The sequence below is a fragment of the Clostridium budayi genome (genome assembly GCF_055396605.1).
Genome location: NZ_AP042456.1, coordinates 643,357 through 758,699 on the forward strand (window position 1 = coordinate 643,357; position 115,343 = coordinate 758,699).

At 27.4% G+C, this 115,343-nt stretch carries 98 protein-coding genes and 1 riboswitch (2 of these 99 only partly in view); of the genes, 85 read left to right on the forward strand and 13 right to left on the reverse strand.

What is annotated here, in order from left to right; translation table 11 throughout:
* Window positions 1–934 carry the 5' portion of a cation diffusion facilitator family transporter gene (locus ACZ5TJ_RS02980; RefSeq protein WP_054199062.1) on the reverse strand. 248 nt of this gene lie to the left of the window's left edge, so the window shows 934 of its 1,182 coding nt (coding positions 1–934); it begins with the start codon at window positions 932–934; its stop codon lies off the left edge, out of view.
* 245 nt (window positions 935–1,179) lie between these two features.
* On the opposite strand from ACZ5TJ_RS02980, the gene tnpA reads away from it, so the two are divergent.
* From tnpA to ACZ5TJ_RS03050, 14 genes are all read left to right on the forward strand, one after another.
* Complete coding sequence (gene tnpA / locus ACZ5TJ_RS02985; protein WP_464200147.1) at window positions 1,180–1,635, forward strand: IS200/IS605 family transposase; 456 nt, start codon at window positions 1,180–1,182, stop codon at window positions 1,633–1,635.
* Window positions 1,636–1,872: 237 nt separating this feature from the next.
* On the forward strand, window positions 1,873–3,171 hold the full coding sequence (locus tag ACZ5TJ_RS02990; protein ID WP_464201179.1) for a M18 family aminopeptidase: 1,299 nt from the start codon (window positions 1,873–1,875) through the stop codon (window positions 3,169–3,171).
* 104 nt (window positions 3,172–3,275) lie between these two features.
* A complete protein-coding gene (locus ACZ5TJ_RS02995) occupies window positions 3,276–3,854 on the forward strand; it encodes a PepSY domain-containing protein (protein ID WP_464201180.1) in 579 nt (192 codons plus the stop codon).
* Window positions 3,855–3,929: 75 nt separating this feature from the next.
* Window positions 3,930–4,601 carry a response regulator transcription factor gene (locus tag ACZ5TJ_RS03000; protein WP_054199065.1) on the forward strand — a complete coding sequence of 224 codons (672 nt, stop codon included), beginning with the start codon at window positions 3,930–3,932 and terminating at the stop codon, window positions 4,599–4,601.
* Entirely contained in the window at window positions 4,601–5,683 is a 1,083-nt protein-coding gene (locus tag ACZ5TJ_RS03005; protein WP_464201182.1) for a sensor histidine kinase, read from the forward strand. Before ACZ5TJ_RS03000 ends, ACZ5TJ_RS03005 begins: the two co-directional genes overlap by 1 nt.
* A 102-nt stretch (window positions 5,684–5,785) precedes the next feature.
* Window positions 5,786–6,715 (forward strand): DMT family transporter, encoded by a 930-nt coding sequence (locus ACZ5TJ_RS03010; protein WP_464201183.1) that lies wholly within the window; start codon window positions 5,786–5,788, stop codon window positions 6,713–6,715.
* A gap of 113 nt (window positions 6,716–6,828) precedes the next feature.
* Window positions 6,829–8,100: an L-cysteine desulfidase family protein gene (locus tag ACZ5TJ_RS03015; protein WP_464201185.1), complete on the forward strand. Its 1,272-nt coding sequence runs from the start codon at window positions 6,829–6,831 to the stop codon at window positions 8,098–8,100.
* Window positions 8,101–8,312: 212 nt separating this feature from the next.
* Entirely contained in the window at window positions 8,313–10,115 is a 1,803-nt protein-coding gene (locus tag ACZ5TJ_RS03020) for an FUSC family protein (RefSeq protein WP_464201186.1), read from the forward strand.
* A 170-nt stretch (window positions 10,116–10,285) separates the two neighbouring features.
* On the forward strand, window positions 10,286–18,457 hold the full coding sequence (locus ACZ5TJ_RS03025; RefSeq protein WP_464201188.1) for a glycoside hydrolase family 94 protein: 8,172 nt from the start codon (window positions 10,286–10,288) through the stop codon (window positions 18,455–18,457).
* A 475-nt stretch (window positions 18,458–18,932) separates the two neighbouring features.
* Complete coding sequence (locus ACZ5TJ_RS03030) at window positions 18,933–19,490, forward strand: glycerol-3-phosphate responsive antiterminator (protein ID WP_464201189.1); 558 nt, start codon at window positions 18,933–18,935, stop codon at window positions 19,488–19,490.
* Between the two features lie 60 nt (window positions 19,491–19,550).
* Window positions 19,551–21,047, forward strand: coding sequence for a glycerol kinase GlpK (gene glpK, locus ACZ5TJ_RS03035; protein ID WP_464201191.1), 1,497 nt, complete (start codon window positions 19,551–19,553; stop codon window positions 21,045–21,047).
* 223 nt (window positions 21,048–21,270) lie between these two features.
* Window positions 21,271–22,701: an FAD-dependent oxidoreductase gene (locus ACZ5TJ_RS03040; protein ID WP_464201192.1), complete on the forward strand. Its 1,431-nt coding sequence runs from the start codon at window positions 21,271–21,273 to the stop codon at window positions 22,699–22,701.
* A gap of 11 nt (window positions 22,702–22,712) precedes the next feature.
* Window positions 22,713–23,954, forward strand: coding sequence for an NAD(P)/FAD-dependent oxidoreductase (locus ACZ5TJ_RS03045; protein ID WP_464201194.1), 1,242 nt, complete (start codon window positions 22,713–22,715; stop codon window positions 23,952–23,954).
* Between the two features lie 24 nt (window positions 23,955–23,978).
* Window positions 23,979–24,332 (forward strand): DUF1667 domain-containing protein, encoded by a 354-nt coding sequence (locus ACZ5TJ_RS03050; protein ID WP_215634922.1) that lies wholly within the window; start codon window positions 23,979–23,981, stop codon window positions 24,330–24,332.
* 110 nt (window positions 24,333–24,442) lie between these two features.
* Here ACZ5TJ_RS03050 and ACZ5TJ_RS03055 read toward each other — a convergent pair whose 3' ends face one another.
* Window positions 24,443–25,246 (reverse strand): Cof-type HAD-IIB family hydrolase, encoded by an 804-nt coding sequence (locus ACZ5TJ_RS03055; RefSeq protein WP_464201197.1) that lies wholly within the window; start codon window positions 25,244–25,246, stop codon window positions 24,443–24,445.
* A gap of 315 nt (window positions 25,247–25,561) precedes the next feature.
* Here ACZ5TJ_RS03055 and dltD point away from each other — a divergent pair, with 315 nt between their 5' ends.
* The 5 genes from dltD to dltC all read left to right on the forward strand — a co-directional run bounded on the left by dltD (window position 25,562) and on the right by dltC (window position 30,011).
* Entirely contained in the window at window positions 25,562–26,788 is a 1,227-nt protein-coding gene (gene dltD, locus ACZ5TJ_RS03060; RefSeq protein ID WP_464201198.1) for a D-alanyl-lipoteichoic acid biosynthesis protein DltD, read from the forward strand.
* The gene (locus tag ACZ5TJ_RS03065) at window positions 26,789–26,935 is read left to right on the forward strand and encodes a hypothetical protein (protein WP_215634919.1); all 147 of its coding nucleotides are present in this window, start codon (window positions 26,789–26,791) and stop codon (window positions 26,933–26,935) included.
* Window positions 26,936–26,953: 18 nt separating this feature from the next.
* A complete protein-coding gene (gene dltA / locus ACZ5TJ_RS03070) occupies window positions 26,954–28,480 on the forward strand; it encodes a D-alanine--poly(phosphoribitol) ligase subunit DltA (RefSeq protein ID WP_464201200.1) in 1,527 nt (508 codons plus the stop codon).
* Window positions 28,480–29,646: a D-alanyl-lipoteichoic acid biosynthesis protein DltB gene (gene dltB / locus ACZ5TJ_RS03075; RefSeq protein WP_464201201.1), complete on the forward strand. Its 1,167-nt coding sequence runs from the start codon at window positions 28,480–28,482 to the stop codon at window positions 29,644–29,646. The genes dltA and dltB overlap by 1 nt, the downstream gene beginning before the upstream one ends.
* Window positions 29,647–29,783: 137 nt before the next feature.
* Window positions 29,784–30,011 carry a D-alanine--poly(phosphoribitol) ligase subunit DltC gene (gene dltC, locus ACZ5TJ_RS03080; protein ID WP_077230220.1) on the forward strand — a complete coding sequence of 76 codons (228 nt, stop codon included), beginning with the start codon at window positions 29,784–29,786 and terminating at the stop codon, window positions 30,009–30,011.
* A 172-nt stretch (window positions 30,012–30,183) separates the two neighbouring features.
* On the opposite strand, the gene ACZ5TJ_RS03085 is transcribed toward dltC, so the two are convergent.
* The gene (locus ACZ5TJ_RS03085) at window positions 30,184–30,447 is read right to left on the reverse strand and encodes a hypothetical protein (protein WP_464201203.1); all 264 of its coding nucleotides are present in this window, start codon (window positions 30,445–30,447) and stop codon (window positions 30,184–30,186) included.
* A 230-nt stretch (window positions 30,448–30,677) separates the two neighbouring features.
* Here ACZ5TJ_RS03085 and ACZ5TJ_RS03090 point away from each other — a divergent pair, with 230 nt between their 5' ends.
* The 10 genes from ACZ5TJ_RS03090 to ACZ5TJ_RS03135 all read left to right on the forward strand — a co-directional run bounded on the left by ACZ5TJ_RS03090 (window position 30,678) and on the right by ACZ5TJ_RS03135 (window position 41,045).
* A complete protein-coding gene (locus ACZ5TJ_RS03090; protein WP_464201204.1) occupies window positions 30,678–31,583 on the forward strand; it encodes a TetR/AcrR family transcriptional regulator in 906 nt (301 codons plus the stop codon).
* 6 nt (window positions 31,584–31,589) lie between these two features.
* On the forward strand, window positions 31,590–33,002 hold the full coding sequence (locus ACZ5TJ_RS03095) for an MDR family MFS transporter (RefSeq protein WP_464201206.1): 1,413 nt from the start codon (window positions 31,590–31,592) through the stop codon (window positions 33,000–33,002).
* A gap of 248 nt (window positions 33,003–33,250) precedes the next feature.
* Window positions 33,251–33,838, forward strand: a complete 588-nt coding sequence (locus ACZ5TJ_RS03100; RefSeq protein WP_045724800.1) for an AAA family ATPase — start codon at window positions 33,251–33,253, stop codon at window positions 33,836–33,838.
* Window positions 33,839–34,157: 319 nt separating this feature from the next.
* Window positions 34,158–35,546, forward strand: a complete 1,389-nt coding sequence (locus ACZ5TJ_RS03105) for an aspartate ammonia-lyase (protein WP_464201208.1) — start codon at window positions 34,158–34,160, stop codon at window positions 35,544–35,546.
* 383 nt (window positions 35,547–35,929) lie between these two features.
* Window positions 35,930–36,496 (forward strand): RDD family protein, encoded by a 567-nt coding sequence (locus ACZ5TJ_RS03110; RefSeq protein WP_464201209.1) that lies wholly within the window; start codon window positions 35,930–35,932, stop codon window positions 36,494–36,496.
* 68 nt (window positions 36,497–36,564) lie between these two features.
* Window positions 36,565–36,888, forward strand: coding sequence for a PTS sugar transporter subunit IIB (locus ACZ5TJ_RS03115; protein ID WP_039311443.1), 324 nt, complete (start codon window positions 36,565–36,567; stop codon window positions 36,886–36,888).
* 15 nt (window positions 36,889–36,903) lie between these two features.
* Entirely contained in the window at window positions 36,904–38,250 is a 1,347-nt protein-coding gene (locus ACZ5TJ_RS03120) for a PTS sugar transporter subunit IIC (RefSeq protein ID WP_464201212.1), read from the forward strand.
* A gap of 11 nt (window positions 38,251–38,261) precedes the next feature.
* A complete protein-coding gene (locus tag ACZ5TJ_RS03125; RefSeq protein ID WP_055207387.1) occupies window positions 38,262–38,783 on the forward strand; it encodes a GrdB-related putative oxidoreductase in 522 nt (173 codons plus the stop codon).
* Between the two features lie 85 nt (window positions 38,784–38,868).
* Window positions 38,869–39,921, forward strand: a complete 1,053-nt coding sequence (locus ACZ5TJ_RS03130; protein WP_464201213.1) for a M42 family metallopeptidase — start codon at window positions 38,869–38,871, stop codon at window positions 39,919–39,921.
* Window positions 39,922–39,941: 20 nt separating this feature from the next.
* Entirely contained in the window at window positions 39,942–41,045 is a 1,104-nt protein-coding gene (locus ACZ5TJ_RS03135) for a M42 family metallopeptidase (protein ID WP_464201214.1), read from the forward strand.
* A gap of 48 nt (window positions 41,046–41,093) precedes the next feature.
* On the opposite strand, the gene ACZ5TJ_RS03140 is transcribed toward ACZ5TJ_RS03135, so the two are convergent.
* Window positions 41,094–42,692, reverse strand: a complete 1,599-nt coding sequence (locus ACZ5TJ_RS03140; protein ID WP_464201216.1) for a sigma 54-interacting transcriptional regulator — start codon at window positions 42,690–42,692, stop codon at window positions 41,094–41,096.
* 256 nt (window positions 42,693–42,948) lie between these two features.
* Here ACZ5TJ_RS03140 and ACZ5TJ_RS03145 point away from each other — a divergent pair, with 256 nt between their 5' ends.
* From ACZ5TJ_RS03145 to ACZ5TJ_RS03325, 37 genes are all read left to right on the forward strand, one after another.
* A complete protein-coding gene (locus ACZ5TJ_RS03145) occupies window positions 42,949–43,467 on the forward strand; it encodes a GrdB-related putative oxidoreductase (RefSeq protein WP_464201217.1) in 519 nt (172 codons plus the stop codon).
* Window positions 43,468–43,487: 20 nt separating this feature from the next.
* The gene (locus ACZ5TJ_RS03150; protein WP_464201218.1) at window positions 43,488–44,450 is read left to right on the forward strand and encodes a N(4)-(beta-N-acetylglucosaminyl)-L-asparaginase; all 963 of its coding nucleotides are present in this window, start codon (window positions 43,488–43,490) and stop codon (window positions 44,448–44,450) included.
* Window positions 44,451–44,488: 38 nt separating this feature from the next.
* Window positions 44,489–45,832 carry a Sapep family Mn(2+)-dependent dipeptidase gene (locus ACZ5TJ_RS03155; protein WP_464201220.1) on the forward strand — a complete coding sequence of 448 codons (1,344 nt, stop codon included), beginning with the start codon at window positions 44,489–44,491 and terminating at the stop codon, window positions 45,830–45,832.
* 161 nt (window positions 45,833–45,993) lie between these two features.
* Window positions 45,994–47,592: a peptide chain release factor 3 gene (locus tag ACZ5TJ_RS03160; protein ID WP_464201221.1), complete on the forward strand. Its 1,599-nt coding sequence runs from the start codon at window positions 45,994–45,996 to the stop codon at window positions 47,590–47,592.
* Between the two features lie 56 nt (window positions 47,593–47,648).
* Window positions 47,649–49,463 carry an EAL domain-containing protein gene (locus tag ACZ5TJ_RS03165; protein ID WP_464201222.1) on the forward strand — a complete coding sequence of 605 codons (1,815 nt, stop codon included), beginning with the start codon at window positions 47,649–47,651 and terminating at the stop codon, window positions 49,461–49,463.
* 40 nt (window positions 49,464–49,503) lie between these two features.
* On the forward strand, window positions 49,504–50,625 hold the full coding sequence (wecB, locus tag ACZ5TJ_RS03170) for a non-hydrolyzing UDP-N-acetylglucosamine 2-epimerase (RefSeq protein ID WP_464201224.1): 1,122 nt from the start codon (window positions 49,504–49,506) through the stop codon (window positions 50,623–50,625).
* 196 nt (window positions 50,626–50,821) lie between these two features.
* The gene (locus ACZ5TJ_RS03175; RefSeq protein ID WP_464201225.1) at window positions 50,822–51,202 is read left to right on the forward strand and encodes a hypothetical protein; all 381 of its coding nucleotides are present in this window, start codon (window positions 50,822–50,824) and stop codon (window positions 51,200–51,202) included.
* Window positions 51,203–51,483: 281 nt separating this feature from the next.
* Window positions 51,484–53,445: an MSCRAMM family protein gene (locus ACZ5TJ_RS03180; protein ID WP_464201227.1), complete on the forward strand. Its 1,962-nt coding sequence runs from the start codon at window positions 51,484–51,486 to the stop codon at window positions 53,443–53,445.
* Window positions 53,446–53,842: 397 nt separating this feature from the next.
* Window positions 53,843–54,556 (forward strand): LytR/AlgR family response regulator transcription factor, encoded by a 714-nt coding sequence (locus ACZ5TJ_RS03185; protein WP_464201229.1) that lies wholly within the window; start codon window positions 53,843–53,845, stop codon window positions 54,554–54,556.
* Between the two features lie 17 nt (window positions 54,557–54,573).
* Complete coding sequence (locus ACZ5TJ_RS03190; protein WP_464201231.1) at window positions 54,574–55,911, forward strand: sensor histidine kinase; 1,338 nt, start codon at window positions 54,574–54,576, stop codon at window positions 55,909–55,911.
* A gap of 217 nt (window positions 55,912–56,128) precedes the next feature.
* Window positions 56,129–56,644: a signal peptidase I gene (locus ACZ5TJ_RS03195; protein ID WP_464201234.1), complete on the forward strand. Its 516-nt coding sequence runs from the start codon at window positions 56,129–56,131 to the stop codon at window positions 56,642–56,644.
* Between the two features lie 21 nt (window positions 56,645–56,665).
* Window positions 56,666–57,274 carry a BsaA family SipW-dependent biofilm matrix protein gene (locus tag ACZ5TJ_RS03200; RefSeq protein WP_464201236.1) on the forward strand — a complete coding sequence of 203 codons (609 nt, stop codon included), beginning with the start codon at window positions 56,666–56,668 and terminating at the stop codon, window positions 57,272–57,274.
* A 28-nt stretch (window positions 57,275–57,302) separates the two neighbouring features.
* On the forward strand, window positions 57,303–57,977 hold the full coding sequence (locus ACZ5TJ_RS03205) for an LPXTG cell wall anchor domain-containing protein (protein ID WP_464201238.1): 675 nt from the start codon (window positions 57,303–57,305) through the stop codon (window positions 57,975–57,977).
* On the forward strand, window positions 57,977–58,591 hold the full coding sequence (locus tag ACZ5TJ_RS03210) for a hypothetical protein (protein WP_464201239.1): 615 nt from the start codon (window positions 57,977–57,979) through the stop codon (window positions 58,589–58,591). The genes ACZ5TJ_RS03205 and ACZ5TJ_RS03210 overlap by 1 nt, the downstream gene beginning before the upstream one ends.
* Before the next feature lie 12 nt (window positions 58,592–58,603).
* A complete protein-coding gene (locus ACZ5TJ_RS03215; RefSeq protein WP_464201241.1) occupies window positions 58,604–60,214 on the forward strand; it encodes a vWA domain-containing protein in 1,611 nt (536 codons plus the stop codon).
* Window positions 60,215–60,311: 97 nt separating this feature from the next.
* Window positions 60,312–60,992, forward strand: coding sequence for a class B sortase (srtB, locus tag ACZ5TJ_RS03220; protein WP_464201243.1), 681 nt, complete (start codon window positions 60,312–60,314; stop codon window positions 60,990–60,992).
* A 570-nt stretch (window positions 60,993–61,562) separates the two neighbouring features.
* Entirely contained in the window at window positions 61,563–62,273 is a 711-nt protein-coding gene (locus ACZ5TJ_RS03225) for a YveK family protein (RefSeq protein WP_464201245.1), read from the forward strand.
* A gap of 8 nt (window positions 62,274–62,281) precedes the next feature.
* Complete coding sequence (locus ACZ5TJ_RS03230; protein ID WP_464201247.1) at window positions 62,282–62,932, forward strand: CpsD/CapB family tyrosine-protein kinase; 651 nt, start codon at window positions 62,282–62,284, stop codon at window positions 62,930–62,932.
* 296 nt (window positions 62,933–63,228) lie between these two features.
* Window positions 63,229–63,933, forward strand: a complete 705-nt coding sequence (locus tag ACZ5TJ_RS03235; RefSeq protein WP_464201249.1) for a YveK family protein — start codon at window positions 63,229–63,231, stop codon at window positions 63,931–63,933.
* Window positions 63,934–63,938: 5 nt separating this feature from the next.
* Entirely contained in the window at window positions 63,939–64,589 is a 651-nt protein-coding gene (locus ACZ5TJ_RS03240) for a CpsD/CapB family tyrosine-protein kinase (protein ID WP_464201251.1), read from the forward strand.
* Window positions 64,590–64,606: 17 nt separating this feature from the next.
* Window positions 64,607–65,368 (forward strand): tyrosine-protein phosphatase, encoded by a 762-nt coding sequence (locus tag ACZ5TJ_RS03245; RefSeq protein ID WP_464201253.1) that lies wholly within the window; start codon window positions 64,607–64,609, stop codon window positions 65,366–65,368.
* A gap of 36 nt (window positions 65,369–65,404) precedes the next feature.
* A complete protein-coding gene (locus ACZ5TJ_RS03250) occupies window positions 65,405–66,055 on the forward strand; it encodes a sugar transferase (RefSeq protein WP_464202265.1) in 651 nt (216 codons plus the stop codon).
* Window positions 66,056–66,070: 15 nt separating this feature from the next.
* Window positions 66,071–67,237, forward strand: coding sequence for a nucleotide sugar dehydrogenase (locus tag ACZ5TJ_RS03255; RefSeq protein ID WP_464201255.1), 1,167 nt, complete (start codon window positions 66,071–66,073; stop codon window positions 67,235–67,237).
* Between the two features lie 38 nt (window positions 67,238–67,275).
* Entirely contained in the window at window positions 67,276–67,734 is a 459-nt protein-coding gene (gene pssD, locus ACZ5TJ_RS03260; RefSeq protein WP_464201256.1) for a PssD/Cps14F family polysaccharide biosynthesis glycosyltransferase, read from the forward strand.
* On the forward strand, window positions 67,731–68,210 hold the full coding sequence (gene pssE / locus ACZ5TJ_RS03265; protein WP_464201257.1) for a PssE/Cps14G family polysaccharide biosynthesis glycosyltransferase: 480 nt from the start codon (window positions 67,731–67,733) through the stop codon (window positions 68,208–68,210). Before pssD ends, pssE begins: the two co-directional genes overlap by 4 nt.
* An 18-nt stretch (window positions 68,211–68,228) precedes the next feature.
* Entirely contained in the window at window positions 68,229–69,128 is a 900-nt protein-coding gene (locus ACZ5TJ_RS03270; protein ID WP_464201259.1) for an ATP-grasp fold amidoligase family protein, read from the forward strand.
* A 36-nt stretch (window positions 69,129–69,164) separates the two neighbouring features.
* On the forward strand, window positions 69,165–70,226 hold the full coding sequence (locus ACZ5TJ_RS03275; RefSeq protein WP_464201260.1) for a glycosyltransferase family 4 protein: 1,062 nt from the start codon (window positions 69,165–69,167) through the stop codon (window positions 70,224–70,226).
* 34 nt (window positions 70,227–70,260) lie between these two features.
* Complete coding sequence (locus tag ACZ5TJ_RS03280; protein ID WP_464201261.1) at window positions 70,261–70,680, forward strand: LbetaH domain-containing protein; 420 nt, start codon at window positions 70,261–70,263, stop codon at window positions 70,678–70,680.
* A gap of 33 nt (window positions 70,681–70,713) precedes the next feature.
* Window positions 70,714–71,721 carry a glycosyltransferase family 2 protein gene (locus ACZ5TJ_RS03285; protein ID WP_464201262.1) on the forward strand — a complete coding sequence of 336 codons (1,008 nt, stop codon included), beginning with the start codon at window positions 70,714–70,716 and terminating at the stop codon, window positions 71,719–71,721.
* Window positions 71,722–71,749: 28 nt separating this feature from the next.
* Complete coding sequence (locus ACZ5TJ_RS03290; protein WP_464201264.1) at window positions 71,750–72,907, forward strand: EpsG family protein; 1,158 nt, start codon at window positions 71,750–71,752, stop codon at window positions 72,905–72,907.
* 56 nt (window positions 72,908–72,963) lie between these two features.
* Window positions 72,964–74,043, forward strand: a complete 1,080-nt coding sequence (locus tag ACZ5TJ_RS03295) for a polysaccharide pyruvyl transferase family protein (protein WP_464201266.1) — start codon at window positions 72,964–72,966, stop codon at window positions 74,041–74,043.
* 125 nt (window positions 74,044–74,168) lie between these two features.
* Window positions 74,169–75,578, forward strand: a complete 1,410-nt coding sequence (locus tag ACZ5TJ_RS03300) for a lipopolysaccharide biosynthesis protein (RefSeq protein WP_464201268.1) — start codon at window positions 74,169–74,171, stop codon at window positions 75,576–75,578.
* Between the two features lie 514 nt (window positions 75,579–76,092).
* Window positions 76,093–76,710, forward strand: a complete 618-nt coding sequence (locus ACZ5TJ_RS03305) for an arginase family protein (RefSeq protein WP_464201270.1) — start codon at window positions 76,093–76,095, stop codon at window positions 76,708–76,710.
* 24 nt (window positions 76,711–76,734) lie between these two features.
* Window positions 76,735–77,604: a UTP--glucose-1-phosphate uridylyltransferase GalU gene (gene galU, locus ACZ5TJ_RS03310; RefSeq protein WP_464201272.1), complete on the forward strand. Its 870-nt coding sequence runs from the start codon at window positions 76,735–76,737 to the stop codon at window positions 77,602–77,604.
* Window positions 77,605–77,872: 268 nt separating this feature from the next.
* Window positions 77,873–78,484, forward strand: a complete 612-nt coding sequence (locus ACZ5TJ_RS03315) for a VanZ family protein (protein ID WP_464201274.1) — start codon at window positions 77,873–77,875, stop codon at window positions 78,482–78,484.
* Window positions 78,485–78,641: 157 nt separating this feature from the next.
* The gene (locus tag ACZ5TJ_RS03320; RefSeq protein ID WP_464201276.1) at window positions 78,642–79,406 is read left to right on the forward strand and encodes an NADase-type glycan-binding domain-containing protein; all 765 of its coding nucleotides are present in this window, start codon (window positions 78,642–78,644) and stop codon (window positions 79,404–79,406) included.
* Between the two features lie 95 nt (window positions 79,407–79,501).
* Window positions 79,502–80,539, forward strand: a complete 1,038-nt coding sequence (locus ACZ5TJ_RS03325) for an aldose epimerase family protein (protein WP_464201278.1) — start codon at window positions 79,502–79,504, stop codon at window positions 80,537–80,539.
* A 61-nt stretch (window positions 80,540–80,600) separates the two neighbouring features.
* Here the strand turns inward: ACZ5TJ_RS03325 and ACZ5TJ_RS03330 are convergent, their stop codons facing one another.
* On the reverse strand, window positions 80,601–81,581 hold the full coding sequence (locus ACZ5TJ_RS03330; RefSeq protein ID WP_464201279.1) for an LCP family protein: 981 nt from the start codon (window positions 81,579–81,581) through the stop codon (window positions 80,601–80,603).
* Between the two features lie 289 nt (window positions 81,582–81,870).
* Between ACZ5TJ_RS03330 and ACZ5TJ_RS03335 the strand changes: the two genes are divergently transcribed.
* The 6 genes from ACZ5TJ_RS03335 (at window position 81,871) to ACZ5TJ_RS03360 (ending at window position 88,174) form a co-directional block, all read left to right on the forward strand.
* Window positions 81,871–84,006, forward strand: a complete 2,136-nt coding sequence (locus ACZ5TJ_RS03335; protein ID WP_464201281.1) for a BglG family transcription antiterminator — start codon at window positions 81,871–81,873, stop codon at window positions 84,004–84,006.
* A 33-nt stretch (window positions 84,007–84,039) separates the two neighbouring features.
* Window positions 84,040–84,858 carry a transketolase gene (locus tag ACZ5TJ_RS03340; protein WP_464201283.1) on the forward strand — a complete coding sequence of 273 codons (819 nt, stop codon included), beginning with the start codon at window positions 84,040–84,042 and terminating at the stop codon, window positions 84,856–84,858.
* Window positions 84,859–84,870: 12 nt separating this feature from the next.
* Entirely contained in the window at window positions 84,871–85,794 is a 924-nt protein-coding gene (locus tag ACZ5TJ_RS03345) for a transketolase family protein (RefSeq protein ID WP_464201285.1), read from the forward strand.
* Between the two features lie 214 nt (window positions 85,795–86,008).
* Window positions 86,009–86,455 (forward strand): PTS sugar transporter subunit IIA, encoded by a 447-nt coding sequence (locus ACZ5TJ_RS03350; protein WP_464201287.1) that lies wholly within the window; start codon window positions 86,009–86,011, stop codon window positions 86,453–86,455.
* Between the two features lie 75 nt (window positions 86,456–86,530).
* A complete protein-coding gene (locus tag ACZ5TJ_RS03355) occupies window positions 86,531–86,815 on the forward strand; it encodes a PTS sugar transporter subunit IIB (RefSeq protein WP_039311348.1) in 285 nt (94 codons plus the stop codon).
* Between the two features lie 96 nt (window positions 86,816–86,911).
* Window positions 86,912–88,174 (forward strand): PTS ascorbate transporter subunit IIC, encoded by a 1,263-nt coding sequence (locus ACZ5TJ_RS03360; protein WP_464201289.1) that lies wholly within the window; start codon window positions 86,912–86,914, stop codon window positions 88,172–88,174.
* Window positions 88,175–88,237: 63 nt separating this feature from the next.
* On the opposite strand, the gene ACZ5TJ_RS03365 is transcribed toward ACZ5TJ_RS03360, so the two are convergent.
* The gene (locus ACZ5TJ_RS03365) at window positions 88,238–89,437 is read right to left on the reverse strand and encodes a CapA family protein (RefSeq protein WP_464201291.1); all 1,200 of its coding nucleotides are present in this window, start codon (window positions 89,435–89,437) and stop codon (window positions 88,238–88,240) included.
* 180 nt (window positions 89,438–89,617) lie between these two features.
* Here ACZ5TJ_RS03365 and ACZ5TJ_RS03370 point away from each other — a divergent pair, with 180 nt between their 5' ends.
* Window positions 89,618–91,027 (forward strand): GH1 family beta-glucosidase, encoded by a 1,410-nt coding sequence (locus ACZ5TJ_RS03370; RefSeq protein ID WP_464201292.1) that lies wholly within the window; start codon window positions 89,618–89,620, stop codon window positions 91,025–91,027.
* 56 nt (window positions 91,028–91,083) lie between these two features.
* Here ACZ5TJ_RS03370 and ACZ5TJ_RS03375 read toward each other — a convergent pair whose 3' ends face one another.
* Window positions 91,084–91,986, reverse strand: coding sequence for a peptidoglycan-binding protein (locus tag ACZ5TJ_RS03375; RefSeq protein WP_464201294.1), 903 nt, complete (start codon window positions 91,984–91,986; stop codon window positions 91,084–91,086).
* 456 nt (window positions 91,987–92,442) lie between these two features.
* A riboswitch (M-box (ykoK) riboswitch) is annotated at window positions 92,443–92,602 on the forward strand.
* An 89-nt stretch (window positions 92,603–92,691) separates the two neighbouring features.
* On the opposite strand from ACZ5TJ_RS03375, the gene mgtA reads away from it, so the two are divergent.
* Together mgtA and ACZ5TJ_RS03385 are read left to right on the forward strand one after the other, a co-directional pair.
* The gene (gene mgtA / locus ACZ5TJ_RS03380; RefSeq protein ID WP_464201295.1) at window positions 92,692–95,346 is read left to right on the forward strand and encodes a magnesium-translocating P-type ATPase; all 2,655 of its coding nucleotides are present in this window, start codon (window positions 92,692–92,694) and stop codon (window positions 95,344–95,346) included.
* 159 nt (window positions 95,347–95,505) lie between these two features.
* The gene (locus tag ACZ5TJ_RS03385) at window positions 95,506–97,185 is read left to right on the forward strand and encodes a hypothetical protein (protein WP_464201296.1); all 1,680 of its coding nucleotides are present in this window, start codon (window positions 95,506–95,508) and stop codon (window positions 97,183–97,185) included.
* A gap of 119 nt (window positions 97,186–97,304) precedes the next feature.
* Here ACZ5TJ_RS03385 and ACZ5TJ_RS03390 read toward each other — a convergent pair whose 3' ends face one another.
* The 4 genes from ACZ5TJ_RS03390 to brnQ all read right to left on the reverse strand — a co-directional run bounded on the left by ACZ5TJ_RS03390 (window position 97,305) and on the right by brnQ (window position 101,427).
* Window positions 97,305–97,877, reverse strand: a complete 573-nt coding sequence (locus ACZ5TJ_RS03390; RefSeq protein WP_464201297.1) for a sigma-70 family RNA polymerase sigma factor — start codon at window positions 97,875–97,877, stop codon at window positions 97,305–97,307.
* 171 nt (window positions 97,878–98,048) lie between these two features.
* A complete protein-coding gene (locus tag ACZ5TJ_RS03395) occupies window positions 98,049–99,011 on the reverse strand; it encodes an LCP family protein (RefSeq protein WP_464201298.1) in 963 nt (320 codons plus the stop codon).
* Between the two features lie 154 nt (window positions 99,012–99,165).
* The gene (locus tag ACZ5TJ_RS03400; protein ID WP_464201300.1) at window positions 99,166–99,996 is read right to left on the reverse strand and encodes a Cof-type HAD-IIB family hydrolase; all 831 of its coding nucleotides are present in this window, start codon (window positions 99,994–99,996) and stop codon (window positions 99,166–99,168) included.
* Between the two features lie 150 nt (window positions 99,997–100,146).
* A complete protein-coding gene (brnQ, locus tag ACZ5TJ_RS03405; RefSeq protein WP_464202267.1) occupies window positions 100,147–101,427 on the reverse strand; it encodes a branched-chain amino acid transport system II carrier protein in 1,281 nt (426 codons plus the stop codon).
* Between the two features lie 319 nt (window positions 101,428–101,746).
* Here brnQ and galU (ACZ5TJ_RS03410) point away from each other — a divergent pair, with 319 nt between their 5' ends.
* The 6 genes from galU (ACZ5TJ_RS03410) to ACZ5TJ_RS03435 all read left to right on the forward strand — a co-directional run bounded on the left by galU (ACZ5TJ_RS03410) (window position 101,747) and on the right by ACZ5TJ_RS03435 (window position 108,903).
* On the forward strand, window positions 101,747–102,625 hold the full coding sequence (gene galU / locus ACZ5TJ_RS03410; protein WP_464201302.1) for a UTP--glucose-1-phosphate uridylyltransferase GalU: 879 nt from the start codon (window positions 101,747–101,749) through the stop codon (window positions 102,623–102,625).
* Between the two features lie 723 nt (window positions 102,626–103,348).
* Window positions 103,349–104,998 carry a peptide ABC transporter substrate-binding protein gene (locus tag ACZ5TJ_RS03415; RefSeq protein WP_464201304.1) on the forward strand — a complete coding sequence of 550 codons (1,650 nt, stop codon included), beginning with the start codon at window positions 103,349–103,351 and terminating at the stop codon, window positions 104,996–104,998.
* Window positions 104,999–105,019: 21 nt separating this feature from the next.
* Window positions 105,020–105,967 (forward strand): ABC transporter permease, encoded by a 948-nt coding sequence (locus ACZ5TJ_RS03420; RefSeq protein ID WP_054199139.1) that lies wholly within the window; start codon window positions 105,020–105,022, stop codon window positions 105,965–105,967.
* Between the two features lie 11 nt (window positions 105,968–105,978).
* A complete protein-coding gene (locus ACZ5TJ_RS03425; RefSeq protein WP_464201306.1) occupies window positions 105,979–106,896 on the forward strand; it encodes an ABC transporter permease in 918 nt (305 codons plus the stop codon).
* Between the two features lie 29 nt (window positions 106,897–106,925).
* Window positions 106,926–107,951 (forward strand): ABC transporter ATP-binding protein, encoded by a 1,026-nt coding sequence (locus ACZ5TJ_RS03430; protein WP_464201307.1) that lies wholly within the window; start codon window positions 106,926–106,928, stop codon window positions 107,949–107,951.
* On the forward strand, window positions 107,944–108,903 hold the full coding sequence (locus ACZ5TJ_RS03435; protein ID WP_054199142.1) for an ABC transporter ATP-binding protein: 960 nt from the start codon (window positions 107,944–107,946) through the stop codon (window positions 108,901–108,903). The genes ACZ5TJ_RS03430 and ACZ5TJ_RS03435 overlap by 8 nt, the downstream gene beginning before the upstream one ends.
* Window positions 108,904–108,984: 81 nt before the next feature.
* On the opposite strand, the gene trpS is transcribed toward ACZ5TJ_RS03435, so the two are convergent.
* Entirely contained in the window at window positions 108,985–109,989 is a 1,005-nt protein-coding gene (trpS, locus tag ACZ5TJ_RS03440; protein WP_464201309.1) for a tryptophan--tRNA ligase, read from the reverse strand.
* Between the two features lie 181 nt (window positions 109,990–110,170).
* Window positions 110,171–111,259, reverse strand: a complete 1,089-nt coding sequence (locus ACZ5TJ_RS03445) for an endospore germination permease (protein WP_464201311.1) — start codon at window positions 111,257–111,259, stop codon at window positions 110,171–110,173.
* A gap of 103 nt (window positions 111,260–111,362) precedes the next feature.
* Here ACZ5TJ_RS03445 and ACZ5TJ_RS03450 point away from each other — a divergent pair, with 103 nt between their 5' ends.
* From ACZ5TJ_RS03450 to ACZ5TJ_RS03465, 4 genes are all read left to right on the forward strand, one after another.
* On the forward strand, window positions 111,363–112,793 hold the full coding sequence (locus tag ACZ5TJ_RS03450; RefSeq protein WP_464201313.1) for a spore germination protein: 1,431 nt from the start codon (window positions 111,363–111,365) through the stop codon (window positions 112,791–112,793).
* On the forward strand, window positions 112,768–113,895 hold the full coding sequence (locus ACZ5TJ_RS03455; protein ID WP_464201315.1) for a Ger(x)C family spore germination protein: 1,128 nt from the start codon (window positions 112,768–112,770) through the stop codon (window positions 113,893–113,895). Before ACZ5TJ_RS03450 ends, ACZ5TJ_RS03455 begins: the two co-directional genes overlap by 26 nt.
* Window positions 113,896–114,017: 122 nt before the next feature.
* Window positions 114,018–115,091, forward strand: a complete 1,074-nt coding sequence (locus ACZ5TJ_RS03460; RefSeq protein WP_464201317.1) for a sensor domain-containing diguanylate cyclase — start codon at window positions 114,018–114,020, stop codon at window positions 115,089–115,091.
* 94 nt (window positions 115,092–115,185) lie between these two features.
* On the forward strand, window positions 115,186–115,343 hold the start of the coding sequence (locus ACZ5TJ_RS03465) for a hypothetical protein (protein ID WP_464201319.1). The gene runs 250 nt beyond the window's last position; 158 of the gene's 408 nt are visible here — the first part of the coding sequence; its start codon is at window positions 115,186–115,188; its stop codon lies beyond the right edge, outside the window.

Consider the following 115,343-nt stretch of genomic DNA (forward strand, 5'->3'; position numbering starts at 1 on the left):
CTTCTGCATCATCTAAACATATAGGGTCCATATGAACTGTTAAATATATATTTAATTCTTTAGAAATTTCTCTTTCTGCAGTATCTATAATATTGTGGATTTTCATAACATCCATATCAGCTGGAATCTCAGCATGAGCTGAAGCCATACATCTACCAGGCCCATAATTATGAACTATTAAATCATGAACTCCTGTAATATTATCATAAGATAAAAGCATGTCTTCTATACTTTTTACAAGTTCAGGGTCTGGAGCTTCACCAAGAAGTGGATCAACAGTCTCTTTAACAAGAGAAAAACCAGAGTAAACTATAAAGCAAGCAACTATAAATCCTACATAACCATCAATAGGGAATGATATAAATTTAGTTGCAAGTATTGATATAACAACACAACTAGTAGTAAATACATCACCTAGGGCATCAACTCCTGCAGCTTTAAGTGCAGATGAATCTATTTTATTTCCAACAGATTTATTAAATAATGCAAGCCATAACTTAAGGAATATTGATACAATAAGTAAAATAAAAGGTATAAGCTCAAATTTAACTTGCTCTGGATTTATTATTTTATCAAAAGATGATTTTACAAATTGAAATCCAACTAACATGACCATAAATGCTACCACAAGGCCAGATAGGTATTCCATTCTTCCATGACCAAATGGATGTTTTTCGTCAGGGGGCATATTAGCCATTTTAAACCCTGCAATTGTAATTACTGAAGATGCAACATCTGATAAATTGTTAAATGCATCAGCAGTTACTGCGATACTTGACACTAAAAAACCAACAGTAAACTTAATTGCGAATAAAATAAGATTTACTACAATTCCAATAATTCCACCTAAGAACCCATAAGAATTACGAACTTTTCTGTCTTTTATATTTTCACTATCTTTAATAAAAGTTTTTACTAGAAAATTTGAAAGCATTTTTATTTGTCCTCCCATAGCCAATTAATATAATTATTCTATCCTAATAAGAAAAATTTATCAAACAATTACACAATTATATGAAAAGATATTATCTTTAATGATTTTTTATTGTATTTGGAAAACCACTTGCTATGCAAGTGTGTTCAGATAAGCTTTAGCGATGTATTACGCAAAAAAACCTCCATTTGTTAAAATAGAATTAGGTTCGCAGCCAAATTCAATAACAAAAGGAGGCATCCATAATGGATAGTAATAGTTTATCACATACAAAATGGAATTGTAAATATCACATAGTTTTTGCGCCAAAATACAGGAGAAAAGAGATATATGGAGAAAAGAAAGTTGAGATTGGAAAGATATTAAGACAACTTTGTGAATGGAAGGGTGTTGAGATAATCGAAGCGCATGCTTGCGTTGATCACATACATATGTTGGTTGAGATTCCACCTAAAATTAGTGTATCAAGTTTTGTGGGTTTTTTAAAAGGTAAAAGTAGCTTGATGATTTTTGAGAGATTTTCTAATTTAAAATATAAATATGGAAGCAGGCATTTTTGGTGTAGAGGTTTTTATGTTGATACAGTAGGAAGAAATAAAAAAGCGATTGAAGAATATATAAGAAACCAAGAAAGAGAAGATATGATAGCAGATCAGATAAGTATAAAAGAATATATTGACCCTTTCAAGGGTAGCAAGTAACAGAAAACATGCGGCTGGCGGACCTTTTTAGCGTCTTAAGACGCAATTGCAAGTAAGGTGCCCTTATAGGGCTTAGGAAATACCACCAGCTAAGCTGGTGGATTTTTATTACTATATATTGAATAGAATATTAAAATATTTTGTATTATAAAATATATAATTTCTATTATGATAAAATCAAATAATGATGTATTATTGTATTATGGATACTATGCTAAAATTTAGGAGGATTATTAAATGGAAAGACAATTAGCAAATGAATTAATAGATTTTTTATATGAAAGTCCAACTGCATATCATGCAGCAGCATCAGTTAAGGAAATTCTTAAAAAAGATGGATTTGTAGAACTATTTGAAGAAGATTCATGGGATTTAGAAAAAGGAAAAAAATATTTTGTAGGTAAAAATGATTCAGCTGTTATAGCTTTTGAAGTAGGTAATGGAGAACTTGAAGTAGATGGATTTAGACTTATAGGTGCTCATACAGATGCTCCAGGATTCAAGATAAAACCAAATGCTGAAATGAAAGTAGAAAATACTTATGTAAGATTAAATACAGAAGTATACGGTGGACCAATACTTAGCACATGGTTTGATAGACCACTTGGAATAGCTGGTAGAGTAATAGTTAAAGGGAAGTCACCACTTAAACCAGAAGTTAAATTAGTAAATGTAAATAAGCCAGTGCTTATAATACCAAACCTTGCAATTCACATGAACAGAAATGTTAATGAAGGATATGCTTACAATAAGCAAAAAGATACATTACCACTAGTTGGATTTGTTAATAATTCTTTAGAAAAAGAAGGATACTTAATGAATCTTTTATCAGAAGAAACAGGAGTTAAAGTAGAAGATATTTTAGATTTTGATTTATTCTTATATGAATACCAAAAAGGATCTTTAGTAGGAATAAATGAAGAGTTTATATCAGCAGGAAAACTTGATGACCAATGGATGGTATTTGCAGGTATAAAGGGATTACTAAATAGTACAAAGATAGCTGCAACTAAAGTAATGATATGTATAGATAACGAAGAAATAGGTAGTTTAACAGCTCAAGGTGCACAATCTAACTTAATTAGAAGAACATTAGAAAGAATTGCAATTGCACTTAATAAGAACACAGAAGAATTCTTTAGAGCATTAAAAAATTCATTAATGATTTCAGCAGACTTAGCTCACGCTGTACATCCAAATTTACCAGAAAAACATGATCCAACTAATAGACCATTCCTTGGTATGGGACCAGTTTTAAAGATTGCAGCATCAGGAAGCTATTCAACAGAAGGTGTTGCAGGTGCAATATTTAAATCAGTATGTGAAGAAGCAAATGTTCCTATGCAAAAGTTCGTAAATAGATCAGATGTAAAAGGTGGAACAACAATAGGACCAATGTCAGCAGCTGACCTTTGTATACCTGTTGTTGATATGGGAGCACCAATACTTGGAATGCACTCAGTTAGAGAACTTGCAGCAGTTAAAGATAATTTCTATACAATAGAAGCATTTACAAAATTCTTTAGCTTAAACTAAATTCTATTAAATTAGAAAATTCTCATTTAAATCAAAGAATATTTTAATTTTCCTTTGCTAATATTAGTTCATAAGCTAATTGAAAGCAAAGGGAGGAATTAATAATGAATAATAAAGAGAATAGAAATGAAGAAAAGAAATATATAGAAGCAGAAAATGTGGAAATAATCGAAGATAATAAAGATAATTTTGAAGATAGCAGTAATACTAAAGGAAACAGTGGATATGATGATACTTTTAATAGGGCAAAAGATACTGCAAAAAATACCTTTACTAGTTTAAAGGAAGGTATCTCAAAGCATAAGAAAAAGATTAAAAGAACTATAGTATCAGTAGTTATGCTAGGAATAATTTGTGGTATAGGAGCAGGTGGATTTGCTTTTTATAAGATTAAGGAATCTACTAAATATACAATAGAACAAGCAAAAGAAGTTGCATTAAAAGCTGTTTCTGGTACTGTTGTTAAGAGTGAGAAAGATTATGATGACTTACATGTAGAATATGAGTTTAAAATAAAAGATGATAAAAATATGTTACATGAAGTTACTGTAGATGGTGAAAGTGGAGCTATACTAGAAATAGAGTCTCCAACTACTCATAAGAACAATAAAAAAGAAAGTCATTTAGATGATGATCATATAGTAAAAGATCACTCTAATAAAGAAAACTCAAATAATAAGTAATTATAAAGGTAGGGTGTATTAAATTTTTTATACTCTACCTTATTTTATATTTTACTAAAGAAGGGATATGATCTTATGTACAATGTACTTATAGTAGAAGATGAGGAGAATATGGTTTCCTTCATAAAGATGGAGTTAGAGTATGAAGGTTATAATGTTGATGTTGCAAATGATGGTAGGAAAGCAGTATCACTTGCATTAGAAAAAGATTATGATGTAATACTTTTAGATTTAATGCTTCCAGGGATAAATGGGATTGAAGTTTGTAGAAGAATTCGAAAAGAGAAGGAAACTCCAATAATAATGTTAACTGCAAGAGATAGTGTAATGGATAAGGTTACAGGACTTAAGTCAGGAGCAGATGATTATTTAGCAAAGCCATTTGCAATAGAAGAACTTATTGCAAGAATGGAAGTTATATTTAGAAGAAATAAAAAAGAAAAAAGTAATTCTGAATTAAAATTTAAAGATATTATATTAGATATAGAAGGAAGAACAGTAAGACGAAACAATGAAGTTATAGAACTTACAAATACAGAATTTCAACTATTACTTATGTTTATGAAAAATATAAATCGTGCATTAACTAGAGATATTATTATGGAGAATATTTGGGGATATAATAGTGAGGCTGAAACTAATGTTGTGGATGTTTATGTAAGATATATTAGAAATAAGCTAGATAAAAATGATAAGGAGAAATATATTCAAACTATAAGAGGTGTTGGATATATAATGAGAGACTAATGAAAGAGTGGTATAAAAGACTACCGATATTTTGGAAGATAACAATTGTATCTGTAATAATATTTCTTGTATTTCTATTATTTATAGGAATAGCACAAACAGCCATATTTTTTGATTGGTTCTTTGATCATAAAAATAAATATGGGATTAAATTAGGGTTTTTTGATGATATATTTCAATCATACGGTGTAATCTTAATAATAACTTTATTACTTGGAATAGTAATAAGTGTAATAGGTGGAATGATTATTTCAAGAATGCTTTTATCAAATGTTAGGGATGTTATATCAACTATGGAGAACATAAAGAAAGAAGGAAGACTTGATAAGAGAGTAAAGGTTAGTAGAAGCAATGATGAAATATCTCAGCTTGGAATTGTATTTAATTCTCTAATGGATGATGTTGAAAATTCATTTAATAGAGAAAAAAGGTTTGTTCAAGATGCATCACATGAACTAAAAACACCATTAACAATAATTAAAGGACATTTATCACTTTTAAATAGATGGGGTAAAAATGATCCAGAGGTATTAAATAAATCAATAAAGGTTAGTAGTGAAGAAGTAGATAGACTTATTATATTAGTTAATAATTTATTAGATATGTCAAAGCTTGAAAATGAGAATAAACAAATAAAAGGAAATTGTGATTTAAAAGAAGTAGTAGATATAGTTCTAAATGATTTTTCTATATTAAATAATGATTATAAAATTAATTATAAAAATAATAATGTGTATGTTTTTAATATGAAAGCAGAGCATTTAAAACAAATATTAATAATACTTTTAGATAATGCAATAAAGTATTCTAAAAGAGAAAAATATATAGATGTAATAATTGAAGAAGATAGCAAATTTCAAATATTAACTGTAAGAGATAAAGGAGTTGGGATTCCAAAAGATGATATTCCATTTTTATTTGATAGGTTTTACAGAGTTGATAAATCAAGAAATAGTAAAACGGGTGGAAATGGGCTTGGACTTTCAATAGCAAATCGAATAATTTCATTGTATGGGGGAAAAATTTCTGTCTACAGTATAGAAGGCGAAGGAACAAGTTTTAAGGTGAAAATCCCAATATAAAAATACTTTAAAATAATTTAAATAATCCATTGACAATAGAATTTTAAAAAACTAAAATTGATAATTGGGAATTAAATATTTAGGTTATTTTGGAGGGAAAAGATGAAAAATTATAAGGGGATTATTTACGCAATTTTAGCTTCTGTTGCTTTTGGCTTAATGCCAATTTTTGCAAAAAGTGCATACATACATGGGTCAAATTCAGCAACTGTTTTAATATATAGATTTTCTATAGCTGCAGTTCTTTTATTTATATATTTAAAGTTTAAAAATATAAATTTAAAAGTTACTAAAAAGCAATTTTTAATATTATTTTTTACAGGTGCAATAGGATATACAATAACAACTCAAACATTATTTATGTCTTATAACTATTTAAGTGTTGGATTGTCAACTACACTTCACTTTATATATCCTGCATTTGTTTGTATATTAGAGTACTTTATATTTAGAAAAAATATGAGCAGAATAAAACTTATATCTTTAATCTTTGCAGGTGTTGGAGTATATGCACTTGTAGCTTTTGAGAATCAAACACTTAGCTTTATTGGATTAGTACTAGCAATATTTTCAGGAATATCTTATGGAATTAATATAATTTTACTTGCAATAAAAGAAATTTCAGATATAGACAATAGAGTTATTACAATGTACATATCATTTGGTGCTGCAATTGGAATGATACTTTATGGTGGAGTAACTAATCAAATAATTTTAGATATAAATATAAATTCTGCATTATCATACATACTAATAGCTGTTGTATCTACTATATTATCAATAATATTACTATTAAAGGGAATAGAAATTATAGGAGCTTCATCAGCTTCAATACTTGGAACATTTGAACCAATAGTTAGTATAATTATGGGAATAATATTATTTAATGAAAAGCTTACATTTTCATTAATGCTTGGTACATTCTTTATAGTATTATCAACTATAATATTAGCAAAAGATAAAAATGGTGATGAAACAATTGAAGAGGTAATAGCAAATAAAAACTTAGGTGAATTAAAAGCAAAAGCATAGTTATTTATAAAAAAACAATTAAACTATTTACAGTAGTTTAATTGTTTTTTTTATATTAATTATATATAAAGGTGTTATAATTAAACTAGAAAAATAGGGAAGAGGCGATAAATATGGGAAGAGAATTTATAGAAATATTAAATAGAGAAATGGTACCAGCTGAAGGGTGCACTGAACCTATAGCAGTAGCCTATGCAGTTTCTCTAGCAGTAGATACTTTAGGGGAAACCCCAAGAAATATAGATATACTTTTAAGTGCAAATGTTATAAAAAATGCCTTAGGAGTTGGAATACCAGGTACAGGAAAAGTAGGAATAGATATTGCAGCAGCGCTTGGAGCTATAATAAAGAAACCAGAAAAAAAGCTTGAAATATTAAGGGGATTTTCAAAAGAAGATTTAAAAAAGGCAAATGAACTTATTTCAAGTAAGAAAATAAAGGTTTCACAAAAGGATACAAAAGAAAAACTATATATAGAAGTAATAGCAAAAGGAGAAAATAACAATTCAAAAGTAATCATTTTAAAGGATCATACAAATGTAGTTTTAATAGAGAAAAATGGTGAGATGATTTTAGATAAAGAAAATAATGATGTATCCAATGAAAACGTTTCTAAGGATTCTGGTCTAACAATAAAGAGTATTTATGAATTTGCAGTTAATACGCCTTTTGAAGAAATAGAATTTATATTAAAGGCTGCTGATATTAATAGTAAAGTATCAGAAGAAGGATTAAAGGGTGGGTATGGATTAGAAGTTGGAAATAAGATAATAGAAAATAAAGACTTTAATCTATTTACAAATAACATAGCAAATAAAATAATTGCAGCAACAGCAGCAGCTTCAGATGCAAGAATGGATGGATGCACAATGACAATTATGACAACAGCAGGCTCTGGAAATCAAGGAATAGCATGTTCAATGCCTATAGTAGAAACTGCAAAAATTTTAGGGAAGTCAAAAGAAGATCTTGCAAGAGCACTTGTTATAAGTAATCTTATGACAATTCATTTAAAAGAATACATGGGAAGATTATCACCATTATGTGGTGCTGGAATTGCAGGTGCTACAGGTGCGTGTTGTGGTATAACATATCTTTTAGGTGGAAACTTAACTAATATAAAACATGCAGTTAATAATATGATATCTGATATTGCAGGAATGATATGTGATGGAGCAAAGAGTACATGTGCATTAAAAATAGCAACAGCTACAAATGCTGCACTTCAATGTGCAACTCTTGCAATGAATAATATATCACCATCATCAAAAAATGGAATTATATTTGATGATGCTGAAGATACAATAAGAAACATTGAAGTATTAGTAAAAGAAGGGTTAAGTAATACAGATAACACAATATTAAATATAATGCTTACTAAATAAACTAAAAAGAAGTATTAAAAGTTTAAATAATTACTTTTAATACTTCTTTATTTATGTATAAAAACTCTATTATAAAGTAATTTTCATAAAGTTAAAAATATAAATCATATTTAGAAATTAATAGATGCTATAATACGTATAAATATAAATTTAGATATAGCTAAAAATATGAAATGGATAATAAAAAATATAATGAATAAGGAAAAAATAAAATGAAAAAACAAATTATCACAAAGTTATCATTAACATTAGTATCATTATTAATATTTTCTTTAGTAGATATATTATTTGGAAAAGAAAATATAGTATTAGCTTTTGCAGTTATCATAGCTATAATGAACTTAGCTAAAAAGGATTTTACAATTAAACCTAAATATGAGTTTATAAAATTACTTATAGGTTTTATTTCATTGTCAGTATGTGCACAGTTAGTTAATTTAAATATATATTTAGGTATAGCATTGAATGTAGTATTTTTATATATTATTGGAGCCTTATATTTAGATGACTTAGATAATAGATATTACTATGTATTTACTAACTTATATTTATATACACTATTATTTTCAGTAGGATATAATCAATTTCCTTTAAGGTTAGCTGGTGTAGTATTTTGTGTAGTAATAATTATGATACTTAAGTTATATATAATTAAAGTTAATTATAAAAGTAAAAAGATAAACCTATTAACTGAAATTATAGATTCAATTAATTTAAAAATAGAGAATTTATTAGATGGAAATAATAAAAGTAAGTTAGATGGAAAGATAGAGAGCTTAATTAATGAATTAGATACTATTCTTAATAATTCAAAAGATAGTAAAGGTAATTTTATATATGAAGATAAATATATTTTTGACTTATTGACTATGTTAGAAAAAATAAATATGGAAATAGATAGCTATGATTATATGAATAATAAATATTTACTTAATTCAAATAAAGACTTGTTATATATAATAAAAGAATTTATAACAAATAAAAGAAGTATAGATGAGACTGTAGATTTATTAGAAAAAGAAAAGAGTAAAGTTTTAAAAAATGATAATAAGTATAAATTAAATGCCTGTTTAATTGAATTAATAATAATAAGTATTACAGGTTATTCTAAAAAGGCTAGAGAGAAAGAAAGCATGTTAAGTGCAATAAAGCTAATAATGTCACCTAAAAGAATAATAAACAAAATTATATATTCATATAAAGAAAAAGAAGAAACATTTTATTTTAATATAAGAATGGTTTTAGCAGTAACAATACCTCTTGCAGTAGGTAAGTTATTTAATATAGAGTATTACTATTGGATAGTGTTATCATCATTTGTAGTAATCCAAGCAAATCTTAAAGATACAATTTCAAAATCATTTAAAAGATTAAAAGGAACAGTTGTAGGTGCAGGATTATCAATTATAATATTCCAATATATTAGTAATATGAATATAAAAATAGCATTAATAATAGTTGCAATATTTTGTATGACACTTTTTAAAAGTTATGATAAATTAATGATATTTACTACTATATGTACTTTAGGGGTAAAGGAAATTGCACATCCTAATATGATAGTAATGTTCGATAGATTACTATTTGTATTTATTGGAGTTTTAATAGCCATATTAATAACTTATATAATAAGACCATATAAATTTAGCAATGAATGTAATAAAAAATTGTTAAAGATAAAGGAGAATGATAAAAGGATATTTTCTATAATAAAAAATGGTGTAGAAGGTGGAGAAAACCTTAATTATAACAATTTAAGAGAATTAATGCTTCAAAATAAACTAATGATAAACTATTTAAACAATATAATAGGTGATAAAAAACAATATAATGAAAGTTATGAAGAATTCAAAGTATATCACAATAGAGTATCAGTAAACGCAGGATTTTTATATAAATTATTTTTATTGAAAGAAAATGTTGATTTAGATAATTATTTAAATAGGAATTTAATAAAAGAAATAAAAGAAGATATTGATAATATATCCAAATTAAAGAATGTTGTAATTAAATAAAAAGAAAAGAGTTATATTATAAAGGTGTTTGATATGGTCAGGTCACTTTATAATATAACTCTTTTTTATTTATATCCTATACTTTTTTGATAATAAAGAAAATATGATTATTTTTAGAGTTTTAGTAAAAACTAATCTTAAAAGTAAAACTTTGCAAAGGAGAAAGGGATATGGATAAAAATGATTCATTGAATGGTAGAAAAAATGTTCTTAATGAGCTAAAGCTTAGTTTTATGAATATAAAAGATACTCATGATTATTTAAAGATGTTATCAAAAGAAGGAGAAGAGATAATAAGTGCGGGCAATTGGCTTCTTGATAATATATATTTAATAGAAAAAGAGTATAAAGCCATAAAAGTTAATATGCCAAGGAGTTATTTTCAAAATCTTTATTTTGAAAATGAAATAAATTCAGATATTAAGCTTCCAAGAATATATATTTGCGCAAAAGAAATGTTAAATAGAAATAAAGGAAAAGTGACTGAAGATGATAGTATATTTTTTATAAAGGAAAAAGGAGAAAAATATACTATAGGAGAACTTTGGGCTTTTCCTTTAGCACTTAGAGCTGGGATAATTATAAATTTATCTAAAGAAGCAACAAAATTAAAAAATATTCAAAAAGATAGAAAAGAAGAAAAGGGATACGAAAATCTATTAAAGAGTAAAGCTAAAGAAGATGAGTTAGTAGAAAAAATAAGTTCATTAATAATGTCTTTAAGAGAAATAGATGTTATAGATTGGAGACATTTTTTTGAGGAAACATCAATTATAGAAAGTATACTAAAAAAAGATCCAAGTAATGTTTATGAAAAGATGGATTTTAAATCAAAAGATTACTACAGGCATACTATAGAAAGAATTTCTAGAAAGTACAAAATAGATGAAGAAGATATCGTAAAAGAGGCTCTTTTATTAGCAAATAGAGCTAAAGAAAAAGGAATGGAATTTTATAGGATACATATTGGATACTATTTAATAGATGATGGAATTGAAGAGCTTTCAAAGGAACTTAAAAGAGGAAACAGAATAAAAAATAAATTTTCTTCTAAAATATTTTGGCTTATAAATATTTTAGGAAGTTTATTTATTATCTTCTTAGTATTAGCTTTAGGATATTTATATGGAGTAGAGTATAGTAGAACTCAACACGTAATAGAAGCAATAATAATATTTATTCCTGCAAGTGAAATAATTGTAGCACTTACAAATTGGATTGTTACAAAGAAGGTTCCTTTAAGACATATACCTAAAATAGAGTTAAGGGATGGTATAAATAGTGAAAACAAAACTATAGTAATAGTTCCATCAATGATTACTTCAGAAGAAAATATAAAAAAGCTTGTAGAGAAATTGGAAGTTTCATACCTAGGAAATAAAGAAGAAAATGTTTATTTTGCAATACTTGGAGACTTTCAAGACTGTGAGCATGAAACTACAAGGAATGATAAAAATCTAAATGGTTTTGCATTAGAGCAAATAGAAAAGCTAAATAAAAAATACTGCATTTCTGATAATAAATTCTTTTATTTAAATAGAAAAAGAGTCTATAACAGTAAAGAAGAAAAGTTTATTGGAAGAGAAAGAAAAAGAGGAAAGATAATGGAGTTTATTTCTCTTTTAAAGGGAGATAAAAATCATACATTTAATGTTATAAGTAGTTCAATTGATGAACTAAAGGATTCAAAATACATAATAACACTAGATTCAGATACATTTATGCCAAGAGATACTATAAAAAAATTAGTTGGTGCAATGTGTCATCCATTAAATAAAGCTATATTAAAAAAGAATAAAGTTATTAGAGGCTATGGAGTAATGCAACCTAAAGTTTCAATATCTTTAGAGAGTAAAAATATGAGTAAGTTCTCTAATATATTTGGAGGAGAAGGGGGAGTTGATGGTTACTCAATTGCATACTCAGACACATATCAAGATTTGTTTGGAGAAGGTTCATTTACCGGAAAAGGTATATTAGATATAGATGTATTCTATAAAGTTTTAAAAAATGAAATTCCAGATAATAAAGTATTAAGCCATGATCTTCTAGAAGGAGCTTATGTAAGAAGTGCATTAGTTACTGACTGTGAATTTATAGATAATTATCCATCAAGTTATCTTAGTAGTTCTAAAAGACTTCATAGATGGGTAAGAGGTGACTGGCAACTAATTCCTTGGTTATTTTCATCTAAAATATCATTATTATCAAAGTGGAAAATAATTGATAATTTAAGAAGGAGTTTACTTGCACCATCACTTTTAATTGGATTAATAATAGCACTTAGATATTTAAATAGAGGAATAGAAGTATCAATTATACTATTTTTAGCTATAATTACACCACTACTATTTACAGTAACTGATTTTGTTGTTACACCAAAAAATAAATTATCTGGTACATTTAAAAGCTTTAAACAAATAGTTTTAATAATAAGTTTTATACCATATCAAACATATATAATGGTAAATGCAATAGTAAAGACACTATATAGATTAATAATAAGCAAAAAACACTTACTTGAATGGCAAACAGCAGAAGATGCAGAAAAATCAATAGAAAATCATTTAGGTTATTACTATGAAAAGATGTGGTTTTCTTTAATTGCAGGGGCAGCAATCGTTGTTGTTGGCTTTAATTCATCAATATTTTTTGGAATAATGTCTACTATATTATCTCTACTTTGGGTATTTTCACCGCTTAATGCTTACGAAATAAGTAAAATTGATAAGAAATTACAATACTCAATAAGCGAAAAAGATTATATATATTTAAGAGAAATAAGTAGAAGAATTTGGGCTTATTATGAAGATTTCATAAATGAAGAAAATAATTATTTAGCACCAGATAATTATCAAGAAAAGCCCTTTAAAGGAGTTGCACATAGAACCTCACCTACTAATATAGGTATGGGATTAATAACGAATATAGTATCCTATGATTTTGGATATATATCAATTGATACAGTTATAGATAGGATAGAGAAAATTTTAGGTGGAATGAATAAACTATCAAAATATAAAGGTCATTATTTAAACTGGTATGATACTACAACATGTGAGCCTTTATATCCAAGGTATGTATCAACTGTAGATAGTGGTAATCTTTTAGGTTATTTATATCTTTTAAAAGAAACACTAGAAGAATACAAAAATAATCCATTAATTAGAAGAGAAGAAATACAATCATTAAAAGATACTTATAAAATATTAAATATAAAAGATAATATAAATATTTCTAAATATAAATCAATAGATGATTATAAAATAATACTTAAAAATGAATTAGAAAAAGTAAAAATATTTAAAGATGAAAAAGACGATGAAGAATATAATTACTGGATTAACAAGCTAACAAATGAAATAGAACAAAAACTTATATGGGCGGATAAGTTAAATAAGAATAATGAGGATTCTATAGGGAAGGTTAAAGATTTAGTACCTTTAAAAGAAAGAATTGATAATGTAATAAAAGATATAGAACTTATAATGAAAGATATGGACTTTACTGTTCTTTATGATAAAAAGAGGGAGTTATTTTCAATTGGATATAACTTAGAGGAAGATAGCTTAGGAAGTTCATATTATGACTTATTGGCATCTGAATCAAGAATAGCATCATTTTTAGCAATTGCTAGAAATGAAGTATCAACAAAACATTGGTTTAGACTTGGAAGGGCAATGAGTAACTCTTATAGAGGAAAATCATTAGTATCTTGGAGTGGTACTATGTTCGAATACTTAATGCCAAATCTTATAATGAAAGATTATGATAATACACTTTTAAGTCTAACTTATAAATCTGTTATAAAGGCACAGATGGCGTTTGCTAGAAAGAAAAGAGTTCCTTGGGGAATATCAGAATCTGCATATTATCATTTTGATGTAGCAGAAAATTATCAATATAAAGCATTTGGGGTTCCAGGAATAGGATTAAAAAGAGGGCTTGAAGATGAAATAGTAGTTTCTCCTTACTCAAGTATAATGGCACTTCCTATAGCAAATGGAAAGGCAATAGAAAACTTAAAAGTTTTAGAAAAAGAAGGGGCTTTAAGAAGATATGGATTTATAGAAGCTATTGATTTTACTCAAGGTAGAAACAATAAAATATTAAACGAAGATATTTTATACGATAATGAAGAAGAAAATGAAGATAAAAGCTTTAATGAATATAAGTACAATGAAGATTATAAAAAGAAAAAGATTCATTATGATGTTGTTAGAACTGATAAGAATAAATATAAAATAAGAAGTAATGGAAAGCCTGTTGTATGCTACATGGTTCATCATTTAGGTATGTCTTATTTAGCTCTTGATAATATGTTAAATAGTAATATATTAAAAGAAAGATTTCATAGAATACCAGAAATTAAAGCAACGGAATTATTACTTAAAGAGAAAATTCCAAATTACATAACTTTTGAAAGAGAAGATGAAATTTTACCTAAGAGAAAAGAATTTGAATTAGAAAAGTTTACTAAAAGAAGTTTTGAAGGTGCTATTAGAGAAAATAATGAGTTACTGCTTCTTTCAAATGGAAGCTTTTCTAGTATGATAACAACAACTGGTAGTGGATATTCAAAGAAGGATAATAACTTACTATATAGGTGGAAAGGGGATAGTACATCAGATAATAGTGGAATGTTCTTTTATATAAAGAATATAACTTCAAATAAATATTGGAGCGCTACATATGAACCTTGTAAAAGTGTAGGAGAATACTATAAAGTAGATTTCTCAATAGATAAAGGATGTTTTTATACAAAGCATGATGATATTGAAAGTAAATTAGAGGTAGTATTATCTTTAGAAGATGATGTTGATATAAGAAAGCTAACTTTAAAAAATACTGGAGATAAAGAAGAAATTTTAGAAGTTACAAGTTACATGGAAACTACTTTAACATCATTTGAAGGAGATGCTGCACACCCTAGTTTTTCAAATCTTTTCATTCAAACAGAGTTTGATGAAGAAAGTGAAACTCTACTTTCAAAAAGAAGACCTAGAGTAAAGAATGGAAAAATACCATTTTTATATCACAAAGCTATAGTAAATGGCAATAAAGAAGATGGTATAAGTTATGAAACATCAAGAGTAGACTTTATAGGAAGAGATAGGGATTTAAATTCTCCAAAGGCATTAGAAGAAGACACCCTTAAAAATAACATAGGAATTGTATTAGATCCTATAATGAGTATTAGAACTAAAGTAAGAATTCAAGAAAGTGAAGAAAAAACAATTTACTTTATTACAGGTATTAGCGAAAGTAAGGAAGATGCTATAAAACTTTCAGGAGAATACTCAGATATTAAAAAGTTAGAAAAAGCTTTTAATATATATAATAAAGGGATGCAAGTTGAACTAAGAAACTTAGGTATTACAGAAAATCAAGCTAATATATACCAAGAGTTAGCATCATATATACTTTTCTTAAATGATAGAAGAAAAGATAGAGAAGATTACATAAAGAATATAAATAAACATCAAAAAGATTTATGGGCATATGGAATATCTGGTGATCTAAAAATTATACTTTTAGAAATAAAAAATGATGATGATTTAGATACCGTAAGATTTGTATTAAAGATGCATAACTACTTTAGACTTCAAGGGTTAAAAACAGATTTAATAATATACAATAATGAAGAAGACTCTTATGATAAACCACTTCAAAATAGTATAAATCAAATAATAAGTAGTACTGCAAGTAGAGATATGATAAATAAACAAGGTGGAATATTCATTCATAATAAAGCTACTATGCTTTCAGAAATAAAAGATTTTCTAATAGGAATTTCAGCTATATATATAGATAGTAAAAAAGGAATAGAATTAAGAAATTTAAAAAGTGTAGATAGAAAAAATATAGATAAAGAATTATTAGAAGATGAGGATAAGATATTATTAAAGAATAATTTAGAAGATAGTAAAACTCAATTAGAAAGTTTAGAAGAGCTAGATTTAGATTTCTTTAATGGCTATGGTGGCTTTGATAAAAAAGACTATAGTTATGTAATAAAGCTTTCTAATTACAAGAGTACTCCAGCACCTTGGATAAATGTAATTTCAAATGATAATTTTGGATTTTTTATATCAGAAACAGGAGCATCACATACTTGGTGTAAAAATAGTAGGGAAAATAAAATTACTCCATGGAGTAACGATTGGGTTAAAGATCCTTTAGGTGAAGCTATATACGTTAGGGATAACAATTCAGGAACATATTTCTCAATAACTCCAAAGCCAGTACGCGATGGAGGAGAGTATATAATACGCCATGGATTTGGATATTCTTCATTTAGTCATAATACTAACGATATAAATAGTAGTATGATAGTTTTTGCTCCAAGGGATGAAAACTTAAAAATACAAAAAGTAGTTTTAGAAAATAAGAGTAATGAGGATAAAGAAATATCAGTATTTTATTATGCTCAGTTAGTTCTTGGTGTTTTAAATTATGATACTTCAAAATATATAACAACTTATAATAAAGAAAATTATATATATGGTCAAAATCCTTATTCTGAATTCTTTGGAAACCTTAAAGCTTATTCAACTATAATAGGTGGAGAAAGCTTGTCATTTACTTGTGATAGAAAAGAATTCATAGGTACTTCAAGAAGTATGGAAACACCAAAAGGATTAGAATATAGAAATCTTAAAGGTCAATTTGGAAGTGCTTTAGATCCATGTTTAGTTACAGAATGTAAAATAAACATTAAAAAAGGTGAAAAAAGAGAAGTAGTTATTTTATTAGGTGAAGAAGAAAAAGAAGATAATATAAAAAATATAATAGAAAAGTATAGTAATATATCAAATGTTTACGAAGAACTTAGTAAGACAAAGGCTTATTGGAGAGATTTCCTAGGAAATATTAGTGTAAAAACAGAAAATAAGTCGATGGATTATCTTTTAAATGGATGGCTTTTATATCAAAATTACAGTTGTCGTTATTTAGCAAGAACTGCTTTTTATCAATCAGGAGGAGCATATGGATTTAGAGATCAGCTTCAAGATTCAATGTCACTTGGATTGATAGATTATAATATAACTAAAACACAAATATTAAGAAGTGCATCAAGACAATACTTAGAAGGGGATGTTCAGCATTGGTGGCACCCTGTAATAAATAGTGGTATAAGAACAAGATTTTCAGATGACTTATTGTGGCTTCCATTTGTAACTGAGGAGTATATAAAAGTTACAGGTGATTATAGTATATTAAAAGAGAAAGCTCCATATTTAGAAGATGAGCCTTTAAGAGAAGGTGAAGATGAGAGATATACTATAGTAAATCAGTCATCAAAGGAAGGCACTATTTATGAGCACTGTATAAAGGCAATAGAAAAATCATTAAAATTTGGAGTTCATAATATATCTTTAATGGGAAGTGGAGATTGGAACGATGGTATGAGTACTGTTGGTAATAAAGGAAAAGGAGAAAGTGTATGGCTTGGATGGTTCCTTTATAAAATCCTTTCAGACTTTGAAGACTTAGCAAATTATATGAATGATGAAGAGAAAATAAATAAATATAAAGATATTAAAGAATTTATAAGAGAAAATATAGAGAAAAACGCTTGGGATGGCAAATGGTATAAGAGAGCTTACTTTGATGATGGAACACCACTTGGTTCAAAAGAAAATGAAGAATGTAAAATAGATTCATTATCCCAAAGCTTTGCATTAATATCAGGTGGAGGAGATAAAGAAAGAGGCAAAAAGGCTATTGAATCTACTATAGAAAATCTTGTAGATGAAGAGTTAGGTTTAATAAAACTTTTAGCACCACCATTTGAAAAATCAAAGCTAGAACCAGGGTATATAAAAGGGTATGTTGCTGGGGTAAGAGAAAACGGAGGTCAGTATACACATGCAGCTACATGGGTAATATTAGCGCTAACAAAACTTAATATGGGAGATAAAGCATTAAAATATTTTAATATGATAAATCCTATAAACCACACAAGAACAGAAGCTGAATGTGAAAAATATAAGTTAGAACCTTATGTTATGGCAGCTGATGTATATATAAGAGAACCTCACGGAGGAAGAGGTGGTTGGAGCTGGTACACAGGAACTGCTGGATGGATGTATAAAGTAGGACTTGAAAATATTTTAGGTTTTACAAAGTATAAAGGAGAAGGTTATAAAATAAATCCATGTGTTCCAAGAGAGTGGAGTGATTTTGAGATCAATATAAACAATGAAAAAGAGAAATATAAAATAACAGTTAAAAAAGGAACTGAGAATAAAATAATAATAAACGGAAAAGAAATCAAAGGAGATATAATTCCTAAAGACCTAGGAAAAGCAGAAATAGAAGTTTATTATAAAGGTTAAGAATAAAGCAACTTATTACAGAGATTTTGTAAATAAGTTGCTTTTTATTTTTTTAAATATCCCCACAATGTAAACAAATAATAAACTAATGAAGGTGTATTAACATAAAGTTTAAAAATAATATGAAGCATGTTTTAATAAATAGTGAAAATTTAATATAAAGATTAGTTATATACAGAAAGATAGTTAAAAAAATAACAAAAATAAGAAGTAAAAAATTAAATTATAAGAAAAATATATTAATTTAGAAACACTAAAAATTAATTGAAAATTTGATTGCAAGTGAAATTATGAAAAAAAGTTTAAATAAAAATTTTAATGTAAATATATGATTTAACTTGAAAAATATTATAAAATTTAATACAAACTGTTAAAAAAATATCTAAATTGACACATTACTCTATAAGTGTAATAATAAAAATATGTTAGTAAACATTTACAAAGATATTTTTAAATAAGGTTATAAGGTGAAAATATGAATTTTAACGAAGTATTAGAAAATAATCCAGTTATTTCAGCAGTTAAAAATTTTGAAGAACTAAATGTAGCAATAAATTCAAATATTGAAATTATATTTGTTCTTTTTGGGGACGTGCTTAATGTTAAAGAAATTAGTGAGATAATAGATCAAAATAATAAAATTGGAATAGTACATATAGACTTAATTGAAGGATTAAATCAAAAAGAAGCAGCAGTTAAATATTTAAAAAAAGAAACTAAATTTAAAGGAATAATAAGCACAAAATCTCAAGCAATAAGACTAGCAAAAGAAAACGATTTTATAGCAATTCAAAGAAGTTTTGTATTTGATACTATTTCTTTAGAAAATGTAAAAAATCATTTATCATCAAATATAGATGCAATAGAAATTTTGCCAGGACTTATCCCAAAAGTTATAGAAGAACTTACAAAGAATTCTTCAAAACCAATAATTTGTGGTGGACTTATTGAAACTAAAGATGAGGTTATGATGGCTTTAAGTTCAGGTGCATCATCAGTATCCACTACAAAAAGAGAAATATGGGAAATGTAATTTTTGCTAATAATTTAATTTTAAATATTTAAAAAGTAAGCATAAAGAGGTGTATTAACTATGAAAAAGTATATTATAGCCCTAGATCAAGGAACTACAAGTTCAAGAGCAATAATTTTTGACAATGAGCAAAATATATTAGGCATAAGTCAAAAAGAAATAACTCAAATTTACCCAAAAGAAGGATGGGTTGAACACAATCCAATGGAAATTTGGGCAAGCCAATATGGTGTTCTACAAGAAGTTTTAGCAAAGAGTAATTTAACTCAAGAAGATATTGCAGCTATTGGTATAACAAATCAAAGAGAAACTACAATAGTTTGGGATAAAAATACTGGAGAACCTATTTACAATGCTATAGTTTGGCAATGTAGAAGAACAGCACAAATATGTGATGAGCTAGAAAAACAAGGTTTAAAGGAATACATAAGAGAAACTACAGGACTAGTTCTTGATGCATACTTCTCTGGAACTAAAATTAAATGGATATTAGATAATGTTCCAGGTGCTAGAGAAAAGGCAGATAATGGAGAACTTTTATTTGGTACAGTTGATACATGGCTTGTTTGGAAACTTACTGGTGGAAAGGTTCATATAACTGATTATACAAATGCTTCAAGAACAATGCTTTATAATATAAATACACTACAATGGGATAAAAAGATGTTAGAAGTTTTAGGTATCCCAGAATCAATGCTTCCAGTAGTTAAAAATTCATCAGAAGTATATGGATATACAAATCTTGGAGGAAAAGGTGGTTACAGAGTACCTATAGCTGGTATAGCTGGAGACCAACAAGCTGCATTATTTGGACAAGCATGTTTCACAAAAGGTTCAGCTAAAAATACTTATGGAACAGGATGTTTCTTACTTATGAATACTGGAGAAGAAAGAGTTGAAAGTAAAAATGGACTTTTAACAACAATTGCAATCGGTATTGATAACAAAGTACAATATGCACTTGAAGGATCAGTATTTGTTGGTGGAGCTGTAGTTCAATGGATTAGAGATGAACTTATGCTTGTAAATGATGCTCAAGATACTGAATACTTTGCTAAGAAGGTTAAAGATAATGGTGGAGTATATGTAGTTCCAGCATTTGTTGGACTTGGTGCACCTTATTGGGATATGTATGCTAGAGGAGCAATATTTGGTTTAACAAGAGGAGCTAACAGAAATCATATAATAAGAGCCGCACTTGAATCTATTGCATATCAATCAAAAGATGTATTACATGCGATGGAAGAAGATGCAGGATATAAAATAAAGAGTTTAAAAGTTGATGGAGGAGCTAGTAAGAATGAATTCTTAATGCAATTCCAATCAGATTTAATAGATACACAAGTTACTAGACCAATAATTAGTGAAACTACTGCACTTGGAGCTGCATATTTAGCAGGACTTGCAGTTGGATATTGGAAAGATAAAGAAGAAATCGCAAAGAGCTGGTATGCTAGTGAAGTATACGAACCAAAATTCGATGCTGAAGAAAGAGAAAGACTATATGCAGGTTGGAAGAAAGCTGTTTCACGCGTTAGAAATTGGGAAAATGAGTAATATTATATAACAAAAGATAAATATAATTAAATATTTCATGAAAACGTTTGACAAAGACGAAGAAATATGATATTATTAAAACATAAATAAAATATAAGTGTTAAGAGAGTTAGAGTCAAGCACATGAATTAGGGATGGATAATCTCTAATTTCTGCTTGACTTTTTTTGTCCCTTAGAGAATTTTAATCCCTAAGAAAATGATAAAAATCAGGAGGTTTTAGTATGTATGATGTGGCAATTATAGGAGCAGGAGTTATAGGAGCTTCAATATTTAGAGAACTAACAAAATATGATTTAAAGGTAACTGTACTAGAAAAAGAAAATGATGTATCAATGGGAACATCAAAAGCAAATTCAGCAATAGTTCACGCAGGATATGATCCAAAGGTTGGAACATTAATGGCTAAGTACAATGTAAAAGGAAATGAAATGTTTGAAGATCTTTGTAAGGAGCTTAGTGTACCATTTAAAAGAAATGGATCATTAATAATAGCATTCTCAGAAGAAGATATGGAAACAGTAAAAAATCTTTATGAAAATGGAAATAAAATCGGAGTTAAGGGATTACAAATACTAAGCAAAGAAGAAGTTTTAGAAAAGGAACCAAATCTTAGCCATGATATAGTAGGGGCTTTATATGCACCAACAGGTGGTATAGTTGGACCTTATGAATATACAATAGCACTTATGGAAAATGCGGTTAGTAATGGTGGAGAATTAAAATTAAGATCAGAAGTTAAAAATATAGTAAAAGAAAACGATATATTTAAGATAACAACAACAGATGGAAAAGTAATCGAAGCTAAATATGTAATAAACGCAGCAGGAGTTCATGCAGATGAAATACATAATTTAATAGCTAAAGAAAGTTTCAAAATAATTCCAAGAAAAGGTGAGTACTTTGTAATGGATAAGACTCAAGGAAAACTTGTTAGCTCAACAATATTCCAATGTCCATCAAAACTTGGTAAAGGTATATTAGTTACTCCAACAGTTCATGGAAACCTTTTAGTTGGACCAGATGCTCAAGATATCGAAGATAAAGAAGATAAGAGCACAGCTGCAGAAAGACTTGACTATATAAGAGAAACTTCAAAGAGAACAACTGATAAAGTAAACTTTAGAGAATCAATTAGAAACTTCGCAGGTCTTAGAGCAACTCCAGATAGAGGAGACTTTATAGTTGAAGAAGCTGAAGATGTTAAAAACTTTATAGATGTAGCTGGAATTAAGTCACCAGGACTTTCATCAGCACCAGCTATAGCAGAAGATGTAGTTAAAATATTAAATGGATGTGGATTAGAACTAAAAGAAAATAAAAACTTTAATCCAAGAAGAGAAGAAATAGTATTTATGGAATTATCACCAGAAGAAAAAGCTGAAGTAATTAAGAAGGATCCAAGATACGGAAAAATAATCTGTAGATGTGAAAGCATAACTGAAGGAGAAATAGTTAATGCAATTCATAGATCATTTGGTAGCATTACATTAGATGGTGTTAAGAGAAGATGTAGACCAGGAATGGGAAGATGTCAAGGTGGATTCTGTGGACCTAAGGTTCAAGAAATAATAGCAAGAGAATTAAATATTCCAATGGAAGATATTTATCAAGAAAAAGATGGTTCATATATTTTAGTAGGAAAAACAAAGTAGGAGGGATATCAATGTACGATTTAATAGTAGTTGGGGGAGGCCCTGCAGGACTTGCAGCAGCATACGAAGCATATAACGATGGAGTAAAGAAAATTTTAATAATAGAAAGAGACAATGAACTAGGCGGTATATTAAATCAATGTATCCACAATGGTTTTGGATTACACACATTTAAGGAAGAACTTACAGGTCCTGAATATGCACAAAGATTCATAGACATGTTAAAGGATACTAATGTTGAAGTAAAACTTGGAACAATGGTATTAGATATAGATGATAATAAAAATGTGCATGCTATAAATGAAGAAGAAGGATATGTTGTATTAAAAGGAAAAGCAATAATTCTTTCAATGGGATGTAGAGAAAGAACTAGAGGAGCTATAAATATTCCAGGAGATAGACCATCAGGAGTATTTACAGCAGGTGCTGCTCAAAGATACATTAACATGGAAGGATATATGCCAGGTAAAAGAGTTCTTATATTAGGATCTGGTGATATCGGACTTATAATGGCAAGAAGAATGTCACTTGAAGGTGCTAAAGTTGAAGGTGTAGTTGAACTTATGCCATATTCAAATGGATTAAATAGAAACATAGTTCAATGTTTAAATGATTATGATATTCCACTATTTTTATCACATACAGTAATAGATATAGTAGGTAAAGAAAGACTTCAAAAAGTTGTAATTGCAGAAGTTGATAAAAATAGAAGACCTATTAAAGGAACTGAAAAAGAATTTGAAGTTGATACATTACTTCTTTCAGTTGGATTAATTCCTGAAAATGAATTATCAGAAAAAGCTGGAATAAAGAAAGATATGAGAACAAATGGACTTATAGTATCAGAAAGCATGGAAACATCAGTAGATGGAATATTTGCTTGTGGTAACGTTGTACACGTTCATGACTTAGTTGACTTTGTTACTCAAGAATCTAAACATGCAGGAAAATCAGCTGCTAAGTACATTAAAAATGAACTTAAAAAAGGTGAAGCAATAAATATAATTAACGGTCAAAATGTAAATTATACTGTACCTCAAAGATTCACAGCAGATGCAATCGATGGAAGTATGACAGTATTTATGAGAGTAAACAACATATATCATGATAAAGCACTAGTAGTTAGAGAAGGAGATAGAGAAATAGCTTCATTCAAGAGAAAACATCTAGCTCCATCAGAAATGGAAAAAATAATATTACCAAAGAAACTTTTAGAAGATGTAAAAGGTGATATAACAATTTCATTAGAATAATAAAATTTAGGATGGTGATTAAAGATGGTTAAAGAATTAATTTGCATAAGTTGTCCAATGGGATGTCATTTAAAAGTAGATGTAGATAATAAGACTGTTACAGGTAACACTTGTAAAAGAGGAGAAATATATGGATTAAATGAAGTTACAAATCCAGTTAGAGTAGTAACTTCAACAGTAAAGGTAAATGGTGGAGAACTACCAGTTGTACCAGTAAAAACAGCTGGAGCAATACCAAAGAAATTAAATTTTGAATGTATGAAAGTTATAAATGAAACAACTGTAAATGCACCAATAAAAATGGGTGACGTTCTTATAAAGGATGTACTAGGAACAGGAATTGATGTTGTTGCTAGTAGAGACATAGAATGTAACTAAAAATAAATTAAACCATGCGTATCTCTTTAAATTAATATAAATTAACAAAAACTAAACAACCTAACAAAAGAACCTATAGCTTTTGCTATAGGTTCTTAAATTTATAAAAATTATAGAATATATTTTTTTATAACAGTTACAATACCATCGTCCATATTTGAAGATGTTATAAAATCAGAGGCGCTTTTAACATTTGGATGACTATTACCCATTGCCACTCCTATTTTTGCAAACTGAATCATATCAAGATCGTTTGGTGAATCGCCACAGGCAATTACTTCACTTCTTTTAATCCCTATATGATCAATAAGAGCTTTTAGCCCTAAAGCTTTAGAGTTGCCCCTTTTTATAAATTCAAGCATGTGAGGAAGACCTCTAATTATATAGTATTTATCAAAGAATGTTTTAGGTATCTTTTTATAGAAAGAGTCTAATTTACCTTCTTCTTCAATTAAAATTACCTTTATAATATTATCTTCATCATCTATATCATTAATAAAATCAACGAATTTAACATCAAGCTTATTATATAAAGTTTCACAGTCACTATAAATAGTTTTATGGGATGCATAACAGTAGTTTTTAGTAAAAGCATGTACATAAAGTGAGTTTTCTTTAGCAAGGTTAAATATTTCTTTTAAATCAGTACCTTTAAGTGAATTATCTACAATAGCATCAAGAGTAGACGTATTATATACTACACATCCATTATAAGCTAATACGTATTCATTATCTCCTAAGAGAGAAAGTTCTTCTACATACTGCATAACCCCTTGAAGAGGCCTTCCTGTTGAAAGAACTATTTTAACGCCTTTATCTCTTGCAAGGCTAATATATTTCTTAGTTCTATCTGAAATTGTTGAATTGTCTCTTAGTAAAGTACCATCTAAATCTAAAGAAAGCAATTTATACATAAAATCCTCCATTTTATAAAATTTAGAAATTATACAATAATATTCTACATTAATAAGATTTAAAATCATAGAAATATTTAAGTTTAGAGTTATTTTTTTACTTTTAAATGATAATAAATTATTAATTAAAGATAGTAGTTCTTAGGATGAAAGTGGCTAAAAATCTAGCTTTTCAAAGACCAATATTAAGAACTTTATATTTTTTTAAGAAATCGTTCATAAAGTATTCAAATAGGTTAAATTAATGTAATTGAATATAATTAGAAATAGTAATAATATTTGTTAGTAAATTTTATTTTTTGAGGGGAGCATGGCATGAAGAAAATACTATATTTTATAGTACCAATACTTATAGGAATTATTTTTGCTTTTGGGCTTAATAAGCTTTTAGATAATAGGATAGATAGCTTATTAAAAAGCAAAGATTTAACACCTCTTATGAGTAAATATGAAAGTGAAATAAAAGATAAAGGGGTTATTTTAAACGATTATCTTCTATCTAAAGGAGATATTATGATGCTAGGGTCATCAGAACTTAGTAAGACAATAAGTAGACAGCATCCAACTAAATATTTTAACTCATATAAAAGTAAGTATAAGATATTTATAATTGGAAGACCATATAGTCAAGATTTACAAGATGTTTTAACTCTTGGAAGTGCTGATACAAAAAATAGCATTACTCAAAATAAGGATAATAAAAAGAAAGTAGTTCTTTTAGTATCAATGCAATGGTTTTTAAGAAAAGATGGTATTGCACCTAAAGAATTTGAAAATAGATTTTCACCAGAACAATTTTATAGTTTTTTAAATAATAAGAATATATCAAAAGAAAATAAGGATTATGTAGCAAATAGAGTTGCAGATCTTCTTAAAAAAGGAAGCCAATATAATGCAGAAGGTGTTTATGCAAAGCTATATAATGATAATTCAATTTTAGCAAAGGCTGAAAAATTAGTATTAAGTCCGTATTTCTTTGTTAGAGAAAAGTTAGTTTCGCTTAAAGGAAAAGGTTTATTATATGAAGAGCTTAAAGGTCTTAAAGATAAGAAAGATAAAAAGACTAATGAAAAACCTATAAATTGGAAAGAAGAAGATAAACAAGCTATAAAAGATGCTAAGAAAAGAGTTAATGGAAATAAGTATAAGATAGATAAAGGATATTATGATCATGTGCTAAAGAAACACTTAGCTAAAATGAAAAATGCATACAAAAATACTAACTTATTAGATTCTAAAGAGTTAGATGATTATAAAGCGTTCTTAAACCTATGTCAAAATTTAAATATAGAACCAACTATAGTTGTAATGCCAAATGCAAAATGGTACTACGATTATACAGGACTTTCTCAAGGAGAAAGAGATAAATATTATGATACTATAGCTAATTTAGCTAAAGAAAAAGGATTTAAAACTATAAACTTAAAGGATAAAGAAACTGAAGAATATTATTTAAGAGATGTTATGCATTTAGGAACAAGAGGATGGGTTGATATTAGCGAAAAGTTATATAAAGAGTATAACGAAGGAGCGGTTAAATAGATGTGTATTAGAAGGATTTTAAATAATTTAAAAAACAATAAGCTTTTAATGATGAGTATATTATTTACAGTAGTAATAATAGGTGCCATATTAGTTATGACATTTACTCAATTTAAGCAAATACCGTTTATATATAATGAATTCTAATTTAGGAGGAGACTTAATATGAAAATAATAGAGGGTATTAAAAGATTTGCTAAAACGGATAGAATAGCTTTAAAGTGCGATGGAGAAGAGCTAAGTTATAAAAATTTAGATAGTTATTCAGAAAGTATTGGAGCTTATTTAAAAGAAATACATGGCGATTTAGATAACACTCCAATTGTTATATATGGAAATAAGGACAACCTTATAATGGCATGTATGATAGGAGCTTTAAAGTCTGGAAGAGCGTATGTTCCACTTGATATAAGCTTTCCATTAGATAGAGTTTTAACAGTAACAGAAGAAGTTACTCCAAAAGTTGTATTTAATTTTAGTGATCTAGAAAAATCAAAATTTGGAGATGTTAATGTAATTAACAAAGATGAACTTATAGAAATAATAAATAAATATAAAGATAAAGAAGTAGATAAAGAAAACTACGTAAAAGAAGATGAAAATGCGTACATATTATTTACTTCAGGAAGTACAGGAAAGCCTAAAGGAGTACAAATAAGTAGTAATAATATAGATAATTTTGAAGAATGGATAAGTGATTATTTAAATATTGATGGAAGTGAAAAAGTAATAATGAATCAAGCTGCATATTCATTTGACCTTTCAGTTACAACAATATATCCAGGGCTAACTAATGGATGCACTTTATTCTCACTTTCAAAGAAGACTTTAGCAGATTATAAAGAATTATTTAAACAATTTAGTGCATCAGACATGGCAATATGGGTTTCAACACCATCATTTGCAGGTGTATGTGTAACAGAAGAAGACTTTAATGTTAACATGTTACCTAAGCTTGAAGCAATGATATTTATAGGAGAAGTTTTACCTAAAAATCTTGCAAAGGAACTTAAAAAAAGATTTCCTAAAACTAGAGTAATAAACGGATACGGCCCAACAGAAGCAACAGTTGGAATAAGTGCAAATGATATTACAGAAGAAATGATAGAAGATGAAAAGAGCCTTCCAGTTGGTGTTGTAATGGAAACTACAAAAATTAAAGTAGTTGATGAAAATGGAAACGAAGTAAAAGACGGAGAAAAGGGCGAAATTATAATAATCGGAGACTCTGTTTCAAAAGGATACTTTAAAAATGAAGAGAAAACAAATGAAGTATTTTACTTTGAAGAAGAAAATGGTGAAAGAAAAAGAGCGTATAAAACAGGGGATATGGCTTATCTTTTAGAAGATAAAATATATTACTGTGGAAGACGTGATTTCCAAATAAAGCTTAATGGGTTTAGAATTGAAATTGAAGATATAGAAAACAACTTAAGAAAAGTAGATAATGTTAAAAATGTTGTTGTATTACCTATTTATAAAGATGAAAAGATAGCATATCTTCAAGGAATAGTTCAATTAGAAGAGAAAAATGATTTAAGCAATTTAAAGAATGGAATGATAATAAAAAAGGGATTAGAAAAATTTGTTCCAGCATATATGATTCCAAGAAATATAAAGATAATAGATGAATTCCCAACTAACACTAATGGGAAAATCGATAGAAAGAAACTTATGGAGGATATAAAATAATGACTTTTTCACAGTATGGAGATTATTTTTATCTTTATATATTGGCATTAACGGCAATACCAGCAATAATCCTTGGACTTAGTGAGAAAAAAATAAAATATTATGGAATGATAGCAACAGCTTTCATGATATATTTAATATTTGGAATTAATATACACTTAGGTCTTCTTGCTGCATTTATAATAGGAGAAGTTATTTTAATAAAGGGTTATTTAGTTGTTAGAAGGAAAACTGACAGTAAGATAGTATATAGATTATTTTTATTTGCTTCTATGCTTCCTTTAATAATAAATAAAATTTCTCCGCACATAAAACTTGGAGTTATAGGATTTATAGGAATATCTTATTTAAACTTTAGGGCAATACAAATAATTATAGAAATATATGATGGTGCTATAAGTGAGATGAAACTTTCATCATTACTATATTTTATATTATTCTTCCCAACAATAAGTTCTGGTCCTATAGATAGATCAAGAAGGTTTGAAGCTGATTTAGATAAACATATAAAAAGAGAAGAGTATATAAATGAATATTTAATTCCAGGAATAAAGAAAATATTTTTAGGAGTTGGATACAAGTTTATAATAGCCTTTTTAATTAATACATGTTGGATGAGTAAAATTCCTACAGGTCATCATATAACATTTTTAAGTAGTGTTAATTATATGTATGCTTATAGCTTATACTTATTCTTTGACTTTGGAGGATATAGTTTATTTGCAGTAGGTACTAGTTATATATTTGGAATAAAAGCACCAGATAACTTTAATAAACCATTCTTAAGTAAAGATATGAAAGAATTCTGGACAAGATGGCATATCAGTCTTTCAAGATGGTTTGGTGATTATATATTCTCAAGATTCGTACTAAGCTCTATGAGAAAGAAGAGATTTAAAAAGAGAACAACAGCAGCCCATGTAGCTCAAATGATAACTATGATAACTATGGGATTTTGGCATGGACTTACTTGGTATTATATAGCTTATGGTGTATACCAAGGTGTTGTATTAGTTTTAACTGATATATATCAAAAGAAATCTAAATTTTATAAAGCACATAAGAAAGAAAAATGGTTTAATGTTGTACAAGTTGTTATAACATTCCATATAGCATGTATTGGATTATTACTATTCTCAGGATACTACGCTAATATATTTAAATAACTAATTTAAATTTAAAAGAAAGTTAAATGAAATTTCAATAAAATAATAAAAATATTTTATAAAATTATTTTGAGAAATAGTTAAACAAAATAGATTGATTATATAAATTTTATAACATAAAAAAGGAGATAGTTAATATGCAAGAGCAAGTAATAGAGATTTTTGAAGAAGTAACAGGTTGTGATGAAATAAGAGATGATTTAGAATTAGATTTATTTGAAGCAGGATTATTAGATTCACTTGCAATAATAGAAGTATTATTACAAATCGAAGAAAGATTCGGAATAAAATTACAACCAACAGATCTTGAAAGAAAAGATATGGCAACTGTAAATAATCTAGTAAAGTTCTTAGAAACTAGATAGTTTAATATCTTTAAAACTTAATTAGCTAAAATTTAAAATTGAATATAGATAAATACAAAGAAAACATAAGGTTTAATAAAAAAAGTGGCATTTAAGCCACTTTTTTTATTAAAAAGACTAGTTTTTATGATTTTTAAAATTAAATCTTTGAAGGTGCAATTAACTTTAAAGATTATTTATCTTTAAATTCTTCTAATGCTTCTTGTTCTTCTAGTTCATTTGCCATACTTTGAGTATAGTTAAATTCAGAAGTAGCAATATTGTTTGATACAATATCATCTACTGCAGGATTTGGTAATGGTGTTACATCACCGTTTGGAGCAACACTTTTTAAATCATGTGGACTATAGTTAGTTCTATTCTCTGGCAAGTAAGCTTTAAGCGGTGCTTGAACGTCTGTGTATTTTCTTTTCTCTTTCAAATCTTTTTTAGGCATTTATATCTCCTCCTTATAAGTATAGTTTGTACAGTAGGATATATTTAATTCACCATTTAAAAATTTATATAAAAAACTTAAATTAAAATACTGTGAATATAATGTTAATTAGTCACCTAACTAATTGACTCTTTTTATTTAAAGTAATATAATTGCATAATAAAAACTACATGGTTTTTAAAAAAACCATGTAGTTTTTATAGATTAATTATGAATATGGAGATTATAAAATGGATTTAGTTAATGAAAAAAAAGAGGAAATATTTAATACAGCTACATACTTATTTTCTAAAAAAGGATATATGTCAACATCTGTTCAAGATATTGCTAAAGCATGTAATATTTCAAAGGCTACAATTTATAAATACTTTAGTTCTAAAGAAGATATATTAATTTATATAATAAAATATTTTAATAATCAAATGGTGAGACTTGTTGATGAAGTAAATTTAGATGATAGTTTATCACCTATTAAAAAATATGAAGAGAAGATATATACGCTATTTAATTATTTCTCAGAGGGAAGAGAATTTTTCCTTATGCTTTCTGAAAATGGAGCTATTATGAAGGAAGAGAATATAAAAAATATAATGTTAGAGAATAAGATTTATATTATAAATGAGCTAAAGGACATGTTAATTCAGGCATATGGAGAAAGTATAAGATCCATAATTTGGGATATAACAATATGTCTAAAAGGAATTATTAGAGAATTTATAGTTTTATTTGCAATAAGAGAAATTTCAAATAGAGATTATAAAGATGTATCAAATTTTATAGTAAGACTAACTACATCAATTGTAGATAAACATAAGGATGATAAGCCACTTATATCAAAAGATATTGCACAGACATTTATTATAAATAATAAATTTGATTTAGATTTAGAATATTTAAAAAAACAGTGGAAATTACAAATATTAAAATTAAGGTCAATAGTATTAAATTCATATTCAATGGTTAATAGAGAAAAGATATTAGAGGCAATAAATTTATTAGAAATAGAAGGTGAAAAAGAAAATAGTAATAAAGTAATTATAGAAGCTTTAATAATGTATATAAGTGATAATGATGAATTAAAAGAACATGCTAAATGTTTAGGGCATGTATGGAATGGAATAAAAACGAAAGGATAAAATTTTATGAGTGAAGAAAACATAAGAGAAAAGAAGAAATTTAACCCGATACTTATATCAGCGGTATTTTTAATTGGAGGTTTTGTATCATTTTTAAATGGTACTCTTATTACAACAGCACTTCCAACAATAATGAAAGATTTAAATATATCCCCAACAACAGGACAATGGCTTACAACTTCATTCATGTTAGTTACTGGTATAATGATACCTTGTACAGCCTATTTAATTGATAGATTTTCAACAAGGAAATTATTTTTTGCATCAATGGGATTATTCACAATAGGTACTCTAATTGGAGGATTTTCAAATAGCTTCAATATGCTACTTGTAGCTAGAATTATACAAGCAACAGGTGCTGGTATAATAATGCCACTTATGCAAACTGTATTTTTAGTTATATACCCAAAAGAAAAAAGAGGATTTGCTATGGGGGTTGTAGGTATAATAATTGCCTTTGCACCAGCTATAGGACCAACACTTGCAGGAGTTATAGTAGATAGTCATCCTTGGAGAGATTTATTCCACTTAATAACACCTATATGTATTGTTGATTTAGTATTTGCATTTTTTGCACTAAAGAATGTAAAAGAATCAAAGAAAATAAAACTAGACATTATATCAGTAATAACATCAACTTTAGGTTTTGGTGGATTATTACTTGGATTTAGTAATGCAGGTACTGATGGATGGGAAAAAGCAAGTGTATTAATTCCATTAATAGTAGGTATAGTTTCACTTGCTATATTTACATGGAAACAACTTTCAAGCAAGAAACCAATGTTAAATTTAAGAGTATTTAAGAGTTCTACATTTACATATACTACAATAATAATAATGGTAGCATATGCAGGACTTGTTTCAGCAGAATTAATATTACCAATGTATATTCAGATGGCAAGAGGATATTCAGCCTTTGATTCAGGACTTATGCTTATGCCAGGTGCAATAATAATGGGTATAATGAATCCTATAACAGGTAAATTATTTGATAAATTTGGAGCAAGATTACTTTCAATTATTGGTTTAACTCTTTTAACAGCTGGTACATTTGGATTATCATTCTTAGAGGCGAATACAAAGATTGAACTTATAACATTTGCATATTCAGTTCGTCTTTTAGGTATGTCAATGTTTATGATGCCACTTACTACATCAGGTTTAAATACATTAAGTAAAGAGAATTTATCACATGGTACTGCTGTAAATAATACAATGAGACAAGTTGCAGGTTCAATTGGAACAGCAATATTAGTCACAGTAATGACTAAGGCAGCTTTAAATTCAGGAATATTAGATCCTAAACTTGCACAAATACATGGAATGAATATTGCATTTGCTATATCAGGAGTACTTACATTAGTTTCATTAGTTATAGCATTATTTGTTGTTAAGAAAAAACCAAAAGAAGAAGCCTAAGCTAATTAGTAAATATAAGATAAACGTAAAGTAATTCATTATAAGAATGATTTAAAATAAAATTATAAAATTAAAGTTAGAGGGAGTATCAGTTTTAATATATTGATGCTCCCTTTAATTGCTAATTTTATTGAAAATTGTCGATTGAACTGATATAATAATTTTGTTTTTAAAATTTAGATAATATATAAACATTAATATTATTTACTTTTATTGTAGTAATATAATTAGTTTGAAGGAGAGATTATATGCCGACAAGAATAGCCATCTTAGGTGGCCCAAGATGTGGAAAGACTACTTTAATACAACAATTATATGTTGATATGAAAATAAGAGATTTAAATGTTGGAGTTGCAACAGAATACAGTACTGACTACTTAAGAGATAAAGGCATGATTGAAACAATTGCTGAACAATATGGTATATATTTAGGTCAAGCTCAATTAGAAGAAAGTTTAAATGAATTTGACTATGCATTAACAGATTATGCTACATTTGTACCTTACATATATGGTAGATTTATGTTAGGGGATAAAAAGAGAACTAGAAAAGAAATAGAAATATTAAAAGATTTATATATATTAGCTTTAAGAGATCTTCCAAAGTATGATCATATATTCTTTGTTCCAAGAGAATTTGGTTATACACAAGATGGAGTAAGATGGCAAGATGAAGAATTAGCATCAGCAATTGATAAGGCTATTTTAAGTTTCTTAGAAGCTGAAAATGTTAAGTTTGAAATTATAACAGGATCAACTAAAGAAAGATCAAAGAAGATACTTGATATAGTTGGATTATCAGATATAGAAATAAAGGCTGCAATGCCACAAAAATAAATTAATATAAAATATTTTAAGCATGTATTTTAACAAAAGTTAATGTACATGCTTTTTTCTTTAAAATATAGTGTTTATAAAAAATAACTAAATGTATATATTTTTAAGTATTAGTTTAAGTTTTACTATTGATGTGTGATTAAATATTCTAAAAAAGTGTGCATAAAATAATCAAAAATAAAACTTTTTGTATATAAAATTTTTAAGTATTATAGAAAGCTTATATAAATGAAGTCACAGAAAAGGTGGCATAGTATTTGCTTTAATGATTTTATAAAAGGATAAAATTATCATTAGGATTATATTGGAGGTTTTAAATATGGAATTTAGAATAGAGAAGGATTCTATTGGAAGTAAAAAAGTACCTAAAGATGCATACTATGGAGTTCAAAGCTTAAGAGGATATGAGAATTTTAGAATAAGTGGATTAAATTTAGAGGAATCATTTATAAAAACTTTAGCTTTAGTTAAAAAAGCTTGTGCTATTACAAATTATGAAGTTAATCATTTAGATGAAAACTTAAAAGATGCTATAGTAAAGGCATGTGATGAAATAAATAGTGGAAATTATATAGATCAATTTATTTTAGATCCAATTCAAGGTGGAGCAGGAACATCAACTAATATGAATATGAACGAGGTTGTAGCTAATATAGCAAATGAATATTTAGGATATGATAAAGGAAGGCAATATCCAGTTCATCCAAATGATCATGTAAATATGGGACAATCAACAAATGATGTTATACCAACTGCAGGATTGATAAACTGTTATAACTTATTAAAGAAATGTATTTATGAGCTTAGAAGATTTGAAGAAGAATTATTAAATAAGGGAAAAGAATTTGAAAATGTAATTAAAATGGGAAGAACTGAAATGCAAGATGCAGTTCCTATAAGTTTAGGTTCAGAATTTATAGCATACAGTAGAGCTATAAGAAGAGATATAAATAGATTAGAAAAAAGAAGTAGTGAGCTTTTAGTTGTAAACCTTGGAGGAACAGCAGTTGGAACAGGTATAAATGCAAACTCTAAGTATATAAAGAAAGTAGTAATTAAGCTTAGAGAACTTACTGATCTTCCAATAGTTCAAGCAGATGATTTAATTGATTCAACTCAAAATGCTGATATAATAGCAGCACTTTCATCTGATCTTAAAACATGTGCAATTAATTTAAGTAAAATAGCTGGAGACTTAATTCTTATGTCATCAGGTCCAAGAACAGGATTCTCAGAAATTAATCTTCCAGCAAAACAAAATGGATCTTCAATTATGCCAGGTAAAGTTAATCCTGTAATGCCAGAATTACTTAAACAAATATCATTCCAAATTATAGGAAATGATACAACAGTTACACTTGCAACAAGTTCAGGGCAATTAGAACTAAATGCTTTTTATCCAATCATATTATTAAATGTGTTCCAATCAATTAGAATATTAACAAATGGGGTTTATACAGTAACAGAAAATTGTATAAAAGGAATAGAGGCAAATGAAGAAAGATGTAGAGAACTTGTTGAAAAGAGTATAGGAATAGTTACAGCTTTTGCACCTAGCCTTGGTTATGAGAAAGCAGCTTATATAGCAAAGAAAGCTTTAAAAAATAATATGAATATTAAAGATGTAATTAAAGAAGAACTTGGAATGAGCGAAGAAGGTATTAGAAAAACTCTTAATATAAATAAAATGATTAAAATAGAGGCTTAGTTAAATAAAGGTTAAGAAGGATTAATACAATTTAATCCTTCTTATTTTTTATAAAACAATGTTTAATAATAATTTTAAATATATAAACAAAAATATAAAAATTAATGTATAAAGAAGCTTTGATTAATGTGTTTTTTGTTACATTAAGGAATAATAGTGTGCAAAAAACTAAATATACAATTAAGTTTGTGTATAAATAATGTTTAATACTTAGCACAAAAATAAATTTAAATATAGGGAGTTTTAAAAATGAAGATAATAGCTATAATGGATTAAATTTACTGTGGTTGGCATAACTTTTGCTAAAGATTATATTAGGAAACAAAGTTTAATTTCTAATAAATATAAACGGTAAGGCTTATTAGAAAAAAGGGGATGAATATATGAAGATTAGTAAAGGTAGAGGAGAAAATAGATCTTTATATTTAAGAAGGGCTATAGCCACATTTATAGATTGGTATTTAGCTTCTGTATTAGCGGGAATACCTGTACTTCTTATATATAATTTAGAAAATGGAGATGGTAATATTGCAAGATCTCTTGAATCTATGTCAATAAATTATGCATTAGTAGCTGGAACATTAGCTATATTAGCAGCTTCATCTTATTATTTATTACTACCTACTTTATGGAGAAATGGACAAACATTAGGAAAAAGATTTTTAGGAATTAAAATAACAAATTTAAATAATGGTGAAGTTAAATTTAAGGATTTATTTAAGCGTGAAATAATAGGCGTTATGTTAGTTGAAGGTGGAATTATATGCAGTAGTGAGTACTTAAGACAAATGCTAACAATAGTGTCTAATATAAATACTTATAAAGTACTATCAATTTTAGCATCAATTATAACATTTATATCTATAATTTTAATTTTTGTAACTAAAGAAAATCGTATGATACATGATATTATTTCTAAAACAAAAGTTATTGAAATAAAAAATGCTTAAATTTGTTTTTAAAAATATAAACAATTTAAAATATAAAAATTAGATTGAAAGTGAAGGGTGAAGGAATTATGAAGAAGATTTATTTATTTTGTAGTCAAGGAATGTCTACTAGTCTTTTAGCTAGTAAGATGCAAAAAGTAGCAGATGCTCACAAATTACCAATTGAAGTGAAAGCGTTTCCTCATGGAACTATAGAAAGTGTAGTTATGGAAGAGCATCCAGATTGTATCCTTTTAGGACCACAAGTTAAGTATTTATACAATGAAACTATGGTTAAATTTAAAGATTTAAATACTCCAATAGCAGTAATCAATACAGAAGATTATGGAATGATGAATGGAGAAAAAGTTTTAAAACATGCAATTATGCTTATAAAAAATAATAAAAAATAGGAAGAGGTGGGCAAAATGTTTGCAACATTAGAAAAGGTTTTAATGCCTGTAGCAGATAAACTAGGGAGAAACAAAATTTTAGTTGCAATTCGTGACGGTTTCTTAATAACTACTCCATTATTAATTGTAGGATCAATATTTTTACTTATAGCTAATTTCCCAATACCAGGATGGGAAGATTTCTGGAACAATATACTAGGACCAAATTGGGCGTCATGGTTTACAAATGTTTCAAGAGCAACATTTAATATGATAGCTTTATTAACATGTGTTGGAACTGGGTATGCATATGCTAGAGAATTAAAGGGCGATGCAATACAAGGAGCTGGAGTAGCTTTAGTATCATTCTTTATATTAATGCCAACTAGAATACCATTTGAAGGTGTTAATGGACCTGAAACTGTTAGTGGTTTAGCATTTGAATATATAGGATCAAACGGAATTTTCTTAGCACTTATAATATCATTAGTATCAGTTAAAGTATTTAACTGGGTATATAAAAAGGGATGGACAATAAAAATGCCTGATGGAGTTCCTCCAGCAGTTGCAGCTTCATTTGCTGCTTTAATACCAAGTGCTGTAGTTATTACAATGTTCTTCTTAGTAAGAATAGGATTTGAATTTACTTCATTTGAAACTGCACATAACTTTATATATAAAGTTTTACAAACTCCTCTACAAGGTGCAGGAAATACATTATTTGCTCAAATTATATACAGTTTAGCATGTACAGTATTCTGGTTCTTCGGTATAAATGGACCAGCTGTAGCAAATACAGTATTTGCGCCAATAACAAAAATACTAACAATAGAAAACTTAGAAGCATTCCAAGCTGGACTACCTCTACCAAATATATTTACAGATCCATTCTCAAACTTCTTCACAGGTTTTGGTGGAGGGGGAAGTACTCTTTCATTAGTTATAGTAATGGTTTTATTCTGTAAATCGCAAAGAATTAAACAATTAGGAAGATTATCATTAGTTCCAGGGTTCTTTGGAATTAATGAACCAATTATATTTGGTTTACCAATAGTATTAAACCCAGTTTTAATAGTTCCATTTGTTGGAGTTCCAGTTGTTAACTTAGTTTTATCAACTATTGCAACGAATATGGGCATAATTCCATATACTACAGGGGTATCACTACCATGGACAACTCCAATAGGATTCTCAGGATATTTATCAACAGGTAGCGTTATGGCAGGAGTTTGGCAAATAGGATTATTACTACTTGGATGTATAATTTACTATCCATTTATAAAGATGCTAGATAAGCAATACTTAAAAGATGAAGAAAAATCAGCAAATGAACAATCAGTTGATGATATTTCATTCGATGATTTATCATTTGATGATCTATAGGAGGTCTTTTTATGAAAGTTTTAATGATATTTGACCAAGTTCAAGCGGGACAGGGAGGAAAGGAAAATCCTGATTTACCTTTAGGCGGTAAAGGTATGGCAATAGGTTCTGCAAATATGCTAGAAAAAGATTTAAGAGAATTAGATGGACAGGTTATAGCGTGTTTATATTGTGGGGATGGGTTCTTTAATAAAAATGAGGAATTAGTTAAGCAGAAGATGGTTGCTATGGTTAAAAAGATGAACCCAGATGTAGTTATATGTGGACCTGCATATAACTATGAAGGATATGCTAGAATGTGTGCAGTATTAGCAAATGAGATTGAAAAGAATACTGATATACCAGCATTAGCAGCAATGTCTAAAGAGAATGAAGATACTATATTAGCTTATAAAGACTTAGTAAATATAGTTAAGATGCCTAAAAAGGGTGGAATTGGACTAAGTGAATCATTAAGAAATATTTGTGTGTTAGCTAAGAAAAAGGCAGACAAAGAAGATATAAAAGAATATATAGAAAAGATTTGTTATTAAATCAATTAATAAAGGTAGTCTAAGGATATATTCTTAGACTACCTTTTTAAACAATAAATTATAAATAAAAGGTGAGTGAGTTTATATGAAATTAAGTAACAGTACAATAGATTTAATGAAAGAAATTACACAAGTTTCAGGAATATCAGGAAGTGAAAAAAATATATCAACTGTTTTACAAAAATATTATAAAAAATATACTGATGAAATAGTATTCGATAATTTAGGATCTATATTTGCAGTAAAAAGATCTAAAAAAGAAAATGCTAAGAAGGTTATGATCTGTGCTCATATGGATGAAATAGGATTTATAATAAATGAAATAAAAGATAATGGATTATTAAAATTACTTCCACTTGGAGATAGAACTGAAAAAGATATTATTTCAAAAAGAGTTAGAATAACTACTAATAGTGGAGAAGTTAGAGGGGTTATTGTAACTGGAGATACAAAAAATAAAGATAATATATTAGTTGATATTGGTGCAGTAGATAAAAAAGAAGTATTAGAACTTGGAGTTATATTAGGAAATGATGTAGTTATAGATGGAGAATTTGAAGTTTTACCTACAGGTAAAAGAATTGTTTCAAAAGCTTTTGATGATAGATATGGATGCATACTTGGAATTGAAATACTTGAAAGCTTAAAAGATATTGAATTAGATGTAGATTTATATGTTGGATGTACAGTTCAAAATGAAGTTGGACTTAGAGGATGTATAACAGCAACTAACTTAATTAAGCCAGATATTTCAATAGTACTTGATTGCTTAAAAGCTGATGACTTAAAAGGAAATGAAGATGCAGTAGGAAAGCTTGGTGATGGAGTACTTATAAGTTATTATGATAAATCAATGATGCCAAATAGAGCATTATTAAATTATTTAGTTGATGTTTGTGAAACAAATGATATAAAACACCAATATTATTATTCAATGGATGATAGTGATGGAGGATGGATCCACAAACTTCAAATAGGATGTCCTACATTAAAAGCTTGTATTTGTGCAAGAAATTTAAAATCAAATAGTGAAATAATAGACATAAATGATTATATAAGTGCAAAGGAAGCTACTATTGCTGTTATAAAAAGCTTAAATGAAGAAAAGATAGAGTATTTTAAGAGAGAAAATAGATAAAATATATTGGAGGACATGCTATGAGTATAGATAAAAGCAAAGCATATGGTGATGTCGATTTAAATATGCTAAAAGAATTAAGTGAAGCTAACGGAATATCAGGTTGTGAAAAAGAAGTTAGCAGAGTAACTAAAAAGTATTTTGAAAAATATTCAGATGAAATTATATATGATAATTTAGGGTCAATTATTGGACTTAAAAAAGGATCCGAAAATGGACCTAGAATAATGATAGCAGGACATATGGATGAAGTAGGTTTTGTAGTAAGAGGGATAGATAAAAATGGATTTATAAAAATATTACCTGTTGGGGGATGGTGGGGGCATGTATTACCATCTCAAGGAATGATTATTACAACAAAAAATGGAGATAAAATAAAAGGGATATTTGGTAGTAAGGCACCACATGGAATGCCTAAAGAAGAAAAAGATAAAGTTATAAATCCTATTGATTTATTTATAGACTTAGGAGTTTCTTCTAAAGAAGAAGTAGAAGAATTAGGAATAAAGATAGGGGATATGATAACACCTGACACTAAATTTGAAGTTATGAATAATCCAAACTACTTACTTGGAAAAGCTTTTGACGATAGAATAGGTGTAGCAGTAGCTATTGATGTATTAAAAGAACTTAAAAGCATAGAACATGATGCAAATATTTATGCTGTAGGAACAGTTCAAGAGGAAGTTGGAATAAGAGGTGCAAGAACAGCAACTCATGTAATTAAACCTGATATAGCATTTGCCCTAGATGTAACAACAGCTAAAGATACACCAATGGAAAAAGGAGATTTAAAACTTGGTTGTGGTGTTATACTTAGTATTTTAGATGCTTCAACTATAGCAAATAAAAACTTACTAAAACATATGGAAGATATCTGCAAAGAGAAAGATCTTAATATAAATTATGATTTTATGGTAGTTGGTGGAACTGATGCTGGAAATATTCATAAGTCATTAGATGGAGTAGTTAGTATGACATTATCAATTCCAACTAGATATATGCACTCTCATAGTCTTTTAATTCATAGAAAAGATTACGTTCAAACAGTAAAAGCTATTGCAGAGTTTTGTAGAAGAGTTAACTTAGAAATTTTAAATGATATAAAGAATGGAACTAGGTAGTTTTAATAATAAAGGTCGGATAAATTCCGACCTTTAGTTTGTTTCCTATTATAAGTTATTTATATATAAACATAGTAATATTATAAAGATAAATTCAGAAGATGGTAGATATAAATTAAGAGTTTCTTCTATTATATCTAAATAACTAAGGGCAAGTTTGTAGCTTTCAGGAAATAGTGATTTAAGTTTAGTTTCAATATTTTTAGTATCTAAATTTATAAGACTAAGTCTATCATAAATTAAATCTAAGTGAATATTAAACAAGTTTTCATATATTTTTATTTTGAAAAACTTTTCTATATTATTATCAAAACTAAATAATTTATTGTTTATTTCATCAAAAGTGGCATAAGAAAAATTATGCCTATAATTATCAGATTGTATTTCTATATTTTTAAAATATTCTTCGAGCAAATTATTAAAATCAAAAATTTTTATTGACTTATTAGATGATAAAACGTCTAATTTATTCATTAAAGTTTTATAAGAAGCAACCATATAATGCTTTTTATTTTGAAAACTATAACTTGTTATTTTAGTATCTTTATCATATATAAAATATCTATTTGTTGTTTCTAATTTGTCTAGCACAAATCTTTCCTCGATAAGAGGAGTTGATAATTTATGAGTAATATCTTTTGAAAGATCTGGACTATTTATTTTTATATGCTTTTTATTATTTATAAAGTATTCAGTATAAGCATTTGCAACGGCAAGCTTTATATCATTTTTAAGTTGTCCAATATTAAAAGGACAATCATAAGATAAGAAACATAGCATTGCATTATAAGAAATATAAATAGGTTTATTTAAGTTTTCACTTTCACTTTTTAAAAAAGTCTCAATTAACGTTAGTCTTTCTTCAATAGTTCTTTCATTTAAACTCGGTATTTTAATTTTTATCGAAATTCTTCTTAAAAAAGTACTAAGTAATGTTTGATTTATATCTTCATTAGTTGCACATATGATTCTAACAGAAGCTTTTATTTTTTTAGATACTTCACCAAACCTTCTAAAATAGCCAGTATCCATAAATAAAAATAGCATTTCTTGTCCTTCACTAGGAAGATTGTGTATTTCATCTAAAAATAGAATACCACCATCAGCCTTTTCAATAAGACCTGCTCTATCCTCTGTTGCTCCTGTAAATGTTCCTTTTTTTACTCCAAATAAATGGGAGCTTAGAAGCTGAACATTATTTGAATAATCGGAGCAATTAAAATGTATAAAAGGCATGTCCTTATCTTTAAAGAAAGAAACAGCATAATCATGCATAAGTTTTGCTAGCATAGATTTCCCTGAGCCTGTCTCTCCAATAATTAAAGAATTCATACCATTTGGCGGATAAAGAATAGATGTTTTAGCAAGTTTTGTAGCTTCAGTTAATGAGGGATATAAATAAGAAAGAGTATCTAGTGGACAGCTTATAGTAAAATCAATATCATTTGTATCTTTTAAGTAGTATTTAACGGGTCTTGCAGTATTTTTATAAAGGCGACCTTCTTTAACTAAGTTATTTAAGTTCTTGCTTATATTTGAACGCTCTATATTTAAAGCATTACAAATATCATTAGTAGTAACACCATTACCTTTGTCTAACTTTTCAACAGTTTCATAAACTAAGTCAATTCTCTTTAATTTTTTCATCTCAAACCCCTTAATGTATATACTTTAATTTAATGTTGTATAAAATAGTGTTTTAAATCACTATTTAGTGTGTAAATAAAGTAAAAATATATATTATTATGTATTATTTTAAAGCACACTTTTTACAAAATCAAGAAGTAGAATAAAGAGAAAAAATATAAATGGCTAAAATAGTAGCATAGTTAAATTTAAGAGTGGTTGGCACACTAATTGCTAAATATATTTATAAAACTAGTATGAATTTTGGAGAAAAAATATGATAAAGATATTATTAGTATTAAATCATGTACAAGCTGGCCTAGGAAATGAAAGTTTTGATTCACCACCATGTGGGAAAAGGGATGTATTAGGTCCTGGAAAGATGATGAAGAGTTTCCTAGAAAGTATTGGTGGAGAAATAATAGCTACATTATATTGTGGTGATATATATTACAAAAATAATATAAGTGCATCGAATGAAAGGTTTATATCGATGATAAAAAAGTTAAAACCTGATGTTGTAATATGTGGTCCTGCATTTCATTATGAGAGTTTTGGCTATATGGCAAGTAATATTGCAAAAGAAATTAATGAAAAACTTAATATACCATCATTTGCTGTAATGTCGTCTGATAATTTAGCGGTTAATGATTATAAGGAAGAAATTATTATTGTAAAAACTCCTAACAAAGGAGAAGATGGGCTTTATGAAGCTATTAAAAATATTTGTAACATGGCAATAAAATTAGGCAAAAAAGAAGATATAGAAGAATTTAAAAAATTAGTATGTTTATAAAAGAAGGGAATGATTTTATTATGAAATGGGCTATGATAGCAACATGGAGAATGGCAATTGAAGGGATAACAGAAGCAGCAGAAGATCTTAAAAAGGGTGGATTTTCTGGAGATGCAATAGAGAAAGCTATAAAAATGGTGGAAGATTTTCCTTATTACAAATCAGTAGGATTTGGTGGACTACCAAATGAGAATTGTGAAGTTGAATTAGATGCTGCATATATGGATGGAGATACTTTATCAATTGGTGCAATTGGTGGGATAAAAGATTTTAAAAATCCAATAAGTATTGCAAGAAAACTTAGTGAAGAAAGATTTAACTGTTTCTTAGTTGGAGCTGGTGCTGAAGAGTATGCTCATAAAGAAGGATTTGAAAGAGTTAACATGCTAACTGATAGAGCTAAAAAATATTATGCTAAGAGAAGAAAAGAGACTATAGAGAAGGGGTTAAGCCCATATGATGGTCATGATACAGTTGGAATGATAGCTGTTGATAAGGAAGGGAAAATGGTAGCTGGAACTTCAACTAGTGGTTTATTTATGAAGAGAAAAGGAAGAGTTGGCGATTCACCTATATCAGGTTCAGGATTCTACTGTGATAGTGAAGTTGGAGGTGCATCAGCAACAGGCCTTGGAGAGGATTTAATGAAAGGCTGTATTTCATATGAAATAGTTAGACTTATGAAAGAGGGAATGCATCCACAAGAGGCTTGTGATAAGGCAGTTAGAGAATTAAACGATAAGCTTATAAAAAGAAGAGGAAAGTCAGGAGATCTTTCATTAGTAGCTCTTAATAATAAAGGGGAATGGGGAGTTGCAACTAATATAGTAGGCTTCTCATTCTCCGTAGTATCAGAAGATGAAGAGCCAACAGTATATGTTTGTAATGAAATGAAAGATGGAAAAACAAGTTACGAAAAAGCATCTGAAGAATGGCTTGAAGCATACCTTAAAAGAATAAAATCACCAGTAACTTTTGATTAATTATAAAATATATTTATATGAAAGAAGATGATTTTATAATGAATGATTTAGGTAAAGCTAATTTAAGCTATGAGTTTAATAAAAAGGCAGATGAATATAAGGAAGAATTAATTAAAAGTATAGGAAGATTAGTTAAAATAAATAGTGTTGAAGGAGAAAAACTATATAATGCACCTTTTGGAAGTGGTCCTAAAGAAGCACTAGAAGAAGCACTTAAAATATCTAGAGAATTAGGATTTAAAACAAAAAACATAGAAAATGCTATAGGTTATGCGGAGTATGGAGAAGCAGATGAATATATAGGTGTAATTGGACATGTTGATATTGTTCCAGAAGGTGAAGGATGGAATTACAATCCTTTTGATGTATCAATAGATAACGAAAAAATATATGGAAGAGGAGTTCTAGATAATAAAGGTCCTATAATGGCAGTTCTTTATGGAATGAAAATAATAAAGGATTTAAATCTTCCAATATCAAAGAAAATTAGAGTTATATTTGGTACAAATGAAGAAACAGGTTTTTGTGATATACCATATTATTTAAAAGAAGAAAAACCTCCTATAATGGGATTTACACCAGATTGTAAATACCCAGCTGTATATGGAGAGCGAGGAATTCTTGATGTAACTATATGGAGCAATAAAATAAATGATACTAATATAAAAAGTATAAAAGGAAACTTTAGAAATAATGTTGTACCAGATTTTGCTGGAATTGAACTTTATAGTAATGAAAAGAGTGAAACTAAAATAATAAGTGCAAAAGGCAAGCAAGCACCTGGAAATGCTCCTGAAAGTGGAGTAAATGCAGTTACAAAATTATGCAAAGATATATTAGAATCAAATAATTATATAAATGATAAAGAAACTTTAGAATTTATTGAATTTATATATAATAGTTTTTATGAAAATCATTCTTTAAGTAAACTTAATATAAATTGCTTTGATGAAATCTCAGGTGATCTAGTAATAAATCCATATGAAATTAAAATGGATAAAGGAAAGATTGGAATCTCAATTGTGTTTAGATATCCAATTAGTTATAAATATGAAGACATGATTTCAATAATAAAAAGTATTATTAAAGATGGATACACTTTATCAGAAAATAGAAGAATGGATTCTGTATGTTTTGATAAAGAACATGATCTACTTAAAAAGCTTAAAGAAGCGTATGAAGATGTAACGGGGTTTGATGGAACACCAGTTACTACAACTGGGGGAACTTATGCAAAAGTATTTCCTAATATAGTTGCTTTTGGGCCATCATTTCCAGGACAAAAGGGAATTGCACATAATAGTGATGAGTATATGGATATTGAAGATTTAATTACTAATTTAAAAATATATACAAATGCTTTATATAATCTTGCCAAATGATTTAAAAAGACCTTTAAGGATAAAGAATTTTGTAAGTCTTTACTTAAAGGTTTTTTATTATTAGATGGTACATATAATTAATAATTATGTTATAATTGAGAGTGGATTATACTAAAATAATGTAAGAAACTAGATTAACATAAATTTAAGGAGGAAGTACCTTGGCTGATTTAAGAAATGAAATAGAAAAAAGAAGAACCTTTGCGATAATTTCTCACCCAGATGCAGGTAAAACTACATTAACAGAAAAGTTCTTATTATATGGAGGAGCAATTAGACTTGCAGGTTCAGTTAAGGCAAGAAAAGCATCAAAACATGCAGTATCAGACTGGATGGAAATAGAAAAACAAAGAGGGATATCTGTTACATCATCAGTTATGCAATTTAACTATGGTGGACATTGTATAAACATCCTAGATACACCAGGTCACCAAGATTTCTCAGAAGATACATACAGAACACTTATGGCAGCAGATTCAGCAGTAATGGTTGTTGACGCAGCTAAAGGGGTAGAAGCACAAACAAAAAAATTATTCCACGTATGTGCACTTAGAGAAATGCCAATATTCACTTTCATAAACAAGATGGATAGAGAAGCTCAAGATCCATTCCAATTATTAGAGGATATTGAAAATGAACTTGGAATAAAAACATATCCTATGAACTGGCCAATAGGATCAGGTAAAGAATTTAAAGGGGTATATGAAAGAGATAATAAAAGAATTATTGCTTTCACAGGTGGAGAACACGGTCAAAAAGAAGCTCAAGCAATAGATGGAGATGTTGATGATCCTAAGTTCAAAGAACTTTTAGGTGAAGCATTACATGAAAAGCTTATGGAAGACATAGAGCTTTTAGATATTGCAGGAGATGAATTTGATGTAGAGAAAGTTAGAAATGGAGAATTAACTCCAGTATTCTTTGGATCTGCTCTTACAAACTTTGGTGTTGAACCATTCTTAGAACATTTCTTAGAAATGACTACATCACCTATTGGAAGAAAATCAAATATAGGACCAATTGATCCATTTGATGAAAACTTCTCAGCTTTCGTATTTAAGATTCAAGCTAATATGAATAAAGCTCATAGAGATAGAATTGCATTTATGAGAATATGTTCAGGTAAATTTGAAGCTGGAAAAGATTATTACCACATGCAACAAGGTAAGAAAATAAAATTATCACAGCCACAACAATTTATGGCACAAGATAGAGAAATAGTTGAAGAAGCATATGCTGGAGATATAATTGGTGTATTCGATCCAGGAGTGTTCTCAATTGGAGATACTATTTGTACACCTTCAAAGAAATTTAAATTTGAAGGAATACCAGCTTTCGCACCAGAACATTATGCAAGAGTTAGACCAGTTGATACAATGAAGAGAAAACAATTCATTAAAGGTGTAACTCAAATAGCTCAAGAAGGAGCAATCCAAGTATTTAAAGAACTTCATATAGGAATGGAAGAAATAATAGTTGGGGTAGTTGGTGTACTTCAATTTGAAGTTTTAGAATACAGATTAAAAAATGAATATAACGTTGATATAAAAATGGAAAGACTTCCATATAGATTTGTAAGATGGATAGAAAATGATGGAGATATAGATGTTGATAAGCTAAACCTTACATCAGATACTAAGAAAGTTAAAGACTTAAAAGATAGAAATCTTCTTATATTCCAAAATACATGGGGTATAAGTTGGGCGCTAGAACATAATAAAGGAATAGTTTTATCTGATGTTGGTAAATCAGATGAATAAATAATATATCCTAAATTAAAGAAAATTAAACTAAATGGGTAAGAGGGGTAGATTAGATGGGAATTTACATGCTTAATTTAGTTAAAATGATAAAACAAAGTAGTGATGACAATTATATGATTGTTATCCTATCTTTGCTCATTTTAGCTCTTATTTGGGGTTTTATTTCCTTAATGAATAAAAGAACAAATGAAAAATATAGAATTGTTAAAAGTGAATTAGAGACAGTAGTATCAAAAAATGAAAATATAGATTTTTTAACAATAAATCTTAAATCAGGCAAGGTAACTTCAAAAAAGAATTTTGAATTACTATATAATAATTCAAATGGAATAGCCAATCTATATAATTTCCTAGATGCTATTTCTTTAAGTAAAGAAGAACTTGAAAGAATTATAGGAATATCTTATGAAAAAGGATATTTTGAATTTGAATATTCAGTAAAAAAAGATGATGAGGATAGATTTATAAGAGCATACTCTCATATTGTAAATAGTAGCAAATTAGATCTTATTCTTTGTGATGTAACAAGAGATAGAGTTGGAAATATTTCTTATGTACATGAAGAAGGAATTGATAGTGAAACAGGTCTTGTTAATAAACTTAATTATAAAAAAGAAGTTAGAAAACTTATAGATGATTATAGAGTTGCTTATGGTGCATTATTATTTATAGAAATTAATGATTTTGAAATTAATAAAAATTTATATGGCGATTATTTTATGGACCACTTAATAAAAATTATAGCTGCTAAACTTATAGGATATGTTGATGATAAAACAGTAGCCTTTAAATTTAGTGGACCAAATTTTGGACTTTATAGGCATGGATTTAATAAAAGAAAAGGGATGGATTCATTTTTTAATGATGTAAAAGAAAAACTTACATTCATAGAAAAAGTTGATGGTCAAGATATTCATATTAGTTGTAATATAGGTACTTCAATATTAAATTTTGATGTAACTTCTGAAGAAGAACTTTATAATTATGCTAAGTTTGCTATGGAAGAAGGTAGAAAACTTAGAAATGGTTTTGAAAGTAATATAAATCATTTTAATAAAAGTGATTATGAAAAGTATAGAAAAGTTAATAAAAAGATAAATAGAGTATTAAAAGTAATAGAAGAAAAGAAATATTATAGTGTATTTCAACCTATAGTATCATTAAGTGATATGTCACTTTATGGAGTTGAAGGACTAACTAGAATTCAAGATAGAAACTATAGAAATGTAATAGATTTTTTTAATGTTGCTAAAGCTAAAAATTTAGAAGATTATGTATCTATGAAGTTTGGTGTTAATATATATTATGATTATGTAAAATCTTTTTTGCCTAAAGATATTAAAATTTTTATTAATGAAACTTTTAATGAGGATAGAATTAAGGGCAGAGATGAGTATTTTAATATAATAAATAAAGAACTTAAAGATCTTAATATTTATAACACTAAAGAGAAAAACTATAATAATGTAATAATTGAGTTCTCTGAAAGATCAACATATGGTTTTTCAGAAGAGGTTGATGAAATTATTAACGTATATAGAAGAAATAATATACTTATTGCAATAGATGATTTTGGAGCAGGTTATGCAAATGAAGGTTTAATTTTAAAACTTAAACCAGACATTGTAAAATTAGATAGAGAACTTATATGTAACATTGACAAAGATGATTATAGAAGAACATTAACAACTAATACGATAAAAACATTAAAAAAACTAGGAGTTAAAATAGTAGCTGAAGGCATAGAGACTAAAGAAGAATTTGATTTCTTAAGAAATTTAGGAGTAGATTATGGCCAAGGCTATTATATACAAAAGCCTACTAGTATAGATGATTTGAAATTAAGTTACAAAGATATTTTAAATTAAGTATCTTTTTGTAAATAAAACAAAAGGATGGTAGATAATTATGAGGCCAATAAAAGTATTATCAATTTTTGGAACTAGACCAGAAGGAATAAAAATGTGCCCTTTAGTTAAGGCATTAGATAAAGATGAAAGATTTGAATCACTAGTGTGTGATACAGCACAACATAGAGAAATGCTAGATGCAGTTCTTGAAGTATTTGATGTTAATCCACAATATGATTTAGATATAATGGCTCACGGACAAACTATAATAGATATATCAAATAAAGTGTTAAGAGGAGTAGATTCTGTAATAAAGGAATGTAATCCTGATATAGTATTAGTTCATGGAGATACTTCTACTACATTAAATGGAGCACTTGCTGCATTTTATAATAAAGTTCCAGTTGGACACGTTGAAGCTGGACTTAGAACATATGATATATATTCACCATTTCCAGAAGAAGCAAATAGAAAATTAACAGGTGCAATAACAACTCTTCATTTTGCACCAACAACAACAAATGAAAAGAATCTTTTAAGAGAAGGTGTAGATCCAAAAAGTATATTTATAACAGGAAACACAGTAATAGATGCACTTTTAAGTGTAATTGATAAAGATTTAAAATTTGAACAAGAAGTTTTAAATGACATAGATTACAAGAATAAAAATGTGATATTACTTACAACTCATAGAAGAGAAAATTGGGGAGAACCAATGGAAAATATCTTTAAGGCTATGATTAAATTAGTTAGAGAAGATGAAAGTGTTGAAGTTATATTCCCAATGCACAAAAATCCATCAATAAGAGAACTTGCACATAGATATTTTGATGAATATAGAGGAAGAGTTCATCTTATAGAACCTCTTGAATATGTGGAATTTGCAAATCTTATGGAAAGAGTTAAGCTTATAATGACAGACTCAGGTGGAATTCAAGAAGAAGCTCCAACTTTAGGTAAACCTGTTATGGTTCTTAGAACAGAAACTGAAAGACCAGAAGCAGTTGAAGCTGGAACTATTAAGCTTTCAGGAATAGAAACAGAAAATATTTATAATGAAGCAAAAGAGCTTTTAACAAATAAAGAATCATATGAAAAAATGGCTAAAGCTACTAATCCATATGGAGACGGAAAAGCTTGTGAAAGAATACTAGACCATATAGCAAATTACTTTGCTTAACAATAGCATAAAAAGAGAATGATAGATTAATCTATCATTCTCTTTTTTATATTTTTTTACTATGAATTTTACAAAAAATACATAGAAAGTTCCCAAAAATCAACATTAGAAGGTATACAATATGTCTAAAGAGGATTTTAAAAATATATAGTAAAAATAGAATTGATACTATGTGTTATTTTGGGAGGTTTTTAAAATGAAAGAAGGTTATATTGTTTTAATGCCAAATGAAGATATTATTCAATTAGATAATTTAAATGATGTGGTATTAACGATTCAAGAATTTAATAAAAAAATAATTGAGGAATATTGTGATGATTATGAGATAGAATATGATGATATGTCAAAAAATGAAATGAATTTTGCAAGTGGATATTCTGTTGGGATGCCAAGAGTTTTTAAAACAGAAGATGTTGTAGATATAATAAAGAAAAGCGATATTATACAATGTGAAAAAGATAGTCTTATAAGTAAATTTAAACTTACTGAGAAAACAATAAACTTAGAAGATTATCCAGATTTAGAAGATATATTAGATGAATGTGATGAAATAGCAGTAGAAAATTATCTCGAATAATATAAAATAATAAATTGCTATTTTATATTATTAGGAGTTTAGATAATTAGTAAAAAAACTATTTTCAAAGTTGTTATTAAACAATTTTGAAAATAGTTTTTTTATTTTAAGTTAATGCTATATAGCATAATATTACAAAATATATCATATAAAAGTTTAATTGTATACCAAAAAATTAAAACTGTTATTTTACATAATAAAAAATAAATTTAAATTTTTATAATAATTTTGTCTTTTGATTAATATATTGTTCTATAAGAGTTAAAGGGGGATAGAATAATATGAGATCAAGAAAGTTAGTTAAACTTACGGCATCGCTACTTTTGGCAACATTTGCATTGACGCCATTAGTTAAGGCGAGTGGAGAAACTAAAGATAAGGAGCTTGGCGGAGATTATCATTATAATGCAATAATATTAGAAGATTACAATGCAAAAGATGCTGATTGCGAAGGAAATGCTATAATTGGAGGAAATCTTAACATAACAGGATACCATGATTTTGGTACACCAGTTGTTGGAGATCCAGCTGATAAAAATGGTCCAACACTTGTTGTAGGAGGAGACATAGTAAATAAATCACCAACAAATGTAAATGGAAGTATAGTAGTATCCTCAGAAAAAAATAAAGAAAAAATTAAAAGCTGGATGCACGATAAAGTAACTATTAAAGATAAATCAGTAATTAAAGAACATATAGAAGGTATAAAAGATAACTTTATAAACATGGTTGAAGAAAGAATACAAGGAAATGAAACTCAAGTAATTACATTAAATAAATCTAAATTTGAATCAATGGAAGTTAATAATTTAGTAACTTCAAATGGCAAAAAAGCTATAGTATTCGTTAATAATGGAAGTAATTTTGAATTCCCGAGTGGACAGCCAATGCTTAATAATGGAAGTCCTATGGATTGGGGGAAGGATTATAAATATTGGAGTTCAAAAATAATATGGTATTTCCCAAATGCAACTGAAATAAAAATTTCAGAGCAAGTTGTTGGAAGTGTTATTGCTCCTAATGCTGTAATTAACACTCATTCAGGAAATGTTAATGGTCATTTATTAGCAAAGACATTAAATCAAGAAGGGGGATTTGAATGTCATAACAATGTGTTTAATCCAGATGAAGTAATTCCACCAACTGATGAAGTAGAAGATCCACTTGGAAGTGTTAAATTAATGAAAGTCGATAGTAGTAATAATAAAAAAGTACTTGAAGGAGCAAAGTTCCATTTATTAGATAGTAATAAAAAGTTCATATCAGAGCACGTAACAAATAAAGATGGAATTATAAAGGTAGAAAATTTAGAAGCAGGAGATTACTACTTTATAGAAAAAGAAGCACCAGAAGGATATAAGTTAGATGAAAGTTTTCATAAGTTTACAATAGGAACAGAAGGGGAAAATATTTACGTAGAGATTACTATTAAAAATGAAAAAGAAGCAACACCACCAGAGCCAGAAAAGAAATATGGAAGTGTTGAATTAATAAAAGTGGATAGTAGCGATAATGAAAAAGTGCTTGAAGGAGCAAAATTCCACTTATTAGATAGTAATAAAAAGTTCATATCAGAGCACGTAACAAATAAAGAGGGAATTATAAAGGTAGAAAATTTAGAAGCAGGAGATTACTACTTTATAGAAAAAGAAGCACCAGAAGGATATAAGTTAGATGAAAGTTTTCATAAGTTTACAATAGGAACAGAAGGGGAAAATATTTACGTAGAGATTACTATTAAAAATGAAAAAGAAGTAACACCACCAGAGCCAGAAAAGAAATATGGAAGTGTTGAATTAATAAAAGTGGATAGTAGCGACAATGAAAAAGTACTTGAAGGAGCAAAATTCCACTTATTAGATAGTAATAAAAAGTTCATATCAGAGCACGTAACAAATAAAGAGGGAATTATAAAGGTAGAAAATTTAGAAGCAGGAGATTACTACTTTATAGAAAAAGAAGCACCAGAAGGATATAAGTTAGATGAAAGTTTTCATAAGTTTACAATAGGAACAGAAGAAGAAAATCTTAATATAAAAATTACTATAGAAAATGAAAAAGAAGTAACACCACTAGAACCAGAAAATAAGCCTGATATAGAGAAAAAACCAGAAAAAGATGAAGAAGAAACTTCTAAAAATGAAACAATAAAAGTACCTGCGACAGGATATAAAGGATATATAGGTTTATCAACCTTACTATTAGGATCTGGAGCTTTAATGATTTTTAGAAAAGAAAAATAAATAGTATTTTAGGATTATAAGATGATTTCTATATTGTATAGGAATCATCTTTTTTATTTCATTAATATAACAGTATCACTTTTATTATTAGAGTTTAGGTTAAATTATAATTTAATTTAACTTAGCATCATATAATCTAATAATAAATATTGTAAGTGAATAAAAAATAATATATAATTTACTAGTTGGAAAAAAATGTAATTATAGAGAGGGGATAATATTTTAAATTTAGCTATATGTAATGATAAATAAATGACTTAGATTGTTTTAAATAGACATAGAAAAATATAGATATAGAAATTATGCTGTTTAATACACAACATAAGTCGTTTAGTACAGATAAAGATGATAATATACAAAATTTTAAAAGGATTTATATTAAAGTAGGAGGTTTAACATGATTAATATTGCTATTTGTGATGATCAAGGTTATGATCGTAAGAATTTAAGACAAGTCTTAGACAAGATATCTTTAAGAAATAATATAAGACTTAATATAGAAGAATTCAGATCAGGGAGAGAACTTTTAAATATATATAAAAGAGATATACCAAAATTTGATGTAATATTTTTAGATATTTTTCTTGGTGATTCAAATGGGATAGATATTGCAAAATGCATTTTAGATTTATATAATTCAGTAAAATTTATAATTTTAAGTAGCAGTAAAGAGTTTATATTGGATGGATATGATATATCAGCAGTAAACTATATAATAAAACCAGCATCAATTGAAAGAATTGAAAAAGAGTTACTTAGAGCAATAGATATACAAGAAAATAATAAGAAGTTTTATGAAATAAATAAAAGTGGAAATACAGTATTACTAAAATTAAATAATATATATTATTTTGAGGTTGATCATAGAAAAATAAATGTGCACAAAAAAGAGAATGTAATTGATTATTATGAAAAGTTAGAAAATGTTGAAAAAGATTTAGATGATAGGGGATTTAAAAGATGTCATAGAAGTTATGTTATAAATATTTCTAAGATAAAAGAATTTAGAAGTAACGAGGTGAAGCTTTTAAATGGGGAAGTAGTTCCGGTTGGAAGAAAATATAAGGAAAATTTAAAAGAAGCATTCTTTGATTATCTTCAAACTGTATAAGAAAAGGTAGTTTTAAAATGACAGAAGAAAATATCTTATTTTTAATAGCAAGTATTTTTATAGCTGTATATAATATTTTTATTATAAAAAGGTTAGATGATAATTTAAATTTTTTTAATAAAAATATTATATATTTTTTTATGACATCAATGATGATATTATCTTTAATATGTTTTTATTTAGATAATTATATAATAGAGAATATAATATGGTTCACTATTTCAATAAATATAATTGTGATATTTACTAAAAAGAATAAAGGAGTTGTATTATTTTTAGTTGCAATAATATCAACTAGCATAGTAGATTTTCAAAATATAGTATTTTCTTATTATGAAATAATAACAAATAAGAGTATATCTGAATTTAGTACTAATATACAGACAACAGAAAAAACAGCAATAATATTTTTATACATTATTCTAGTAGTAATAAATATTAGGATTACTGCTAATTTAATAATTAATAATAGTAAATATATAGAAAAGAGCTTGGAAAATGAAAAAGGACTTGGAATAAAGTCTATAATGATATTTTTCTATATGATTAATATGGGGTTTGTTTACTATCTTTATGTATTAGATAATATCAATGGATTTTCATATTTTGTTGGATTTTGCTCTATTATGAACTTATTAACTAGATGGTTTTCAATAAGAAATTCAATTATTAAGGGGAGGGCAAAAGAATTTAAAGAAAAGACTGATATATTAAACAAGCAAATAAAGAATCAATATAATCATTATATAGAACTTGAAAAATATTATAGTGAAATATTCAGAATAAAGCATGATATAAATAATCATAATAATATAATTTCAGTTCTTCTTCAAAATGGTGAATATGATGAGCTTAAAAATTATATGAATAAATATAATAAAAATATCATTAATTTAGAAAAAGAGGTTTTAATTTGCAAGAATAAAATAGTTGATGCTATATGTTTAAGTAAAAGATCTATATGTAAAGAAAAAGGCATAAATATAAAATTTGATATTAAAGTTCCAGAATTTATTAATATAGATGATTTAGATTTATGTAGTATATATGGAAACATATTAGATAATGCTATAGAAGCATGTAATAGAATAGCAGATCAAAATAAAGAAAAATTTATAGATATTAAATCAAATATAGTAAAAGGATACTTAACTATAAAAATTGTAAACTCAAAAGATGGAGTATCTATAAAGAGGAATGGTAAATTTATCACTCTAAAGAAAGATAAAAAGAATCATGGAATAGGATTATATAGTGTTCAGAAGAGTGTTGATAAATACAATGGACAAGTTATTTTAAAAGATAAAGAGGAAGTTTTTATTACATGTATAATAGTAAAATGTAAGGAAACCTAGCAGCTAACATAGAAATTTCTATGTTAGCTGCTTTTTTAATAATATTAATATAATAAAGTTTTATATAGATAAAAGCATTAGTAAAAATTTTAGATTTTTATTAGTGCTTTTTGTTGTTTAGAACAAATTATATGCTGTTAAATACAAATCTGTTGTTCCAAATTTTAACAAATGATAAAAATATATAGGATTAAATTTTAGAAGTAATGGTGATTAAATGAGTGAGAATAGTAAAGGGAAATTAGTTAAGAATATTATTTCCTATATTGTTATGTCAATAGTATTTATTTTTATGGTTATATCAATTTTAAGTAATTTTGGGTTATTCGGATATAAATTTTATGATATTTTGACAGGAAGTATGAGTCCAACAATAAATCCTGGAAGCCTTATTATTGTGAAGGAAATAGATAGTAATGAGATAAAGGAAGGAGATATTATAACTTTTAAAGGAAGTAGTACAAGCGACCTAACAACACATAGAGTTGTTGAAGTAATAGAAAAGGATAATAATATTAAATTTCAAACAAAAGGTGATGCAAATGATGTTTTAGATCCTATGCTTGTTGATGAAGGACTTTTGGTTGGAAAAGTAATATTTAATATTCCTTATATGGGAAAGGGTATGAGCTTTATAAATAAATATAGAGTAATCATAGTAATTTTAATAATAGCTTATTTATGTTTTGGCACATTTTATAAGGGAGCTAAAGCAATTAAAAATAAAGATTAATTTAATTTCATGGAGGGTTTTATGGGAAAGAAAAAAATTATAGGGTTATGTTTAGCAGTAGGATTAATGGTTGGTGTAGTTGGAGGATCATTTGCGTGGTTTACTGATACAGATGCAGTAACAAATAGTTTTGCAACACAAGGCAATGGAACAGATGAATCTAATGGAATAAAAATAGAGGAAATATTTGATAGTGAGTTAGCAGGTAAGGTCTTACCAGGAACTGAAGTAAATAAAGATGCTAAAGTTAAAAATACAGCTACTTATGATCAAATTATAAGAGTTAAATTTGAAAAGAAATGGACAAAGACAAACGATAAGGATTTAAGCCTTGATTTCATAGAATTAAAATATCAAAATACAACTACATCAAATGAAGCAAATAAATGGATTAAAGGCACTGATGGATACTTCTATTACAATGGAGTTGTTCCAGCTGGTGGAGCTACAGAATATCTTTTAGATAGTGTTACTTTAAGTTCTCAAGTTAACAATGATTACAAAGATGCAAAATATGATGTAATAGTTCATGCAGAAGGTATACAAGCTGCAAATGGGGCAGTAAGTAATCAGTGGACAACTGCACCAGATGCTATAAAGAATTTAGGTGGAACTTCACAACAAAAGTAATAAATTATAAAAATAAAGGAGTGAGATGATGAAAAATATTTTCAAGATATTAGTATTATCTTTATCACTTCTTTTAATGATTGGAACTGTAGGGGATGCAACAGAGCTTGCACCCCCTAATGTTGAATTAGAAGGGAATGCTAATGGTATAGTATATATTCCTGGCGATGAACCTTTCTTAGAATTTAAGGGTATGGTTCCAGGGGATAAAATAAAAAGAAGGTTGGTATTGAGTAATAAATTTACAGACTCTTATGAAATATTCATAAGGGCTGAAAGAATAAGTGAGAAAGAAGAATATGATTTACTAGAAAAGTTAAAGATGAAGATAGAATATGATAATAGTACTTTGCATGAAGGGGATGCTACAGGACAACAAAGTATAGCAACTAATGTATCACTTGGGAAAATAAATCCGGGGGAAAGTAAAGAACTAGTAGCAGAAGTAGAACTTGATGGAAAGGGCACAGGAAATGAATACAAAAATAAATCTGGAGAGGTTAAATGGATATTCACAGCTGTAAGAACTCCAGGTAAAGATGAAAATACAGGAGGAAACACTTCTAATAATAATTCATCTAATATAGATTCATCAAGTAAACCACCAAAAACAGGAGATAATGGGATATTAGGATATTTAATAGTTATTGCTTCATGTTTTATCGTATTTAAAGTAATTAATAGAAAGGGGAGAAAGGCATAATGAAGAAAACTAAGTTAATTATATGTGCAGCAATTGGAATCACAATGCTATTCCCAGGAGAATTAATTACAAAAGTATATGCTCAAGGTAAGGAAATAGCTAGATGGTTTACAGATAGTGATAGTGCAACAAATAACTTTGATGTAGCTAATATTGACGTGGAGATTGATGAAGATTTTAAACAACCTACTGATTGGAATGGAAGCACACATGAAAAGCTAGTTAAAGTTCAAAATAATAGTACTGGACCTGCACTAATAAGAATTAGCATACAGAAGCGTTGGGTAGATGAAAAAGTAAATCTATGGGCAGGAGATACAAATTTCATTAAACTGAATTTCTCAAAACATGCGGGAAAACTTTGGGTTGATGGAAAAGATGGATACTTCTATTACAATAAAATATTAGCTGAGAAGGAAGTTACTGAAGCGATATTGGATTCTGTAGAGCTTAATATTCCTGATGAGCTAAAGGATAGATACAAAAATAAAGAAGTAATTGTTGATGTAAAGACTGAAGCAGTTCAAGCGACAGTTGATGGATATAATGCGACCTGGAAAAACTTAAATGATGATATAAAGACTATGCTAGATAAATTATGTAATAAAGGATAGGGAGGTAGCTATATGAGAAAACAGAAAAAAAGAAAATTTAACTTCTTCAAAAAGATGGCTATAGCTCTAGCATTTATATTATGTAATTGCTTTTTAATAAATGCAATGGCAGAGCCATATAGTCAAGTTAATAATAGTAGTAAAGCTCAAAGTAATAGAGAGCAAGAAACTAATGGTATAAAAAATAGTAAGACAGCAAAACCAACAGGAGTTGAAGGAGAGTATGAAATAGAATTAAAGGTTTCAGGGACTCCAACAACTAAAACTGTTCCTGTAGATATAGTAATGATAATGGATACATCAGGTAGTATGGAAGACGATATGATTGAACTTAAAAAAGCTATGACAAGCTTCACAAAGAAAATACTTAATACAGAAACAGGAGTAAAGGACTCACAAATATCAGTAATTAAATTTGCAAGTGATGCTAGCCTTCTTCAGGTTTTTTCAAAAGATGAATCAACTATAAATAGAAAAATATGGTTTACAGGAGTTGGGGGAGGAACAAATGCTGAAGCAGCATGGTTAAAAGCAGGAGAACAGCTATCGGAGGCAAGAACAAATGCAAATAAATATGTTTTATTCTTTACTGATGGATTACCAAATAGAACTGTAGAAGGTAAGGGAGATGCTGTTAAATGTGCTACAGAAGCTTATAATAATACAGTTAAAAATCATTCAGTAAAAGCTTATTCAATTGGATTAATGAGAAATGTATCCGATAGAGATAAGAAAAAAGCTGAAGACTTTTTACAAGCTACACAAAATGCAGGAAGATATTTAATTAATAATAAGGAAATAGATCTAAGTAAAATATATGATCAAATTGCAGACAATATAAAAACAGATTCATCAATGGCAAATAATGCAATTATAACAGATGAAGTTACAAAAGAATTTGAAATCGTAAATAATGGAGCTGATGCTAAAGTATATAAGCCATTAGAAGGTGGAAAAGAAGAGCTACTAGATATAAAGCCTATAGTAAATGGAAATAAGCTTTCTTGGGATCTTGGAAAGGTTGGTACTGAAGGTAGAATAATTAGATTTAAGATTAGGCTTAAAGATGAGTATTATGGAATGGGCGATGAGAAGATACCAACAAATGTAGAAGCAACTATGAAATATGAAGATCCGTCAGGAGATATCCAGATAATAACTTTTGAGAAACCAACAGTAAATGTGCCTTACAAGAAGGGTAAGATTACAATTATAAAAGAAGTTAAGAATAATACGGGTTTAACAGCGCCTAAAGATGATAACTTTAATATTTCACTAACTGGAAAAGAAGGTATAGGTGAGTATAGTGTTAAGTTAAAAGGTGGAGAAACAAAAACTTTAAACTTCACATTAAAGCATAGTAATGCAAATGTATCGCCAGAAAACCTAAAATCCAAAGATTTCTTAAATATTGGAGAATATGATATAAGAGAAATAGTGCCAATGAATTATGAACTTGAAGATATATATGTAAATGATACTAAACTAGATAAAAATAATAGTAAATTTACAATAAATAATACAGATAACAATATTACAATTAAAGTAGTAAATAAATACGTAAATGATAAATACTTCTACGACAAAGCTGAAAAGGAAAATGTATTAGAACTTAAAAAATAAATTAAAGCTAATTGTAAGAGTAGGACTCTTTTGTAAATAAGCTCTGAAAATTCAGGGCTTATTTTTTATGAATCATTACTTTAAAGGAGGATATTATATGAAAAAAATTATAAATATAGTTCTTATAGTGGCAATAATACTTTCACTATATAAAGTCATAACAAAAGTGATAGATTATAAAGAAAGTAAAAATACATATGAAAAAATTCAAGAAGTAAAAAGCGATAGTAATGATTTTAGTAAAGAACTAATGAAAATAAATAAAGATTATAAGATGTGGATAGAAGTGCCTAATACAAATATAGATTATCCTGTAGTACAAGGAAAGGATAATGATTTCTACCTAAATCATGATTTTAATAAAAAAGAAAGTAGCTCTGGAGCTATTTTCATGGATTATAAAAATAATATAAATAAAGATAAAAATATAATAATCTATGGGCATAATATGAAAAATAAAAGTATGTTTCAAAATCTTATGAAATTTAAAGACGAGTCGTTCTGGAAAGAAAACAATGAAATTATCTTAACTATTGATGGGAAAAGATATGAATATGAGATTTTTTCATCTTATATAAGCAATGCTGGAGATGTAGATTTAAAAACTAATTTTAAAAATGATGATGAGTATTTAAAGTATATAGATAATATTAAGAAAAAGTCTATTTTTAATAGAGATATGGACATTAAAAGTGATGATAGAATAATAACCTTAAGTACATGTAGTTATGAGAAAGATGATGCTAGAATGATTATTCATGGAGAATTAAAAAGATGAAGATAACATTATAATATAAGAGCGTTAATTAACAGTACGCTCTTTTTTATAGATTTTTATTTGGAATATTATATATTAAGTAAAAAAGTTTAAAAAGTTTTCGACAAATGATATTACGTACTGTGAAGTATGAGTAAAACATTTCAATTATAAAAACAAATAAAGCGTTTTGAAAACGATTTTATGGATGATGATGGAATAATTTTAATTTGTAATTAAATAAGATTAGAAGACTAATTGTATTAGGGATATTTTGGATTTAAAAATGTAGAAATTTTTTTGTTTAAAGAAAATATTAACATATGTTAATATTATAGATATAAATTATTAATAGTTTATTAAAAAATATATTAAACAATTTGGGTATACATAATAATAAATTTTAACACGGTAATATAACAAAATTTAAAAAAAATGTTGTTATATATAAAAAAATCATATTTTTTTATAAAAAGGATTGAAATATAAAAATATATGATATAATTATTAATGCTTATGAACAAATTGTTAATTATATTTAAATAATATTAACAAAAGGTATGTAAACAGAAAGGGACTAGGGGGAAAAAGATGAGTGAAGAAAATATAAATATTAGTGAAATATTTAGTGCTTTAAAACAAAGGTATAAGCTTATAATAGCCATTACTTTAGGTTTTACATTAGTATCTGGAATTATAACTTTTTTTGTTATAAAGCCTAAATACGAAACTAACGTAAAACTTTTTATAGGTAAAAATGAATCAAAGAAAACAGAATATAACAGTAGTGAAGTTCAGATGTATCAGAAACTCTTAACTACATATGCAGAAGTTATAAAAACTGATGACTTGATTGAAAAAGCATTAAAAGAAAAGAAAATAGATAAAGAAATAGATAAGGTTAAAGGTGCTTTAAAGGTTACACCTAGGGCAGATACTCAAATATTAGAGATTTCATATACTGATAAAGATAAAGAGTTAGCATTTAATCTTATTAATGGTATAACTAGCAATTTTATAAGAGACTCAAAGAAACTTATTCCAAATGGGAATGTTCAAATAATTGAGAAAGTTAGAATGCCAGAAAAACCAGTAAGCCCAAATAAGAAACTTAATATACTTATAGCATTCGTACTTGGATTAATGGTGAGTGTTGGATTATCACTTCTTTTAGAATTCATGGACAATACATTTAAAAGTAAAACAGATTTAGAGCAAGCATTAGATTTACCAGTATTATCAACTATACCAGAGTTTGATAGTCTAGATTTAGAAGATAGAAGATCTGGAAGAAGGAGGTAAGTTAATATATGTTTATATTAGAAAAACAACCAAAATCAGTTGAAGCTGAAAGTTATAGAATATTAAGAACAAATATAATGTATTCATCTTTTGATAAAAAAATAAAAAGAATATTAGTTACAAGTTCAGAGCCAGGTGAAGGTAAATCAACAACATCAGGTAATTTAGCACTTGCTTTTGCACAAGATGAAAAGAAAGTTATATTAATTGATTGCGATTTAAGAAAGCCAAGTTTACATAAGAAATTTAGAATTTCTAATAATAGAGGTCTTTCAGATGTAATTATTGATAAAGATAAGTTAAGTAAGTGTATACAAAAAAGAACAGAATATTTAGATATACTTACAGCAGGTAAAATACCACCAAATCCATCAGAAATGTTAGGATCAAAGGCTATGACTAGCTTATTAGATGAATTATCAAGTATTTATGATGTAATTGTATTAGATAGTCCACCAGTACTTGCGGTAACTGATGCACAAATTCTTTCAACTAAATCAGATGGAGTAGTACTTGTTGTTAGAGCAGAGAAAACTAAAAAGGATGCAGTAATTGCAGCTAAAGGAGTTCTTGATAAAGTTAATGCAAATATTTTAGGAACTGTTTTAAATGGTGGAGATAAAAATAAAGATAATTATTATTACTATTATGGACAATAGTAGCAATAAGTATATTGATATTTATATAAATTAGAAGATTAAATAAATTCATTATAATCTCTGTTTACATTTTAAGGCTTGTCGAAATTAATAGAAATTTAAGTAAAAATATCACATGATATACTATATGTTACCAAAATATGAACTAATAATTAATATAATGCAAATTATGTTAAAAAATAAAGAAAAGAATGGAAGAAGTCTGTATAATTGTTAGGTAGATAAACTTTACTTAAATTACAACTAATATATATTAGTTGGTTTGAATCGAAAAGAGGCAGGGGGATAAAGATTAGATGAATGAAGAAAATATAAATATTAAAGAGATATTTGAAAGTTTAAAGAAAAGGTACAAGCTTATAATAGCTATAACTTTAGGGTTTACACTAATCTCTATAATATTAAGTTTTTTTGTAATAAAGCCTAAGTATGAAGCAAGTACTAAGCTTTTTATAGGTAAACAAGAAAGTAAGAAAACAGATTATGATAGTAATGACGTACAGATGTACCAAAAGTTACTAACTACATATGCAGAAGTTTTAAAAACAGATGACATAATAGAACAATCATTAAAAAAATCACATATTGATGAAGAGGTAGATGCAGCTCAAAAGAATTTAAAAGTTACGCCAAGAGCTGATACTCAAATATTAGAAGTATCATATACAGATAAAAATAAAGAAGATGCTGCTAAGTTCTTAAATGCATTGACTAGCAATTTTATGAAAGAATCTAAGAAGCTTATACCAAATGGAAATACTCAAGTTATCCAAAAAGTAAAGGTTCCAGAAAAGGCGGTTAGTCCTAATAAGAAATTAAATATACTTATAGCTTTCGTCCTTGGTCTTATGATAAGTGTTGGAATATCACTTCTTTTAGAATTTATGGATAATACATTTAAGTCTAAAGATGAACTAGAAAAATTCTTAGAGATTCCAGTACTTGCAACAATACCAGATCATGATGCAGATAGTAGAAGTGACAGAAGGGGGAGAAGATAAGAGATATGTTTATAGTTTCTAAAGATCCAAAATCAATAGCAGCAGAACATTATAGAATATTAAGAACAAATATTCAGTATTCTTCATTTGATAATGAAATAAAAAAAATATTAGTTACAAGCTCAGAGCCTGGAGAAGGTAAATCAACAACAGCTGGTAACTTAGCATTAACATTTGCACAAGATGGAAAGAAAACAATTATAATAGATTGCGATTTAAGAAAACCAACAGTGCATAAAAAGTTTAATATTTCAAATACAGTTGGGCTTTCAGACGTAATGCTTGATTATAAAAATATTAATAAAGCAATACATAATGTAGATAAAAACCTTTATGCACTTCCAGCTGGAAAGGTTCCACCTAATCCATCAGAAATGTTAGGATCAAAGGCACTAGATGCATTATTAAATGAATTAGCTAAAATTTATGACGTAATAGTTATAGATAGTCCTCCACTTCTTGCAGTAACAGATGCCCAAATACTTTCTAAAAAAGTAGATGGTACTGTACTAGTTGTTAGATCAAACTTTACAAAAAAAGATACAGTACTTGCAGCTAAAGAAGTATTAACTAAAGTTAAAGCAAATATATTAGGAACTGTTTTAACTAGAGCAGATGAGAAGAAGCATGGATACTATTATTATTACGGTAATTAATATGGGGGAATGAATTTATGATTGATATCCATTCACACATTTTACCTGGAATAGATGATGGCTCTAAGAAAATAAGTATGACTTTAGATATGATAAAAAGAGCTAGTTTAGATGGTACTACAGATATAGTAGCAACTCCACACTATAGAAAAGGTTACTTTTATGTACCTTACAAAGAAGTAAAAGAGATTGCTACAAATATTAATAAGTTAGTTAAGTCAGAAGGGATAGATTGTAACATACACTATGGCCAAGAAGTATATTATTCTGAAAGCATAATCGAAGATTTAGAAAATGGAGAAATTGGAACTATTAATGGTGGGCAATATATGCTTGTAGAGTTTCCTATGAGAAGAATTCCAGAGGAAGCTATAGATTATATGTATGAATTAAAGCTTCGAAATATAACTCCAATTATTGCACATCCTGAAAGATATAAAGATTTTATGAATGATATTACTAAAATAAATGACTTTATAAATGAAGGATGCCTATTTCAAATGAATGCAGGAAGTATACTTGGTGAGTTTGGAAGTGAAGTTAAAAAGTGTGCAGAGAAGCTTGTTAAAAATAGAATATATAATTTTATAGGTTCTGATGCACATAATGATACAAGTAGAAAAACAGGAATTTCTGATGCACTTTATGCTATTTCAAAAATGGATAAAGTTTTAGAAGAAAACATAAGAGAAAGCTCTATAAAATTATTAAATAATGATTATGTAGAGTTTATAGGTAAGGAAGTTAAGAAAAAGAAATTATTTTCTATATTTAGATAAGTTATTTTTAATTAAGGGGGATAGGTTTTGGAAAGGATAAAAAATAATAATGCTACTTTAGATAGAGAGTATAATAACGAATCAATTATTTATATTTTCTTAAAAAGATTAATTGATTTACTTGGATCAGTTATTGGATTAATAGTTTTATCTCCAATCATTCTTATTGTATCTCTACTTATAAAGTTTGAATCAAAAGGTCCAGTAATATTTTCTCAAGATCGAATAGGAAAAGATGGAAAAGTATTTAAGATGTATAAGTTCAGATCTATGGTTGTAAATGCAGAAGAGCTTAAAGAAAAGCTTAAAGAACAGAATGAAATGTCAGGACCAATGTTTAAAATGAAAGAAGATCCTAGAGTTACAAAGGTAGGAAAATTTATAAGAAAGACAAGTATTGATGAATTACCACAACTCATAAATATTCTTAGAGGAGATATGAGTTTGGTTGGGCCAAGGCCATCATTACCTAAAGAAGTTGAACAATTTGAGGGTTGGATGATGGAAAGACTTGAAGTTAAGCCAGGACTTACATGTTACTGGCAGGTATATGGACGTAATAATATTGATTTTGAAGATTGGATGAGGCTTGATATAAAGTATGTAAGGGAAAGAAATACTTTAATTGATATAAAATTAATTTTTAAGACAGTTTTCGTACTGTTTGGAGATGAAAATGCTAGATAAGGGGATGTAGAAGATATGAAAATAGCGGTAGCAGGAACAGGTTATGTTGGATTATCTAATGCAGTATTATTAGCTCAACATAATGAAGTTATAGCAGTAGATATAATTCAGGAAAAGGTAGATATGATTAATAATCGAATATCTCCGATAGTAGATAAAGAAATAGAAGAATATTTAACTAATAAAGAACTAAATTTAGTTGCAACTACTGATGCTTATAAAGCGTATAAAGATGCTGATTTTGTAATTATTTCAACACCTACGAACTATGATCCAGAAATGAATTACTTTAATACAAGAAGTGTTGAAGCTGTAATTGCAAATGTACTTTCTATTAATCCAGAAGCAATAATGGTAATTAAATCTACGGTTCCAGTTGGATATACAAAGAAAGTTAAAAAAATGTTTGAAACTGATAATATAATTTTTTCTCCAGAGTTTTTAAGAGAAGGAAAGGCTTTATATGACAATCTTTATCCTTCAAGAATAATAGTAGGAGAACAATCTGAAAGAGCTAAAAAGTTTTCTGAATTATTAAAGGAAGGAGCTATTAAAGAAGATATTCCTATATTATTTACTGATAGTACAGAAGCAGAAGCAGTTAAGCTTTTTTCTAATACTTATTTGGCTTTAAGAGTTGCCTATTTTAATGAATTAGATACTTATGCAGAGGTAAGAGGACTTAATACTAAACAAATTATTGAAGGAGTAGGACTAGATCCAAGAATAGGAAGCCATTATAATAATCCTTCATTTGGATATGGTGGATATTGTTTACCTAAGGATACTAAGCAATTAAGAGCTAATTATGCTGATGTACCTAATGAAATTATTGGAGCAATAGTTGAAGCTAATAGAACTAGAAAGGATTTTATTGCTGAGCAAATTATTAAAAGAAATCCAAAAACTGTTGGTATTTATAGATTAACTATGAAAACTAATTCAGATAACTTTAGAGCTTCTTCTATTCAGGGAATAATGAAGAGAATTAAAGCTAAAGGAATTGAAGTTGTGGTTTATGAACCTGTTCTTAAGGAAGAAAGTTTCTTCAATTCTAAAGTTATTAGGGATTTAAGTGAGTTTAAGAAAGTTTCTGATATTATTGTATCAAATAGATTAGCAGAAGAATTATTTGATGTAGAAGATAAGGTTTATACTAGAGATTTATTTAATAGAGATTAATAATATATAAATAATATATAAATAAATGAGGAATTGAAATGAAAAAAATTTGTTTTATAGCTTCAACAGGGGGGCATTTTGAACAATTAATGATGCTTAAGCCACTTATGGATAAGTATGAAAGTTTTATTGTAACAGAAAAGACAGGATATTCAGTTATAAAAGATAATAGAAAGATTTATTATTTAAAACAAGTAAATAGACATGAGAAAACTTTTATATTCAACATGATAATTAATATGAGTAAGAGCTTTAATATTTTTATAAAAGAAAAACCAGATGTTATTATTTCTACTGGAGCATTAGCAACTATACCTATGTGTTTGTTATCAAAACTTTTTAGGAAAAAAATTATATTTATTGAATCTTTTGCAAAGATAACTTCGCCTACATTAACAGGTAAATTAGTATATAAGTTTGCGGATCAGTTTTATGTTCAATGGGAGAAAATGAAAGAGTTTTATCCAAATGCTATATATAAGGGGGGGATATATTGATTTTTGTAACCTTAGGATCTCAAAAGTTTCAATTTAATAGATTATTGAAAGAAGTAGATAGATTGATTGAGGAGGAAATGATAAAGGAAGAAGTATTTGCTCAGATAGGATATAGTGATTATAAACCTAAAAATTATGAATATAAGAATTTTTTAGATAGAGATGAATTTACAGATATAATGAGTAAATGTGATAAAGTTATTACTCATGGAGGCACTGGGGCGATAATTGGAGCTGTTAAAAAAGAAAAAAAAGTAATTGCTGTTCCTAGATTAGCTAAGTATGGTGAACATGTTGATAATCATCAGTTACAAATAGTAAAGCAATTTGAAGAAATGTGTTTTATTAGTACGTGTAATGATATAAAAGATTTAAAAGATATATATAATGAAATTGAGGATAGAAAACGAGATACATATGTTTCAAATACAAAAACAATTATAGAAAGTATAGAACTATTCTTGAGAAGTCTTTAGAAAAAAAGGAGCTTAAAAATGAGTTTAATAAAAGTATGTTATAGAAAAACATTAAGTATTTTGCCTGATAAATTGGCTAATGGAATCATTTTTTTTAGAGGATATAGGAAGATAATGAATTTGAGAAGTCCTAAGTATTTGGGAGAAAAAATTCAATGGTTAAAAATGTATGGGGATTTAGAAGAACTTGGACAATATGTTGATAAATATGAAGTTAGGAAGTTTGTAGAAAATACTATTGGGGAAAGATATTTAGTTAATACATTTGGTGTTTATAATGATGTTGAAGAAATAGATTTTAATAAATTACCTAATCAATTTGTTTTAAAATGTACAAATGGAAGTCAGGCAGTACTTATTTGTAAAGATAAAAATAAATTAGATATTGAAAAAGCAAAAAAAGAAATGAGAAGATGGTTAAAGGGGAAATTTTATAAAATAAAAAAAGAATATCAATATAAGAATGTAAAAAATAGAATAATTGTTGAAGAATATCTTGAAGATGAAAGTGGGGATTTAAGAGATTATAAGGTTTATTGTATAAATGGTGAACCGTATTACTATTCTGTATTTTCGGAGAGATTCACAGATAAGACAACTGATATGTATGATAAAAATGGAAAATGGCTACCAGATGTATTGAATGGAGGACCTAATAGTAAAATAAAAGGTAAAAAACCATTAGATAAGTTAAAAAATTTAGATGAGATGTTAGAAATTTCAAGAAAATTAGCTGCTCCATTTACATTTGTAAGAGTGGATTTTTATATTGTTAAAGGAAAAATATATTTTGGAGAATTAACATTTACTGATGGTGCTGGAGGAGAACCTATAAGGCCATTAAGTTTTGATTTGAAATTAGCTCATAATATTAAATTAGAATCGGTATTAAAAAAAGAAAATATTATAATAAAATAACTAATAAAAATAAAAAATGTGGAGAATGAGAAGTAAATGAACAAAAAAATATTAATTATTGGGCCTAGTACAAGGCGTTCTAAAGGTGGAATGGCTACAGTAATAGAGGGAATAATGACAGATAATAAACTAAATTCTAATTACAATATAAAAATGCATGAATCTTATTCAGATGGAAACATATTATATAGACTTATTTTTTCAATTGTAGCATATATTCGTTTTATATTTATTTATAATAAGTACGATTTATTTTATATTCATATGGCATCATATGGCAGTACGTTTCGAAAGGGATACTATATTAGATTTCTTAATAAAAGAAACAAAAAAATTATTTTACATGTTCATGGAGCCGAATATCTTATATTTTATAATAATTTATCAGAAAAGAAGAAGAAAAAAGTACAAGAAATATGGTTAAATAGTCACACTGTAATAGCATTATCCGATAAATGGAAGACTGAATTCGAACACTTATTTAATCATAAGAATATTATAGTAATTAATAATGGGATAGATACAGAACAATATGAAAATGGAAAGTGTATTATAGAAAATGTAAGACATAAATTTTTATTTTTAGGTCGTTTAGGAAAACGAAAAGGTACATATGATATAGTGTCAGCAATAGAAAAATTAACTAAAATATATCCAGATATATTAGTTTATATGGCTGGAGATGGTGAAATTAGTCAAGTTAAGAATTTAATAAATAAAAAAAAGCTTAATAATAATATTAAAATTATGGGATGGATTGATTTTGAAAATAAGGTTAAATTATTACAGAAAGTATGTACTGTCTTATTACCTTCTTATAATGAAGGTCTTCCTATGACGATATTAGAAGGAATGGCAGCAGGAAAAGTTATTATAAGTACTAATGTAGGTGGAATACCCGAGTTAGTTGAAAATAATGTAAATGGATTAATTATTAATCCTGGCGATATCGATGCACTTTGTAAAGCTATGAAGAGAGTTATAGAAGAAAAAAAATTTGTAGCGATGTGTTCAGTAAATAATTTAACTAAAATTGAATTCAATTTTAGTAGAAAAAAAATGCATGCAGAAATTTATAATGTATTTAGCAATCTATAGATATAACTCTTTATTAAAGGTTTAGGAGTTAATTATGAATGAAGTAACAAAATTAATAAGGTTAAGAAAAAAATTTAATAGTAGAATATTAAAAAAGGTTATAACGAAAATTATTTATTTTTTAGGAGCAGACATTCCGGTTGATGTTTATGTAGAAAATAATATAGAGTTTTGTCATAATGCTTTGGGAACGGTTATACATCCTAATACAATAATTAAAAATAATGTATCTATTTATCAAAATGTTACTGTTGGAAGAGCAAAAATTAAAGATAAAAATGAAATAAAAATTATAATAGATGAAGGAGCTGGTCTGTGTGCAGGTTCAAAAATTTTAGCAAAAGATAAATTGATTGTTGGTAAAAATACGATTATAGCTGCAAATTCTGTACTGTTAGAGTCTACAGGAGATAATGAAGTCTGGGGAGGAATACCTGCTAAAAGGCTAAAGTAGTGATATTTAAAATGATGGGAATAGGGAAAGATTATGGATGTAAGTTTTATTATACCAATTTATAATACAGAAAAAAATTTATTATTAAGATGTTTTGATTCGATATTAAAAATAAGAGGTATTAAATATGAAGTATTATTAGTTGATGATGGTTCAAAAGCGTTTGTTGAAGAATTTTGCAAACAATTTATCAAGAATCATAAAATGTTTCATTATTTTAAAAAAAGTAATGAAGGAGTTAGTATAGCAAGAAATTATGGGATTAGTAAAGCAGTAGGAAACTATTTATTTTTTATTGATTCGGATGATGTTATTGTACCTAATATTTTTAACAAATCTTTATTAGATAATTCGACTGATATGGTTATTTTTGATTTAGCATTAGTTAATAAATCAAAATCATTAGTGTGGAATTCATTTGAATGTAATCCGGGGAATATCGACAGTATAGATGCAATTTTGTCTATGATGTATAGTGGAAGACTAAATAGCCCATGCGCAAAATTGATAAAAAGGGATTTGGTAGTTGGAAATAAAATATATTTTGATAAAAATCTTATAACAGGAGAAGATGCAGATTTTATTTTAAATATTTTATTATTATCTCCTTCAATTTATTATATAAATGAAGTGATTTATCAATATTGGAGAACTGAAGAATCAAGTAGAAGAAGGATGATTTCAAATTCAGCAAAATTAATTGATAATTATGAATCTCATAGAGTTAAAAAAACAAAGATTGTAGATAATCTTCAAATTGATTTTATGTCAAAGCAAAATGCAAAAAGAGCATTAGTTTTAACTGAAATTAAGAGTTTATTTAATTTAGCATTAGATTTACAGAATGAAGGAGCATTATTAGATTTATCAAAAGAAAAAATAACAAAAGCAATTAAAAATATTAAGTTAACTATTTTATTAGAATGTGATTTGCTCACTAAATTAAGATATTATATATTGTACAAACAAATGTGGATATTAATACCCATAATTGCACACCTAAGAAATATATATTCATCTATAAGAGGATTACATACATAAATGTTTGAAAGAAGAGGATTAAAAGATAATGTGGATATATTTAATTTGTTTTGCAGTTTCATGTTTATTTTTGAAAATTGCAGATCTTAGTAAAAAAGGGGCAATATATAATATTTTTATCATAATGGGGCTTATTATTCCTTGTATACTTGCTGGTTTTCGAGCTGATACAATAGGAACAGATGTACAAGTATACGTTAAACCTATGTTTGAAGCAGCATTATCATCGAGTGATTTTTCTCAATATCAGGGTATGAGATGGATTGCTTCTTGGACATATATGTATGTGCATGATATAGAAATAGGATTTTCTTTACTTGTATATATTATTGCAAAAGTATTTGGAAATATGACTGTTTTGTTAACTTGTATTGAGATTCTAATCATTTTTCCTTTCTATAAGGGATTATCTTATTTTAAAAAGGATTTTCCAATGTGGTTATGTATGCTTGTTTTTTATTTAATGAATTACAATGTTACTTTAAACATGATGAGACAATGGATTGCTATGAGTTTACTATTTTATGGATTTAAATATGTAATAGAAAAAAAATTAAAGAAGTTCATTTTTATAGTATTAGTGGCAATGACATTTCATACTACAGCTATATTGGGGATTTTATTTTATTTTATATATTCATTTATTTATTCAGGAAAAAATAAAAAAAGAATTAAAATTTTTATATCTTCAAGAAAATATATTTCTTTAGAAAATTTAAATAAAGTTTTTATTATAACTATCGTGGTTTGTTTAGCATTACTAAGTATACAGAGCATAGCTATATTTTTAAATAATATAGAATTAGGTAAATATGCTGCTTATATTCAAGGTGACGTATACTTATTACCTATACAAATTATATTAAGAGCGCCTTTTATAATATTAATACTTTTAAATTGGAATAAATATAATGAAAAATATAATATGGCTCCAATTTTCTTAGTAATGATGATAATAGATTTATTAGTTTCACAGTTAGGAAGTATTTCTCAATATTCATGGAGAATTGCTACTTATTTTTCTATGTTTAATTGTTTATCATATCCTTCTATCTGCTTAATTTGGAAAAAAAGGATTACAAGGATTAGTTGTGATATTTTGTTAATTATGTATTTAATTTCGTATTGGGTATATTATTTTGTTTTAAAAGGGGTTCATCAGACTATACCATATATTATTGCTTAGTTTTGAATATTAAAAATATGAAATTAATTTGAAAATTTCGGAAAGCGGGATGAAATATGAAGAAAGTTATTTTAAGAGGATTTTTTTATAAAAACTTAGGTGATGATTTATTTTATCATATGATTGTACAAAGATATCCTAAAACTAAATTTTATTTACCAGTTATAAATAAATATAAAGATGCATATAATGATGAAATAAATGTCAAAATAATAAGTTTAAATAAAGTAGTTCGTGTAGTTAATAAATTATTAGGTAAGATAAATCCATTATTAGATATTTATAATTTATTTGAAAAGTACTCGGATTTAGTTGTACTAATAGGAGGATCTTTATTTCAAGAAAAATCAAGCGATGGATCGGATATAGAGCGTTTGAATGAAATGCCGGGAAAGAAAAAACCACTGTATATATTGGGAGTTAATTTTGGGCCATATAAGACACAAACATACTTAACAGAAGTTAAACATTATTTAGTTAAAGCTAAAGATATATGTTTTAGAGATGAGAGTTCATATAATTTATTTAAAAATTTAGATAACACTAGAGTAGCTACAGATATCATTTTTGGTATTGAAGAACTTATTCCTCCAAGTAAAAATAATTCTAAATTATGTGTTATTTCTGTTATAGATTTTGCAAGAAATTCAACTCTTTTAAAATATAAACAAGTTTATATAAATTTCATTATACAATGTATAGAGAAGTATTCTGAAATGGGGTATACAGTAATGTTAATATCATTTTGTAAAATGGAGGGAGATGAAAATGCAATTAAAGAAATTATAGAAAAATGCGATGAGAATTATAAAGATAAGATTGAGGTTTGTTCATATTATGGTCAAAATTGGAAGGATATAGTACAAACTATGAGTAGTGCATCTTGTATCATAGCTACACGTTTTCATAGCATGATTTTAGGGTTAGTTTATGGTGTTCCGACTTTGCCAATCATATATAATGAAAAAAGTCTAAATGTTTTAAGAGATTTAAAGTGTGAAGATTGTTGTGTAAGACTCGAAGATTTAGATACATATGATTTAGATAATATTAAATTTGCAAAGGTTGCTGATATAAATAAAGTAAAAATGCAATCAGTTAAACAATTCAAGGCACTTGATAAATTTTTGAATTAGAAGTATAAACTTACAATTAAAATATAGTAAATAAATTTTTTATGTATATTATACATACTAAATCAATAAAAAATGTTTTAATTAGACATTAATTTTATGAATTTAGCTGTATTAGGAAGGAATATATGGAAGAGAGAATTAAGAAAAAAAATACAGATTTATTTAAAGGAATGATAATTTACTCAATTGGAAATTTTGGAACAAAAATATTATCTTTTTTAATTGTTCCATTATACACATATTATATAACTACTGAAGATATGGGAACATATGATTTATTAATTACAACAGTTAATTTATTAATTCCAATTGTAACTTTACAAATTAGTGATGCAGCATATAGTTGGATGATGCGTGAAAAAGGAGTTAAAGATATTTGTATTAAATCAACCTTTCAGGTTTTAATATTTAATACCATTATTTCATCTTTAGTTATTATTTGTATTAATCAAATTTTTCCTATCCCATATTGTATGGAACTTATTTTAGTTTTAGCATCTTCAAATGCATTAACTATCGCACAAAAACTTTTAAGAGGTTTAAAAAATCAAAAGTTATTTGCTTTTTCAGGAATATTTTATACTTTTATATTTCTAATGCTAAATTTTATACAAATATGTATATTTAATTTAGGTGTTAAAAGCCTTTTTACTAGTGCAATAATAGCTAATATTTTATCATTATTGATTATTTTGTTATTAGAAGGTAGGTTGAGAACATCTTTAATAGATACAATAGACTTAAATTTGATCAAAAAAATGTTAAGATTTTCAGCACCATTAATTGCTAATCAATTAAGCTGGTGGGTAATTAATTCTTCTGATAGATATATTATTACTTTTTTTCTTGGAAAAGTAGCTAATGGTATATTTGCTATATCATATAAATTTCCAACTATTTTAGAAATAATATTAAATCTATTTAATACGTCTTGGCAAGATATATCTATAGTGGATGATATAGATCAGGGAACATATTATGGTGGGATTTTTAAACAGTTATATAGGTTTTCGTTTATGATTTTATTGCCATTAATTCCGATTACTAAAATTGCAATAAAATTAATTGTAGAGAATAGCTATAAGTCTGCAGCTAACTATATTCCATTTTTATATTTAGGAACAATATTTCTGGCATTTTCAGCGTTTTATGGTGTAGGATACTTAAGAAGTGGAAATACGAAACAAGCTTCATTAACAAGTATATATGGAGCAGTAGTTAATGCCATAGTTAGTTTAGGTTTAATTAAATTTATTGGATTACAAGCAGCAGCAGTTTCAACATTTGTAGGTTTTTTTGTTATATGGTTAATTAGAGAAAAGCATAATAGAAAAGAACTTGGAATAGACATTGATACAGTTGATTTTTTAAAATATTTTATTCCAATTTTAATTTTTTGTATAATATCATGCTTTTCCAATATGTATATTGATATAATATTTGCTATATCAGGAACAGTAATTTTTATAGTTGTTAACATAAGATATATATGTTATTTATTTAATTATTTATTGAAATTTTTAAGAAAAAATTAATAAGTTTTAGATATAAGAATAATGAATTCGTTATTTAAATTAATCTAAATTAAAGGGGAAAAGTATTTGTAAATTATATAAATTTATTGTTTAATGTTAAAAAATAATGAGAAAAGAGTATAGTTTAAGCAATATAAAATATTTTATAACAAATGATTAATATTTTTATAAAATAATTTGATATACAATTTAAAAATTAAGAAGTTAAGAGGGGAAAAATAGATATAAGTTTAATAGGAATGCCAATATTTTATGGATCAGATATTAAAGGTGTTGAAAAAGCACCAAATTTTTTGGAGAGTATGGATTAAATAATATCTTAGAAAAATATAATAAAATATATGATATGGGAAATATTTATGTAAATAAATATTATTCTGAGAATAAGTTTATGGAAGATGATATATGTAAATATTTAAGAGAAATACGCTTGGCAAATAATTGTTTAGCAGATAATGTATTTTTATCATTAAGCAGTGGAAGGTTTCCTTTAACAATAGGATGAGATCATTCCTTGGGATTAGGAACTATAGCTGGAAGTGCTAAAATGTTCAAAGATGACCTAACTGTAATTTGGATAGATGCACATGGAGATTTTAATAACAAAAAGACAACACCAAGCGGAAATATACACGGTATGCCATTAGCTGCATCATGTGGAATAGGATTAGACAGCTTAAACAATATTTATTTTAATGAAAATAAAATAAAGAAAGAAAATGTTTATATATTATGTGCAAGAGATTTAGATAAAGAAGAAAGTATTTTATTAAAAAACAATAATATTAAAGTATGGTCTACTAATGATATCCTGAAAATAGGAATTAATAATATAATTTTAAATATAATTAATGATATTGATTTAAAGAAAATTAATAATATACATATAAGTTTTGATATAGATTGTATGGATAGCAAGATAGTACCTGGAACAGGAACTCCAGTTAAAGGTGGAATAACTTTGAGCGATGCAAAAAAGATATTAACGTATATATTTGAAAGTAAAAAGGTAAAAGCGCTAGATTTTGTTGAATTTAATCCGGAACTTGATGATAAGAATATTACATTAGATAATTGTTTAGATTTAATAAATTTAATAGGAGAATTAATTTATAGATATACTGGTAAATAATTGAAATGATAGGGGAAATATATAATGAATAAAAAAATACGAAAAGCGATAATACCAGCAGCAGGTCTTGGTACAAGGTTTTTACCTGCAACAAAGGCTCAACCAAAGGAAATGCTTCCTATAGTTGATAAACCAACAATTCAATATATTATAGAAGAAGCTATAGATTCAGGAATAGAAGAAATACTTATAATAACAGGAAGAAGTAAGAAATGCATAGAAGATCATTTCGATAAATCAGTAGAACTTGAATTAGAACTTTCAAAGGCAGGGAAGAATGAATTACTTGAATTAGTAAGAGATATATCAGATATGGTAGATATACATTACATAAGACAAAAGGAACCTAAAGGACTTGGACATGCTATACATTGCGCAAAGACTTTTGTAGGGGATGAACCTTTTGCTATATTACTTGGTGATGATATTGTATATAATGATGAAAAGCCATGTTTAAAGCAACTTATTGATTGCTATGATGAGTATAAGACAAGTATTCTTGGAGTTCAAACTGTTCCAGAAGAAAATGTATGCAAATATGGAATAGTTGATGTAATAGAAATAGAAGATAGAGTATGTAAAGTTAAAGGATTAGTAGAAAAGCCAAAGGTAGAAGAGGCACCATCTAATGTTGCAATACTTGGAAGATACATAGTTACTCCTAAAATATTTGAAATTTTAGAAAGAACAAAACCAGGTAAAGGTAACGAAATACAACTTACAGATGCATTACTTGAACTTATAAACGAAGAAGCTATGTATGCTTATAACTTTGAAGGAAGAAGATATGATGTTGGAGATAAACTTGGATTTTTAGAAGCAACAGTAGAATATGCATTAAGAAGAGAAGATTTAAGAGAAGGATTTACTGATTATTTAAAGAGTATATTATAAATAACAGGATATTAAATACTTAACTAAATTACTGCCTCAAAGGTATGATATAGGTTATTATCTATTCATAACTTTGAGGCATTTTTTATACTATATTTAATAATAGTAGGAGCTAATTTAGAAAAAAATATAATGGAAAATACTACATTTTTTTATCGGTTAAATAATCTAAAGTATAAGAAATTAACTAAAACTAATATTTTTGTCACTTATAAGTAATAAGATACCATTATAATTAATAATAGATATAAAAAGGGGATTATTAATTATGAGAAGTAATAGAGAAAGCAAAAATATAAAATCAAAAAATAGTTTTAAAAATCAACTATATATAATAGTAGGAATAATTTTTTCAGTAATAATAAATGATAAATTAATCTATCCTATATGGTTTCAGAAACTTAAATATGAAAATAATATAATTATTAAAATATCATTTATAAGTTTAGTAGCATTTACAATATATATAGGTTTAAATGTATTGATAGATAAAGAAAAAATCTCTAAATATATAGATGGCTTTATAATAGTATATATATTATTTTTAATAGCAATAACGTTTTTTAAAGCAAAACTAAATTATCATTCATATACAATAAATCCAATAGATTCACTTACGGAAATAAAATGTGATATATTGGGTGGAATAATAAATATTTTTGGAAATATTTTTATGTATGTTCCTATAGGAGTATATATTAAAGAAAAGCTTAATCCAAGAAATAAAATAGCAGTATTGTTTTTTATTATATATATAGTTTCTGTAGAAATTACTCAAGCATTAACAAAAACAGGTACATTTGATACTAATGATATAATAATGAATACTTTAGGATTTACTATTGGACTTAGTATTTATAATAAGTATAAAAAGATTTAGTAGGTTTATATATTAATAAGGATTCACTTAAATTTTAGGTGAATCCTTTTTATATGAAAATAATGTTAACATAAAATTCACCTAATATTATTAAAGTTTATTATAAAATATTAAATGTACAATATGGACAAAAAGTTATAAACATCAATTATAAGAGGTGGTAAAAATAAGTACTAAAACTAAAAAAATAGTAGCAATAATAATAGTAATATTATGTGTCATTACTATAGCTTCAGAATTAACAATTGAAATGATAAATAATAAGGCTAAGATTAAGGCTGAAGAAGAACTTAAGAAATCATTAGCAAAAGGGGATGATAATGATAACAATCTTAAGGAAAATGAAGAAAATAAGAAAGCTGAAGAGAAAACTAATGATATAAGTAAAGACGATTCTGATAAATCTAAAGAAGCAGAAAAGCCAAAGAAAAAGGAAGAAAACAGTTTAGATAGGACTTTACCTATATATAAAGTTTATGCATCATCAGTATTAGAAGATGGAACTGGAGTAGATTATAGTCCATATAATCTTATTGATAGAAAGAGTAATACAATATGGGCTGAAGGGATAGAAGGCCCTGGAATAGAACAATTTATAAGAATTGATTTTAATAAAGACAAGGTTGTAAAAAAATTATACATAATAAATGGATCTGCTAAATCTGAAAGATTATATTATGCTAACAATAGAGTTAGAGTATTAAGATTAGATTTTGGAGATGGAGAGATCAAAGATTTTAAATTACAAGATGGAGTAATGGGAGAGCAGGAAATAGATTTAGGTAAAGGAATAAAAACACCTTATGTAGGAATGACTATTTATGATGTTTACTATGGAAACAAATATGATGATACATGTATATCAGAAATAAGAGCTGTTGGATACGATCCAGATGAAAAATTACAAAGTGCAAAAATTTAAAAAAGAAATTATAAAATTTCCTCTTTGAAAATATTTACATAAAGCGAGTACCTAATATATAATCTTATATATATGGTAAAAGGGAGATGGTTTATGTGAATGTTAAAAGTAAAGTTATAGACAATTATAATGGCAAAGATATTATAGAATATACTTTGACAAACGAGAATAATATTAGTATCTCTATATTGAATTTAGGTGGAATTATAACAAATATTACTACACCAGATAGAGATGGCAATTTAGAAAATATAGTATTATCTTTTGATGATTTTAAAAATTATTATACTAATCCATCATACTATGGAGCTATAATTGGTAGAACTGCTGGAAGAATTGATAAAGGTGAAGTAACTATAAATGGAAAGCTATATAAGCTTAATAAAAATTATGGGGTAAATTCAGGACATGGTGGAAATGTAGGTTTTGATAAAAAAATATGGGATGTAAAAGAATTTCATAATGAAGAAAGCTTAGGTGTAGAGCTTAGTTTAGTATCTAAAGCTCTAGAAGAGAATTATCCAGGTGATTTAAAGGTTAAAGTAATATATGAATTAAATAATAAAAATGAGTTTTTCTTTAAAGTATTTGGAGAAACAAATGAAGATACTTTAATGAATATTACAAATCATAGTTATTTTAATTTAAGTGGAAATTATAAGAGAGATATATTAAATCATAGTTTAAAAATTAATTCAGATAGCTTTTTAGAAATAGATGAGAATGGTGGAGTTACAGGAAAGATTATTAAAACAAATAATACTCCATTTGATTTTAATGAGTTTAAGAAGATTTCTAAAGATATAAATTCAGAAGACTATCAAATAAAATTAGGAAATGGATACGATCATCCATTTTTACTTAATGAAGAAAAAGAAATTATTTTAAAAGATGAAGAGAGTGGAAGAGTATTAAAGGTTGAAACTAATCAAGAAAGTGTAGTCATTTATTCAATGAACTATTATAATGATTTAAAGCTTAAAGGAGATATAACTCCAAAAGAAAGAATGGCAATATGCTTAGAGACACAAGCACCACCAATTGGATATAATGAAGCTTTTAAAGAAATGTCATATCTAAAAAAAGAAGATAAATATTCTAAATATACAAAGTATACATTCTTAACAGAATAATATAAAAAGTAATACCACTAGGAAAATGGTACAACCCATTAGATTCCTAGTGGTATTTTTATTAACTATTAAATATAAAATCGTGTAATTCTTCAGTTTCTGCTTTAAGGTCAAAGTTCATATAATAAACTCCTTTAAGCATCATACCTTTTTCATGATTATCACAAGGTACTTTACGTTCTATCATTGAAGAAGCATTAGTACTTAAAACATCTTTTCCAAGTGATAAAAACTCAGTTGTTGAAATGTTAGTTGTAACATATGGTAGTAATTCATCTAAAAGTTTAGGATAGTCTGTTGCAGGCATAGCCTTAACTTTTTTAAACACACCTTCTAATATTGTTCTTTGTCTTTGAGTTCTTCTTTGGTCTCCACCATCATATCTAATTCTGCAATATGCAAGAGCTTGGATTCCATTTAATGTTTGTTCTCCAGTTTTAGTTATATGAGAAGCATTAGTTTTATCAATTCTATTTAAATTATCTATATAACCATTTATATATTTTAAATCTCCAACTGTAATATCAACAGGTATTCCACCTAAAGTATCTATTATTTTTGGAAGTGAAGTAAAGTTTACAGTTATAAATTTATCAAGTGCTAAATTAAAATTAGTATTTAAAGTATTTAAAGCAAGTTCAGGACCACCATAAGCGTAAGCATGAGTAAGCTTTGTCATTCCATGACCTTTAACATCTACATATGAGTCTCTCATTATAGAAGTAAGCTTAACTTTATTATGCTTTTTATCAATAGTAAGAATCATATCAGCATCAGATCTACCGGCTTGTCCTTGAGGAGCATCTACACCAAATAATGCTATATTTATTATTCCATCTTCCTTTGATTCATTAGCTGCATCTTGCTCAATTCCTAAGTTGTCTTTATTAAGTTCCACATGATTGGTCTTACTAACTAAGTGGTAAACATATCCCATTCCACCAGCTATAAATATTATTGCAATAATTACAATTCCAATAACAACTTTTTTCCATGTAGCCATTTTCTTTTTAATCTTAGGTGTATTATTTACATCCCCCATAAAAAATCTCCTTTCAAATATGGTAGGTAATAAAGGTATTACCTAATGTTTTTATCTTTAAGTATTTAATATATCGCACTAAAGCGTATACAAGAAAATTTTATCATTACTAATATATAATGTAAAGTTAAGGAAATATTAATAATAATACTTTAAATAGTTTAAAATTTCCCTTTTAAAGAGAAAGGAATATTACATATAAAATATGTTTTTTGTAACAGTTAAATATATAATTAAGTTATAAGAAAGAAAATGGAATAGTATAAGCAGTGAAAATGAGGTTATATATATGGAATTAAACAAAGATTGTATACGGATATTACAGTATCTCATAGAAAGAGATGATTATGTTGAAATAGAAGAAATAGCGAAAGAATATAAAGTTACTAATAGGGCAATTAGATATAAAATAGATAAAATTGAAGACTTCTTAGTTAAAAATGGATTTGATTATTTAGATAAAAAATATAGAAAAGGAGTCAAGGTTTCAAATGACCCTAAGTTAAAGAAGTTTGTACATAAATTTGCAGGAGAATATACTCCATATAAATATGTATATTCAAAAGAAGAAAGATTTGAATATATGTTATTAAAGCTTTTGCAAGCAAGTATTGCTATAAAAATAAAATACTTTGAAGAGAAGTTATGTGTATCAAGAAATACTTTATTAAAAGAATTAGATTATATAGGCAACTGGCTTAAAAAGTACAATTTAGAGCTAATAAGAAAACCAAAGGTTGGGTTATTAGTTAAAGGTGATGAGATAGATAAAAGAAATGCAGCAGGAAATATATTATCAAAGACAATTTCATCAGAAGATTTATTAAATTATGTTTCAAGAAAAACGATTCAATCAAAAATTAATAATCTTCAGTTTGATACGTTATTCTCAGATATTGATATAGATTTTATAGATGGATTAATAAAACGTGCTGAATTTGAACTAAAAAGAGAATTTAGTGATGAAGCATATGGGGGACTCATTACCCATTTAGCAATAATGATTAAAAGAATTCAGCTTAATAAGAGCATTTATTTACCTAATGTAAATGAGGATTTTGTTCTTGAAACAAAGGAATATGAAGTGGCTAAAGGAATAATAGCTAAAATAGAAAGTCACTACAATATAAAAGTTCCAAAAGAAGAAGCTAATTATATAGTTATACATCTTTTAGGGGCTAAAGTTTTAAAAGATAGTATTGATTATGATAGTAAATATGAAGAAAGTGATCTTTATAATGTTATAAATTCTATGACTGAGTATATAGAGACATTTTATAATATAAGTTTTAATGAAGAGAGAAAGGGGCTAATAGAAGGACTTATTCTTCATTTAAGACCATCTATTTATAGAATTAAATATGGATCAAGACTTGTTAATCCATTATTTGATGAAATAAAGATAAAACACGAAGAATTATTTAAAAAAGTACAAGTTGCTAGTAAGTACTTAGAAGAATTTATAGGATCAAAGCTTGGTGAGCATGAAGTATCTTATATAGTGCTTCATTATGCAGCTGCTCTTAGACAATATAATGAAAGAAAAAGTAAAAAGGCAAAAGTTATAATTGTTTGTGGGACAGGCATTGGTACTTCAAAAATGATTGGGGCTAGTATATGTGAAAGATTCCATGTAGAAATTGTAGGAACATATGCTAGTAGAAATATTGATAGAAATTTAATTAAAAATTGTGATTATGTAATCAGTACTATAGATATACCATCCCTTTCAGAAAAAGAGTATATAAAGGTAAGTCCACTTATGAGTGAAAATGATTACTTGAAGCTTGAAAAAAATCTTCTAGGCAAGATCAAAAATGATAAGAAAGATAATGAAATAGAAATTGTTAATCGTATTATGGATACAATAAAAAAACATTGTGCCGTAAAAGATGAAGAACAGTTAAAATATGAAATACTTTATGAGATAAAAAGAAAAGAAGAGAAGAAACCAAAGAAAAAGAAAAAGCTATCATTAATTGATTTTATAAAGAAGGATATGATAGATCTTAAGCTAAATTGCAAAGATTATGAAGATGTCATTATGCATGGAGTTAAGCCTTTAGAAGAAAAAAATTATGTTACAGAAAAGTATGGAAAAGAAATAATAAAAAATTTAAAAGAATTAGGAGCATATATGGTAATTGCACCAGGTATATGTTTAGCTCATGCAGATTTAAAAGATGAGATAAATGAGACTTCAATGAGTTTTATAAACTTAAAATATCCAATTAAGTTTAATAGTGAGTTTAATGATCCAGTAAAGATAGTATTAACATTTGCAACTAAGGATAAAGAATCTCACTTAAATGCATTATTAGAATTTATGGATATTATAAATAACCAATCAGACTTAAAAAAGCTTAAAAGTGCTTCTTCAAAAGATGAGGTTTTAGATATATTTACTAAATATAAAAGAAATTAAAAATTTAAATTTATTTATAAGGAGGAAAAGTATATGAAAAAAGAAGAAATACTAGTTTTAACTGAAAAATGTAAAAAGGTTAGAAGACTTATAATTGAGGAAATACATAGTGTAGGAAAAGGCCATTATGGTGGTAGTCTTTCAATAGTTGAAGTTTTAGTTCTTTTATATAATAAGGAAATGAATATTGATGTTAATAAACCTAAAATGGAAGGTAGAGATAGACTTGTATTATCAAAAGGACATGCAGGTCCAGCACTTTATGCAACATTAGCAGATAAGGGATATATAAAAGAAGAAGATTTACTTACATTAAATAAGGAAAATACACTTCTTCCAAGTCATTGTGATATGAATAAAACTAATGGAATTGATATGACAACAGGATCATTAGGACAAGGTATCAGTTGTGCAGTTGGTATGGCAAAAGCATCAAAGATTAAAAAAGATAACGCATATATTTATTGCATAATTGGAGATGGAGAATGTGATGAAGGACAAGTTTGGGAAGCAGCTCTTGCAGCGCCAAATTTTAAACTTAATAATTTAATTGTATTTGTTGATTATAATAAAATGCAATTAGATGGAATATTAAATGATATTGTGAAAATGGACCCAATTGATAAGAAGTGGGAAGCATTTGGATGGTTTACTCAAACTGTTAATGGACATGACTTGGAAGAGATTCATAATGCTATAGAAAAAGGAAAGAAACAAGATAAGCCTAGTTTAATTGTATTAGACACAATAAAAGGAAAAGGTGTAAAGGTAATAGAAGACTCAGGATATAAGAGCCATAGTATGGGACTTACTGATGAAGAAATGAAAAAAGCAATAGAGGATTTAATGTAGGAGGTATTTATTATGGAAATGAGAAAAGTTTTATGTGATACAATGACAGAACTTATGAGTCAAAATGATAATATAGTTTTTATGGATGCGGATTTAGCAGAAGCTAATGGAACTATGCCACTTAGAAAAATGTTTCCAGAAAGAGCCTTTGATACAGGAATAAGTGAGCAGAATATGGCAAGCATGGCAGCTGGTATGAGTGCATATGGAATGAATCCATATATTTGTACATTTACTGCATTTTCAACAAGAAGAATATGTGATCAAATTGCAATATCAATGAGCTATGCAAAACAAAATATAAAAATAATTGGAACAGATGCTGGTATTGCATCAGAGTTAAATGGTGGAACTCATATGAGTTTTGAGGATATTGGAGTTTTAAGAAGTATTCCAGGAGTTACTATTATTGATGTTTGTGATGAAGTTGAACTTAGAAAAGTTTTAATTGAAACTGTAAATTATGAAGGTGTTGTATATATTAGAATGCCAAGAAAAGAAGTTCCTAAAGTATATGAAGAGGATAATAATTTTGAGCTTCTTAGAGGTAATGTTTTAAGAGAAGGAACAGATGTCACTATATTTACAACAGGAATTATGACAAGTAAGGCATTAGAAGCTCATAAGCTTCTTAAAAATGAAGGAATTAGTGCTGAAGTTGTAGCACTTCATAGTATTAAACCAATAGATAAAGATCTTGTTATTAAGTCACTTAAAAAGACTAAGAGAGCAGTAACTTGTGAAAATCATAATATTATTGGTGGATTATATAGTTCAATTTGTGAAATTTCATGTAGTGAAGTACCAGCTGTTATTAAAGCAATAGGTGTTAATGATCACTTTGGCGAAGTTGGAAGTATGAAATTTTTATCAAATAAATATGGTATGGATAGTGAAGATATAGTAAAGAAATGCAAAGAAGTTATAAACTTTTAATTAGTATATAAGTAAAAGGAAGTGTCTAATGTAAGCACTTCCTTTTATAGTTTAAAGCATTAATTAGAAAATGGTTTATTAGTTCAATATTTCAATTTTAATTTGACATAGAAGGTCATGTAAACCTATTCAAAAACCTTTTTAGAAATAATATAATAAAATCAAGTTAAGGGAATTAACTTAAGGAAATAAAAATTAGTTAAGGGGAAAGGTCATGTTAGGAGAATTAGTCACTCAAGATGTTATAAAAGTAAATGAAAAATGTGATAACTGGAAAGACGCAATAGGAGTTGGAGTAGAACTTTTAGAAAGTAAGGGAATTGTTGAAGATCGTTATAAAGATGCAATAATAAATAACTTTAAAGAACTTGGACCTTATATGGTGATAGCTCCTGGAATTGTATTATCACATGCAAGACCAGAGGGGGGAGTTAATGAGACTGGCATAAGCATATTAACTTTAGATAAACCTTTAAACTTTGGAAATGAACAAAATGATCCAGTAAAATTAGTTGTTACACTAGCAGCTAAAGATAATGAGAACCACTTAGAATTGTTATCTAGTTTAATGGAGATGTTTATGAACACAGAAGATTTAAATGGAATTTTAGAAGCTAACAATCAAAATGAAGTATATAAAATTATACAAAAGTATAATTAAAATATAAAAAGACATAAAAAATTTAAAAAATATAAAGACATATAAAAATAAAAGGTATTTTAGGAGGTAATTGTTATGAAAATATTAGTATGTTGTGGAAGTGGACTTGGAAGTAGTTTTATGATCGAAATGAATATAGAAAAGGTATTAAATGAACTTGGAGTTAAAGGTGTAGATTTAAGTCATTCAGACCTTTCATCAGCAAAAGGAAGTAATGCAGATATATATGTAGGAACTAAAGACATTGCTGTTAGACTAGAAGGATTAGGTGGAGAAGTTGTTTCATTAAACAACATGATAGACATGAATGAATTAAAAGAAAAATTAACTGAAGCATTAAAGAAGAAAAATATTATATAGTATTTAATAAAAATATAGCAGATGCTAAGTCTTAAAATTAGACTTAGCTCTGCACTATACATAATTAAATATTTAATGGGGAGATGAATCAGAGCTATGTTAAAATTTTTACTAGATATATTAAGCACACCAGCAATATTAGTTGGATTTGTTGCTTTAATCGGACTTATATTTCAAAAAAAATCTGTATCTGATTGTATAACAGGAACTATTAAAACAATAATGGGATTCTTAGTACTTGGTGGAGGAGCTACAATTGTTACTGGAGCTTTAGATGCCTTTGGTAAGATGTTTGAATATGGATTTGGAATTACAGGGATTGTTCCAAATAACGAAGCTATAGTCGGAATGGGATTAGTTGATTATGGTACTCAAACAGCACTAATAATGGCACTTGGAATGCTTGTTAATATATTAATAGCTAGATATACTAAGTTAAAATATATATTCTTAACAGGACACCATACTTTATATATGGCATGTATGCTTGCAGCTTTATTAATAGCGGGTGGAATAAATGGAGTACCACTTGTAATAGTTGGATCATTACTTTTAGGCCTTATTATGGCACTTATGCCAGCACTTGCACAACCTGTAATGAGAAAAATAACAGGTGTAGATGATATAGCATTTGGTCACTTTGGAACAGTTGGATATCTTTTATCAGCAGGAGTTGGTAAATTAGTTGGAAAAGGATCAAAATCAACAGAAGAAATGAATGTACCTCAAGGATTAACATTCTTAAGAGATACTTCAGTTGCAATTAGTTTAACAATGCTTATATTATACTTAATAGTTGCAGTTGCAGCAGGTCCTGAATATGTTGAAGGACAATTAAGCGGAGGACAAAACTTTATAGTATTCTCAATAGTACAAGCTATAACATTCGCAGGTGGAGTATATGTAATACTTGCAGGTGTTAGATTAATACTTGGTGAAATAGTACCAGCTTTTAGAGGAATAGCAATGAAACTTGTACCAAATGCAAAACCAGCATTAGACTGTCCAGTTGTATTCCCTTATGCACCAAATGCAGTTTTAATTGGATTCTTATCAAGCTTTGTTGGTGGAATAGTTGGAATGTTTATATTAATAGCATTAAAAGCACCAGTAATTTTACCAGGAGTTGTACCACATTTCTTCTGTGGAGCAACAGCAGGGGTATTCGGTAATGCTACAGGAGGTAAGAGAGGTGCAATATTTGGAGCATTTGCAAATGGTCTTTTAATAACATTCTTACCAGCCTTATTATTACCATCACTAAGCAGCTTAGGATATACAGGAACAACATTTAGTGACGCAGACTTCGGAGTAATAGGTATAATAATTGCAAAGATAGTAGCAATATTTACTCTATAAGATATTATAAGAAAATAAAAGTGACTAAGGTTAACCTTAGTCACTTTCTTTATGTTTAAAACTTTATTGTAATTTAAAATATTTGTCTGATATTTTACCTTTAAGAGTTGGAGATAATTCATTCATATACTTAAGAATATTAGCCCCCTTAGTTCCAGTTGCAAGAGTTGGAACATAATCATTTTTATTTGATACTGATGAAATAGTAGCAGGAAGTACTTCATATTCCATGTTAGAAAGCTCATCACCTATAAAATTAAGCTTAGCTTTTAATATAAATGTTCTCATATCTTGAGGATTTGAATTCCCACCAAAGCAGAAATTAGCAAGCGAATAAGCAATTAATTTACCCTTATAATCTTCTAATGGTTGAATAACATGTGAGTGTGAACCAACAACCATATCAGCACCAGAATCTATAGCAAAGTGTGCAAGATCAACTTGATAAGGAGATGGTTTAGTAGCTTTTTCATAACCCCAGTGGAAGTAAGGTATAACTATTTTAACACCATCATTTTTTAAAGATTCTATATCGTTTTTAATCTTTTCTTTAGTCTTATCACTATTATCCCAAGCTTGATATCCTAAGAATCCAAATTTAATTCCTTTAATTTCAGTTACTATTTTATGACCTTCGCCAGTTATATCTACTTTATTATCTTGAAGAGTTTTTACAGTGTCATTAAAACCTTGAGCTCCATAATCATAAATGTGATTATTTGCAATAGTTACTCCTTCAATTGATGATGAAGTTAGTATTTTAGCATAAGATTTAGGTCCTTTAAAGTGGAATTGTATAGCATCACCTTTGTCTTTTTTCTGAGTTGAATCTGTAAATGTTGTTTCTAAATTAACTAGAGTATAGTCATCATCTTCAAATACTTTTCTAACATTTTTAAGTAAGTAAGAAAAATCATTACCAGAGTTAGAAACAGCAGCTGGAAGACTAGTAGATTTATTAAACGTATCATCAGTTCCTAATGTAAAATCTCCAGCCATAGTTAAAACAATATCTTTAGGTTCTTTTTTTACTTCTTCATCTTTAGTAGTATTTTTTTCTTCATTTTCTTTTGCTAATAATTCTTCATTTTTAGCAGCTTCTTTTTTATTTGTAATATATTTGTTTATACCATAATAAGCTTCGCCTATTATTAAAATAAGTATTAATGCAAAAATTATTCTGTTTCGCACAAATCTTCTATGTAGCTTTTTTTTCTTATTATTTTTCCTGTAAAAATTAATATTATTTCTCTTTTTACTCAAAAGTACCCTCTCCTTATAAATTTTGTCAGTAATTATTATAGCATAATATATTTATAATAATTAGGGAATAGGTTTACAAAGAATTTTAAATGTAGTATCATAATAATATAAATTCATACCTATAAATTTATATTATTCTTATAAATTTATAAAAGTGAAGGTTAAAGGGAGGAGAATATTATGAAATTTCCATATGATTTTTTATTTGGAGCAGCCTCTGCATCGTATCAAGTAGAAGGTGCATGGGATAAGGATGGTAAAGGACTTTCGAACTGGGATGTATTTTCTAAAATTCCAGGGAAGACATTTGAAGGAACAAATGGTGATGTAGCAGTTGACCATTATAATAGATATAAAGAAGACGTAAAATTAATGGCTGAAATGGGATTAGAGTCATATAGATTTTCAATTTCATGGGCAAGAATACTTCCAAATGGAGTAGGAGAAGTAAATCCTAAAGGGATAGAGTTTTATAATAATTTAATTAATGAATGTTTAAAATACGGAATAGTACCATTTGTAACATTATATCACTGGGATTTACCACAAGCATTAGAAGAACAAGGCGGATGGACAAATAAAAAAACAATAGATGCATTTGTAAATTATGCAAATGTTTGTTTTAATGCTTTTGGTGATAGAGTTAAGCATTGGATAACATTTAATGAAACAATTGTATTTTGTAAATTAGGATATATGTTAGGGGCACATCCACCAGCTATAGAAAATGATGAAAAGAAATACTTTGATGCTATACACAATGTATTTGTTTCACATGCTAAAACAGTTGGTTTATATAAGAGCTTAAAACAATATGGAGAAATTGGAATAACAAATGTATTTAATCCAGCATTCCCAGTTGATGATAAAGAGGATAATAAGCTTGCAGCAGAACGTGCAAACAATTATGATACTTATTGGTATTATGATCCTATTTTAAAAGGAGAATACCCAGAGTATGTAGTTAAAGAATTAGAGAAAAGAAATACTGTGCCTGATTGGACTGAAGAAGAACTTCAAATATTAAAAGATAATGCAGATAAAAATGACTTTATGGGACTTAATTATTATCAGCCACAAAGAGTTGAAAGAAATTATGAAGCTGTAGAAAATATAGAACATACAAGAGAAAGTTCTACAGGTGCTTCTGGAAATGTATCATTTGATGGTTTCTATAAAACTGTAGTAATGGATGATAAGAAATATACTAAATGGGGGTGGGAGATATCACCAGAAGGTTTCTTAGATGGTCTTAGAATGCTAAAAGATAGATATGGTGATGTTAAATTATATATTACTGAGAATGGTCTTGGAGATGAAGATCCAATAATTGAAGGTGAAGTAATGGATATTCCAAGAATTAAGTTTATAGAAGAACATTTAAAGGTTGTAAAAGAAGCAATTAAAGAAGGTATTAATTTAAAAGGATATTACGCATGGTCAGTAATTGATTTATTAAGCTGGCTTAATGGATATAAAAAGCAATATGGCTTTATATATGTTGACCATAAAAATAATTTAGAGAGAAAGAAAAAAGCATCATTCTATTGGTATAAAAACGTAATAGAAACAAGAGGAGAAGATCTATAAATTTCATTAATATAAAAGCCCCGAGACTTATAAGTAAAAGTTTCGGGGCAATTTTTTTATTTTTTTAATAGTTCTCGCCAAGTATCTTTGCCAACTATTCCGTCAGCAGTTAACTTTCTGTCTTTTTGGAATTTAATAATAGCATTTTTAGTAGATGAACCAAATACTCCATCAGCACCATATGCTCCTAATGAATAGTTAAGAGCAATAAGTCTTTTTTGAATTATTTTAGTTAAATTACCACTAGCACCTTCCATAACAATAATACATTTATTTAAAGTTTCGGTGCCAAAGTAACCGTCAACTACTAAATTTGCATTTGCTTGAATATTTAATTCTCTTTGAAGTTCTTTAACAATCTCACCACTTATAGATACTTCCCAAAGTTCTTTATTAGAAGTGTCAGGAGTATTATTGTCAGGTTTAGAAGGAACTTTTTTACCAGAGATATATTCGGCTATAGTTTTTGAAATTAAATCGGGACCTAATCTTTTGTAAAGAGCAACATCTTCTGTAGCTTCCACAAAACAAGTTTCAATAATCATAGCAGGCATTGTTGTATTTCTTAGTTCATACAAAGTAGGTCTTGCCTTAACGCCTCTGTTTTTAAAACCAAGGGAAGCTAATGCAGCCATTACAGAATTTGCTTCTTTGAAACTAGAATCATAGACTAAAACTTCTGATCCAAGAGCGCCATTATAGCTTGAATAAGCGTTATTAAAATGACAACTTATGAAAAGATCAGCATCCCATGAGTTGGCTTTGTTTACTCCATAGGATAAATCTGAAATAGAAGTGTTATAAGAATCTGGTGGGGTTACATCTAATACATTATGACCAATTGATTTCAAATATTTAATTAAGGAATCTTTAATTTTTCTACCTTCAGTAGTTTCGTCTATAAGTCCATGTGAACCTGGTACGTTGAAGTTATGGCCACCTCTTACAGCAATTTTCATTTAATATCTCACCTTTCCTTAACTTTAGTTAATTCATACAATTATATAATATGTGAATTAACTAAAAGTGTTACATAATAAAAATTTATTTAAATATCATTTAATTTTTATATATGCATATTTTTCCGAAAACTAAAATTTTACAAATATAAATACTGTAAAATAATTCAAAATATATTAATAATAAAATAATGCTATGAATAATAAACTCTTAATTTACAGAAACTTATTATAAAGATTTTAGGAGGTGAAAATTATGGCTAAAAAAGATCAACAATCATCATGGAATAGTAAAAGATTTGAAAGCCCAAAGAAAAATGAGGTAAGGGAAGTTCCAGAAATTCAGGGAAAAGCAAAAAATAAATAATTTTTCATATATTAAAGTTAACAAAATCTTCTTTAATTGTTTATTGATTTACATAATCCAAAGGACTATACTCGTAAAAGACAAGCAAAGAAGAAAAACGGTAGGTGAGGCTACCGCAGGGATAAGGGTTGCTACCGCAAAATAATGGAGACATTATGAGAAGGTTAGCAGTGTATGTCGGTATTAAGGCATATTCTAATGCAATTTCATCGCCCTGCGATGCTAAAGCTTGAACGTATGATTATGATTTTTTAGTTTTAATACTTTATATAATTAGCTTCTCTTATCATAGGTTTAAGTTATGCCTATGATAAGAGATTTTTTTTGGAGGTGAAAAAATGGAATTAAGAAAGGATACAAAAAAAAGAAAAAAATTATCTGTAGCCAAAGAAAGATTAATGGATGCAAGTAGAACAAATATAGAGCAATTGTATTTAAAAATGGATACATCAGAAAAAGGATTAGATGAAAGTAAAGTTGAGATGTTAAGAGATCAATTTGGGTTAAATGAAATATCTCATGAAAAGAAAGACTCAGTAGGAAAGAAATTATTTGAAGCATTTATAAATCCTTTTACTATAGTATTATTTGTTTTAGGAATAATATCTTTATTTACAGATGTAATATTAGTTCCAAAAGATCAAAGGGATTATTCAAGTGTAGTTATAATCTGTATAATGGTTACAATAAGTGGAGTTCTTAGATTTGTCCAAGAATTAAGATCAAGTAAAGCAGCAGAAGAACTTAAAGCTATGGTACATACAACAGTAGATGTAGAGAGAAATGGTAGAAAAGAGATATCACTTCAAGAGTTAGTACCAGGTGATATTGTATATTTAGCAGCAGGTGATATGATACCAGCAGATGTTAGAATTATTAGAGCAAAGGATTTATTTGTTGGACAATCTGCCTTAACAGGTGAATCAGAACCGGTTGAAAAATTTGGTGGAGAATTAAGTTATGAAGAAGCTAAAGATAACAATCCTTTAGAACTAAATAACCTTGCTTTTATGGGTACTAATGTAATAAGTGGATCAGCATTAGCATTAGTTATAACAACTGGAGATGGAACATACTTTGGAGAAATAGGTAAATCACTAACAGGCAAAAAAGTAAAAACAAACTTTGATATTGGAGTAAATAAAGTAAGCTTTCTTCTTATTAAGTTCATGGCAATTATGGTACCTATAGTATTTTTCTTAAACGGATTTACTAAAGGAAGTTGGCTTCAAGCTTTTTTATTTGCATTATCAGTGGCAGTTGGTATTACACCAGAAATGTTACCTATGATAGTTACAACAAACCTTGCAAAAGGTGCTTATGCTATGGCAAAAAGAAAGACTGTAGTAAAGAAATTAGATTCAATTCAAAACTTTGGTTCAATGGATATTTTATGTACAGATAAAACTGGAACTTTAACACAAGATAAAATAATTCTTGAAAGACATTTAGATATAAATGGAAAGACAGATGATAGAGTTCTAAGACATGGATTTTTAAATAGTTATTATCAAACAGGTCTTAAAAATTTAATGGACTTAGCTATAATAGATCACGCAATTAAGTATGGGATGAAAGAACTTGAAGGTAAGTATGTTAAAGTAGATGAAATACCATTTGATTTTTCACGTAAAAGGATGTCTGTTGTTCTTAAAGATAAGAATTCTAAAATTCAAATAATAACAAAAGGTGCAATAGAGGAAATGCTTGATATATCAAGCTACGTAGAAGATGATGGGAAAGTTCTTCCTCTTACAAAGGAAATACGTGAAAAAATAATAAAAACTGTAAATAAGCTTAATAGTGAAGGTATGAGAGTTATAGGAATAGCTCAAAAAACTGAAAATGAAGGAAGAGAAGAGTTTTCAGTAAATGATGAAAAAGATATGGTTCTTATGGGATATATGGGCTTTTTAGATCCTCCAAAAGAAACAACTACAAAAGCAATTAAAGCATTAAAAGATTATGGGGTAGGAGTTAAAGTTTTAACTGGAGACAATGAAGCTGTAACAGCATGTGTATGTAGTCAAGTTGGAATTAAAAATAAAAAGATTTTACTTGGCTCTGAAATAGAACATATGGATGATTCAGAATTACAAAAGAAAGTAGAAGAAACAGATATTTTTGCTAAGTTATCACCAAATCAAAAGACACGTATAGTTACTTCTTTAAGAGAAAATGGACATACTGTTGGATTTTTAGGGGACGGAATAAATGATGCAGGCGCAATGAGAGCTGCTGATGTTGGAATTTCAGTTGATACTGCCGTTGACATAGCAAAGGAATCTGCTGATATAATACTTTTAGAAAAAGATTTAATGGTTCTAGAAGGTGGAGTATTAGAAGGTAGAAAAACTTTTGGTAACATAATAAAATATATAAAGATGACAACTAGTTCAAACTTTGGGAATATGTTAAGTGTACTTGTTGCAAGCGCATTTTTACCATTTCTACCAATGCTTCCAATACAAATTTTAGTTCTTAATTTAATTTACGATATATCACAAATAGTAATACCATGGGATAACATGGATGAAGATTATTTAAAAGTTCCAAGGAAGTGGGATGCATCAAGTATTGCAAGGTTTATGGTTATATTTGGACCAACAAGCTCAATATTCGATATAACAACATTCCTTGTAATGTGGTTTGTATATGGATGTAGTAGTGCATCAAATCCACATCTAGTATCACTATTTAATACAGGATGGTTTGTAGAAAGTTTATGTACACAAACGTTAATAATTCATATGATACGTACAAAGAAAATACCATTTGTTCAAAGTAGAGCATCTTCTCCTGTAATTGCAATGACAGTAATTGCATTAATTGTTGGAACAATAATACCATTTACAGCATTAGGAGGAGCCCTTCAAATGACTAAGCTTAGCACTTCATATTTTGGAATATTAATAATTACAGTAATAGCATATATGTTATTATGTCAATTAGTTAAGAAAATATATATAGGAAAATATAAAGAATTATTATAAATAAAATTATAAAAAAGACTACATTAAAGCTTAACTTTAATGTAGTCTTTTTTGTTGAAAATAATAAGAGAAAAAGTTATAAGCTTTTAAAGGTGAGGTTAATAAAATATGTAAAATATGTTAAAATATAAATAATTATTTAAAGCTTTGGAGGAGTGTATGGGAAAGAAAGGGGTAAAAAAACATAACGATTTTACGTATTTAAGAGGAAAAGGTATAAAGTATGCAGTATTAGTAGATAAAAATGAAAAGCTTAAAGTTATTCCATATAATTTTGATTATGTAACATTTTTATTTGGAGGAATTTCTTATTTGGGAAGAAAGCAAATTTTAAAAGGAATATCATTAATATTAGTACAAGCTTTAATTATATATATACTTAATATACCTGTAGGTTTAATTTTAAATTATGTAATAACATTTATTTTAGCATTATTTTCAGGGAAAGATTATGCTATGAGTTTAGTTAATAATGGTGCTATAGAATTTAATAGTTATGAGGAAAACGGATATTCTTTAGAATATAATGAAGATAAAGAAATTACGGCACTTCAAGAGAAAAAAGGAAGAAGAAAGAAAAGAAGCATAACAGAAAATATTAAAAAGCAAAATTTAATATTTTATATTGCATCTATAGCAATTCTATCAATAGGAGTTATAGTTACAGGAATAAATCTAAAGGGTGCTGTAGGAAGTAAAAATAGAGAAGTTTATTCAAATAAAGAAAATAGCAATATAATTAGTTTAACTATGCTTTTAACAGATGAAGAAAGTTTACATTCATTTTCAATAGTCGAAGTAAATAAGCTAGAAAATACTATTAAAGCTAATTATTATGTAGGAGAACTACTTATAAAAGATGCTGAAGAATCATTTTCAGCAAATGAATTGTATAAAAAAGATGGAATAATAAAAAATAGTATAATTAAAGAAAATTTTAATGTTGATAATAGTATACAACTTAAACTTGATTTAAAGGATTATAAAAAAATTATGGATTATAATAAAGGTGATACTTTAGATAAGATTTATAACAATATATTATTAAAATCATCGGAATTAGAAGATAAAAAATTCGATGAATTTATAAATTCAATATCTTTATTAGAAAAGAATGAAGATAAAGATTTAGTTAATGAAAAATACTTAGAATCAAATTTAGTGGAAGGATATAAGAACATTATAAATAAAGATACATTTAAATTAACTAAAGGAGAATATAAAGAAAAAAGATTATCTCATATTGTTTCAGTAAAAGCTATATTAGCATTAAATAGTGAACTTAAAGATAAAACTATATATTATATAGATGAGGAAGTGTTAGATTTAAATGATACAATTAAAAAACTTAAAGATAAGGATGAAGAAATAAAGGCTAAGGAAGCAGAAGAAATAGATGAAAATAATAATACTTCTATAAATAATAGTGATGAGCAAGCTGGTGTCGGACAAGGAACCCCACAAGGTAATGGATCAGGAAGTTCACAAGGCAGTGGTTCAGGCGGAGTACAAGGCGGTGGTTCAGGAAGTTCACAAGGCGGTGGCTCAGGAAGTTCACAAGGCGGTAGTTCAGGAAGTTCACAAGGCGGTAGTTCAGGAAGTTCACAAGGTGGTAGCTCAGGAAGTTCACAAGGTGGTAGCTCAGGAAGTTCACAAGGCGGTGGTTCAGGAAGTTCACAAGGTGGTAGCTCAGGAAGTTCACAAGGTGGTAGTTCAGGAGGCTCACAAGGTGGCAGCACAGGCGGTTCACAAGGTGGAGGCTCAGACGGATCACAGAATGGTAGCACAGTGGGCTCACAAGGTGGCGAAGCATCAGGAGAAGAAAGTCCTTCAAATTAGGATTAAGTGGGTTGAAGTATAAAAATTAATTAGAGTAAATAAAAATGTAGGATAATATCAAAAAAAGATATTATCCTACATTTTGTTTATATAAAATATTTCCCGGGAATATATAATTTTCAGATGTTATTTAACAAAATTCTTAACTTAGAAGCTAGTTTTTTCTTTTTATAAATGCATTTAGAATAATCTATATTATATTTTTCAGAGTATCTTTTTAAGGCGCATTTAACATTACTATACATTAAAAAATTAAATAAGTTTCTTTCATCAGTATCTAAAAGTTTAATTATAGAAGAGATACGTTCTTCTTCTGATGAATTAATAAAATCTTCTTCAATATTTGTTTCATCAACTAGAATATCTATAATTTCATCGCCAGCTTCTGTTTGAAGGTTTAAGCTATGAGCTTTTCTATCAGAATTATGTCCTCTACATAAATAAGCAAAATTATTACATACTGTCCACATAACATAAGATGAAAAAGAAGAGCTTTTATCTAAATCGAAAGTATTAATTGCTTTAAGTATAGATAAAATTCCATATTGCATAAGATCTTCACTATCATAACAATCTATATAAGAATATTTCTTTATTTGCTTTCTAACTAAAGGAGTGTATTTAACTATTAGTTCTTCTTTTGCATTCATATCATTCTTTTTTGCTAATTTTAATAAATTTAAGTCATTCAATTTAGCGTCCCCCTTTCGAATTAAACTTACTATTAAATAAGCAATTTACATAATGTTGCTATACTAAATATATATGCAGAAGGAGAAAAAAATAAGAACATATGTTCGTATTAATTTTAAAAAATATGCTTGGTAGTATAAAATTACCAAGCTATATTTTAAATTTATTAATTAGTTTTCGTATATGAATTTGTGTAATTCTTTAGTTTCAGCTCCAATATCGAAAGTCATATAATAAACACCGTTTATATTTTTGCCGTTTGAATGATTATTACAAGGTACTCTGTATTCTTCAATTGAAGTAGCCCCAGTTTTTATAATATCTTTACCTAATGTCATAAACTCACTTGAACTAATATTAGTTGATACTAGTGGAAGTAATTCATTTAATGTTCCAGGATAACTTGAAACTGGCATTTTTTTAATTTTATTAAAAATTGCTGTAATTACATTTCTATGTCTTTCTGTTCTTCTTTGGTCTCCACCATCGTATCTAATTCTTGCATATGCAAGAGCTTGAGCTCCATTTAATGTTTTTACTCCAGGCGTTGGTATATTAGAAGCATTAGTATTATTAATATTATTTACACTATTAATATAATCATTTATATATTTTAAATCACCTTCTGTTAAATTCATTTCTATTCCACCTATTTTATCAACAATTTTAGGAAGAGTAGTAAAGTTAACAGTAATAAATTTATCAATACTTAAATTGAAATTTTTATTTATAGTATTAAGTGCAAGTTCAGGACCGCCAAATGCATAAGCATGAGTAATTTTATCTTTTCCATGACCAATTATATTAGTGTAAGAATCTCTCATTATAGATGATAACTTAATTTTATCATGATCTTTATCAATAGTAAGAATCATAATAGCATCTGAACGACCAGTATTACCATTTTGTGCATCAACACCGAATAAAGCTATATTAGTTACCCCTTTGTTTTTAACAGCAAGTTCTTTATTTTCAGGAGTTATACCTAAATTTTCTTCATTAATTTCAACCTTTTCAGTTTTATCTAAAAGGTTATGAATATAGAAATAAGCACCTCCCACAGAAACTAATAATAAAACAAAAAGTGACAAAAGAACCTTTTGCCATAAAGCCATCTTTTTTAATTTTCCCATAAACCTCTCCTCAAAACCCCTATATTTATAAAATATAATCATAGTATATCATTTATGATAATATATGTAAATAAATCAATAATAAGTAATTATAATGAAGAATTTTACATAATAAAAGAATGAAAAAGGTTACCTATTTTAGGTAACCTATATACTATAGTGCAAATTTTTTTATGGCTTTACTTACACCAGAGTTAACATTACTATCTGTTATAAAGTCTGCCTCATTTTTTAAAATATCTAATCCATTTCCCATAGCAACACCAATTCCAGCATAACGAATCATTGAAAGATCATTCTCACTATCACCAATACACATAATTTCATCTCTTGAAATATTAAGCATTTTAGCTAAATGCTTAACTGCATTTCCTTTAGATGTATCTTTTCTCATAACTTCAAAGTTATAAAGACTAGAACTTACAACTTCATATTTATTTAAATCTATAAATTCATTTTTAGCTTTTTGCATCTCATCTCTATTTTCACGAGTAGTATCTATAGTTATTGCTTTTAAAACATCACCTTCATAATCTTTTAAGACATTAGTTAAATCACTAGACACATCAATTTTTATTTGATCTTCTTTTGATGCCAGTTTATTTGTTAAAATATAAGCGTGACTTTCTTCAAGAGGTTCATTAGAAATTGTTGTATTATGAGTATTGAAACATATTCTAAAAGGGTACTTTTTTAAAATATTATATATTTCTAATGATTCTTCTAAAGAAAGAGGATTTTCATATATAACTTTATCTGAATTTTTATCTTTTATATAAGCTCCATTTGATGAAATTATTGGAGCATCAATTCCTATTAAATCAGAGTAAAATTTTGCAGACGTAAAAAGTCTACCAGTAGTTAGTGCTATTTTAATTCCTTTATTAACTGCTTCTTTTAAAGTTTTTTTATTTTCTTCAGATATATTATGATCGTTGTCAAGTAACGTACCATCCATATCAATACATATTAGTTTTATTGCCATAATATATAGTCCTCCTCTTTGATAATTACATTTAGTATACCCACATGTACTTAAGAAAATTTTATCATTATTAAAATTTACTGTAAACAAGCTTATAATTTAATGAAAGGATATATAGAATTATAAAAATAGAAAAAATGTAGTGTATAACTACACTACATTTTCTATTATTTCTTCATTTTTAGTTTCATTTTTAAAAATTATGTTTCCAATTAAAATTGCAATTAATGTTGGTATAAGCCATGCAAATCCTTTAGAACTAAGAGGAATAAAGCTTAAATTAATTGCAGGAATAACACTAAGTATTCCAAAAATTAAAGAAGTATATATTCCAAGTCTTATTGCACGAATATTAGTTAAAAACTTATCTAAAAGAGTTGTTGCAATAAGTGTTATAGCAACTGGATAAAGTACATTTAATATAGGACCTGAAATCTTTATTATGTGATCAACACCAAGACGTCCTATTATAATACTAATTATAGTAATAACAATAGCATTAACTTTATAAGGTAATCTTCCTTTTGATATTTCAGAAAAGAAAGAAGAACCAGCAGTTATAAGGCCTATTGATGTAGTTAAACATGCAAGTCCCATTGCAATACCAATTATAATAGTACCAACGCTTCCAAGTATCTCTTTTGATAATACAAGAAGTAATCCAGTTTTACCTATATCAGATGAAACTAATCCATTAGTTTGAGCCCCTAAGAAAGTTAGTCCACCATAAACAAATGCTAAACCAATTGCAGCAACCATACCTGCTTTAACTGTCATAGGAACTAAGTCTTTCTTTTTATAGCCTTTAGATAATATATTACCTGATACTATAGCAGCAAAAAGAAGTGCTGCTAGTGCATCCATTGTTTGATATCCTTCAAGGAATGAAGTTGAAAAAACAGATGGAGCATTAGTTGTAGTAATATTTCTAATTGGGAATATTATTCCTTTAAAAATTATTATTGCAAGTATTATTAATAAAGCAGGAGTTAATATTTTACCAATTGTATCTATAATACTTGATTTATTAAATACGAAAAATAAGTTTATTCCAAAATATATAATCATCCAAACAAGTGGTGGTATACCTGGGAATATAGGACTTATAGTTAATTCATAAGTTGTAGCAGCAGTTCTAGGTATTCCAAGCATTGGACCTATAGCTATAAATAAAAGTGTTGCAAATACTAAAGCAAATTTAGGCCCAATTTTTGTAGCCATAGTTTCAAAAGTTCCATCACCTTTAGTACAAGCGATTATAGCAAGTAGTGGTAGTCCAACTCCAGTAAGTGTAAATCCGATAATAGCAATAAGGTATTGATCTCCAACTAGATGCCCAAGAAATGGTGGGAATATAAGATTACCAGCACCAAAGAACATTGCAAAAAGAGCAAAACCTACTATTAAAAAATCTTTTGTTTGTTTTTTCATCATCTCAAGCCTTTCTATATGATATATATATGAACATATTTTTAAATATCTAGTTAAAATATATTATCTTAAATTAATATATTAATCATAATAACATTGATTTTTATAAAAATCAATAAAAATATATAATATTTGATAATAAAGTACAAAATTATACAAAATACAAGTATTAAATTAATAAAAGATAACGTTTTTATTTTCCAAATTAAAATAATACATTTAAAATATGATATGTGGTATACTAGAAATAGAGACTTTTTATTAAAAACAAGACTTATGTGAATTTATTTATTAATATAGAAGTTAAGGGGGATAAGTCATGAAAGTAAAAAAAGCGATTATACCTGCAGCTGGACTTGGAACAAGATTTTTACCAGCAACAAAAGCACAACCTAAAGAAATGTTACCAATAGTTGATAAGCCAACTATTCAATATATAATAGAGGAAGCTATAGCATCAGGTATTGAAGAAATTCTTATAATAACAGGAAGAAATAAAAAGTGTATAGAAGACCACTTTGATAAATCAGTAGAACTTGAAATGGAACTTGAAAAGTCAGGTAAAGATGAATTATTAGAACTTGTAAGAGATATATCAGATATGGTTGATATTCATTACATAAGACAAAAAGAACCAAGAGGTTTAGGTCATGCTATACATTGTGCAAAGACATTCGTTGGAAACGAACCATTTGCAGTATTACTTGGAGATGACGTTGTTTATAGTGATAAACCATGTTTAAAACAACTTATGGAATGTTATGACGAATATAAAACTTCAATACTTGGAGTTCAAACTGTACCAGAAGAAGATGTTTCAAAATATGGAATAGTTGATGGAATTCATATAGAAAATAGAGTATATAAAGTTAAAGATTTAGTTGAAAAGCCAAAGAGAGAAGAAGCTCCAACTAATGTTGCAATACTTGGTAGATATATAATAACTCCACAAATATTTGAAATATTAGAAAATACAGCTCCTGGTAAGGGAAATGAAATCCAACTTACAGATGCTTTAAAAACTTTAATATCACAAGAAGCTATGTATGCTTATGATTTTGAAGGAAGAAGATACGATGTTGGAGATAAGTTTGGATTCTTACAAGCTACAATAGAGTACGGATTAAGAAAAGAAGGTTTAAGAAGTGAACTACTTGAATATTTAGAAAATAAAGAGTGGGAAAAAATCTTAAAGTAATAAATATAATATTTAATTTAAAATAGACCGTCTACGTAAATGATTTTTTATCATTTACGTAGACGGTCTATTTTATTGCTATTTTCATTTCTGCAATAATATTTTTTTATAATCATTACATTTACTTTATTTTTTATATAGATAATTAGTTTTAAAAATAAATTTTCATAATGTTTCTAAAATGTTAATAGTTAACAAAATGTTTTTAAAGTTTAATAAAAAATATATCAGAATAGATAAAGTTTGAAGAAAATATGCATAAAAAGTTAATTAATTTACTATTGGAGTAAATATTCAAAATAATTACAAAAGAATTTTGATACATTAAATATTTTAATTGATACAGTGATCCATTTAAGTTTTATTTAAAAAATAAAACTTAAATGAACTATAAAGTATTAAAGAATAGTTGAAAATAGTAGTAATGCTATTTATATACTTTTATAACTCTACTAATTAATCGTATAAAAATTCACTTAATTATAAAAAAATAGTGTATTAATTGAAAGTGAAAATCAGCTATAGTGTGTTATTTAACTCCTAAAAATTTACAGAAAATATTGTGAAATACACATGTATCTGAGTAAAAAACATATGGTAAAATGATAAAAATATAAGTTAGTTTTTATAAAAAATTTAATAGAATAAAAAATTTATAAAAAATATATAATTAAATGCTTATATCTTTGATAAAATAGAAACAAGAAAAAAGGGGGCATGAAAATGAAAGCTAAAAAAGTAATAAGTACGATTTTGATTAGCGGAATAATATTAACTCTATTTACTGGATGTGGAAATAAGAAAGAAGCATATTCTAAAGAATCGAAAGTAGTAAATTTAACAACTGGGGCAATTAAAACTATGGATTCTGTAAAAGCTACTGATTCTGAATCTTTTAATATAGTACAAAATACTCAAGAAACATTATTAGTATATGATAATGATAAGCCAGTACCAGGTGCTGCAAAATCTTTTGAAAAAAGTAAAGATGAAAAGACATATATCTTTCATCTAAGAGATGGACTTAAGTGGAGTGATGGTAAAAAGCTTACATCAAAAGATTTTAAATATGCATGGATGAGAATGCTAGATCCAAATGTTGCATCAGGATATTCTTTCTTTTTATTTGGTGTAAAAAATGGAGAAAATTATTTTAATGGAAAAGCAAAGGCAGAAGATGTTGGAATTAAAACACCAGATGATAAAACTTTAGTTGTGGAACTTGAAGATCCAATTCCATACTTTATTCAATTAGTTGCATTTCCAGTGTTAGCTCCACAAAGAGAAGATGTTGTAAAGGCACAAGGAGAAACATATGGAAGTAGGGAAGAAGGATTAGTATTTAGTGGTCCTTTTAAGGTTTCTAACTGGAAAAGAGGAGCTAAAGTAGAATTAGTTAAAAATCCGAATTATTGGAATGCAAAAAATATTAAATTAGATGAAGTAAATTTAAATCAAATCGGTGAAGTAAATACACAATATCAAATGTTTTTAAGTGGACAACTTGATGTAATGTTTAAAGTTGGTGGAGAATATATAAAAGAACTTCAAAAAGGAGTTAAAGAAGGAAAGTGGAAGGAAGTAAGTGGTGTTATGCCAACTGTATATTATGATCAGTATAATATGAAAAGTCCAAATAAAATACTTCGAAATAAAAAAATAAGACAGGCATTATCTATTGCTATTGATAGAGAACAATATACAAAAGATATATTAAAAAGTGGAGTTCCAGCTTATGGAATGGTGCCAGATGGAATTTTAGTTGGAGATAAGGAGTATAGAAAAGAAGTAAAAGAGCCATTAAAAGAAATAGCAAATAAAAATCCTAAAGATTTATTTATAGAAGGACTAAAGGAGCTTGGACTTGATTCTAATCCGTCAAAATATAACATAGATTTATTACTTCAAAATAGTAATTCAAGTTTAAAAAATCAAGGTGAATATTTACAAAATATATGGAAGCAAAAAATTGGAGTAAATATAAAACTTCAAACACCAGCAGATTTTTCAGATTTTTTAAGAAAGCAAAATGATGGAGAATTTGACATAGCGATGGCTGGTTGGGGGGCAGATTATAATGACCCTATGACATTCCTAGATTTATTTGGGGCAAAAAACGGAAGCAATTATGGAAAATTCAATGATGACAAGGTGAACAAACTTTTAGAAGATTTACAAACTGAAACAAATATGGATAAAAGAATTAAGATGTATAAGGAAATAGAAAAGATCGAAGTTGCTGAAAATCCAGCAGTAGCTCCAACATATTATTTAGATATACATTCATTCCAAAAGAATTACATTCATGGAATTCAATATCCAAAGTTTGGTGGTAGTTATCAATTAAGATGGGCGTATATAGAACAAAATTAAATAAATAAGGGGGCAAAATACATGGTTAAATATCTTTTAAAAAGATTAGTATTAATGATAATAACTTTATTTGTTATTGTATCAGCTACATTTTTCTTAATGAATAGTATGCCAGGAAATCCTGTAAGAGCACAAGCTAAAAAATTACCTGAAGCAGTACTGAAAAATATGGAAGTAAAGTATGGATTAGATAAACCAATTACAGAAAGGTATGTATTATACCTTAAAAGTCTTGTTAAAGGGGATTTAGGAGATTCTTTTGTAACACCAGGACTTGGAGTTTCAGAAATAATTAAAGATAGATTCCCAGCATCAGCAAGAATAGGAATTCAATCAGTACTTTTAGGATTAATAGTAGGTGTACTACTTGGTATAATAGCAGGATTTAGGAGGAATACAGCTATAGATTATGTTGTAATGTTTATTGCAATACTTGGAGTTTCTATTCCAAGCTTTGTTCTTGCAACTTTAATACAAAGCACTATAGGGGGAAATGGAGGAATACCTATTGCAGGTTGGTTTAGTAGTAGTACCCCATTCTTTGAAAGATTTAAATTCACAATATTACCAACAATAGCACTAAGTTTGAGCAGTGTAGCTACTTATGCAAGATATATGAGGGCATCAGTTTTAGATGTACTTGGTCAAGACTATATATTAACAGCAAAGGCAAAAGGTTTATCTTCTGGGGCAATAACTTTCAAACATATTATAAGAAATTCTATATTACCAATAATAACAATACTTGGACCACAAATAGCAACAATAATAACTGGAACTGTAGTTATTGAAAGAATATTTGCTATTCCTGGTATTGGGAATGGATTAGTGGATGCTATATATACAAAAGATTATAACGTTATTATGGGATTAACATTATTTTTTGCAGCACTTTATATATTATCAATTCTTATAGTAGATATTTTATATAGCGTTATAGATCCACGTATTAAATTAGAGGGTAAATAGGAGGTTAATGTATGGCAGAGTTAAGTAGAGATAAATTTAAAATTGTAGGAATAGACAAGAATAAATCTGAGCAAATAGCTAGACCAAATTTAACCTATTGGCAAGATGCTTGGAGAAGACTTAAAAGAAATAAAGTAGCATTAAGTTCATTAATTGTTTTAATAGTAATTATACTTATGTGCGTAATACAACCTATTATAGCAGGAGACAATTATATGGTTCAAAATATAAAAGATATGAACAAAGGACCTTCGTTAGCTCATTGGTTTGGAACTGATAATCTAGGAAGAGATTTATTTGATAGATTATGGATTGGTGGTAGAGTATCTTTAATTATTGCATTTGTTGGTACATTAATTGAATGTGTAGTTGGAATTATATATGGAGGAGTAAGTGGATATTTTGGTGGAAAAGTAGATAGTATAATGATGAGAATTGTGGAAATTTTAAGTGGGATTCCATATTTGATTGTTGTTATATTAATAGCTATAAGACTTGGAAATGGTATATTACCACTTTTAATAGCTTTATGTATAACTGGTTGGACTGGTATTGCTAGAATGGTTCGTGGACAAGTAATGCAACTTAAAGAAGCAGAATATGTTATGGCAGCACAAACATTAGGGGCAAGTCCTTTTAGAATTATAATGAAGCATATGATTCCAAATACTTTAGGAATTATAATTGTATACATAACTTTTGATATACCAAGTTATATATTTGCAGAAGCTTTCTTAAGTTTTATAGGACTTGGAATACAACCACCACAAACAAGTTGGGGGGCAATGGCATCAGCTGGACAGCAAGTAATGCAATTTTATCCAAGTCAGCTTATATTCCCATCACTAGCTATTGCTATAACAATGTTAGCATTTAACTTATTAGGTGACGGATTAAGAGATGCATTAGATCCAAAATTAAGAAAGTAGCGGTAGTTTATAAGGAGGGAAAAGATATTATGAAAAAAATACTTGAGGTAAAGGACTTAAAGGTATCATTCCATACTTATGCTGGAGAAGTTAAAGCGGTAAGAGGAGTAAGTTTTGAATTATCACAGGGCGAGACTTTAGCTGTAGTTGGTGAATCAGGATGTGGAAAGAGTATAACGGCAAAATCTTTAATGAGATTATTACCTACACCACCATCTGAGATACATAAAGAATCAAAAATTATGTTTGATGGAAAAGATATATTATCTTTAAATGAAAAAGAAATGCAAAAAATTAGAGGAAAAGATATTAGTATGATTTTCCAAGATCCTATGACATCTTTAAATCCAACAATGAAGCTTGGAAAGCAAATAACAGAAGTTTTAAAAATCCATAGAGGCATGAATAAACAGCAAGCAAATGAAGAAGCTATAAGATTATTAAAGCTTGTTAATATTCCAAATGCTGAGGAAAGAATTAATCAATATCCATTTGAGTTCTCAGGTGGTATGAGACAAAGAATGATGATTGCTATAGCTATTGCATGTAGTCCCAAAATATTAATAGCCGACGAGCCAACAACAGCTTTAGATGTAACTATTCAGGCGCAAATTATGAAGCTTATGGATAAGCTTAAAGAAAAACTTGGAACTTCTGTTATTTTAATAACTCATGATTTAGGAGTTGTTGCAGAATTTGCAGATAAAATACAAGTAATGTATGCAGGGATAGTTGTTGAAAGAGGAACAGTTAAGGAAATATTTACAGATGCAAGGCATCCTTATACTTGGGCGCTACTTAAATCTATGCCTACATTAGATACTGAGCATAAAGGAGAATTATATTCTATAAGCGGAACTCCACCAGATTTATTGAATCCACCTGTGGGATGTCCATTTGCAGCAAGGTGTGAATATGCAATGGAGATATGTAAGGAATCTATGCCAGAAGAAACAAATATAACTGATTCTCATAAACTAAATTGTTGGCTTATGCATGAATTAGCACCAAAGGTAGAATCACCTTTAAAAAAAGGGGGATTAATTAATGAGTAAAGAAGTACTTTTAGAAGTTAAAAACTTAAAGAAATATTTTAATGTAGGAAAAGGAAAAACTTTAAAAGCTGTTGATAATGTAAGCTTTACTATAAATAAAGGTGAAACATTAGGATTAGTTGGCGAATCAGGTTGTGGTAAGACAACTTGTGGAAGAACTGTAATGGGACTTTATGATTCAACAGATGGGGAAATAATATTAGATGGAAAAGATATTACTAGATTAAGTAATAAAGAAAAAAGAAAATGCTCAAGAATAGCACAAATGATATTTCAAGATCCTTATGCATCATTAGATCCAAGAATGACAGTTGGAGATATTATAGCAGAAGGAATTGATATACATAAACTTTATACAGGAGAAGAAAGGAAGAATAGAATATATGAACTTTTAGACCTTGTTGGACTTAATAAAGAGCATGCATCAAGGTTTCCACATGAGTTTTCAGGTGGTCAAAGACAGCGTATAGGTATTGCAAGAGCACTTGCAGTTGAACCTAAGTTCATAGTTTGTGATGAACCAATATCAGCTCTTGATGTATCAATACAAGCACAAGTTGTTAACTTATTAATAGATCTTCAAAAAAGAATGGGATTAACATATCTTTTTATAGCACATGATTTGTCTATGGTAAGACATATATCAGATAGAGTTGGCGTAATGTATTTAGGAAATTTAATGGAAATAGCAAAAAGTGATGATTTATACAAAAACTCACTTCATCCATATACAAAAGCTCTTATGTCAGCAATACCAGTAGCAGAATACAATGAAAAAAGTAGTGAAAGTGTAATAGAGCTAGAGGGGGAAGTAAGTAGTCCTATAAATCCAAAACCAGGATGCAGATTTGCAAGTAGATGTAAGTATGCAAAGGATATTTGCTTAAAGGAACAACCTAGCTTAAAGGAAATAGAAAAAAATCACTTTGTTGCTTGTCATTTATACAATTAATTTGAAACTTTAAGTTTATTATATATGAATAAGGAGAACTAGTAATTTATTAGTTCTCCTTTTAATTTATATTAAAAAATTTTATCTTGGAATAAATCCGATTTTCTTTTGCATTTTTCTAAGAGTTTTGTTAGCTATATAATTTGCCTTATTAGCTCCTTCTTTATATATAGCTTCTAAAGCTTTCTTATCTTTAAGAAGTTCTTTAACTCTTTCTTGAATTGGCTGAAGTTCAGTTACGATAGCTTCTGCAACATCTTTTTTAAGATCTGCATACCCTTTTCCTTCATATTCTTTAACTAAATCTTCAGGAGTTTTATTATTGATTGCAGAAAGTATATTAAGTAGGTTTTTAACACCTGGTTGATCGTCTGAGTAATTTATAACTCCGATACTATCAGTTACAGCTCTTGAAACTTTCTTTCTAATAACTTCTGGTGGATCCATAATTAAAATAAATGAATTTGGATTATCATCAGACTTTGACATCTTCTTTGTTGGTTCTTGAAGACTCATTATTTTAGCACCTGTCTTTGGAACATACGCTTCTGGAACTGTGAAAGTAGGGCTATAAGTATTGTTAAATCTGATAGCTAAATCACGAGTAAGTTCTAAATGTTGAATTTGATCTTTTCCAACTGGAACTAAATTAGTTTGATATAGTAATATATCAGATGCCATAAGAACAGGATAAGTTAAAAGCCCTGTTCCAACAGAGTTTCCAGCTTTCTTTGATTTATCTTTAAATTGAGTCATTCTTGAAAGTTCACCCATGTATGAGTTACATGATAGTAACCATGCACATTCTGAATGAGCCGGTACATGTGATTGTATGAAAAGAGTATTCTTTTCAGGATCTATACCACATGCTAAATATATTGAAAGAACTTCTAATGTTCTTCTTCTTAAATCAGCAGCTTTTTGAGGAACTGTTATTGCATGTAAATCAACAACACAGAAATAACAGTCATATTCATCTTGAAGTGTTAACCAGTTTTTAATAGCACCAAGATAGTTACCTAATGTAAGATCACCAGAAGGTTGGATACCACTAAAGATGATTTTCTTAGAGTCTTGCTTTTCCATTGTATTTCACTCCTTAAAATTAAATGTAATATATTTAAATTATATGTACACTGCCTAGTAATGTCAATTTGTATATTTTTTGTAAATAAGCAGTTTGCTAGAAAATATTAGATATATATGGAGATGAGTTACCCATTAAAATTTAAAGTGCCAAGGTCTTAAAAAGACTTTGACACTTTAATTAAGCTTTAGCTTTTGTTTGCTTTTTATTCCACTTAATATAATATATAAGATAGGCCGTAAATGGAACTATTATTAGAAGTAATAGGCTAACTAATTGATAGTATTTTAATAAATAAAATAGTAAAAAATGATTTTTAGAAGCAATGTATGCACATATATAAGCTACAATTGAATATATTACAGCAAAAATCTTCTTGCTTTTGAATTTATCTTTATATATATATAAAATAGCTACAGCACAAAGTACATATTTTATAAGCCAAACTGAAACAGTTCTAAGTAGAAATAACAAATCTCCAAATTCTATAAAGCCTTTTAATTGTATTCTTTGAGCTGCTACAAAATCCGGATAATAAATATTAGCAGATCTAACACGACCAAATGTTGCAATTAAAACAAAAAATGAAAATGATACTAATAAAACTATAAATATATTAGTTATTGTAGTATTTCTAAGTAGTTTTTCTTTTTTATCAACATATCGTAAAAAAGGAAATGCTATTGCTACAGAAGAAAAACCACCAAGACTTAATAAAATACATAATAAAAAATCTTTATTTATCCCACTTGAAAGTATAGGGAGACAATTTTTTGGATGTTGATATGGAATTGTAAAAGCTTCCGTTAGAACATCAGCACCTAATGCCACTAAAACTGTAAGAATAACAACTACAGTTAAAGTATCTATACGTTTTGTCATTAAATACATGCCTGGAATTATAAAAAATAAAAGGCAATACCAAATAGGTGTTTCAATAAATATATTTGAATGTATTGAATCACATTGAACTGATGCACTTTCTATAGAAGTTAGAAATAACCCAATACAAAATAATATAATTAAAATATTCCCGATAGTTTTAGAGAATACATTATTAAATACATATCTTATATCAAAAGTGTCTGTTTTCTTACTAACATAGAAAATGAAAAATGAATATAAAATAAAAATTAATCCAGCAATTAAAGCTGCAAGCCATGTATCACGTCTTCCGAGTTTTATAAATATAGAAGAATATCCTCTTAAACTAATCAAAGATACAGCAAGTAAAAAGAATATATAATGTTTACTTGATAATTTATTCATTACATCACCACCTTAAACTCTAAGTTAAAACATTCAAGTATAGTATTAACAAAATGGTGAATATTAAACATTACTAGAGGAATAATATTTTTAGGTGATGTGTATGAATAAGAATTTAAACTATATAAAAGAAAAATTTAAAGATAGTTTTGACGTTAAGTATAGAGAAGTTGATAGCTCTCTTGGAAAATCAACATTAGTATTTATTGATAATCTTTGTAGCACTGCATTTATAAGTGAATACATTGTAACCCCAATAAAAAATAAAGATTATCCTTGCAAAACAATGGATGATTTAATAAAAAATGTTCTAGAAATTAATATTGCAGATTATGTAAAAGATAAAAACGATATTGAAGATGCTATGCTTCATCTTGTTTCAGGAGATATTCTTATATTTGTTGAAGGGTTTGAAGAAATTATTTACTGTGAAGTTAAAGGATTCGTCAGAAGAGGGGTTGGAATACCTGTAACTGAATCAGTATTAAAGGGACCTAGAGAAGGATTTAATGAGTTATTTGTTGATAATATAGCCTTAATAAGAAGAAGAATAAAAAATCCAGATTTAAAATTTGAACCAATATATGCAGGAGATAAAAGCCAAACAGTAGTATGTATTGCTTATATAAAAGATGTAGCTCCTAAAAGATTAGTAGAGCATATAAAAAATGTTGTAGAAAATATGGATATGGAATTTATTCTTGATACAAATTATGTAGAAAGTCAGCTAAAAGAAAGCAACTCTGTATTTGATACAATAGGGTATACAGAAAAACCAGATGAAGTTGCAGCTAAAATGATGGAAGGAAGAGTTGCTGTATTAGTAGATGGAACACCATTTGTAATAACTGCTCCATACTTTTTCTTAGAAAATTTCCAGATGCCAGATGATTATTACATAAATAAATACTTTGCAAACTTCACAAGAAGCTTAAGATGGCTAGCATTTTTCTTTGCAACATTTGTTCCAGGACTTTATGTTGCAATAGTAACATACCATTTTTCACTTTTGCCTTCACAATTTTTATTTAGACTTGCAGTATCAAGGGCTGGAGTACCGCTTCCAACTGTAATAGAAGTAATAATAATGATGCTCGCCTTTCAGTTTATTAAAGAAGCTGGGCTTAGACTTCCACAACCAATTGGAGGTGCAATGAGTATTGTTGCAGCACTTATTTTAGGTGATGCAGCAGTTGGAGCTGGAATTGCATCGAGAATAACTATAATAATTATTGCATTAAGCACATTAAGTTATTTCTTAATTCCAAAGCTTTATGGTGCAATATCAATTTGGGCATTTATATTTGTAATAATAGGTTCTTTGTATGGACTCCCAGGAGTTTTTGTTATGACACTAATATTTATAACAAGACTTGCAGACTTAAGGTCTACAGGATACTCTTATCTATTCCCAATAGGAAGTTTAGATACATTTAAATTTAAAGATGTTCTATTTAGAGGTAACCTTAATAGAATATCAAAGAAAATAATTGGGGAGGGAGAGCAATATGAATCGTTACAAAAAAATGATTAGTCTTTTTATTGTTTTTATTATAGTAGCTACTACTATGAGTGGATGCTATAACTATAAAGAAGTAAATAACGTAACATTTACAACGAGTATGATTTATGATGTTGATGATTTTGGTAATGTAATAGTATATATGGACTGTGTAAGACCTTATAGAAATACAAATGAAAGTTCAGATAATGGTAAAAGAATTTTATATAAGGGTACTGGAAAGACAACATTAGAAGCAATAAGAGATATTAATTTAGCTTCTAGTTATAAAATAAATTTAACTCAAAATAGGGCAATAATATTTACAGAAGCAGCAGCTAAACAAGGAATAGATAAATTTTTAAACTTTATAAATAATGATCAAGAATCTCAAGTTAAACCGTATGTATTTGTTTTCTTTGGAGATGTAACAAGTCTTTTAAATGTTACTGCAAATGATGAAGAATATTTAGGATTATTCTTAGATGATTTAGTACATAAAAATAGAGCAAGTGCTAGAGAAGTTACAACTAATATTAATGATTATTTAAGTATAATTGAACTTGGAAGAAATAGTGGTCTTATAGGAGGACTTAGATTAAGAAAAGATGTTGTTGATCAAAGAGTAGAATTATCAGGTGCTGTAGTTATGCAAGATAATAAATTAGTAGAGGTTTTAGATGTGCAAGATACTATGAGCTATAATTTCTTAACTGACAATATAAAAACAGGGACGTTAGAAATTAATAATCCTCAAATGAAAGATGGATTCATAACATTAGAAATATTAAATAGTAAAACAAAAACGGATGTAGAGTATGATGGTACTAGAATACTTTTAACTAAAAAAATAAAGACTAAGGCAGTAATTGCAGAAGCGCAAGGTAGATTTATTACATCAGAAGCTGCAATAAAAAAATTAGAAGCTAAAGAAAAAGAAGCAGCAGAACATTATCTTGAGATGTTTTTAGATAAATTTACACAAAAAGATATTGATTTACTTGAAATAGAGAGACTTTTAGAAATTAAGTATCCTCATGAAGTAATAGAAGATGTACAATCAAAAATAATGTTTGATGTTGATGTGGATATTGATATATTAGGAAGCAATAAAGTAGAGAGTAGTATTTTTTAATTTAAATAATAGCAATATTTAATTAAAATGATAATAATATTTAATGTTTATGTTGCTATTATTAGAAAAAAAAGGTAATATAGTAATATAATCTTGTGTAAACTGGTAGATGGGGGAATGATATGGAAGATTATAAGAAGTTATTTGAAGATCTTGAAAGGGATTTTAAAAATTATAAAAAGGATGCAATTAATGAAATTGCAGAATATAAGAGAGCTAATGAAGATTTACAAAAGCAATTAGCAGTTCTTTATAATATAGCAGAAGTTAGTAAGTATATAAGTTCTAATATTCGAGATGATCAATTAGTATTAATGATTAATGATATGATAGTTGGTCTATTAGGCGTAACAAATTCATGTATATATATGAAGGAAAATGATGTTTTTAAAGTAAAGGTTTCCACTTATGGCACTGATATAAACTTAACTGAAGAAGAAAAAAGAAAAATAATATTAGGAGAAGATTACTTAATAAATGGTGATTTTATAAGAAAATATGATGATATAGATAATGCAATTAAATCTGTTCTTGGAATTCCTATAAAAATTAGAAATAATTATATAGGTTATATAATTGTTGAACATACTTTAAAGCATTACTTAACAACAGAACATAAAATGTTTTTAAGTTCTATTTCTAATCAGATTGCAATTGCACTTGAAAATTCAAAGCTTTATAAAGAGCTTAAAGATGCTGTTATAAAAGATCCACTTCTAGGAATATATAATAGAAAGTATTTCTTTGAAAAAGCAGAAAATATAATAAAAGAAGACAAATCTAATTATGCAATAGTTATGATTGATTTAGACAATTTTAAAAGTTTTAATGATACTTATGGACATCAATTTGGCGATGAAGTTCTAATTCAAACTAGCAATGTTATTAAAAATCAAATAAGAGATTTAGATATATTTGCAAGGTATGGTGGAGAAGAACTTATAATATTTTTAAATAAAGTAAAAAATCATAATGATATTTATAAAAAAGTAAATAATATAAGGAAAGCTATAGAAGAAAATGTTGTTACTATGGGTGAGGTAGAAGCAAAAGTAACAGCAAGTATTGGATTAGCTTTTAGAAAATTTGAAGATGATTCGATTACAGATGTTATAAGTAATGCAGATGAATTATTATATAAGGCAAAGAAAACTGGTAAAAATAAAGTAGTTATTGATGAATGTAAACTAAAATAATATAAAAATAAATCCTAACTTTTATACTAAAGTTAGGATTTATTTTGTTTTAATGAATATAATGTAATATAACTAAATTTTAGGAGTGGTTCTAATGATTCAAGTATTTTGTAACAGGCGAGGTTCAGGTAAAACAAAGAGATTAATACAGCTTGCTAATGATCATTTAGATAATGTAAAAGGAGTTTCTGTATATATAGATGATGATTCAAGATACGTTAGACAATTAGATAGAAAAATTAGATTTGTTTC

Excerpts from the sequence above, each read along its gene's own strand:
- ACZ5TJ_RS03355 (WP_039311348.1), top strand. The coding sequence starts at position 86,531 with ATGAAAATATTAGTATGTTGTGGAAGTGGACTTGGAAGTAGTTTTATG.
- ACZ5TJ_RS03150 (WP_464201218.1), top strand. The coding sequence starts at position 43,488 with ATGAAATGGGCTATGATAGCAACATGGAGAATGGCAATTGAAGGGATA.
- ACZ5TJ_RS03435 (WP_054199142.1), top strand. The coding sequence starts at position 107,944 with ATGAGTAAAGAAGTACTTTTAGAAGTTAAAAACTTAAAGAAATATTTT.
- mgtA (WP_464201295.1), top strand. The coding sequence starts at position 92,692 with ATGGAATTAAGAAAGGATACAAAAAAAAGAAAAAAATTATCTGTAGCC.
- ACZ5TJ_RS03130 (WP_464201213.1), top strand. The coding sequence starts at position 38,869 with ATGAAATTAAGTAACAGTACAATAGATTTAATGAAAGAAATTACACAA.
- ACZ5TJ_RS03330 (WP_464201279.1), bottom strand. The coding sequence starts at position 81,581 with ATGGGGGATGTAAATAATACACCTAAGATTAAAAAGAAAATGGCTACA.
- ACZ5TJ_RS03205 (WP_464201238.1), top strand. The coding sequence starts at position 57,303 with ATGAAAAATATTTTCAAGATATTAGTATTATCTTTATCACTTCTTTTA.
- ACZ5TJ_RS03045 (WP_464201194.1), top strand. The coding sequence starts at position 22,713 with ATGTACGATTTAATAGTAGTTGGGGGAGGCCCTGCAGGACTTGCAGCA.
- ACZ5TJ_RS03105 (WP_464201208.1), top strand. The coding sequence starts at position 34,158 with ATGGAATTTAGAATAGAGAAGGATTCTATTGGAAGTAAAAAAGTACCT.
- srtB (WP_464201243.1), top strand. The coding sequence starts at position 60,312 with ATGAAAAAAATTATAAATATAGTTCTTATAGTGGCAATAATACTTTCA.
- ACZ5TJ_RS03345 (WP_464201285.1), top strand. The coding sequence starts at position 84,871 with ATGGAAATGAGAAAAGTTTTATGTGATACAATGACAGAACTTATGAGT.
- ACZ5TJ_RS03275 (WP_464201260.1), top strand. The coding sequence starts at position 69,165 with ATGAACAAAAAAATATTAATTATTGGGCCTAGTACAAGGCGTTCTAAA.
- ACZ5TJ_RS03195 (WP_464201234.1), top strand. The coding sequence starts at position 56,129 with ATGAGTGAGAATAGTAAAGGGAAATTAGTTAAGAATATTATTTCCTAT.
- ACZ5TJ_RS03175 (WP_464201225.1), top strand. The coding sequence starts at position 50,822 with ATGAAAGAAGGTTATATTGTTTTAATGCCAAATGAAGATATTATTCAA.
- ACZ5TJ_RS02990 (WP_464201179.1), top strand. The coding sequence starts at position 1,873 with ATGGAAAGACAATTAGCAAATGAATTAATAGATTTTTTATATGAAAGT.
- ACZ5TJ_RS03375 (WP_464201294.1), bottom strand. The coding sequence starts at position 91,986 with ATGAAAATTGCTGTAAGAGGTGGCCATAACTTCAACGTACCAGGTTCA.
- ACZ5TJ_RS03400 (WP_464201300.1), bottom strand. The coding sequence starts at position 99,996 with ATGGCAATAAAACTAATATGTATTGATATGGATGGTACGTTACTTGAC.
- ACZ5TJ_RS03230 (WP_464201247.1), top strand. The coding sequence starts at position 62,282 with ATGTTTATATTAGAAAAACAACCAAAATCAGTTGAAGCTGAAAGTTAT.
- ACZ5TJ_RS03020 (WP_464201186.1), top strand. The coding sequence starts at position 8,313 with ATGAAAAAACAAATTATCACAAAGTTATCATTAACATTAGTATCATTA.
- ACZ5TJ_RS03240 (WP_464201251.1), top strand. The coding sequence starts at position 63,939 with ATGTTTATAGTTTCTAAAGATCCAAAATCAATAGCAGCAGAACATTAT.
- ACZ5TJ_RS03340 (WP_464201283.1), top strand. The coding sequence starts at position 84,040 with ATGAAAAAAGAAGAAATACTAGTTTTAACTGAAAAATGTAAAAAGGTT.
- ACZ5TJ_RS03055 (WP_464201197.1), bottom strand. The coding sequence starts at position 25,246 with ATGTATAAATTGCTTTCTTTAGATTTAGATGGTACTTTACTAAGAGAC.
- trpS (WP_464201309.1), bottom strand. The coding sequence starts at position 109,989 with ATGGAAAAGCAAGACTCTAAGAAAATCATCTTTAGTGGTATCCAACCT.
- ACZ5TJ_RS03095 (WP_464201206.1), top strand. The coding sequence starts at position 31,590 with ATGAGTGAAGAAAACATAAGAGAAAAGAAGAAATTTAACCCGATACTT.
- ACZ5TJ_RS03235 (WP_464201249.1), top strand. The coding sequence starts at position 63,229 with ATGAATGAAGAAAATATAAATATTAAAGAGATATTTGAAAGTTTAAAG.
- ACZ5TJ_RS03030 (WP_464201189.1), top strand. The coding sequence starts at position 18,933 with ATGAATTTTAACGAAGTATTAGAAAATAATCCAGTTATTTCAGCAGTT.
- ACZ5TJ_RS03085 (WP_464201203.1), bottom strand. The coding sequence starts at position 30,447 with ATGCCTAAAAAAGATTTGAAAGAGAAAAGAAAATACACAGACGTTCAA.
- ACZ5TJ_RS03315 (WP_464201274.1), top strand. The coding sequence starts at position 77,873 with ATGAGAAGTAATAGAGAAAGCAAAAATATAAAATCAAAAAATAGTTTT.
- ACZ5TJ_RS02995 (WP_464201180.1), top strand. The coding sequence starts at position 3,276 with ATGAATAATAAAGAGAATAGAAATGAAGAAAAGAAATATATAGAAGCA.
- ACZ5TJ_RS03185 (WP_464201229.1), top strand. The coding sequence starts at position 53,843 with ATGATTAATATTGCTATTTGTGATGATCAAGGTTATGATCGTAAGAAT.
- ACZ5TJ_RS03255 (WP_464201255.1), top strand. The coding sequence starts at position 66,071 with ATGAAAATAGCGGTAGCAGGAACAGGTTATGTTGGATTATCTAATGCA.
- ACZ5TJ_RS03270 (WP_464201259.1), top strand. The coding sequence starts at position 68,229 with ATGAGTTTAATAAAAGTATGTTATAGAAAAACATTAAGTATTTTGCCT.
- ACZ5TJ_RS03420 (WP_054199139.1), top strand. The coding sequence starts at position 105,020 with ATGGTTAAATATCTTTTAAAAAGATTAGTATTAATGATAATAACTTTA.
- galU (WP_464201302.1), top strand. The coding sequence starts at position 101,747 with ATGAAAGTAAAAAAAGCGATTATACCTGCAGCTGGACTTGGAACAAGA.
- ACZ5TJ_RS03280 (WP_464201261.1), top strand. The coding sequence starts at position 70,261 with ATGAATGAAGTAACAAAATTAATAAGGTTAAGAAAAAAATTTAATAGT.
- ACZ5TJ_RS03350 (WP_464201287.1), top strand. The coding sequence starts at position 86,009 with ATGTTAGGAGAATTAGTCACTCAAGATGTTATAAAAGTAAATGAAAAA.
- ACZ5TJ_RS03110 (WP_464201209.1), top strand. The coding sequence starts at position 35,930 with ATGAAGATTAGTAAAGGTAGAGGAGAAAATAGATCTTTATATTTAAGA.
- ACZ5TJ_RS03295 (WP_464201266.1), top strand. The coding sequence starts at position 72,964 with ATGAAGAAAGTTATTTTAAGAGGATTTTTTTATAAAAACTTAGGTGAT.
- ACZ5TJ_RS03140 (WP_464201216.1), bottom strand. The coding sequence starts at position 42,692 with ATGAAAAAATTAAAGAGAATTGACTTAGTTTATGAAACTGTTGAAAAG.
- galU (WP_464201272.1), top strand. The coding sequence starts at position 76,735 with ATGAATAAAAAAATACGAAAAGCGATAATACCAGCAGCAGGTCTTGGT.
- ACZ5TJ_RS03430 (WP_464201307.1), top strand. The coding sequence starts at position 106,926 with ATGAAAAAAATACTTGAGGTAAAGGACTTAAAGGTATCATTCCATACT.
- ACZ5TJ_RS03180 (WP_464201227.1), top strand. The coding sequence starts at position 51,484 with ATGAGATCAAGAAAGTTAGTTAAACTTACGGCATCGCTACTTTTGGCA.
- ACZ5TJ_RS03025 (WP_464201188.1), top strand. The coding sequence starts at position 10,286 with ATGGATAAAAATGATTCATTGAATGGTAGAAAAAATGTTCTTAATGAG.
- ACZ5TJ_RS03040 (WP_464201192.1), top strand. The coding sequence starts at position 21,271 with ATGTATGATGTGGCAATTATAGGAGCAGGAGTTATAGGAGCTTCAATA.
- ACZ5TJ_RS03145 (WP_464201217.1), top strand. The coding sequence starts at position 42,949 with ATGATAAAGATATTATTAGTATTAAATCATGTACAAGCTGGCCTAGGA.
- ACZ5TJ_RS03245 (WP_464201253.1), top strand. The coding sequence starts at position 64,607 with ATGATTGATATCCATTCACACATTTTACCTGGAATAGATGATGGCTCT.
- dltA (WP_464201200.1), top strand. The coding sequence starts at position 26,954 with ATGAAAATAATAGAGGGTATTAAAAGATTTGCTAAAACGGATAGAATA.
- ACZ5TJ_RS03300 (WP_464201268.1), top strand. The coding sequence starts at position 74,169 with ATGGAAGAGAGAATTAAGAAAAAAAATACAGATTTATTTAAAGGAATG.
- wecB (WP_464201224.1), top strand. The coding sequence starts at position 49,504 with ATGAGGCCAATAAAAGTATTATCAATTTTTGGAACTAGACCAGAAGGA.
- ACZ5TJ_RS03125 (WP_055207387.1), top strand. The coding sequence starts at position 38,262 with ATGAAAGTTTTAATGATATTTGACCAAGTTCAAGCGGGACAGGGAGGA.
- ACZ5TJ_RS03425 (WP_464201306.1), top strand. The coding sequence starts at position 105,979 with ATGGCAGAGTTAAGTAGAGATAAATTTAAAATTGTAGGAATAGACAAG.
- ACZ5TJ_RS03100 (WP_045724800.1), top strand. The coding sequence starts at position 33,251 with ATGCCGACAAGAATAGCCATCTTAGGTGGCCCAAGATGTGGAAAGACT.
- ACZ5TJ_RS03050 (WP_215634922.1), top strand. The coding sequence starts at position 23,979 with ATGGTTAAAGAATTAATTTGCATAAGTTGTCCAATGGGATGTCATTTA.
- ACZ5TJ_RS03015 (WP_464201185.1), top strand. The coding sequence starts at position 6,829 with ATGGGAAGAGAATTTATAGAAATATTAAATAGAGAAATGGTACCAGCT.
- ACZ5TJ_RS03215 (WP_464201241.1), top strand. The coding sequence starts at position 58,604 with ATGAGAAAACAGAAAAAAAGAAAATTTAACTTCTTCAAAAAGATGGCT.
- brnQ (WP_464202267.1), bottom strand. The coding sequence starts at position 101,427 with ATGAAAAAACAAACAAAAGATTTTTTAATAGTAGGTTTTGCTCTTTTT.
- ACZ5TJ_RS03065 (WP_215634919.1), top strand. The coding sequence starts at position 26,789 with ATGTGTATTAGAAGGATTTTAAATAATTTAAAAAACAATAAGCTTTTA.
- ACZ5TJ_RS03445 (WP_464201311.1), bottom strand. The coding sequence starts at position 111,259 with ATGAATAAATTATCAAGTAAACATTATATATTCTTTTTACTTGCTGTA.
- ACZ5TJ_RS03415 (WP_464201304.1), top strand. The coding sequence starts at position 103,349 with ATGAAAGCTAAAAAAGTAATAAGTACGATTTTGATTAGCGGAATAATA.
- ACZ5TJ_RS03010 (WP_464201183.1), top strand. The coding sequence starts at position 5,786 with ATGAAAAATTATAAGGGGATTATTTACGCAATTTTAGCTTCTGTTGCT.
- ACZ5TJ_RS03290 (WP_464201264.1), top strand. The coding sequence starts at position 71,750 with ATGTGGATATATTTAATTTGTTTTGCAGTTTCATGTTTATTTTTGAAA.
- tnpA (WP_464200147.1), top strand. The coding sequence starts at position 1,180 with ATGGATAGTAATAGTTTATCACATACAAAATGGAATTGTAAATATCAC.
- ACZ5TJ_RS03005 (WP_464201182.1), top strand. The coding sequence starts at position 4,601 with ATGAAAGAGTGGTATAAAAGACTACCGATATTTTGGAAGATAACAATT.
- ACZ5TJ_RS03210 (WP_464201239.1), top strand. The coding sequence starts at position 57,977 with ATGAAGAAAACTAAGTTAATTATATGTGCAGCAATTGGAATCACAATG.
- ACZ5TJ_RS03455 (WP_464201315.1), top strand. The coding sequence starts at position 112,768 with ATGAATCGTTACAAAAAAATGATTAGTCTTTTTATTGTTTTTATTATA.
- dltD (WP_464201198.1), top strand. The coding sequence starts at position 25,562 with ATGAAGAAAATACTATATTTTATAGTACCAATACTTATAGGAATTATT.
- ACZ5TJ_RS03460 (WP_464201317.1), top strand. The coding sequence starts at position 114,018 with ATGGAAGATTATAAGAAGTTATTTGAAGATCTTGAAAGGGATTTTAAA.
- ACZ5TJ_RS03200 (WP_464201236.1), top strand. The coding sequence starts at position 56,666 with ATGGGAAAGAAAAAAATTATAGGGTTATGTTTAGCAGTAGGATTAATG.
- ACZ5TJ_RS03225 (WP_464201245.1), top strand. The coding sequence starts at position 61,563 with ATGAGTGAAGAAAATATAAATATTAGTGAAATATTTAGTGCTTTAAAA.
- ACZ5TJ_RS03360 (WP_464201289.1), top strand. The coding sequence starts at position 86,912 with ATGTTAAAATTTTTACTAGATATATTAAGCACACCAGCAATATTAGTT.
- ACZ5TJ_RS03385 (WP_464201296.1), top strand. The coding sequence starts at position 95,506 with ATGGGAAAGAAAGGGGTAAAAAAACATAACGATTTTACGTATTTAAGA.
- dltB (WP_464201201.1), top strand. The coding sequence starts at position 28,480 with ATGACTTTTTCACAGTATGGAGATTATTTTTATCTTTATATATTGGCA.
- pssD (WP_464201256.1), top strand. The coding sequence starts at position 67,276 with ATGAAAAAAATTTGTTTTATAGCTTCAACAGGGGGGCATTTTGAACAA.
- dltC (WP_077230220.1), top strand. The coding sequence starts at position 29,784 with ATGCAAGAGCAAGTAATAGAGATTTTTGAAGAAGTAACAGGTTGTGAT.
- ACZ5TJ_RS03120 (WP_464201212.1), top strand. The coding sequence starts at position 36,904 with ATGTTTGCAACATTAGAAAAGGTTTTAATGCCTGTAGCAGATAAACTA.
- ACZ5TJ_RS03115 (WP_039311443.1), top strand. The coding sequence starts at position 36,565 with ATGAAGAAGATTTATTTATTTTGTAGTCAAGGAATGTCTACTAGTCTT.
- ACZ5TJ_RS03190 (WP_464201231.1), top strand. The coding sequence starts at position 54,574 with ATGACAGAAGAAAATATCTTATTTTTAATAGCAAGTATTTTTATAGCT.
- ACZ5TJ_RS03135 (WP_464201214.1), top strand. The coding sequence starts at position 39,942 with ATGAGTATAGATAAAAGCAAAGCATATGGTGATGTCGATTTAAATATG.
- ACZ5TJ_RS03285 (WP_464201262.1), top strand. The coding sequence starts at position 70,714 with ATGGATGTAAGTTTTATTATACCAATTTATAATACAGAAAAAAATTTA.
- ACZ5TJ_RS03165 (WP_464201222.1), top strand. The coding sequence starts at position 47,649 with ATGGGAATTTACATGCTTAATTTAGTTAAAATGATAAAACAAAGTAGT.
- ACZ5TJ_RS03450 (WP_464201313.1), top strand. The coding sequence starts at position 111,363 with ATGAATAAGAATTTAAACTATATAAAAGAAAAATTTAAAGATAGTTTT.
- ACZ5TJ_RS03090 (WP_464201204.1), top strand. The coding sequence starts at position 30,678 with ATGGATTTAGTTAATGAAAAAAAAGAGGAAATATTTAATACAGCTACA.
- ACZ5TJ_RS03335 (WP_464201281.1), top strand. The coding sequence starts at position 81,871 with ATGGAATTAAACAAAGATTGTATACGGATATTACAGTATCTCATAGAA.
- ACZ5TJ_RS03395 (WP_464201298.1), bottom strand. The coding sequence starts at position 99,011 with ATGGGAAAATTAAAAAAGATGGCTTTATGGCAAAAGGTTCTTTTGTCA.
- ACZ5TJ_RS03155 (WP_464201220.1), top strand. The coding sequence starts at position 44,489 with ATGAATGATTTAGGTAAAGCTAATTTAAGCTATGAGTTTAATAAAAAG.
- glpK (WP_464201191.1), top strand. The coding sequence starts at position 19,551 with ATGAAAAAGTATATTATAGCCCTAGATCAAGGAACTACAAGTTCAAGA.
- ACZ5TJ_RS03000 (WP_054199065.1), top strand. The coding sequence starts at position 3,930 with ATGTACAATGTACTTATAGTAGAAGATGAGGAGAATATGGTTTCCTTC.
- ACZ5TJ_RS03370 (WP_464201292.1), top strand. The coding sequence starts at position 89,618 with ATGAAATTTCCATATGATTTTTTATTTGGAGCAGCCTCTGCATCGTAT.